Here is a 115343-nt window from a genome sequence, read left to right as displayed (position 1 = left end):
CCGCACCGACCCCGACGGCGTGATCCGGTTCTACGCCACGCAGCTCACGCACCACGGTGAACTCTTCCGGGTGGAGGGCGCGCTGAACGTCGCTCCCAGCCGCCAGGGGCGCCCGTTGATCGCCCAGGCAGGCGGGTCGGGGCCGGGTATCGCAGTGGCGGCCAAGCACGCGGAGATGGTGTTCACCAACGCCACCACACGCGAAGGTGCGGCCGCCTACCGGGCGGACCTGGACAAGGCACTGCTGAAAGCCGGCCGGGCGCCGGGCACTGTCCCCGCCATCCCGGGGCTCATTCCCTTCCTCGGGCGCACCAAGGCGGAAGCCGAGGAAAAGGTGCGCGCCCTCGACGACTTCGTCGACTGGGAGATGCTCGCGCCCTTCGCGCTGGGACAGTTCGGCATCTTCCTGTCCTTCGACGACGTCAATGACCCGTTCCCGGTGGACGTCCTTCCCCGGCCCGAGGACGTCGAGAAAACCATCACCAGCACCTACGGCAACTACGTGGGGCTCTACAACTGGATCCAGGAACGACCCGGTCTTTCGGTACGTGACGTCACCGCCCACGCGATCGGGCGAGGCGGTTCCACGCACCGGAAGTTCGTCGGCTCGTACGACGAGATCGTCGACGACTTCGCGCTGTGGTTCGAAGACGGCCACGTGGGCGGATTCAACATCATGTTCCCGATCGGCGCCCTGTCCATGCGGGAGTTCAACAACGAGGTCGTACCGCGCCTCGTCGACCGGGGCATCTACCGCGGCACCCCGGACGAGCGCTCGCTGCGCGAGCGCCTCGGCGGGACCACCGGCCGCTGAACCCGCGGGCCAGGAGCACGTGAAAGGAACGGAACATGCCGGAAACCGTGTCCCCGCCGGGACCTCAGCCCGACCACTTCGACCCGGACTGGGTGCGCGCCAAGTACGCCTACGAGCGCGCCAAGCGCCTGCGACCGAACGGGATCGACCAGTTCGTCGAGGTGACCGCCGAGTTCTCGCACTACGCCGACGACCCGTACGTCGAGCGGGTCGACCGTGAGCCGCTGGAGGACGAAGTCCAGATCCTCCTCGTCGGCGCCGGGCTGGGCGGCCTGCTGGCGGCCGTCCGGCTCCAGGAGGCCGGTTTCACCGACGTCCGCATCGTCGACAAGGCGGGCGACGTCGGCGGCACCTGGTACTGGAACCGCTACCCCGGCATCCAGTGCGACATCGAGTCCTACATCTATATGCCGCTGCTCGAGGAACTGGGCTACGTCCCCACCCGGCGCTACGCCTCGGGTGCGGAGATCCGCGAGCACCTGTTCGCGGTCGCCCGGCACTACGGCCTGTACCGCGACGCCTTGTTCCAGACCGGGGTGACCGGCATGACCTGGGACGGGTCTGCGAAGAAATGGCTGGTGACCACCGATCGCGGCGACCGGATCACCGCCGCGCTGGTAGTCGTGTCGCCGGGATCGCTGCACCGGCCCAAACTCCCGGGCATCCCCGGGATCAACGAGTTCCGGGGTCACACCTTCCACACCAGCCGCTGGGACTACGACTACACCGGAGGTGACGAGTCCGGTGGCCTCACCGGGCTCCGGGACAAGTCCGTCGGCATCATCGGCACCGGCGCGACCGGGCTTCAGGTCGTGCCGCAGCTGGGACAGTGGGCCGAGCGGCTCTACGTCTTCCAGCGCACCCCCAACGCCGTCGACGTCCGCGACAACCGTCCCACCGATCCCGGATGGGCGGCCGGTCTCGAGCCCGGCTGGCAACGCCGTCGGATGGAGAACTTCACCCGGGTGACCGCCGGCGCCGAGATCGAGCTCGATCTGGTCGGTGACGGCTGGACCGAAGTTTCCGCCGAGCTCACCGCCGCCGCGGTGATGAAGGAGATGGCCCGCCGCGAGGGCGCGATGACGATGGAGGAGATCTTCGCTTTCCTCTACGAGCAGGACTACCGGTCGATGCAGCGGCTGCGCGAGCGGATCGACTCGACCGTCACCGACAAGAAGACGGCGGAGGCTCTCAAACCCTGGTACAAGCGCCTGTGCAAGCGACTCGGCTTCCACGACGAGTATCTGCAGACGTTCAATCGCGACAACGTGCAGCTCGTCGACACCGACGGCCGCGGGATCGAGCGGCTCACGACCGACGGCGTCGTCGTAGACGGCACCGAGTACAAGGTCGACGCGCTGGTGTTCGCGACCGGCTACGAGGTCGGCACCACCTACACCCGCCGGGCGGGCTTCGACATCGTCGGCCGCGACGGCCTGCGGCTGTCCGAAAAGTGGAAGAACGGACCGCGGACGTTTCACGGGCTGCAGTCCCACGGCTTCCCGAACTGCTTCTTCCTCGGCTACACCCAGACGGGCATCGCGCACAACTACACGCACACCGCCGAAGAGCGCGCGTGTCACCTGGCCTACCTGGTCGGGGAGTGGGCTGCCAGGGGAGCGAGCACCATCGAAGCAGACCTCGCCGCGGAGGACGCCTGGGGCGACACCATGCGTGACATGGCCGGCGCCGGGATCGCCTTCTTCGCGGACTGTACCCCCAGCTACCTCGACACCGAGGGAGACCACGAAAACCCCGACAGCCTGCTGGCCGCAGGCTATGGTGCCGGACCCGTCCAGTTCTTCGAGCTGCTGGAGAAGTGGCGCTCGACCGGCGAGCTGGAGGGCGTGACGCTCGCATAGCCGCGACCACCCGGCGGCTTGGCCCGGTGCACGATCCGGGCTAAGCCGCCGGGAAGGACTTGATCAGCTCGTCCTTGATGCGGGCCAGGTCGGCCGGAACGCGGTACCGCTCCTGTACGTGGTCGGCGGCCGCCGCTACGCCCATGCCGAGCACCTGCCCCGGGGACAACAGGAAGTGGCGGTCCGGGTCGGCGAAAACCGAGTAGTAGTCGCGGAACTTGTACATCCCGCCGATGAACTGGTTGGTGCTGAACCTGACGTGTCCGTTGGGTACGCCCAGGGAGTCTGCGACGATCAGGCCGTGCAGGCTGGACGACACCAGCGTCTCGCACCGGGCGATCTCTTCGACCACGTGGCGCGGGTCGCTCGTCGCGTCGATCAGGTGCACCCCCGCCTGCTCGCGCAGCCAGTCCAGCTCGGCGACCTCCGCGTCCAGGAAGTGCGGCAGGACGCCCAGCCGGTACTCCTTGGCCGGGGCGGCGGTCACCAGTACGTCGGCCAGGAGACCGGGGTCGCCGACCGCGACGCCGGCCCGGTCGTCCTCCACCCGTTCCCGGGAGCGGGTCCCGCGCACGGCGACCACGTCGAAGTCCCGGTCCGTGATCTGGTCGTCCTCCTCCCGCATGAAGCCGGTGCCCCACAACACCGGCCGGTTGGCGAGCTTCATCCCCAAGGTCATCTCGATGATCGAGCCGGCCGCCACGATCTCGCACGAGTGAGGCGGCGCCCACTGGCAGGGCTGGCCGAAGATCTCCTCGACCAGCACCGGGCTGATCTCGTCACCGAAGTTCCGTTTCGGCTGGTGTTCCATGCGCCACCAGTACATCCGGAGTCTGGTCGTCACAGTGTGCGCTCCAGGGTCGTGAACTCGTACTGGTACCCGCTGGTGTCGTGCGTGGTGCTGCTGACGACGCGGCCGAACGCCGAGTAGTCCGGGAACCTCGCCATGCCGTCGTGATGGCCCTTGACGATCGTCAGGTAAAGCCGGTCGCAGAACGGAAGCGCGTCCCGGTACAACGCCGCCCCGCCACCGATGAAGATCTCGTCCGGGTCATCGTTCCGGGCCATCGCGAGGGCGTCATGCAGCGAATGCGCGACCCGGCAGCCGGGGACCCGGTAGGACCGTTGCCGGGTGACGACGATGGTCGAGCAGCCAGGCAGGGGAGTGCTGAACTCTTCGAACGTGACCCGGCCGAAAAGGATGGGATGACCCGCGACGATCGCGCGGAAGTGCCGGGAGTCTTCGGGGATGTGCCACGGCAGCCCGCCGGAAGGCCCGCCGATGACCCGGTTCTCGTCCAGCGCGGCGATGGCGCTGATGCGTGAGGCGCGTGAGCCGGCCCGTGTCATCGGATCGCTGTGGGTTGGCGCATCAGGAATCCGGCCAGCTCGTGCAGCAGGCCGGTCAGCGGCTCACGCGCCGAAGCCAGCGGGTGCAGACCAGCCGACCGCACCAGCGCGATCCCGATCGCGGCGGCGAGCACGAGCTGCCCTTGTGCGGCGATCGTGTCGTCGTCGGGCCGGTCCACGTCTTCGGACAAGGCGGCACCGAACGCCTGCAGGGCCTCAAGACGGGTCTGCTTCGTGCCTTCGGTCCCCGGGTCGTGCGCCAGTAGCAGGAGGTGCTCCTGGCTGCCGAAGAGGATCCCGGGACATCGAGGCAGACGTGCCAGGCACGCGGCGAACAAACCCTCTTTCGACTCGAAGTAGCGGTTGATGAGGGACACGTTCGCGCCTGCCGCGTCGGCGATGTCTCGCACCGACGTGTTCGCGTACCCGTTGCGGGCGAAGAGCCGGGCCGCGGTGTCGAGGAGCCGTTGCCTGGTTCTTGCCGCGTTCCGCGGCGGGTGCGCCGCGCCGGTCACCGTCACGGCTCGCTGGAGACGGGGTCGAGCAGGGCATCGACGACATCCTGGCGCCGGAGCCGCGTCTGTTTCGGCATGTTCCAGCCGAGCACTGCGGTGACCCGGCCGTCGCGCCGGTACTGGGCGACGAACCGCCGCTCGGCGGTGTCGCCTTCGACGACGGTCACTTCCGCATTGCCGTCGGGGAAGCCGTGCACTTGCACCTTGACGTCGTACTGGTCCGTCCAGAAATAGGGGACCGGCGTGTAGGGCCGGTCGTCTCCCATGATGTTCCCGGCCACGACCATGGCCTGCTCGATCGCGTTCGTCCGGTTTTCCAGCCGCACCAGGCCGCCGAGCTGCTCGTGGTGCCACCGCGCGACGTCTCCGGCCGCGTAGATGCCTTCGGCAGCGCGGCAGCGCGAGTCGCACACCAGGCCGTTGTCGACGTCGAGGCCGCTGCCCAGGAGCCAGCCCGTCACGGGGGCGGCACCGATCGCCACCACGGCCACGTCGGCCGGCAGCACCTCACCGGTGTCGAGGCGCACACCGGTCACCCGGCCGTGTTCCCCGGTGAACCCGCTGACGCCGGTGCCGAGGCGCAGTTTGACGCCGTGCTCGAAGTGCAGGCTCGTCAACAGGTCGCCGACGAGCGGGCCGACCTGGGCCGTCAGCGGAGTGGGTTGCGGGCCGACCATCGTCACGTCCAGGCCCATTCCCCGGGCCGTAGCGGCGATTTCGGCGCCCAGCACGCCTTCACCGACGACCACGAACCGCGATGCTTGCACGAGATCCCGGCGCAGGGACGCCGAGTCCTCCAGCGTGCGCAGGACGTGCACCCTGGCTAGGCCGGCTTGGCCGGGCATCGCGCGGGGACGAACGCCGGTGGCGACGACGACGGCGTCGGCCGACAGCTCCCGCCCCGCGGCCGTCTCGACCGTGCGGCTCGCGGCGTCGAGACTAATAGCCTCGTCTCCCAGGATGATCTCCGCGCCGAGGGCGGCCAGCGCGGCCGGCGGGCGGAGCCAGGTCCGGTCCGGCTCCCACACACCCGACAGCACCTGTTTGGACAGCGGCGGCCGGTCGTAAGGCAAGTGGGTTTCGGCACCGAGAACGGTGATTTCACCCGCATAACCCCGGCGGCGTAGAGTATCCACCGTGGACAATCCGGCGGCGGAAGCGCCGACCACGAGGACACTCCTCGGCCCGCTGGTGCCGACCGTCATTGTTGAACCTCTTCCATCTCGGGGACACGGGGTGAGCTTTCCCGCCCGCGCCGTCACGCGGGGCTGCTGACCGGGGCGAGCCAGAGCCCGACGATCGCATCGATCAACCGCGTCGCTGCCTGTTCCCAGTCGGCTTGCGCAGCAGGCAAGTCTCGGGCGAAGACTGCTTCACGTCGGGCGAGCATGTGTACCAACAGGTGCCGGGCCATCTCGTGCCGTTCGGCCCGCACCTTGGCCGGTAGGGCGGGCAGGGAACCGTCGAGCCCTTTGACGGTCTGCACCAGCGCGCGTGAGCCGAGCGCGTCGGCCTCCATGAGCTCGCGGTAGGCGGGATTGGTGGTGACCTGCGTGGCGAATCGGCCGAACCAGCTGGGCGTACCCAGGCTCGCCAGATGCCGTGTGACCGGGCGGACCAGGCAGATGACCCAGTCCCGGACGCCAGGTGCGTCGCCCAACTCGGCGACGTGCCGGGCCCGGAGGCGTTCGATGTCTTCGTTGTGCCCGGCCATGATCGCCCTTACGAGGTCCGCCTTGGTGCCGAAGTGGTAGTTGACTGCGGCGTTGTTGCCCTGTCCCGCCGCCTCGCTGATCTGGCGGTTGGACACCACTTCGATGCCGTACTCGGCGAAGAGCCGTTCGGCCGTGGTGAGGATCAGTTCGCGGGTGGCGTCTCGTCGCGCGGACCTGGTCATTCGCCCGGGTCCGGCGGATCGGTTCATCCCGGACCTCCTCCTCGGGGCTGCTGCGGGTGTCCGCCCAGTTAACCGGCCAGGCCAGTTTGAGTCAACTGGTTGATTTAAAACTGGACTATGTCGGTCGGTGGACGTGCTGTCTCACCCCGGCCGGAGTCCGGCGTTTTTAGCACGAATTGCTACCGGGGTATGCGGATTGTTGTTTTCCGCTGCCATTGTCGAATCGCTCGGCCGGCGGGTAATCTCAAGCGAGTCCTTCCGGTTGGTTATTGGCCGGTCGGCGCATTGTGCAGAGTGAAAATGTTGCGGCGCTCCCCTGTGGAAACGGATGACAATGGAGTCAACGATGTCTGAAAACTCCCCGGCCCCCGGCGGATCGCGCATCAGCCGCCGACAGGCGCTCGGCACTGCCGCCGTCGGCGCCGCCGCGGTGGGCGGCCTGCTGGCCGGTTCCGGCAGCGCGCTTGCCCAGGTGGCCTCGGCCGGCGTCCGGGTGACCGAGCAGCGGGAACGCGCGGTCGTCGTCGGCTCCGGGTTCGGCGGTGGCGTCTCAGCTCTTCGTCTTGCGCAGGCGGGCGTGTCGACGCTGGTCCTCGAGCGGGGCCTGCGGTGGCCGACCGGGCCGAACGCAGACACCTTTTGCCGCTTCGCCAACATGGACAACCGGTCGGCTTGGCTGACCGACCACAGTGTCGTCCCCGGCGTGGACAAGACGTGGACGCCCTACACCGGGGTGATCGAGGCCGTGGAGGGCGACGGCATGACCGCCAACTGCGGCGCGGCCCTCGGCGGCGGGTCGATCATGTACCACGGCATGACACTGCAGCCGACGAAGGCGAACTTCGCCGCGTCCATGCCGATGGCGGCGAACCTCTACGACGAGCTCAACCTCTGGGCGTACCCCCGCGTCGCGAGCATGCTGGGCATCTCCACCATTCCCGACGACATTCTGAAGACCGACCCGTACAAATCCTCCCGTCTCTTCAACGACGTCGCGGCCAAGTCGGGCCTGAAGCCTTTCCGCGTGCCGCTCCCGATCGACTGGAGCTTCGTCCGCGGTGAATTGGCCGGCCGGTACGCGCCCACCTACACCACCAGTGACATCGCTTTCGGGGTCAACAACGGTGGCAAGCACTCGATCGACGTCACGTACCTGGCCGCGGCGGAGGCGACCGGCCGGGTTCGGGTGGCGACGCTGCACGTCGTCAAGGACATCGCCATGGACGCGAACAAGCGCTGGGTGCTATCGGTCGACCGCATCGACACCGCCGGCGTGGTGCAAGAGAAGATCCGGATCACCGCGGACGCCGTGTTCCTCAACGCCGGTTCGCCCGGCACGACGCGGCTGCTGGTCAAGTCGCGCGCGAAGGGGCTCATCCCCGACCTGCCCGACTCCATCGGCACCCAGTGGGGCAACAACGGCGACCGGATCTACGCCTGGATCGGCATGAACGGTGACGCCGGCACCCAACAGGGCGGTCCCGCCTGCGTCGGCGGCACCGCGCCGCTCAGCCCGATCCCGCTCACGATCATCCACGCCGGCGCCCCCGCGGCGCTCGAAGGCGTGAAACTCATGACGGTCGTCGGTTTCGGGGTCGTCCCGGCCGCCGGCACCTGGGCCTACGACGCGACCAAGGACGACGCGGTGCTGACCTGGCCGCTCGCCGCCGACGCCGCGCTGCAGACTCTCATCGCGGCACGGATGGCGGCGCTGGCCGTGGCCGGCGGTGGCGTGATGGTCGACACCAACACCGCCGCGCCGTCGACGTGGCACTCGCTCGGCGGGGTGCCGATGGGGTCGGCCGTGGACATGAACGGGCGCGTGACCGGGCACAAGGGCCTGTACGTGCTCGACGGTTCACGGATCCCCGGGTCCACTGGTGCGTGCAACCCGTCCATGACGATCGCGGCACTCGCCGAACACAGCATGTCGAGGATCGTGGTTTCTGACGTCGGACGGGTCTTCTGACCGGGCGGGGCGGTTTCCGGGCGGAGCCGCGTATCATCACCGCCGAGCTCAGCAAATCCTACGGATCGGTGCGGGCGCTGGCCGACGTCAGCTTCGCCGTCGGCCCGGGCCGGATCCTGGGCGTACTGGGCCACAATGGCGCCGGCAAGACGACCTTGGTCGACATCCTCTCCACTCGAGTGCGTGCCGACGCCGGCACGGCGCGCGTCTGCGGCTGGGACGTGCGAAGCGGCGGCTCGCAGGTGCGCCGCCGCATCGGCGTCGCGACGCAGTTCACGGCCCTCGACGACGCCCTTTCCGGAGCGGAGAACCTGGTGCTCCTCGCGCGGTTGCTCGGCGCGACGGCGAAGCAGGCCCGGGAGCGGGCCGCCGAACTGCTGGCGGCGTTCGACCTGACCGAAGCCGCCGGCCGCCGCGTGAAAACCTACTCCGGTGGCATGCGGCGCCGGACGGACCTGGCCGCCTGCCTCTTGGGCCGGCCCGAAGTGCTGTTCCTCGACGAGCCGAGCACCGGCCTCGATCCGGTGGCCTGCCGCCAGCTGTGGGACATCATCAAGCGCCTGGCCGGCCTCGGGATCACGGTGGTGCTCACCACGCAGTACCTGGCCGAGGCCGAGCACCTGGCCGACGAGGTGCTCGTGCTCGCGGCCGGGCGGGTGGTGGCCGCCGACACGCCGACCGCGCTGAAACGACGGCTCGGCAGCCAGCAGCTCACTCTCACGTTCCCGGAAGCCTGGCACGGTGACCGGGCGCTCCAGCGGCTGCGGGGTCTCGGCTTGCGTGGCGTACTGGATCCGCGGTCGGGGGCGGTCGTGCTTCCGGTCGACGGTGGCGGTGACGTCGTAGCCGCTGTACGTGCGGTCGACGACGAGCGACTGCCGGTGGCACGCGTGCGGGTCACCGAGCCCACACTCGAGGACGTCTACCTGACTTTGCACGGCGCCGGGCAGGTGTCCCGGTGACCGCGCGCGTGCGGCTGCCCGCCTCGGTGGGCACGAGGTGGCCGGACAGCAGTTTCGCCCGGCAGGTGCGCGTGCTGACCGGTCGCTATGTACGCGCTTCCCTGGGCGATCCGAAGCTGCTGTTCCTCGGGTTGTTCCAGCCGGTGGTGCTGTTTCTGTTGTTCAGCCAGGTCTTCGCGGGGGTGGGTGCCGTACCCGGGGTCGCCCGGTTCGCGGGCTACCTCAACTTCCTGCTGCCCGCGACGATCGTGAACATCGCGCTGACCACCGCGATGGGCGCGGGGTTCGGCCTGCTCAGCGACACCTACACCGGGTTCACCGGGCGCCTGCGGACGATGCCGGTGGCCAGGATGTCCCTTCTCGTCGCCCGCAGCCTGGCGGACGCGATCAGGCTTGCCCTCCAGCTCGTCGTGATCCTGGTGATCGCGTGGCTGGTGCTCGGGTTCCGGCCCGGCGACGGCTGGGGCCTCGCCGCGGCGGTGATCTTCACCGTCGCCGTCGGGTGGGCGTTGAGCTGGCTGTTCCTGGCGATCGCGGCGTGGCACCCGCGGCTGGAGGCGATGCAGGCGGTCACGTTCATCGTGATGTTCCCGCTCATGTTCACCTCCAGCGCCTATATGCCGGTCGAGACGATGCCCGGGTGGTTGCGCGTGGTCGCGAAGGTCAATCCGGTCACCTACGCGGTCGACACGACCCGCGCACTGGCACTGGGGGTACCCGCCGGAGCGGCACCGGCGATCGCGGCGGTACTGGCGGCCGCAGTCGCCGGTGTTAGTGCCTGGGCGGCCTACGCGCGCGTCTCACGAGAGTCGTGAACACCGGCCGCCAGGTCCTCCAGTGCGTCGGCCGCGGCGGGCGCACCACCGGCGGCCACGAACGACTTCCGGATCAGGTCGGCGGCGGCCGCGAAGGCTGGGTCGCCGCCGACCTGGTCGAGCGCGTGCCCGACCAGCTCGGCGCGGCTGTGGGGGAACCTCAGCCGCACGCCGGCGCCGGTCGTGGCGACCTGCCCGGCGATGACCGGCTGGTCGTCCCGGATGGGGGCGACGACCAGCGGCACACCGGAGGCGAGGCTTTCGCACACGGTGTTGTGCCCGCCGTGGCAGACGACCGCGGCCGCGTGCGGCAGCAGTTCGGGCACGGGCAGCCACGGTAGCCTGATGAAATCCCCGTCGAGCTCCCGGAGGCGGTTGCCGGGATCGGCGAGCACGCCCTGGAGTTCCGGCCGCGCGTCGAGCGCCGCCACGCATTCACGGAGGAAGCCTTCCGTCACGTCGGCGTTCACCGTCCCCATCGTGACGAGCACGGACAGGCGACCGGTGTCGAGCCGCTCCCACGGAAACCCGTCGTCCGAGGCAGGGGGCCGGGGCACCGGGCCGACGAACCGCACGGCGGGTCCCACGTCCCCGGCCAGGGCCGGTGTCGTGAAGGCCAGCACCAGGTGCGGGGAAAACCGCAGATCTCCGCCGGCGCCCGGAACGCCGTGGCGGTGCCGTAGTTCGCCGAGCCGTCCGACCAGCCAGTCCCGTACCCGCGGCATGGCGGCCAGGGGGTCGGTCAGCTCCGCGGAGGTCGACGCCGAGGTGGCCCAAGGGAGTCCGGCCCGCTCGGCGACCAGCGCACCGGCGAGAGCCTGCTGATCGGTGAGCACGACGTCAGGTCGGGTGTGACGCACAGCCTGCCGCACCCCGGGAACCATCGCTTCGGCCAGGGGCAGCAGGACGTCGTCCCACAGGTGCTTCAGGGCCGCGTATCCGCGCAGGTGGGGTGGTCTGGGTCCGGGGGAAGGCGACGCGCACGCGTGGATCGGCCAGCGCCCGGGCAAGGTGCGGGCCAGCACGGTTTCGTCGCCGGCCCAGCTCACCTCGTGGCCACGGTTCCGCAGCTCCTCGGCGACCCCGATGATCGGGTTGACGTGCCCGGTGAAGGGCGGCACCACGACGAGGAACCGGGTCACGGGCGCCCACCGGAGGCCGCCAGAACCCGGTTGTGGTGCCGGGAGATCCAGTCCAGGATCACCGGCCTGATCTCGTGGTGCCGCTTCACCAGCACGGAATGGTCCTGACCGTCGACGACTTCGGTGCGGCATTGGGGCAGGAGCCGTTCCAGGCCGCGCAGGTCTTCGCTCTGGAAGCCTTCGCTGCCCACGATGGACAACACCGGGCAGTCCAGGGAGGCGAGGGCGTCTTCGTCGAGGAAGGGCCCGGTGGGCACGTCCTCGACGATGGTGGTCGCGCGGATGAGCTTCACCGCCGACCTGGTCAACCGGGCGTAGTGGGCGCCGAAGGTGTCCTCGACCCAGGTGATGTACTCCTCCGCGGCCATCCCGTCGACGACGCCGCCGAGCGTGCGGGCCATCTTCCCCGACCAGACCTCGGTCGGGGGTTCGGCTTCGATTGCCACGATGCTGTGCACCAGTTCCGGGTATCGCGCGGCGAAGTCGAAGGCGACAGTGCCACCGAAACTGTTGCCCACCAGGTGGACCGGTTCGGAGATGCCGACGCCCTCCAGCAATGCTCGCAGGTCTTCGGTGAAGTCCCGGACGAGGTACCCGGTGTCTGGACGTTCGGTCCGGCCGTGGGCCCGCAGGTCATAGGTGAGCACGTCGACCCCCGCGGCCGCCACGGGTGGGGCGAGCGTGAGGTAGAAGCTGGCGAGGCTGTCGTAGCCCAGGCCGTGGATGAACACCGCCTGCGGGGCGTCGGCGGTGGCGGGGTTCTTCGCCCGCAGGTGCTGGTAGTGGGTCCGGACCCCGTTGACGGCGAGGAAGCTCACGCGGTCGTGCCCGCCTTTTCCGACAGCGCGGAGTGCACGTAGTCCGCGAGCAGCCCCAGGCGCAGCCCGATCACGTCGTCCATCTCGAGGGCGGCGAGGAACTCGGCGAGGTTGACGCGTTCGCCGTAGCGTTCGGTGAGCATCCCGCCTAGCGCGACCAGGTCGATGCTCTCCAGGCCGAGGTCGTCGTGGAACAGGCTGTCCGGGGTGATGTCGGTGTCGTCGATGCCGTACTGGTCGAGCAGATCGGTCACCATCGACCGGATCACGTCGAACACGGCCTGGGCGGAGGGGTCGGTGCGATAACTCATCGAGTGCTCCCGGTGGTTCAGGGGGACAGGACGTGACAAGCGGGAAACCCGGCCGGCGGGCCGGTCGCGGTGCTGCCGGCGGGAGGTGGGCCTTCGGCGATCTCGATCTCGGGGAGCTGCCCGGAACCGGTATCCCGGACCCGCGCCACGGCGACCGGCCCGAGCCGGGCGACGGCGATGTCGAGGCCGGGTACTTCGAGCCCGTGCCGGCCGGTGACCCGGCACGAGCCGGACGGGTCCTGGTGCACGCGAAGCTCGGCCGGGTAGATCGGACCCGCGCCGTGGTCCCAGAGCCAGCCGCGCACGGCGTCCTTGACGACGGCCAGTTTGAGCAACCAGGCCCGCTGCCCGGTCGGCGGTAGCCGGGCGTACTCCGCGTATTCGGCGCTCCCGGCGTAGCGGCGGAGGTAGAAGTCGCGGGATGACAACGTCCGCCAGTGCTCGGTCAGCCACCACAGCCCACCAGCGGGTTCGGCAAGCGTGGCGGTCCCCGGCGTGCGGTGCACCGCACCGGCCCGTTCGCCGCTGTCGAAGCGCCGGTCGACCCAGCCGCGCACCGTCATGACGGGCGCGCCGTCGCGGGACAAGCGGCCGTCCATCGTCACGGTGTCCGCGTCGAGCCCGGTGACCCGCACGAAGCAGTCCACAGTGGACCCGGTGGCGGGTTCGGGTGCGTGCAGGTCGATCCGGGCGATGTTCGCCGGCAGGGCGATCCAGCGGTCCGGGACGTTCTCGACCAGCCATTGGCCCAGGAACTGCCCCAAGTTGTCCAGCAACGCGCCCGGAGCGGGCGGAACCGTGATCACCCCGCGCAGGGTCCGGTCGGATACCGCGATCGACCGGGTCAGCCCCTGGAAGGCCGGGCCGTGGAAGAGCCAGCCCTGCCGGTACATGTCGGTGGCCGCCAGCTCGGGCGTTCGCTCACCGGGCTCCGGCGACCATGAGGGTGGCGGTGGTGGGCGGTGGCGCGCGAGCAGGACGGTTCCTTCCGCGTTTTCGCCGAGCCGGACGTGCACACGGCCGGCACCGGTGTGCTCGACGTCGATCCGCACCTGCCGCGGCGGGCAGACCGGGAGCCACCGGTGGAACGTGAGGTCTTCGGCGGCGATGGCGACCAGTCCGGGGCAGGCCTGTTCGGCTGCCTCGATCATGTGCGCGACCATCGTGGTCGCGGGGACGAGCGCGCGCAGGTCTTCCTCGTCGGGCCAGTCCGGGCGCTGCCGCATCAGGCAGTGGTCCCGCAAGTAGGGCATCGCCGCGAGGGAGACGTCGAGAACCCGGGTGTTGCCGGTTGCGCTCGCCGCGCGCAGCACCGCGGCCACGGCGTCCGCGGTCCGGTCGAGGAACCCGGCCATCTCGCCGGCCAGCGTGGTGCCGAGTGCCGCCAATCCCGCCACGCCGGCGTCCGGCACGGACACCGCGATCGTCTCGGTCGGTCGTTCCAGAGCGTCGAAGTCCGGTTCCGCCCCGTCGACCCACAGCGCGAGGGCGCAGCGGCGCAGCTGGTCCAGCCCGGACCGGTGTGGGGAGTTCGCGGCCAGCACCAGGAAGTCCGCACCGGGGACGTCGTGCCGGAGGGTGTCGTCGATCAGAGATCCGAGCTGTCCGGTACCGAGCTGGAGAAAGGCCCGTACCCCCGCGGTGTACAGCGATCGCACCACTTGACGGAAGCGGACGGGCTCGACCAGGTGCCGCAGGCACAGTTCGCGGGCGGCCGCGGCGTCGTCCGGGAACGGGGCCGCGGTGGTGGCCGACCAGACCGGGGTGGCGGCGGGCCGCATCCGCAGCGCCGGTACGCCGTCGCGGAAGTAGCCGAGATACGGCTCGAGCATCGGGGTGTGGAACCCCGACTTGAACGGCAGGAGCCGGCAGATCACGGCCCGCGCCCGCATCACCGCCAGGACCTCGCCGATGTCGTCCGCCGGCCCGCAGACCACGGTCTGCCCGGCCGAGTTCTCGTGCGAGACGACCACTTCCGGGTGCGCGGCGAGCACCGGTGTCACCCGGTCGGCGGCGCAACCCAGCACCGCGAACTCGACCCCGGGCACGCGGAGGGCGTCGAGGTCCGCACGGGCGACGAGCGCGTCGAACTCCGCGGCCGACACGATGCCGCCGGAGATCATCGCCGTCCACTCTCCGACGCTGTGGCCGGCGACCGCGTCGGGCCGGATCCCGAGCCGGCGCACGGCCGAGTCGAGCAAGCGGCCCACGGACATCACGGCGGATCCGTGCCGGCCGAGCGATGCGGTCGACACGTCCGGCGCGGGCAGGCCGAAGTGCTCGGCGACGTCGGCGACGTTGGGCGCGAAATCTCCTTCCAGCCCGGGGAAGACGAAGGCGGTACGGCCGCCGCCGGCGAGCAGCGGGGCCGGGCTGAACCACAGGTCACTGCGTCGCCGTACCGGCTTTCCCTTGCCGACCAGGCGCCGTGCCGTGGCCAGCCGGTCCGGGGTGGGATCGAGCAGTGCCAGCCGCGGTCCGGGACCCCGGTAGGACGAGCCCGCCGGCTCACCGGCGTCGAGTGCGTCGAGCAGGCCGCCGATTCCGGGCGCCGCCAGCAGCAGCATCCGGCCGGTCGCCTGCGGCGCGGGAGGGGCGATGCTCATCGCCGCCTACCAGGCCGAGGCCGTGTACAGGACCGTGGGGACGTCGCCCCACGCGAGTTCGCGGAACAGCGCCGCCACAGCCGCGTCCGGGGCCAGCAGGCTGATGCCGCGTTCGGTGTAGGAGCGGGCCAGCTCTTCGCTCACCATGCCGCCGTGCGGTCCTTCGGGGGCCCACGGTCCCCAGTGGACGGTGAGGGCGCGGGCGCCACCGCGGGCGGACCAGGAGCTGCCCAGCGCTTCGAGCGCGTCGTTCGCCGCTGCGTAGTCGGACTGCCCGCGGTTGCCCAGCACCGCCGCGATGCTGCCGAAGAACACCACCGCTCGCGGCAGGTCGGGCAGTTCGTCCAGGGCGCCGAGCAGGGCCCGGGCTCCTTCGACCTTGGTCCGGTAGACGCGGGCGAACGACTTCGCGTCCTTGTCGGCGACCAGCCGGTCCTCGATGACGCCCGCCGCGAAGACCACCAGGTCGAGGCGGCCGTGTTCGGCGTGCACCTGCTTGACCAGCCGGCCGACGGCGTCGGCGTCGGTCGCGTCGACCGAGTGGTAAGTGGCCATGCTGCCGTGGCCGCGGAGCTCGGTCAGCGTCCCTTCGACCTCGCGGCGCGCCAGTGTCTCCTTGGCCCGCCGGTCGATCTCGGCGGGATCGCGGTGCCCCAGCTTGGCCAGGGCGCCTCGGAGTGCGGCCAGGTCGGTGGCGGCCGCGATTTCGGCGGGTTCGGCGTCCGTCGCGGTTTGGGTCCGCCCGGCGAGCTCGATCCGGCACCGGGTGGCGGCGGCCAGTTCGACGGCAACCCGGGCGGTGATGCCCCGCGCCCCGCCGACCAGCAGGACGACGGAGTCGGAGCTCAGTCCCGCGGCGGCCAAGTCGGTGGTGCCGTCGCCGGCCGGTCCGGCGCCGGTGACGGCGAGCCCGCCGAGCGGGGTCTCGACCAGATCGGGTACGCGCCGAAGCGGGTTGTGGCGGACCACCGGGCCGCCGGTGCGGTCCTGCAACTCGCCGGCCACCAGCTCGGCGATCTCGGTTTCGTCCTCGGTCGCATCGATTTCCACCAGCCGGGTGAGTGTGTCCGGGTACTCCCGGGCGATGCTGCGGAAGAAGCCGCGCAGCCCCCAGGACTGGGCGCCCGGGCCGGCTACGGCCACGCACCAGCGCACGCGGGGCAGAGCCGAAGCGAAGAGCGGATAGAGCTCCGGCAGCAGCGGCTCGTCCACGGGGGAGAGGGCGTGCAAGGAGATCAGTCCGTCGAAGGGTGTGTCCTCGGGGATCCCGGCCTCGCCCAGCACCACGGGATCGGCGCCGCTGGCCGAGAGGCGTCCGGCCAGTTCCTCGGCGATCCGCGGGTCCCCGCCGGCGATCGCGATCGCCGCGCCGATCAGGGCCTCGGCGTCCGGTGTCGCCGGAGTGGCCACCAGGTCCAGGACGAACCGGCCGGGCGGGCTGCCTGCCGCCGCGGGTTCTGTGGGTTCTGCGGAGGCCGGTGCGGGTCCGCCGAGCACCGCGGCCATCGCACCGGCGGTCCGGCTCCGGACCAGGTCGTCGATCAGGTCGCGCCCGCCGGCGAGCTCGCCCGCGATTTCGGTGCGCTTGATGGAGTCGACGGACAGGTCGGCTTCGAGGTCGAGGTCCGGGTCGATCATGTCCGGCGGGTAGCCGGTCCGCCGGGCGATCACGCCGACCACGAGCGACAGCGGGTCACCGGCCGGCGCGGGCGGTGCTTCGGGCTCGACGACCGCCGTGATCGCCGGTACCGGCGCCGGGAGCGCCACGGGTTCCGGCACCGGGAAGGCCGCCGGGGAGGTGGTTGGGGCCCCGAGGTAGCCGAGCATGACGTCGCGTTGTGCGGTGACGAGTTCACGGCTCGTGCGAAGGAAATCCGCGACGAGCGCGTCACGTCCCGTTGGATCGGGCAAGGTATCCGTCCTCGACGTTGAGAAGGGGTTGACCCGGCGGGCCGGGGCCAGCCCGCCGGGGATCACGTCGCCGTCGGCGGTGCGGACCCGATGGCCGTCGATCGTCCAGCGCGGCCGTTCCGGGGGCTCGGCGAAGGTCAGGTCCCGGCCCGGGCGGCCGCTGTGCAACCAGCCCGCCCGCACGTCCACACCCGCCGTGGCGAGCCGGGCCAGGCCGGTGAGGAACCCGCGAAGACCGTTTTCGCCGGGACTGACCACCGTGTGCGGCCGGTCGTGCAGGATCTTGTCGACCAGGCCGCTGAGCACCGAGCCCGGACCTGCTTCGACGAAGACACGCGCGCCGTCGGCGTACATGGCTTCGATCTGCTCGGCGAACAGCACCGGGGAACCGATCTGGGCGGCCAGCTCAGCGCGGGGCGCGTCGGCGTCGGCGGGGTAGGGCGCTGCGGTCCGATTCGACCAGACGGGCCGGTCGCGCTCGCGGAAGGTGACGTCCGCCAGCACCGCGCCGAACGTGTTGCCCGCGGCGGCGACCACGGGACTGTGGAATGCGCACGCCACGGGCAGCTGCGTGGCCGACAAGGACGCATCGCGCAGGGCCGCGAGGGCGACCTCGATGGCAGGCGAGGTACCGGCGATCACGGTCTGGTCTGGTGCGTTGCGGTTGGCCACCACGACGTCGCCGATCCCGGCGAGCACGCGTTCCACCTCCGCGGCGGAGGCGGAGACCGCGGCCATCGCACCGGGATCGGCCCCGGCGGCATCCACAATGGACTCCGCGCGTGCCGCACTGAGCCGCAGCAGGACATCCGGGGCCAGCGCGCCCGCGGCGGTGAGGGCCACCAGTTCGCCGTAGCTGTGCCCGGCGAACATGTCGGCCCGCACTCCCGAAAGGGTGAGCAGCTCGTGCACGGCGAGCCCGGCGATGCCGAGCGCCGGCTGGGCCCGGCGGGTGTCGCGCAGCCGGTCCCGCTGGGCGCGGGTCTCGGCGGCGTCGAAGGCGGCGGGCGGGAAGACAGTGTCGAGAACCGGCCCGGCGTGCCGGGCGATCCGGTGCAGTTGAGGGAAGGTCGCGAACAGCTCGGCGAGCATTCCCGGGCGCTGGCTGCCCTGTCCGGGGAACAGCACGGCGATCTTGCCCGCCGGCGCGTCGGCGCCGGGGATCACCTCCGGCGGCGTTTCTCCGCTCGTCACCGCGTCCACGATCCGGATCAGCTCGTCGAGATCCTCAGCGACGAAGGCGAAGCGCACCGGCGACAGCTCCCGGGCACTCCACACCGAGACCGTCTTCGCGAAGTCCCGCAGCGCCCAGGGCCGTCCGTGGGTTTCGTTGGCGGTGAGTAGTGTGCGCAGCCGTTGCAGCTGACGCACCGCCGAAGCCGTTTCGGCGCTGCGGATCAGGAACAGCTCGGCGGGCCAGGCGGTCCGGCTCTGCCGGCTGAGGTCCGCCGTCCCGTGCCCGGCGAGGACCAAGTGGAAGTTCGTGCCGCCGAAGCCGAAAGCGCTTACGCCGGCCACCCGCTCTTCCGCGGGCGCGAGCCAGGGGGACGGCTCCGTGCGGAAGACGAACGGGCTGTCGGGCGACCAGGCCGGGTTGGGGGCGGTGATCATCGTCGGGGGCAGCACACCGGTGTGCACGGCCAGCGCTGCCTTGATCAGCCCGGCCATCCCGGCCGCGCACTTGGTGTGCCCGATCTGGGACTTGACCGAACCGAGCGTGCAGCTGCCGGGTGCTGCCCCGGACTCCTCGTAGAGCTTCGTGATCGTGGTGAGCTCGGTGCGGTCGCCGACCACGGTACCCGTGCCGTGCGCTTCCACCAGCCCGACGCCGGCCGGCACCACGCCCGCGTTGCGGTAGGCCCGGTCCAGCGCACGGCGCTGACCCTCCGCCCGCGGGGCGGTGAGCCCCATCGCCCGGCCGTCGCTGCCGCTGCCGACGCCCTTGATGACCGCGTAGACGCGGTCGCCGTCGCGCTCGGCGTCATCGAGCCGCTTGAGGACGAGACAGGCCACGCCTTCCCCGAGGGCGATCCCGTCGCCTTCGGCGTCGAAGGTGCGGCAGCGCCCGCGCGGGGAGAGCGCGCCGACCGAGGAGAACATCAGGAAGTCCTCGATCGAGTTGTGCAGGTCCGCGCCGCCGCACAGCACGACGTTGCTGTCACCGGTGAGCAGTTCCTTGCAGGCCGCGTCGACTGCGGCCAGGGATGAGCCGCACGCCGCGTCGACGGTGTAGTTGGCGCCGCCGAGGTCCAGCCGGTTGGCGATCCGGCCGGCGATGACGTTGACGAGCTTGCCGGGGAAGGTGTCCTCGGTCAGGCGCGGTAGCTGCTCGTCGAGCTCGGCCGGCACTTCGTCGAGGTAGGCGCGCAGCATGATGCGCAGCGTGTTGGTGCGCGAGAGGTCGCTGCCCGCCTCCGTTCCGAAGATCACGCTGGTGTGCTCCCGGTCGAACGGCTTGTCCTCGTAGCCCGCGTCGCGAAGTGCCCGCTGCGCCGCTTCGAGCGCGAGCAGCTGCACGGGTTCGATCGAGGCCAGCGCAGCCGGCGGAATTCCGTAGCGGAGCGCGTCGAACGGGATCTGGGGCAGGAAGCCGCCCCACTTGGAGTACGTGTGTTCGCCGGTGCCGGGAGTCTTGTCCTCGGTGTAGTAGCGCTCGGCGTCCCACCTGTCGGCGGACACCTCGGTGATCGCGTCGACGTTGGCGAGGATGTTCGCCCAGAACGCAGGGAGGTCGGCGGCACCCGGGAACATCGCCGAGATGCCGACGATCGCGATGTCGAGCGGTGCCGGGGCTTCCGGCCGGAGGTGCCGGCCCAGGGGAGTGGGCCGGGCCGCCGAGAACTCGACGGCGCCGGTCGTCACCTCCGCGTGCAGGCGGGCGAGGCCGGTGGTGGCCGACCGCAGGACGGCCACCTGACCCGCCATGTAGAGGCCCGCCTGGTGCTGGCCCGCCTCGTCGACATCGATCAGGTCGCTGCCGACGCGACGGATTCCTTTGCTCGCTATCCGCAGGCGTCCGACGTTGAGCTCCTCGAGGCGTTGCCACACCTCGCGCTCATCCGTTTCCTGCTCCTGCAGCTCCCGGCGGAGCGAGGCGAACTCATCGGTGAAGGGACTGGGCAGGCAGCGGGTCACGTGCCCAGGTGCCGTCTCCAGCAGGACCGTGGATTCGGCCGCCACGGCCTGTATCCGGAACAGTGGTTGCACCGCGCCGTGCTCCACCGCTTCGTCGGTGAACAGGTAGGCCGTGCCCATCAGGATCCCGACCGCGGCGCCGCGGTCGCTCAACGGCGCGGCCGCGGTGGCCACCATCGCCGACGAGCGCGCGTCGTGGATCCCGCCCGCGAACAGGATGTGCAGTTCGTCGGCCGCGCCACCGGCTTCGGCGAAGTCGAGCAGCACGTCGATGGCCGCCTGCCACAGGCAGAAGCTGGTGCGCGGTCCGACGTGACCGCCGCATTCCGAGCCCTCGAAGACGAACTTGCGGGCGCCCGCGGCGAGGAACTGCTGCAGCAGTGCCGGGGACGGGACGTGCAGGAACGTCGCGATGCCGGCGTCCTCCAGGACGGCGGCCTGGTCCGGACGGCCTCCGGCGATCAGTGCGACCGACGGGCGGACCTCGCGGATCGCCCGCAGCTGCCCGGCCCGGATGTCCTCGGCCGCGAAGCCGAGGACGCCGACGCCCCAGGGCCGGTCGCCCAGCCGGGTGCTGGTTTCCGCCAGCAAGGCGGCAGTCTGATCCGCGGAGGAGAGGGCGAGTGCCAGGAAGGGGAGGGCGCCCGCGTCGGCCACGGCGCGGGCGAACCCGGCTTGGTCGCTGACCCGGGTCATCGGGCCCTGCGCGATGGGCAGCGTGATGCCCATCGCGCGGGCGAACGCCGAATCGGGCGCCACCGCCGGAGCGTCGCCGAAATCCTGGCTGCGGAAGGCATCCTCGACGGTTCGGACCGCGCGGGCCGTCGTGCCGTATCGCTGCGCGAACCGGGCCGCGAGGAAGCAGTCCTGGCCGACGGGAAGGCGGTCCTCGCCGAGGGGCAGGAAACGGTGGCCGGACTCCAGGTGGGTGTTGGTGCCGTCGCTCAAGGCGAGCAGAGCCTGGACCGAATCGGGCAGCGCGCATTCCGCGAGGAGCGCGAGCTGGGTGTCCAGGACGACCCCGGCCGCACCGCCGGCCGCGGCCGCTGCGGCGGTCGTGGGCCCGATGCCGCCGCAGGCCAGCACGGGGAGCGGGAGCTGCTCGTCGCCGAGAAGCTGCTGCAGGAGGACGAACGAACCGAGCTCGCCGACCCGGCCACCCGACTCCGAACCTCGGGCGATCAGTCCGTGCGCGCCATCGGCGTGGGCCGCGTGGGCCTCCGCGACCGAGGTGACCTCCGCCAGGACCGGCAGGTGCGCGGCGGCGTCGGCGACGGTCCAGGAGGCGTCGCCGCACAGCAGGACGACGGCCGGCTCGACGACCGCCACCACATCGGCGATCGAGGCCTCGCAGGCGCCGGTGACCCGGACTCCGAACGGCCGGCCACCGGCCAGGTCGGCGGCGAGGACGAGCTGTTCGAGCGCCGCCCGGTCACCGCGACCGAGGTCCAAGACGCCCAGCGCGCCGGCACGGCCCGCCGCCGCGCACAGGACGGCGTCGGGGATTCCGCACGGCGTCACCGCCACGACCGGCCAGTCCCAATCGGTCCTTGCTCCCATGGAAGACCCTCTCTCAATCACGGCTCAGCGGCACTGAGTGCCGGCGGATCCAGGCGTCGGGGTCCGCCGCCTTGGCGGCGTGCAGGGCACCCACCTGGCGGTGCGGGAAGATGAAGAAGGCCTCGTCGGCGACGCCGGCGACGACGCAGTCCGCCACCTCGGCGGGTTCGAGGATGTCGCCGGAGCCGGCGACCGAGCGGGCGGCGCGATGCCCGGCTTTCAGACCTTCCATCAGAAGTTCGGTCCGGACGCCGAGCGGGCACAACGCGCTCACTTTGATCCCGAGGTGGCCGTAAGTCACCGCCAGCCATTCCGCGAGACTCACGGCGGCGTTCTTCGTCACCGCGTAGGGCGCGTCACCGGGCAGGCCCAGCAAGCCGGCCGCCGAGGCCGTGATGACGATATGTCCGGTTCGGCGGCGGGTCATTCCCGCGAGCACCGCTTGTGCCAGGTGGACGTGTCCCAGAACATTCACCGCCCACGACCGTTCCCAGACGGAGTCGGCCGCGTGAACGCCCATGCCGGTTGCGATGCCCGCATTCGAACAGAGCAGGTCCACCGGGCCGAATTCGGCCTCGGTACTTTCGACGAGGTGTGTCACCTCGTCTTTGCGCGTCACGTCCGCGGCGACCGCGATCGCCGGGGCGCCCAAGTTGCGCAGTTGTTCGGCCACTGATTCCCCGGCTCGGGCGTCGACGTCCGAAACCACGATTCCCCTGGGCTTCTCGTCGGCGATCCGGAAGGCGATCGCGGCGCCGATTCCCCGCGCGCCTCCGGTAATCAGAATTACTCTGTCAGTCAAATTCACGGGATTCCCAGTAGTTGCCGGAGGAGTCGTCCGAAAATGAGCGACGAGTTGGAACGGTAAGGCGATGACAATTATCCTGTCAAGGCGCTTATGGTTTTTGTGAATCACTCACTGCGGGTGGGCGAACTCGTTGTCAGGGATTGAGTACCGGCTTCGGCGGGATGCGTCTCCGGATCGAGCAGCAGATCCGCGCGGAGCGCGAGCTCGAGTGTCAGCCGGGCGTCGGGATCGGCCAGCCGATCGCCCAGCAGCTCCTGCAGCTGGTGGATCCGGTACCGGAAGGTCTGCGGATGCACGTCCAGGCCGGCGGCGATTTCGGTGTGCGTACCGCGACTCTGCAGCCACGCCAGCAAAGTGGTCGCCATCCGGTGGCGCTGCTTGGGCGTGAGCCCCGCGAAGGCGGCGTCCGTGTGCTCGCGCAGCTGTGCGGTCAGGAACGGGTCCACGAGCAGCAGCAGCATCGGGAGGTGGTCCTGGCACCAAGCGATCCTGGCGGCCGGCCGGCCTTGCAGCTGCATGAGCCCCAGTAGCCGCCGGGCCAGGAGCAGGGAACGGTTCACCTCGGCCGGGCTCACCGCGGGGCCGACCGCGGCGCGGCGTCCGCGGAGAAGATCCTTGACCGAGCCTCGCTCCGGTCCCGGATCCGAGAGGAGGACACACGGTGTCGCGCTTTCGAGGTCCACCAGCGCTTCCCGGCGGGAGAGGACGTCGCGCAGGTCGTCGCGTTCGCCCAGCCGCTCCACGGCGATGACCAGCAGCCGATCCGGCACCGGCCAGCGCGCGGCCGAGGCCAGCGCCCGGATCCACTCCTGATCAGCCGGTTCGCCGGACAGGATCATCCTGACCAGTTGTCGGCGGGCCGCCTCCGGCACGTCCGGGGCACCGCATTCACCTCGCACGCGTGCTTGCGCCTCGTGGTGGCCCGCGATGGCGACGGTGCTGAGCTCGTCCACCCAGGCGAAGATCGCTTCGGCGATGACGAACAGGGACTCCGTGGGGATCCCGATCGAGGGAGCTTCGGCGCTGATGTGCTGCCACACCACCCGGGCCCCGACCCGCACGGCCGCCTGCAGCGGTTCGGTCGTGCGGCCCTCCATGAACTCGAGCTCGCCGGCCCGGCGGAAGATCGTCCGCCAGTCGGTCCGGTCCACCGGGCGGTGGTTCATCGCGTCGAAGCACTGATGGATGGCCGTCTCGATAGCTGTCGAGAGCGTCTTGCGAATCCGCTCGTCCATCGTCCGGGAGTACGCGTCCACGGCGCGCTGGATCTCTTCCTGTACTTCTTGGACGAGCAGGTCGGTCAACGGCCGAAGCTTCTCGGCCAGTTCGACCGGGATGGTCGCCCACAGGTGCAGCGCGGGGCTGCTGTGGGCGGCGGGCTTGGCCGAAGCGTCGTCCGCGGCCGTCAAGGATGATCCGGCAGAAGAGTTCATGGTCGCCCCTCGGCTGTGAGGTCACGGCGTCCGGCGTGCTGGTGCACGCGACGGTGCTGTTCTGGTGCGGCTCGATGCCGAACCGCCGGTCAGGACTGGGGCGCCGGCCGGGGTCACCGGCCGGGCACGCGGGACCGGGAGTACCCGCACGCGGTGCGGACGGCGGCGATGATGTCCGCCGGTTCCGGTCCGGAGGTGCCCGTCGGCTCCCGTGCGTGTTCGACGGGAGCGGCGAGCCTGTCGCCCAGGTCTCGGTTGACGAGCTCGGCGATTTCGAGGTACGTCCCCTGGTGCGCGGTCGTGCCGGGCGCGAGGACGAGGCGCCGGGTACGGGCCACGGAGCGGAACACGGCCTCGGTGTCCAGCGGTCCCCGGGCTCGCAGACCGATGATGTCGATCTCGATACCGGCCGTGGCGAGGTCGGCGGCGGCGTGCATGGCGGCCGCGCGCGACGCGTGGCAGGTGACCACGGTGGCATCGGCTCCGCGGAACGTGAACTCGTCGGCGTCGAGGGGCGACTCGCCCTCGGCGGCGTCAGCTTGCGGCCCGAGAATGCGGTAGAGCCGGACCGGTTCGAAGACGACGCTCGGCGCCGGGTCCCGGATCGCCGCGAGGAGCAGGGTCTCGGCGGCGGCCGGGGTGTCGGGCTGGACGACTTTCAGTCCGGGTATCCGGGTGAACCGGTCGAGATGGGAGTCGGAACGCGCTTCCGGATCGGGTACCGGGACGCGGAAGACGAGCGATCCGTAGGTTGCGGCTCGCTGCTGTTCCTGGAAGACCGCCACGTGGGCCAGCTGATCCAGGATCGCGCCGCTGACCGGTGCGGCCGGCAATTCGACGACCGGGGCCATGCCTTCGAGGGCCGCGCCGACTGCCGCGCCGCACATCGCCGTCACGGATGCCGGGAGGTCCAGCACCCGGTGGCTGCCGTGTGCGGTCGACAGCCCGCGCGTGACGCCGTGGCGTCCGCCGATCGGATCGGACAGGTCCTGGCCGAGGAGGATGACCCGGAAGTCGGTGGCGAGAGCGCGATCGAGTGCCCGGTTGAGCGCGGTGCGGCCGGAGTACTCGGGGGCGCTCATCGCCGGCCACCGGGACGTCGCCGGCTCGTGGACAGCCTGATGACGGCCAGGAGTTGGTCCACTTCGGACATAGCGCTCGCGGAGATGCGGACGAGGGTGTCGGGGTCGACCCCGGTCGCGGTAAGCCACCGTTCGTACCGGAGCAGGGGATCTTCGGGGAGTGGGGCGTCGGGCTCGTCTCGGAGGGCATCGGCTCGTCCGTCGGCCGCGCGGTGCCTGCCGGGCCGGTAGGTGACGCACTCCACCAGGGACGGCCCGCCACCCTGCCGGGCACGGTTGACCGCCGCGGCCACGGCCCGGCGGACCTTCACCGGGTCGGTGCCGTCGACCGTCTGGCCCGGTATCCCGTAGCCATGTGCGCGGGAGGCGACGTGGTTGATCCGCGTGGTGTTCGCGACCGGCGTGCTGCCGTGGTGGAGATTGTTCCGGCACAACAGCACGAGAGGCAGCTGGAGGACCGCGGCCAGGTTTGCGCCTTCGTGGAAGGCGCCGGTGTCGGTCGCACCGTCGCCGAAGGAGGTGATCACGACGCGACCGCTCCCCATGACCTTCGCCGCCAGCGCCGCACCGGCCGCGACCGGGACGCCCGCGCCGGGTGTTCCGGTGGAGAAGATCACCCCGTGGGCACGGGCCAGCGGCTCCGTGAACGAAGCCGCCCGTGGGGTGAGCAGCATGCCGACGACCTCGCGTAGCGGGACGCCGCAGGCGATCAGCTCGTGCAGGCAGCGCTTCGTCGTGACAAGGCGATCGCCGGCTTCGAGCGCGGCGATCGTTCCCGCGGCGACAGCTTCCTGATCGCGTACGGGCAGATAGCCGACGCCGTGGTCGAGAGTCGCGAGCTGGCGCAGGACGGCGGTTTCGCACATCCGGGTCCGCACCATCGTCGCGTACATGGTCAGCAGTGTGTCGTGACCGCTGTCCGGCCGGGTCATGACTGTCATCGCGAGATCACCCATTCCTCGGTCAGCGGGTCAGCGCGGCCACGACGTCGGGGCGGCGGACCTTGCCTGTCGCGGTGCGGGGGAGTTCCTCCCAGACGATGATCCGGTCCGGGGTCTTGGACCCGCGCAGCGTGGCGCGCACTGCGGCCCGGAGCAGGCCGGGGTCCAGGTCGACACCTCGTTCGGGGGTCACCACGGCTTCGATCCGCTGACCCCACTCTTCGTCGGGTACGCCGACGACCACCGCGTCCGCCACACCGTCCTGGCGCAGGAGGACGTCTTCGATCTCGGCGGGTGCGATGTTCTCCGCTCCCCTGATGATGGTGTCGTCCGCTCGCCCCTCGACGAAGAGGAACCCTTCGAGGTCGAGCCGGCCGAGGTCCCGGGTATCGAACCAGCTGTCGTCGCGGTCCGCCCGGGTACCGGCGTAGCGGCCGGACACCTGCGCGCCGCGGATCCAGATCCGGCCCGGGGTCCCGGCCGGGACCCCGGCGCCGTTCGCATCACGAATCTCGATCTCCACGCCCGGAACGGGTTTTCCGGCCGAGTGCAGCCTCGCCCGGTCCGCGGAATCGGTCGCCGCGAGCGCGGCGCGGTGGTCGTCGGGACCGAGGAGAGCCACGGTCGAACTGGTCTCGGTCAGCCCGTAGGCGTTGACGAAACCGACGTGTGGCCATTCGTTCAGGGCCCGTTCGATCATCCGCGGGGGCATCGCCGCGCCGCCGTAGGCCAAGGTGCGCAGGCTCGGCACCGATCGCTCGACGCCGTCGTCGGCCATGATCCGCGCGAGCATGGTCGGGACGACCATCGCGTGGGTCACGTTTTCCGCCCGGACGAGGTCCAGCCAGGCGGAGGGGGAGAATGGGTCCAGGAAAGTGATCCGACGTCCGGCGTACAGGTTGCTGAGCACATTGGACACTGCCGCGATGTGGTACGGCGGCACGCACAGCAGTGTCGCGTCTTCGGGTTCGGCGCTGCCGAACTCCACCGTGCCGATGACGTAGGAGACCAGGTTGTCGTGCCGGAGGAGGACGCCCTTGGGCGCCGACGTCGTTCCGCTGGTGTAGATGATCACCGCGGTGTCCTCCGGTTCCGGCTCGCGCGGTGGCAGCGCCGGGACGGGTTTCGTCGTCTCGGCCAGCCACGCGACGGGCGTCCGGTGCGCCACGGCGAACGGGGCCACCATGGGGGTGTACTGCTCGTCGGCCACGACGTAGGCCCGGGAATGATTGGCCAGCAAGGCTTTCAGCTGGGATTCCCCGAGCCGGTAATTGACCGGCACGAACGGCACGCCGGCGATCGCGGCGCTGAACAGCGCGACGGGGAACGCCGTCCCGTTGGTCGCCAGGTAAAGCAGCGCCGAGGCCTCGGACCGCACCAATGCGGCCGCGCCGTGACGCGCTGCCGCGCGCAGTTCCGCGGCGGTGAGGCCGTTCCCGGTGCCGCCGATCGCGGCGCCCCGGCCGTGGCTGCCGTCGACGGCCATGTCGAGCAGTGTCGTCAGGTTCACGTCTTCAGTCCGATGCAGGGAGGGGCTTGGCGCTCTTGATCGCGAGCGGTGTGCCGTTCAGGGCCAGGGAACCGGGCCCCGGCTTGGTGCACAGCAGTTCTACGGAGCCGTCCGCGTCGGCGTAGCGCTTGCCCAGCACCGTGCCGGACGCGTGTGCGGCGTCGATCACCGATCCGCTCGGAGTGCCGCCGTGCTCGGCCTTGCCGACCATGGGTGCGCCGCCGCAGGTCAGCTCGGCCGGTCCGGCGGTCCAGCGGACGACCACCACGGCAGTGTCGTCCACGGTGCTCAGGAGCGTCGACCCGACGCTGGGTTCCATGCTCCGGTCCTTTCTCGTTGTCGGTTCGGGGGACGTCACCAGGAAGGCTTGTCGCCGATGACGCCTTCGGCGGCGAGCGAGTCGATGGCCTCGGGACTCAGCCCGAGACCGGTCAGGACTTCGCGGTTGTGTTCGCCCAGCAGCGGGGCGGGCTTGCGGTGGGCCGGGGCGGTGTGGTCCGAGAACCGCAGGGGGAGCGTGCTGTAGCGGGCGGTGCCGCCCACCGGATGATCGAGCGTAGCGAAGAATCCGCGGGCCTGAAGCTGCGGAAGTTCCGGTTGGCGGTGTGGCTGCATCACCTTTGCGACAGGGACTCCTGCCCCCCACAACAGTTCGACGATTTCGTCCCCGGTGCGCTGCAGACACCAGGCACCCAGCTGTTCGTCGATGACGTCGTGCTTCACCCGGCGCCCGGCCGCGTCGCGCAGGTCGGTGGCCATCGCCCAATCCGGACAGCCGAGTGTCTCGACTAGCGCGGTCCACTGCTCGTCCGTGGCGATCGCGATCGCCACCCAGGAGTCGTGGCCGCCGAACTCGTCCGGCTCGGCGGTGCGGTACAGGTTCTGCGGAGCCGCGGCGGGGCCGTGGTTGCCCGCGCGGTTCAGCAGGGTCCCGTAGGCGCTGTGCTCGATCACCTGCTCGGCAGCGACGTTGAGTGCGGCGTCCGCCATCGCCGCCTCGACGAGCATGCCTTCGCCGGTCCGGCGACGGTGCTCCAAGGCGAGCAAAAGGCCGTTGAGGGCGTGCAGGCCCGCGTTCGGGTCGCCGACGGTATAGGGCTCGACGGGATTCTGGTCGGGATGGCCGGTCAACCAGGTCAGGCCGGCGGCGTCTTCGATGACGTAGGCGAGGGCCACGTTGTCGCGGTACGGGCCGTCCAGACCGAACCCGGGCATGCGCACCATGATCACGTCGGGCCGGATCGCCTTGACCTCGTCGTACCCGAAGCCGACGTGGTCCAGTACCCGGGGTGTGTAGTTCTCGACGACCACGTCGCAGCTCGCGACGAGCCGGCGCAGCAGTGCCCGCCCGCGCTCAGTCTGGAAGTTGACCGTCACGCTCTTCTTGTTCGTGTTGAGCCCGGCGAAGATGGGGGACTTCTCCCACCACTGCTCTTCGGTCACCGGGACGCCGGCGATCAGCCGGGTGCCGTCCGGGCGGCCCGTGGACTCGACGTGGATGACTTCCGCGCCCAGCATCCCCAGCACGTGCGTGCTGAACGGGCCCGCCCAGAAGGCGGTGAGGTCGAGGACCCGCAGGCCGGCGAAGGGCAGCTCGTCGTCGACATGGGCTACCTCGTCCCGCGCCGCCGGTTCGAGGGCGCTGCCGGTGTGCTCGCCGAGTCCGGGTGCCGGTCCCGGTTCGCGCAGGACGTCGGGTCGTAGCCGGTACGGGGGCCCGGGCTGGGTGAAGCCGTCTCGCGGGTTGGTGCGGAAGGTGCCCCGGGCGGCGAACTGCTCGTTTTCGGCCACCGTGGCCCCGGAGTTGACCGGGGCGTTGGGGATGCGGAACGCGGTGGCTAGTTCTCGGACCTCGGCGACGGTGCGCTCGGCGACCCAGCTGTAGAGCTCGGGCGCCACCTTCCCCGCGAGTTCCGTGAGTGCGAGCGGTGCTTCAGGGTCGATCCACTCCGGGTGGCCGACCATCGCGCAGAGGTCGAACCACTGCTGGGCGGTCGCGCACCCGATGGCGACGAGTCCGTCCGAGGCGCTCGCCACACCGGGGACGAACAGTGACCGGACCGAGCGGAACGGCCGTCCCGAGAGCTCGAAAAACGTCACCGGGTGGTAGGTCAGGCACAGGATCTCGGTCTCCAGCATCGACAGGTCGACCAGGCGGCCACGTCCGGTGCGCAGCGTCCGGATCCGCGAGATCATCGTCCCCGCGGCGGCGTAGGCACCGGCCAGCCACTCGCCGATCTGCCCGCCGATGTGCACCGGCGGGCGGTCGGGAGCGCCGCGGCCCAGGCCGATGATCCCGCCCGACCAGGCCTGCACGGTGAACTCCGTGGCGGCCTTGTCGTGCCACGGGCCCTCGAGCCCGAACGGCGTGATGGCGGTGACGGTCAGGTGCGGGTGCGCGCGAAGCAGTTCCGCCGGCTGGAGGCCGGACTGTTCGGCGAGCCTGGTCCCGCGGGACCAGACCACGGCGTCCGCGGCGGCGAGCAGCCCGTGGACGTGCTCGAGTGCTGCGTCGTCGTCGGGATCGGCGGTCACACTGCGCTTCGAGCAAGCGAGGAAGCTGAACAGGGCTCCGTCCTCGCCTGGCGAGATGGTTGCGCCGGAGGCTGACCACGACCGCAGCGGGTCGCCTTCGGGCGGCTCGACCTTGACAACGTCGGCGCCGCCGTCGGCGAGCAGCTTGGTGGCGTAGGCGCCGGCGATGCCGGCGGAAAGGTCGATCACCGTGAAGCCGGACAGGGCTGGTCGGGATGTCTCGTCGGGCATGCCTACTCCGGCTTCTTGCGGCCGGAGCGGCTCAGCCGGAAGTCGGGCGGGAACCGGTCGTCGTTGTCCTTGACCGCGGTGCTCAGGCCGCGTTCGATCATGTCGTCGAGCAGCATGTCGCCGGCGTCGGGCCGGACGTAGTTGCCGAGCGTCTCGAACAGCCCGGTGAGCATGCTGCCGAGGTACTCGCCCTGCTGCTGCTTGTACATGTTGAAGAAGAGCTTCTGCTGGTAGACCGTGTCGGTCGGCCGTGTGCGGGAGCAGGCGAGCGCGTACTTCGCAACCTCGTCTTCGAGGTCGTCGCGGGGGACGACCTTGTTGAGGAAGTTGCAGTCGTACATCTCGGCCGCGGTGAACGGCCGCCCGGTGAAGACCATCTCCTGGAACTTCCGCAGCCCCATCGTTTGCGCCCAGGTCCACATCCGGGGACCCCAGCCGGCGTACCGGAAAGCCGCGTGGCCGAAGAGGGCGTCGTCGGAGGAGATCACCAGGTCGGCGTCGGCGGCCTGGTAGAAGTGCCAGCCGTAGCAGTAGCCCTTGACCTCGAGGATGCTGATCTTCTTGAAGTCCTGCAACGTGCGGCAACCCGAACGCGGGTCGGCGAACCACTGGCTGACCTGGGCGCCACCGCGGAACGAGCTCGGCGGCGGCAGCCGCACATCGTCCTCTTCGGACAGGGTGAACTCGTTGAGCTTCGGCTCGTCGTCCTCGGACCCGTAGACCTCCATGAACTCGGGCAGGTCGACGCCGCTGCCGAGGTCGTGGCCGGCGCCCCGGATGACCAGGACCTTGACCTCGTCGTCGATGTTGGCGCGGTGCAGCAGTTCGGCGTAGCGCAGTCGCGCGCCGATCGTCGGCGCGTTGAGGTGGTCCGGCCGGTTGAGCGTGATGGTGGCGATCCGCGTCTTGGGGTCCTTCTCGTAGAGGATGATCTCCTCGGGGGAGGGACGCGTCGATTCAGGCAAGGCGTGCTCCTTGGGTTCGAAAGACCTCGGCAGGGACGAGGGCACGCCCGGATCGTCGGTACGGGCTTGGAGCGTCAGTGCTCCGGACGGTCATCGTGTGATCCTCCTGCGCGCGTGGGCCGTGGTCCCCGTGGGCTGCCGACGAGTTCCGCCCTGGCCCGGAACGGGGTGGTCACCGGTCGTCGCGGCAACTCGCGGCAAGGCGTCTCCGCGGGCTGTGCCGGGCCGGTGTGATGCCAGCCACGACGCAAAGTGAACACCTCACCACGTTTTGAGTCAACCGGTTGATTTGAAAATCTGACAAAGTTTGAATCAACTGGTTGACTCAAGAAACCGGGAGGGTGTTGACTCGGAGGTCCAGCCCGAGGCGTGACCCGGCTGACTGCCTTCCCTGCGCGCCGCATCGGCGGCCGGCCGCCTGTCGCAGGGCGGTGCGTGCCCCGCCGGGTCACCGGCGCCCTCGACGAACAGGACGACGGAGATCAACTTGGAGATCAGCATCGAGCAGGACAGGTGCGTCGCGGCCGGCCAGTGCGTGGCCGCCGCACCCGAGGTCTTCGACCAGCGCGACGAAGACGGCATCGTGGTCCTGCTGACGTCTTCGGTCCCCGACGGCACCGAAGAAGGCGTTCGCCACGCCGTGGCCGTCTGCCCCGCGCAGGCGATCCATCTCCAGGCCTGAAAGTCCACCGCAGCGAAGGAGCGCGGAAACACATGTCCGAAACACTGACGCCGGTCGCCGATACCGGGGAAGCGCCCTACTTCCCGATGGCCCGGGCGGAAGGCTGTCCGTTCGACCCGCCGAGCGAGCTGCGCGCGGACGTCACCGAGCACCCCGTGTCGCGGGTGCGGATCTGGGACGGCAGCTCGCCGTGGATCGTCACGGGACACGCAGAGCAGCGCGCGCTGCTGTCCGACTCCCGCGTCAGCGTGGACGACCGGGTCCCCGGGTTCCCGCACTGGAACGAGGGTGTCGCGACGATGGCCCCGCAGCGGTCCGACTCGGTGTTCAACACCGACCCGCCCGTGCACACGCGCTACCGCCGGATGATGACCGCGCCGTTCACGTTCAAGCGCGTGCAGGCCATGCGCCCGGTCATCCAGCGGATCACCGACGAACAGCTCGACACGATGACCGCGGGCCCGGCGCCCGCCGACCTGGTCGAGGCTCTCGCGATCCCGGTGCCCACCCTGATGATCTGCGAGATCCTCGGGGTGCCTTACGACGACCACGAGTTCTTCCAGCACCACGCCACTGTGGGCGTCGACCGGTACGCCACGGCCGAGCAGTCGATGCAGTCGTTCGCGGCCCAGGTCCAGTACCTCGTCGGGCTCGTCGAGAAGAAGGCCGCGGAACCGCAGGACGACGTGATCTCCGACCTTGCCCAGCGAGTGGTCGCCGACGAGATCACCGTCATGGAGGCCGCGCAGATGGGTCTCGGCCTGCTCATCGCCGGGCACGAGACCAGCGCCAACATGATCGGCCTCGGTGCCCTCGCGTTGCTGGAGAACCCGGAGCAGCTCGCGATCCTGCGGGACACCGACGATCCGGCCGTGGTCGCCGGTGCGGTCGAGGAGCTCCTTCGCTACCTCGGGATCATCCACAATGGACAGCGTCGGATCGCCAAGGAGGACATCGAGATCGGCGACGTGCTGATCCGCGGCGGCGAGGGCATCATCATCGAGCTCGCCACCGCCAACCGCGACCCGCGGACCTTCGAGGAGCCGGAGCAGCTGGACCTGCACCGGCAGGCCCGCGACCACCACGCGTTCGGGTTCGGCATCCACCAGTGCATCGGCCAGCAGCTGGCCCGCGTCGAACTGCAGGTCGTCTTCGGGACCCTCTTCAAGCGGGTGCCGACGCTGCAGCTCGCGACGCCCCTCGACAAGGTCGAGTTCAAGCACGACCGGCTCGCCTACGGCGTCTACCACCTGCCGGTTTCCTGGTAGGTCGCGATGTCCACGTCTTCGGGAGCGACGGAGCTCCCACGCCAGAACGGAGCCGACAGGTGAACGAGCTGACCGGGCGGATCGCCATCGTGACCGGTGCGGCAGGCGGCCTGGGCCGCGGCATCGCCGAACGGTTCGCCGAAGAGGGGGCGCTGGTCGTCGTATCCGACGTCGACCGCGAGGCGGGCGAGAAGACCTCGGCCGCCATCGGGAAGAACGCCGTGTTCCGTCAGACCGACGTCGCCGAACCCGAGCAGGTGCGGGAGCTCATCCGCTTCGCGGTGGACACCCTGGGCGGACTGCACGTCATGGTGAACAACGCCGGGGTGTCCGGGGCGATGCACCCCAAGTTCGCCGACGACGACTTCGCTGACTTCCACCGGATCATGTCGGTGAACCTGCTGGGTGTCATGGTCGGCACCCAGGAGGCGGCCCACCACATGGCGGCCCACGGCGGCGGTTCGATCATCAACGTGACCTCGGTCGGCGGGATCACGGCCGGGCGGGGCGTGATCAGCTACCGGGCTTCGAAGGCCGGCTTGATCCAGATGAGCAAGTCGGTCGCGATCGACCTCGCCGAACACGGTGTGCGGGTCAACTGCATCGCGCCGGGCAACATCCCCACCGGCCTGCTGGGCAGTTCGATGTCCGGCGACGAAGCGACCGGCCAGGTCGCCGTCTACCGCGCCGTGATGGCCCTTTCGACGCCCCTGCCCCGGGAGGGAACACCTGCCGACGTCGCGGAAGCGGCGCTGTACCTCGCCGGCGAGCGATCGGCGTTCGTCACCGGCGTCGTGCTGCCGGTTGACGGCGGCAGCTCAGCCGGCTTCGCGCTCAAGCCCGACGACATGGTGAAGCTCGCGCTGTCCGCCTCGGAGGCGAGATGAGCGGCTCGCGTCGCCCGAAGTCCTCGGCGCCACCCGCCTGGCCGGGCGGGTCGGCGAGCAGTTCCGCACTCCGGGGCGGCCGCCGTTCGGTGGTCCGGGTGACCAGCATCGAAACCGCGGAACGATTCTTCGTCGAGTACGGGACGTCCGCGCTGGCGGGACGCCGGTTCCAGGACGGGCCGAGCCCGGCGCTGGCGGCCCACCGGTTCCGCACCGACGCCGATCTCGTCCGCGCCGTCACCCGGCGGTTCACCGCCGATGTCGAATCCGCCCGGGCCGCGTTGATCGCCGAACTCGACGACACCGCGGGCATCCGGGACTGGATCAGCTGTCTCGTCCATCCGTGGATCGATCACCTGGCCCAGCAGGGGACCACGTACTTCGCGAGGTTCTGCGCCCAGGTGATGACCGACTCCACTCTCCGGGCGGTGGTGACCGAGGAGGCCATCCTCTCGCCGACGCTCCAGCAGACGCGCGAAGCGCTGGCACACTGCTTGCCTGCCATGTCCGGTGAGGTCGCGGCGCAGCGGGGCGAAATAGTTCAGCACCTGATCATCCGCATGTGCGCCGAGCGGGAAGGTGCGCTGGCGGCCGGTGTGCCGACGGTGTGGCCGAGCTGGCAGGGCCTGGCCGAGGGGCTCATCGACGCGCTGACGGGCATTTGGACCGCGCCGTGCACGACGACCTCCCACGCTGCCGAACTGGGGAAACAGGCATGATGTCCGGAAGTGCGTACCCGCCGGGAAGGATCCCGGGATGACCCGCAGGCAGAAGACCGAGAGACGAACCACGATGCGAACCGACAAAGCCCGGCAGCCCGATGACGTGGAGGGCACGGAAGGCGCCGGTGAACTGGCGACGGTCCGCGGCGGGGGCGGGGCCACTGCCGACGTCCGCCGGATCGCGACCCGGAAGGCGATCCTCGAGGTCGCCGTCCGGTTGTTCGCCGAACAGGGCGTGCTGGCCGTCTCCAACCGCCAGATCGGCGCCGCCGCCGGCAAGGGGAACACCTCGGTGGTCGGCTACTACTTCACCTCCAAGGCCGACCTGGTGCGGGCGTTGATGCGGCAGTTCAACGAGCGCATCGAGGTCAAGCGCCAGGAGTGGTTCAAGCGGCTGGGGGCCGAGCCCGGGTTGCGTGACTGGGTCGCCTGCCTGGTCCACCCCTACACCGAACAGCTCGACGAGGACGGCCCGCCCACCTGGCACGCGCGGTTCATCGCGCAGGTCGTCGCCGACCCCGGGATGCGGGAAATCACCGTCGAAGAAGCCAGTTCGGAGTCGGTCGCCCGGATCCGGCGCGGCTTGAGCGACTGCCTGCCCGGTCTGTCAGATCAGGTTCTGGCGGAACGCACCCGGATCGTCAGTCACGTCATCGTGCAGATGTGCGCCGAACGCGAGCGGGCGCTTGCCGAGGGAACCCCCGTCCAGCCGGCCTCCTGGGAGGAGTTCGCGACGGGATTGGTGGACGTGCTCGTCGGCATGTGGACGGCCGCGGTGACCACGGCCGAGAACGAGGATGCCTTTTCCTGACACGACGACCGGTGCGCCGGCCGAGTTCGGAGACAACGATGTCAACCTGGGACAGTTCGTACGACTTCGTCAGTGTCGGCAGCGGCGGTGGCGGCTTGGTGGGTGCCCTTCGCGCGGCGGACGCGGGGAGCTCGGCGCTCGTGATCGAGAAGCAGCCCCTCGTGGGCGGCTCGACCGCGATGTCCGGCGGAATGGTGTGGGTTCCGGACAACCCGCTGATGAAGGCCGACGGGATCCACGACTCCTACGTCGACGGGATGGCGTACCTCGACGAGGTGGTGGGCGACGCCGGTCCCGGGTCATCGCACGAGCGCCGGCACGCGTACCTGATGGCCGGGCCCCGGATGATCTCCTTCCTACAGGACGAAGGCATGCGCTTCCAGCGCTGCGCCGGGTACCCCGACTACTACGACAACCTCAAGGGGGGCAACGCTGCCGGCCGGTCGGTCGAAGGCGTCCCGTACGACGCCCGTCGGCTGGGTGAGTGGCGGGCCAAGCTCCAGCCGGGCTTGGCGGCGTCGATCGGGTTCCCCGCGATGACCGAGGAAATCCCGGCCATGATGCACTTCAACCGCTCGGTCCGGAGCTTCGCGGTCGCCGGGCGGATCGCCGGACGCGCGCTCGCCGCGAAACTGCGTCGCCGCCCGTTGCTCACGAACGGCTCGTCGCTCGTCGGGCAGCTGGTGGAGCACGCGGTCGCGCGCGGGATCCCGATCTGGCTCGAAAGCTCGGTCACGGAGCTGGTTGTCGAGGACGGCCGGGTGCGCGGGGTGCGGGTTTCCCAAGGGGGCACCACGAAGACCGTCGAGGCCAGGAAGGGCGTGCTGCTCGCGGCCGGGGGTTTCGCGCACAACGCGGAGATGCGCTTGGAGCACGGCGGTGATCAGCGGACGACCGGCGAGTGGTCGATGGCCAACCCGGGCGACACGGGCGAGGTCCTCACGATGGCCATGACCCTGGGCGCGCGCACCGACCTCCTGGACGAGGCCTGGTGGCTGCCGGGTCCGTCGACCTACTTCGGCATGTCCGCGGTGAACAGCGCGCGCCAGCGGGCGCACACCATCTTCGTCGATGCCGCGGGGAAGCGCTTCTGCAACGAAGCCAACTCCTACGTCGAGGTCGGCAAGGCCATGTTCGAACGGAACAAGAAGACGCCTGCCGTCCCGTGCTGGCTCGTCTTCGACGACAACTACCGGCGGCGCTACACGCATTCGCAGACCAGTGTCGGCCGGCTGCCCGCAGACTGGGTGAAGAGCGGCGAGGTCAAGAAGGCAGCCACCGTCACCGAACTGGCCCGCCAGTGCGGGATCGACCAGGACGGCCTGGCCGAGACCGTCGAGCAGTTCAACGTCTACGCCGCGGACGGCCTCGACCCCGAGTACGGCCGGGGCGAATCGGCGTACAACAAGCACCTCGGCGATCCGGGGAACAAACCGAACCCGGCGCTCGGCCCGCTCGACCGTGCTCCCTTCTACGCCTTGAAGATCTTCCCGGGTGACGTCGGGACCTGCGGTGGCCTGGTCACGGACGAGCACGCCCGCGTGCTCGGTTCGGACGGCGCGCCCATTGCGGGTCTCTACGCCACCGGCAACATCACGGCCACGGTCATGGGCCGCAAGTACCTCGGCGCGGGCGGGAGCATCGGCGGCACGATGGTGTTCGGGTTCGTCGCCGCCGAGCACGCGTGCGCCTGAACGATGTCCGGTGAGCTGCCGGAGATCCGGTTCCGGGATCGGGTGATGCGCCGCGACGGGGCGCTGCTCATGGCGATCGTCAACCGCACGCCCGACTCCTTCTACGACCGCGGTGCCACCTTCGAGCGCGGGGAAGCGCTCGCGGCGGTCGAGCGGGCGGTGGCCGACGGCGCGGACATCGTGGACGTCGGCGGCGTCAAAGCCGGCCCCGGCCGCACCGTCGACGTGCCGGAGGAGATCCGGCGGGTGGTGCCGTTCGTGGCCGAGGTTCGCGCGCGGTTCCCGGACCTGGTGATCAGTGTCGACACGTGGCGGCACGAAGTCTGCCGCCTCGCCTGCGAGGCCGGCGCCGACCTGCTCAACGACACGTGGGCCGGTGCGGACCCGGAACTGGCGGGTGTGGCCGCCGAGTTCGGTGCTGGGTACGTCTGCACGCACACCGGGGGAGCCGCACCGCGGACCCGCCCGCACCGGAGCACGTTCACCGACGTGGTCGCGGACGTCGTCGGGGAGGTGACCCGCGCCGCCGACGCCCTGGTCCGCGCCGGGGTCCCCGCGGCGGGCATCCTGATCGACCCCACGCACGACTTCGGCAAGAACACCTGGCACTCGCTGGAACTGACCCGCCGGTTCGGCGAACTCACCCGGACGGGCTGGCCGGTGGTGGCGTCGGTGTCCAACAAGGACTTCATCGGTGAAGCGCTGGACGCGGCGGTGCCGGACCGGCTCGCCGGCAGCCTCGCGGTGACCGCGGTCTGCGCGTGGGAAGGCGCCGCGGTGGTGCGAGCCCACAACGTCGCCGAAACCCGTCAGGTACTCGACATGGTCGCGGTCGTGCGCGGGCGGAAACCGCCGGCCAGGGCCGTGCGGGGGCTCGCGTGATCGTCCGTGCCGCCACCTGCCCGCACCCGCCGCTGCTGCTGCCCGGTGCGACCGGCCTGCCGGTCCGCGAGGTGAGCGAGCTCCGGGCGGCCTGCCGGACGGCGGTCGATGACCTCGTCGCCGCGGCGCCGGATGTCCTCGTCGCGGTCGGGAGCGCGCCCGGGACGCGCACGTGGCCGGCGGACGCGGCTTCTCCGGTGTCTCTCTTCGCTCCTGCCCTCGGATCCGCACCCGAGGGCGACCTGCTGCCGTTGTCGCTCGCGGTGGCGCGGGACCTCACCGAGACCGTTCCGGTGCCGGTCGAGTTCCATGGCATCGACGCGGCCGCGCCGGTCGAGCTCTGCCGTGGCCACGGCCGGTGGCTCGCCGGCCGCCCCGAGCGGATCGGCCTGCTGGTCATGGCCGACGGCAGCGCTCGTCGCGGTCCGAAGGCACCGGGACACGAGGACGCCCGGGCACTGGAGCTGGACCACCTGCTCGGCGAAGCCCTGCACGTGGGCGATCCCGGGCCGTTCCTCGACCTCGCCCCCGACGTCGCGGCCGAGCTGCTCGTCGAGGGCAGAGTGGCGTGGCAGGTGCTGGCCGGTGCCTGCGAGGGCCGGGCGGTGGACGCGAAGTGCCGCTACAGCGACGACCCGTTCGGCGTCTGGTACCCGGTGTTCACCTGGACGCTTGAGTGAGGGGTGATTTCGTCCACCAGTCCCCAGGCCAGTCCGGTCGCGGCGTCGATCGACTCGCCGGACAGAGCGGCGTGGAGCGTGCGCCAGCGGCCGATCCGCCGGGGGATGCTCACCGTCCCGCCGGCGCCGGGGATCAGGCCCATGCCGACCTCGGGCAGCCGGAAGGTGGCCGTCGGCGCGGTGACCACCCGGCCGGCGAACGCGGGCAGCTCGATCCCCGCGCCGACGCAGCTGCCGTGCAGCCGGACCTCGGTGCGCGCGGCGAGCCGGTGCAGGGGCAAGCCCGCCCCGCCGCGGGTCCGCACGAAGTGGGCGGTCGCGAGGTCCGGGCTCGTGCCGAACTCGTCGAGGTCGCCGCCCGCGCAGAACGACGGCCCCGAGCCGGTGAGCACGACGTGCTCGACAGTGTCGTCCAGCTCCGCGATCCGCAGTGCGTCGACGAGCGCGTCACGCAGTTGCCGGCCGTAGGCGTTGCGGCGCTCCGGCCGGTTCAACGTGAGGTGCAGGACCGCGCCGGATCGGTGTGCGAGCACCGGCTCCGCGACGGTGGGCGGGACCGGCCTGGGGCCGCGCCGCTCCAGCCAGCGCCGGAACTCGGCCCCGTCCAGGAGGGTCGAGTACGCCAGGGATTCGGCGTCCAGCGCGGCCGTGACGGCGAGTTCTCCGGTGGTGCGCAGCAGATACGCGAGCACGAGAGTGGCTTGCGGGCGGGCTTCGGCGGCGGCACGCAGGCTCGCGGCGGTGCCCGCGGGATCGCCCGTGGCGACGAACATCCGGCCGGTGACCGCGAGCGCCGGCGGGACGAGCGTCAGGTCCAGGGCCTCGGCCAGCTCTCGCCGTCCGGGATCCAAGTCTTCCGCGCTGGCGATTCCGACGAGCACCCTGTCCGCCGCCCGGGCGGCGGACAGCGTGCCGTCTCCCGCGGGGGTGTCGAGATCGACGACCAGCAGCGGGGCCGCGATCCGGCCGCGGTCATCGAGGAGCGGTGCCTGTGCGGCACCGGCGGCGAGTTCGGCGCAGGAGAACGGGCGATGACTGTCCACAACGGAATCCACGGTAACACCCGGGCGGTACCGGCAGAACCCTCCGACGAGGTTGCCGACTGGCTTGGCAGTGGTGTGGTCGCGCTGACCGGTTCGCCGTCCGGGCCACCGCTGGTCCCGCCGGGCCGGGCGGCCACCCTCGCCCGGGAAGTCGCGACGCGGTGCGGGCTTCCGATCGACGGTGCGCGCCTGCTGTCCGAGCGCACGGCGTTCACCGGCCACCACCGCCGCGGTCCGGTCTCGGCCGGCGGGAGCTGCCGGATCCTGCCGACCGCCGACGGCTGGGCCGCCATCTCGTGCGCCCGGCCCGACGACCCGCTGCTGCTCGGCGCCCTGGTCGGCGCGGAACTGCCCGCCGACCCGTGGCCTGCGGTCGCGCGGTGGCTCCGGTCCCACAGCGGCGACGAACTGATCGCCCGCGCCACCCCGCTCGGCGTCGCCGCCGGTCCGATCCGCGCGCGGGCCGGGCACCTGCCCCGGCCCGTGCGAGCGCGTTCCGCCGCGGGCTTGCTGGTGGTGGATTTCAGCGCGCTCTGGGCGGGGCCGTTGTGCGCGCACCTGCTCGGGTTGCTCGGAGCCGAGATCGTCAAGGTCGAGACGCCGCAGCGGCCGGACGGCGCCCGCAGCGGCAACCCGGGCTTCTACCGCCTGCTGCACGCGGGGCACCGGTCGGTCGTGCTCGACCCGGCCACCGGCGAGGGGCGCCGGGCGATGGCCCGGCTGGTCGAGGCCGCGGACGTCGTCATCGAGGCATCGCGCCCGCGCGCGCTGGCGCGGTTCGGTCTCGACGCCGAAGCCGCCGCGGCCGCGGGCACGATCTGGGTGTCGATCACCGCCTACGGAAGGGATTCCGACCGGGTCGGCTTCGGGGACGACGTCGCCGCCGCGAGCGGCCTGGTCGTAGCGGGGGACGACGGCACCCCATACTTCTGCGGTGACGCCCTCGCGGACCCGCTCACCGGACTGATCGCCACCGAACTGGCCTTGTCCGCGCCGGAAGGCAGGCTGATCGACGTCGCCATGGCGGACGTCGTGGCGTCGACCTTGGACTCCGAGCTACCCGGCGGTCTGGTGCCCGAGGGGAGACCGCTCGCCGTCCCCCACCGCAGGGATGCGCGCGGAACCGCACCCCGGAGCGGCGAGCACACCGCCGAACTGCTGCGTGAACTGGGACTCCGGTGACCGGGGTCCTGGTGCGCGGGGCCGAACTCGACGGCGCCCGCCGGGCGGACGTCCGGATCTGCGACGGCGTGATCACCGCGATCGCGCCGGCTCTGGATCGCGCGCCCGGGGAGGCGGTGCTGGAAGCGCGTGGCGGGGCGTTGCTGCCCGGCCTGTGCGACCACCACCTGCACCTGCACGCTCTCGCCGCACAGTTCAGGTCCGTACCTTGCGGACCGCCCGGCGTACGCACCACCGCCGACCTCGGCGCCGCGCTGTCCGGCGCACGCGCCGACGAACACGGCTGGGTACGCGGAACCGGGTACCACGAATCCGTAGCAGGATTGCTCGACGCGAGCGTGCTCGACCGCCTGCACCCCGCACGACCGGTCCGTGTCCAGCACCGCAGTGGTGCACTGTGGACGGTCAACACCGCGGGCGCCACGGCATTGCGGCTGTCCACCGGTGACCACCCCGGGATCGAACGGGACGTGCGCGGCGACCCGACAGGGCGGTTGTGGCGGGCGGACGACTGGCTGCGCGAGCGGCTGCCCGCCGTTCCGTTGCCCGACCTCGCGGAAGTCGGCACACGGCTTGCGCGGTTCGGCATCACCGCCGTCACGGACGCGACCCCCGACCTCGCGCCGGCCGCGATCGCGGCGTTGACCGGCGGTGCGCTGTCCCAGCGTGTGCTGCTCCTCGGGGTGCCGCTCGGCCATCCGGCGTCCGGTCCGTACAAGATCATCCTGGCCGATTCCGACCTGCCCGGCTTCGCCACGCTGACAGTGTGGATCCGCGCGGCGCACGAGGAAGGCCGGGCGGTGGCAGTGCACTGCGTAACCCGGGAGGCGTTGGTGCTCCTGCTCGCGGCCTTCGACGAGACCGGCGTCCGGCCGGGTGACCGGATCGAGCACGCGTCGCTGGTGCCGGCCGAACTGGTGCCCCGGATCGCGGAGCTGGGCTTGCGGGTCGTCACCCAGCCGGGTTTCCTGGCCGAGCGCGGCGACGACTACCTGCGCGACGTCCCGGCCGTCGACCAGCCCGATCTCTACCGCCTGGGCTCGCTCATCGAGGCCGGGATCCGGTGCACGCCGTCGAGTGACGCTCCGTATGGCCCGCTCGACCCGTGGGCCGTGATCCGGGTGGCCACGGAGCGCCGGACTCCGTCCGGGTCCCTGCTCGGGCCGGGGGAGCGGATCAGCTGCGCCGAGGCACTGGCGGGATACCTCGGCGACCCGCACGACCCCGGTGGCCCGCCACGACGGGTCCGTGTCGGCGTCGCGGCCGACCTGGTCCTGCTGGACGTCCCGCTGATCACGGCGCTTCGGCACCCTGCCGCGGATCTGGTCCGCGAGACCCTCATCGGCGGCGCTTTCACGTGAAATCGTCGAGGAGGTCCAAGCTCGAGCGGGCGTAGGCGGCCCGTCGCTTGTGGCTCACCAGGAAGCTCGGCGGTGCGAAGTAGCCGACGTCCCGCGGCAATGACTTCGCCCTGCGGGCAAGGGTCTTCCTCGCGTCGGCGGTCGTCCCGCACACGGCGATCGCCGTCAGCATCTCGTCCGGCACCGCGGCCGCCATCCCGTCGGTGTCGCCTTTCCGAAATGCTTCGCGCAGGCGGGCGACCGGGACCTCCCAGCCGTGGTGGGCGACGAACGGGTCGTACGTCTTCACCGTCAGGTAGAACGCGATCATCCGCCGGGCATCGGCGATCGCGCGTTCGGGCGCCGCGTCGTCTACGGCGGTGATGATCCAGCCGTGTTCGAGTGGAGGCTCGCCGCGGTCGGCGGAGCCCGCCGTCACCGCCGGACGCACCACGTCGGTCCACCACGACTCCGTGAACAGCCCGTGCCCGATCACGCCGTCGGAGACCCGGGCCGCGGTGACCGCCATCTGCCGGTTGAACGCCGCCAGCAGCACCGGGATCTCGAGGCGGCCCAGCACCGGGGCCCGGACGTCGGCGTCGATCGTGTGGAACTCGCCCGCGTACCGGACCCGCTCGCCGTTCTCGGCGTGCAACCAGGCGCGGACGGCGCCGACCGTGTCGGCGGCCCGCGCTACCGGGCGGTCGGCCGGCACGCCGAGCCAATCGCGGTTGACGCGGAACGCCGCCGTTCCCAGGCCGAGGAACAGCCGGCCGGGTGCCGTCGCGTGAAGTTGGCGCATGGCCGTGGCGTGGGCGTAGGGCGTGCGGGCGAAGGCGTAGGCGATAGCCGGCCCGATCAGCGCTCGTTCGGTCCCGGCGGCCATCTCGGCGAGCGTGGTGTACGCGTCGTGGTCGACGAAGTCCCCGGTGCAGAACGCCTCGACGCCGGCATGTTCGGCTTCGCGGGCGACCTCGATCCCCGGCCACGGCATTCCGAAGCGCACTTCAGCCTCCAAAAAAGGATACTCTTTTATCGAGAGGCTACGGGATGGTCAGCGCAGCGTCCACTTCCGCCGGGGTACCTCGGCGCGGTCCACTTCGGCCTTCCCGATCGGGTTCCCGAGCTGGGTGTAGGAAAGTCCCGTGCGGAGTGCCTGCGTGCGCGTGGCGTCGAGGGATTCCCAGACGGCGCGGACCGTTCCTTGGATTGCGGCCGGTGGTTTCGCGGCGATGATGCGGGCGAGTTCATCCGCCCGGTTCCACAGTTCGTCCCGGGGAAGCACCTCGCTCACCAGGCCGATCTGCAGTGCCCGCTCCGCGGACAACCGCTCGTCGAGGCCCAGCAGGGCGATGCGGAGGGTTTCGCCGAGCGGAATGCGCCGGGCGAGCCCGATCGGCTCCAGTGCCGCTGTGAGCCCGTAGCTGACGTGCGGGTCGAAGAAGGTGGCCCCTTCTGAGCAGATGATGATGTCGGCCTCGTTCAGCCAGTAGAACGCGCCGCCGGCGGCCATTCCGTGCACCGCGCACACCAGGGGTTTCCAGACCTGGTTGGTCTTCGGTGACAGCTGCTCACCCGGATCGGTCCGGCTCCAGACATTGGAGCGGCGGTCGATGCCCTCCTTGACGTCCATGCCGGTGCTGAACGCGCGGTCGCCCGCGGCGCGCAGCACGACCACCCGGATGTCGTCGTCGTCCTTGACCCGCCGCCAGATGTGGGCGAAGTCGTCGAGCATCGCCTGGGTGAAGCTGTTCATGGCTTCGGGCCGGTTCAAGGTGATCGTCGCGACGTGGTCGGTCACGGCGAACAGGACGGTCTTCGGCTCCACTCGGCACCTCCGTCGATGGGCGCCGCTCTTTCCGTCGGCGCCAGAATAGAGTATAACGAATTGCATGAACGAGGCCGTGGTGCTGTCAGCCTGCCGGACCGCGATCGGCACCGCCCGCAAGGGCTCGCTGCGCGAAACGAGCGCGTTCGACCTCGCTACGGTGGTCGTCCGCGAGGCCGCGCAGCGCTCGGGGCTCCCGTCGCGATGCCTGGACGACGTCGTGCTCGGGGAGACTCTGGCGGGCGGCGGCGACATCGCCCGCTACGCGGCCCTGGAAGCCGGCCTGTCCCACGTTCCCGGTGTGGCGCTGAATCGGCACTGCGCTTCGGGTCTGGCGAGCGTCGCGACCGCCGCAGCGTCCATCCGGGCGGGGATGGACCGCGCCGTGATCGCCGGCGGTACCCATTCGTCCTCGACGGCCCCGGTGTCACGGTGGCGGGTCCCGGGCACCGCCACGTGGGAGGAGCCGTGGAGCTCACCGTCCCATGTGCCGACGGCGGACGCCCCGAACCGGGACATGGCGGTCCTCGTCGGCTGGAACACCGCCCGGCTGGCCGGGATCTCCCGCACCGAGATGGACGCGTGGGCGCTGCGCTCGCACGAGCGGGCGATCCGGGCCATCGACGAAGGCCGGTTCGCCGACGAGATCGTCCCGGTCAAGGTCACCGGCCCGGACGGCGCGGTGTCGGTCTTCGAGGTCGACGAGCACCCGCGGCGCGGCACGAGCATGGCGAAACTGGCGGCGCTCAAGGTGCTGCACCCCGAGATCGACAGCTTCTCCATCACCGCGGGCAACGCCAGCGGCGTCAACGACGGTGCGGCCGCGGTCGTCGTGGCCGACGCGGCCCTCGCGGCCGAACACGGCCGCACCCCGCTCGCGACGGTGCGTTCGTGGGCGAGCGTCGGCGTGGATCCGGTGGAGACCGGCTTCGCCCCGATCGCCGCGATCCGGCTGGCCTTGGCGCGCGCCCGGATCGACATCGAGGAAGTCGATCTCTTCGAAGTCAACGAAGCCTTCGCCTCGGTCGCCGTGGCCACTACCCGCGAGCTGGGACTCGACCCGGAGCGGGTGAACCCCTTCGGAAGCGGTTGCAGCCTCGGGCACCCCATCGCCACGACCGGAACGCGAATGGTCGCCACCCTCGCCCACGAACTGCGCCGCCGCGGCGGCGGGACGGCGGTCGCCGCGATGTGCGCCGGCGGTGGCATGGGTTCGGCGCTGGTTTTGACGGCGTGACCGAGGAACTCGCCGTCGAGGGGCTCCGGTCCCGCTGGGCGGACGGGGTGCGGTGGCTGACACTCGACCGCCCGAAGGCGCGCAACGCGCTGACGGTCGCCATGCGGCGTGGCCTGATCGACGCGGTCAGGGGCGCGGACGCCGACCCCGGTACTCGCCTCGTCGTGCTCACCGCGACCGATCCGGCCTTCTCCGCGGGGGTCGATCTCAAGGAGTCGCTTGGCGGTGCCCGTGGTGCCCGAACCGACCCGGCGGAGGTCCTGCGCGTGGCACGGACACCCGTGCTCGGTGTGATCAACGGGCCTTGTTACACCGGCGCGCTGGAGCTGGCCCTGTCGTGCGACTTCCTGATCGCCTCGGACAAGGCGAAGTTCGCCGACACGCACGCCGCGCTCGGTCTGGTGGCCGGCTGGGGCATGAGCGCGATGCTTCCGCGTGCAGTCGGAGTACGGCTGGCCCGCCAGATGATGGTGACCGGTGACCCGATCACCGCCGACCAGGCATTGCAGGCCGGCCTCGTCAACGAAGTCGTGCCTCACGAGCGGCTGCCGGACCGGGCCGAGCGGATCGCCGCCGCGATCGTCGCCGCCGCGCCGGACTCGGTCAGCGCCACGCTCGGTCTGCTCGCCGACGGTGAAGGGGCCACGTTGGCGCACGCCCTTGCCCTGGAGTCGGCGGCGAAACTGCGCCGGCGTACCGACGTCGCCGAGGTGTCCCGCCGGTTCCTGGCCCGGACCGCTTCCCAGCACGAGCACCGACGACGAGCGGAGAACTGATGAGTGGCACCGACGTGGCGCGGTGGGCGCTGCGGGCCGTGATCGGCGGCACGATGATCGCGCACGGGGTGCGGCACGGCCGCACGCTGGACGGCACAGCAGGCTGGTTCGGGTCCATCGGGTTCCGGGAGCCGCGGCTGCAGGCGAAGGCCAGCGCGGTCGTCGAGATCGGCGCGGGCACCGCGCTCCTGGCCGGGGCGGCGACCCCGCTGGCCACGTCGGCGGTGGTGGGCACGATGGGCGTCGCCGCGCGGACCGTCCACCTGCCGAACGGCTTCTTCGTGCTGAACGAGGGCTACGAGTTCGTCCTGAACCTGGCCGCCGCCTCGGTCGCGCTGGCCGCGCTCGGACCGGGCCGGTTCAGCGTCGACCGCGCCCTCGGCCTGGACGAGCGGGGGACCGGACCACGGCGGGCGGCGCTCGCCACGGGACTGGGCTTGGCCGCCGCGGCCGCGCAGCTGGCGGTCTTCTGGCGCCGTCCCGGGGCCGCCGGGTGAGCCGCTACGAGCAGATCCGGTGCGAAGTCGAAGACCGGGTCCTGACCATCACGCTGAACCGGCCCGACCGGCTCAACGCCTTCACCGCGACCATGGCCGACGAGCTGATCGAGGCCGTCGACCTGGCCGACACCGATGACGACGTGCGGGCCGTAGTGCTCACCGGCGCCGGCCGCGGGTTCTGCGCCGGTGCCGACCTGGCCTCCGGCGGCGCGACCTTCGACTACCCGGCGGGCGCCGAGCACCGGGACGATGCCGGGCGTGTCTCCCTGCGGATCCTCGACGCGCTGAAGCCGGTGATCGTCGCGTTCAACGGGCCCGCGGTCGGCGTCGGCGTCACCATGACCTTGGCCGCCGATATCCGGCTGGCGGCGGAGCATGCCCGGTTCGGATTCGTCTTCGCCCGCCGCGGCATCGTGCTGGAGGGCGCGTCCAGCTGGTTCCTGCCTCGGCTTGTGGGGATCAGCCGGGCCCTGGAATGGGCAGGGACCGGGCGGATCTTCGACTCGGCGGAAGCCCTGTCCGGCGGATTGGTCAGATCCGTTCACCCGCCCGAGGAACTGCTGCCCGCCGCGTACGCGATCGCCCGAGAGATCGCCGACCACACCGCGCCCGTCTCGGTCGCCCTCAACCGGCAGATGCTCTGGCGGATGCTCGCGGCCGAGCATCCGATGACCGCCCACATGCTCGACTCGCGCGCGGTGCAGTCCCGTGGTATGTCCGAGGACGCCAAGGAGGGAGTCGCGGCCTTCCTCGAGAAGCGATTGGCCGAGTTTCCGGACCGGGTGTCGACCGGCATGCCCCGGTTCTACCCATGGTGGCCGGCCCGTCCGTTCCGCCCGATGGGAACGGCTGAGGCGCTGTGATCCGACCGGAGGACATACCAGTGCCTGACGATCGAGCGCTCCCGGTCCGGCTGCGCCGGGTGCTCACCGCGGTGCCGGAGGAGACCGCCCTGCTGTTCGAGGACCGGACCTATCCCTGGGCGTTCCTGTGGCGCGGGGTCGGCGACCTCGAGCGGCTCTTGGCGGAGTTCGCGGATGCGCACCGCATCGGAATCGTGCTGCGCAACCGCCCGGGACACCTGGCCGCGTTGGTCGCCGTCATCGCCACCGGCCGCCAAGTGGTGACGCTGAGCCCGTTCCACGGCGACGCCGCGCTGGCCGAGGACATCACCGCGCTCGCGCCCCAGGTCGTCGTGGCCGGTCCGGAGGATTGGGCTCGCCCCGCCTTCGTTGCCGCGGCCGCCTCGGTGGGGGCGTTTCCCCTTCTCACCGGTGAAGACGACCGGCCGCTGCTGGCCCGCCCGGCCGACTGGCCGGTCGCGCCAGGCCCGGCCGAGCCCGACGACGTCGCGGTCCTGATGCAGACGAGCGGCACGACCGGCCGTCCGAAGCGGGTGGAGCTGACCTACCGCAAGCTCACGGCGGCGTTCGAGGCGTCGGGCACGCCGGTGGCGTCGGGCGAAGTGCGGTTGCGGAAGCATCCGTCGATCCTGTGGATGTCGCTCGTGCACATCGGCGGGCTGTACTTCGCGATCGCCAACGTCGCGGCGGGACTGCCGACGGCGCTGCTGGAACGCTTCGATGTCGGGCAGTGGGCCGAACTGGTTCGCAAGACCCGGCCTCGTCGTGTCCGCCTGGCGCCGGCCGCACTCCGGATGGTGTTGCAGTCCGATCTGCCCGCTGACGTCTTCGACGGCGTCGAGCAGGTGTCGTCCGGAACGGCGCCGTTACCGGCCGACGAGGCCGATCGGTTCAGCGCGCGGTTCGGCGTCCCGGTGCTGTCGGTCTACGGCGCGACCGAGTTCGCCGGGGCGATCGCGGGCTGGGACCTCGCGCTGCACCGGGAGTGGTGGGCGGCGAAGCGGGGGAGTGCGGGGCGGGCGTTCCGGGGTGTCGAGCTGCGGATCGTGGACCGCTCGACCGGCGCACCTGTGCCGGCTGGGTCTGTCGGAGTGCTCGAGGCGTGCGGTGCTCAGTTGCCTGCCGACGGCTGGGTGCGCACGACGGACCTCGCCAGCCTGGACGACGACGGGTTCCTGTTCATTCACGGCCGTGCCGACGACGCGATCAACCGGGGCGGGTTCAAGATCGTGCCGAGCGTGATCGAGGAGGCTTTGAGGGCACACCCGGCGGTTCGGGACGCTGCGGCGGTGGGGATTCCCGACGAGCGGCTCGGCGAGGTGCCGGTGGCCGCGGTGACTCTCCGGTCTGGTTGCGCCGTGGCCGAACTCGACGAGTGGCTTGCCGAGCGGTTGGCTCGGTACCAGCTGCCGACGGAGGTTCGGGTCGTCGAGGAGCTGCCGCGCACGCCGTCGATGAAGGTGAGCCGGCCGGATGTCCGCGCGCTGTTCGACCCGGCCTGAGGAACGTCGCGCGATACGACATAATCGCCCGCCATGTCCGCGAGAAACAAGCGACGCAACAAGAACCGCAAGCGAGCCGTCCGTCGCTCCGCCACGAGAGCGTCAGACAATTCGCCAGGGGCAAAGGGCGCGGCTGCGGCGAAGAAGCGAGAGGGAAAGTCGCACAGCTGGAGTCACCTGTTCAGCTTCCTGTCCGTGATCGTGGCGACTGGTGCCGTCGCCGTGAGTTGCCTCTCCGCCGAGGCCAGCCAGCAATCCGCCCAAGCGAGTCAGCGGCAAGTAGACATCGCCGAACGCGGCCAGTTCGATGATCGGTTCAACCGTGCTGTCCAACAGCTGGGCAATCGGGACAGTATTGACATCAGACAAGGGGGAATCCACGCGCTGGAGAGCTTGCTGCAGGACTCACCGCGTCATCGTCCTGTGGTTCTCAAGCAGTTGGCATCCTTCGTTCGCGAGCACGCGCCTGTCTCGGAGTGCGCCGCGAAGAGTGCGGTTCCCAACGATATCCGGGAAGCGTTGGGGGCGATCGGTCACCACAACATCCACCCGGACACGAAAGCCAGTGAATACTCCGTGGACCTGCGGTTCACCTGTCTTTCCGGGATCGACCTCGAGGGAATGGACTTCGTCCGGGCGTACTTTGCCGGCGCCAACCTGAGTGGTTCGGACCTGACCGGCGCGGACCTCACCGGTGCGTATCTGCTGAGTGCCGATCTCACCCGGCTCAACGCCATCCAAGCGAACTTCACCTGTGCGGCACTTCCGAACGCGAACCTCGAAGAGTCCCTCCTGGTGGCTACGCAGTTCGTCGGGAGCGACCTGATCTCAGCGAAGCTGGTCGGCGCCCACCTCGAGGGCGCGAACCTGACCGATGCGGTCCTCGACAACGCCGTTCTCGACCCGAAGCAACTGGACGATCCGAACATCCTCAAGACATCCCCGAACCCGTACTGTCTGTCGGAGGGGCAATATCCGGGGCTCACGAGGGGATAGGCGGCGACACTTCAGCGCGGAGCCATCCGGATCGCGCCGTCCAGTCGCACGGTCTGGCCATTCAGGTAAGAGTTCTCCAGCATCTCGAGCGCCAACCGCGCATAGTCCTCGGGATCACCGAGCCGCTTCGGGTGCGGCACCGTCGCCGCAAGACCCTCGCGGATGTCCTCGCGCAGGCGGCCCAGCATCGGCGTGTCCATGATTCCCGGCGCGATCGTGTTGACCCGGATCTGCCGGCTCGCCAGGTCCCGCGCGGCGACCAGCGTCATCCCGTGTACCCCGGCCTTCGACGCGGTGTAAGACGTCTGCCCGATCTGGCCGTCGAACGCCGCCACCGAGGCGGTCAGCACGATGGCGCCGCGGTCTCCGTCGTCGAGGGTCTCGTTCTCGGCGATCTTCGACGCCGCCAAGCGCAGCACGTTGTACGTGCCGATCAGGTTGACCCGGATGACCTCGGTGAACGTGCCCAGGTCGCCGGGTGCACCGTTCTTGTCCAGGATGCGGGTGCGGTCGCCGCCGCGGCCGGCGCAGTGGACCACGAACCGGAGCGGGCCCGCCGCGTCGACCGCCTCCGCGACCGCCTGCTCGTCGGTGACGTCCGCGCGGACGAACCGGGCCGCGTCGCCCAGGTCGGCGACAGCTTTGGCGCCCAGCTCCTCCGAGATGTCGGCGAGGACGACCCGGCCACCGCGGTCCACGATGCCGCGCGCGGTGGCCAGGCCCAGTCCGGACGCACCGCCGGTGACCAGCGCCGTGGAACCCTTGATGTGCATGCGAAACCCCTTACAGGCCCATGGACTTGCTGATGATGGTCTTCATGACTTCGCTGGTGCCGCCGTAGATCCGGCTGACGCGGGCATCCGCGTACAACCGGGCGATGGGGTACTCGAGGATGTAGCCGTAACCGCCGTGCAGCTGCAGGCAACGGTCGACCGCGCGCCCCTGCGCCTCGGTGCAGAACAGCTTGACCTTCGCCGCGTCGACGGCGCTCAGCTCACCGGCGACGTGGGCGGTGATCGCCGCGTCGAGCATCGCCTGGGCCGCTTCCAGCTCCGCCGCCATCGCCGCGAGCTCGAACTTCGTGTTCTGGAAATGCGCCACCGGCTGGCCGAACACCTTGCGGTCGCGCACGTAGGCGATGGTCAGGTCGATCGCCGCGCGGTTCTGGGCCACTGCCCCGACCGCGATGGCGAGCCGTTCCTGCGCCAGGTTGCGGCGGAGGGCGGCGAACGCCGCGCCCTCCTCGCCGAGCAGGTTGGCGGCCGGGACCCGGACGTCGGCGAAAGACAGCTCGACGGTGTCCTGCACGGTCAGCCCGAGCTTGTCCAGCTTCCGCCCGACCGTGAACCCGGGCATCCCCTTCTCGAGCACGAGCAACGACAAGCCGTTGCGGCGGTTGCCCGGGTCGGTCGCGGTCCGGGCCACGACGATCACCAGATCGGCGTGGTACCCGCCGGTGATGAACGTCTTGGCGCCGTTGACGACGAAGTCGTCGCCGTCGCGCACCGCCGTGGTCGTGACGCCGGCCAGGTCAGAGCCCGTTCCCGGCTCGCTCATCGCGATCGCCGTGTACAGCTCGCCAGTGGCCAGGCCCGGGAACCAGCGAGCGCGCTGGTCGGCGTCCGCCAGTCCGGTGAAGTACGGGACGACCACGTCGAGGTGGGTGCGAAGACCGCCGAGGGTCGCCGTCACCCGCGCGCACTCCTCCTGGAGCACGACGTTGAAGCGGTAGTCGTCGAGGCCCGCGCCGCCGTACTCCTCCGGGATCGCCGTGCCGAGGACGCCGAGCTTTCCCAATGCGGTGAACAGGTCGCGCGGGACGAGCCCGGCGCGTCTCCAGTCGTCGTAGACCGGGACGACTTCGCGGGCGAGGAAGTCGCGGACCAGGCTGCGGAAGTCTTCGTGATCCTGACCGAACAACGTGCGGCGCATGAATTGAGTATACGCATTAGGATGCGCTTGATCGCATCCCCGGAGTGAAGGAGTGAACGTGCCGGACGATGTCCTCATCGAGCGCCGCGGCGCCGTGCAGATCATCACGATCAACCGGCCTGCCGCGAAGAACGCGCTGACCGCCACGGTGGCCGAAGCGGTCGCTGCCGCGGTCGACGAACTCGACGCGTCGGACGAGTTGCGGGTCGGTGTGCTGACCGGCAGCGGTGGGACGTTCTCCGCCGGGATGGACCTGAAAGCCTTCCTCGCCGGCGAGAGCCCGTCGATCGAGGGCCGTGGGCTGTGCGGGATCACCATGACGCCGCCGAAGAAGCCACTGATCGGCGCGGTCGAGGGCTGGGCGCTCGCCGGGGGATTCGAGCTGCTGCTCGCCTGTGACCTCGTCGTCGCGGCGCGGACGGCCAAGCTCGGGTTGCCCGAGGTCAAGCGCGCACTCGTGGCCCGGGCGGGCGGGGCGTTGCTGCTGCCGAGGCGCGTACCCGCGGCGATCGCCCTGGAACTTCTGCTGACCGGTGAGCCGATCGACGCCGAGCGGGCCGCCGGGATCGGCCTGGTCAACCGGATCACCGACGAAGGCGGCGCGCTGGAGGGCGCGCTCGAGCTGGCCGGGAAGATCGCGGCGAACGGCCCGCTCGCTGTGGCGGTGACCAAGCGGATCGCTCGTGCTTCCTGGACGCCGGAGGAGGCTTGGGCCAATCAGGCCGCGATCGTCAGGCCGGTGTTCGCGTCGGAAGACGCCCGCGAAGGCGCGACGGCGTTCCGGGAGAAGCGTGTGCCGGCCTGGAAGGGTCGATGATCTCGAAAAGAGTGTCATGTATTGCTAGGCTGAGCCGGAACAGAGGAGACCGACCATGGCCACGGGACCACTGGCGGGGTGCCGGGTGCTCGAACTCGGCGGCATCGGCCCCGGCCCGTTCGCCGGGATGCTGCTGGCCGACCTCGGCGCGGAGGTGGTCCGGGTGGACCGGCCGGAGAACCGCGGCGAACCCGGCCGGGGCGGTCCCACGGACGTCCTCAACCGCGGCAAGCGCTCGGTGGTGCTCGACCTGAAGGACTCGGCGGGGGTCACCGCGCTGCTCGATCTCGCTGCCCACGCCGACATCCTGCTCGAAGGCTTCCGCCCCGGCGTGACCGAACGCCTGGGCGTCGGCCCCGGCGAATGCCTGGCCAGCAACCCGCGGCTGGTCTACGGCCGGATGACCGGCTGGGGCCAGGACGGCCCGCTGGCCACGACGGCCGGGCACGACCTCACCTACATCGCGCTCACCGGCGCCCTCGGCGCGATCGGCCCGGCGGAAGGCCCGCCGCAGATCCCGCTGAACCTCGTCGGCGACTTCGGCGGCGGCGGGTGCTACCTCGTGATCGGCGTGCTGGCCGCACTGCACGCCGCGGAGCTCAGCGGCCGCGGCCAGGTCGTCGACGCCGCGATCGTCGACGGCACAACGAGTCTGCTCGCCAGCACCTACGGCAAGCTCGGCCGCGGGGCCTGGACCGACGAACGCGGCGTCAACCAGTTCGACGGCGGAGCACCGTTCTACGCCGTCTACGAAACCAAGGACGCCCGGTACGTCGCCGTCGGGGCATTGGAACCCAAGTTCTACCGCCGCCTGGTCGGCCTGCTCGAACTCGACGTCGACCCCGGGCGTCAGCAGGACCGGGCCGGCTGGCCCGACCTGCGGCGCCTGCTGGCGAAGCGGTTCGCCGAGCGCACCCGCGACGAATGGGCGGCACTGTTCGACGGGACCGACGCCTGCGTCGCACCGGTGCTGAGCCTGACCGAGGCGGCCGAACACCCGCACGTTGCCGCCCGTGGGACCCTCGTCACCCGGGACGGCGTCGTCCAGCCGGCCGCGGCACCACGGTTCTCCGCGACACCGTCGAACCCCGGAACTCCGGCGCGAGAAGTCGGCGCCGACACCAGCGCGGTCTTCCGCGACTGGAACCTTGCTCCGCCCCCGACCGAAAGGAACCGGCCATGAGGGACGCCGTCATCGTCGACGCCGTGCGCACCCCGATCGGGAAACGCGACGGCACGCTCTCCGGGATCCACGCCGCTGATCTGTCCGGCCATGTGCTCGCCGCACTGGCGGACCGCACCGGGATCGATCCGGCCACTGTGGACGATGTGCTCTGGGGCTGCGTGACCCAGATCGGCGACCAGTCGAGCAACATTGGCCGGATCGCGGTGCTCGCCGCGGGCTGGCCCGAACACGTGCCCGGCGTGACGATCAACCGCGCCTGTGGTTCCAGCCAGCAGGCGGTGGACTCTGCCGCCCACGCGGTGATGGCGGGGCAGTACGACCTCGTGGTCGCCGGAGGTGTCGAGACGATGAGCCGGGTGCCGCTGGGTGCCCACCGGACCACCGGTCAGCCCTACGGGCCCGCGGTCTTGGCACGCTACGACAACGTCGAGTTCAACCAGGGACTCGGCGCCGAGCTGATCGCCGAGCGGTGGGGCTTCGACCGGCAGCAGGTGGACGAGTTCGCGGCCGGCTCGCACGCTAAGGCCGCCGCGGCGATCGACGACGGCGTCTTCGACGACCACCTCGTGGCGGTCGAGGTCGACGGCACGAAGTTCGCCGTCGACGAGGGATTGCGCCGCGGGACGTCCCCCGAGACGCTGGCGAAGCTGAAGCCCTCGTTCAAGCCCGACGGGGTGATCCACGCGGGCAACGCGTCACAGATTTCCGACGGCGCCGCCGCGCTGCTCATCACGACCACGGAACGAGCCCGTGAACTGGGGCTCACGCCCATCGCGAGGTACCACTCCGGCGCGGTCAGCGGAGCGGACCCGATCATGATGCTCACCGGCCCGATCCCGGCCACCGCGAAGGTCCTGGGCCGGGCCGGGCTGACCGTCGACGACATCGGCGTGTTCGAGGTCAACGAGGCGTTCGCGCCGGTCCCGCTGGCCTGGTTGGCCGAGACCGGCGCCGACCCGGAGCGGCTCAACCCGCTGGGCGGCGCGATCGCGGTCGGGCACCCGCTGGGCGGTTCGGGGGCGATCCTGATGACCCGGCTGCTGGCCCGGATGCGCGGGCAGGGCCTGCGGTACGGGCTGCAGACGATGTGCGAAGGCGGCGGCACCGCCAACGCGACGATCATCGAACTGCTCGACTGACGGGAAAGGCCGGTGGGCGCACCCACCGGCCTTTCCGTAAGCCCCGTCAGAACTGCGGCTGAGGCAGCCGACGGTTGATGATCACGCCGGCATCGACGCGCAGTTGCGCGCCGGTGACGTAGCGGGATTCGTCGGACAGGAGGAACAACACCGCGGCCGCGATGTCGCTCGGCTCGACGTAGGGCAGGCCCATCGCGGTCATGGACTCGAACGCCTTGAGCGCGTCCTCACGCTTCGGGTGGTCGAGGTCCGGTCGGAAGACCTGGTACATCGGGTCGCTGTTCAGCATGGGCGTGTTGGTGTTCGTGGGGTGCACGGCGTTCACCCGGATACGCCGCGGCGCGAGCACGATGGCCAGGTCGTTCACGAACGCCGCCACCGAACGCTTGGCGAACGAGTAGCCGAGCTTCCCGGCGTCCGGCGTTCCGTCGTGCGTCGGTGGCAGCAGCGCGGCCGCGGAGCCGGTCGCGACGATCGATCCGCCGTCGGGCAGGTACGGCAGCGCGGCCTCGACCGCGTTCACCACGCCGTTGAAGTCGACGGTCACGGCGTCGATGAAGGCCTGCCCGGCGGGGTTGTTGATCGGGGCGATCCCAGCCTGCGCGACAACGGCGTCGAGCCGGCCCAGCTCCGCCACCCCCGCCGTGACCGCGGCCTGGAGCCCGGCCGGATCGCGGACGTCCACCGTCGACGTCACGATGCTGCGACCCAGCTTCTCCACCTGGCTTGCGGTCTCCTCCAGGTCTTCAGCGCTGGCCAGGGGGTAGCCGACGCTGTCGATCTGGGCGCAGAGGTCGACAGCGATGATGTCCGCGCCCTCCTCGGCCAGGCGCAGCGCGTGGGCGCGGCCCTGGCCCCGGGCCGCACCGGTGATGAAGACGACTTTGTCCTGTACCCGTCCCATCCGGGTTTCCTTTCCGATGACTACCAGCCGACGAGTCGGTCCAGCACGAGTGAGGTGGCGGAGAAGTAGTCGCCATAGCCGCCCCGGAAGAACAGCAGCGGCGTCTTCGGCGACTCGACGCGGAGGTCGTGGACCCGGCCGACAACCAGGTAGTGGTCGCCGAGCTCCACCACCTTCTCGATCATGCAGTCGACCCACGCGACGATTCCTTCGAGCACGGGGTTCCCGAGCGGGGATGGAGTCCAGGGCACCGTGTCGAACTTGCCGGGGTCGCGGACCGCCATCCTCCGGCAGACCGCTTCCTGGTCCGCGGCGAGCACGTTGGCGCAGTAGCGGCCCGCCGCGCGGATCCGGGGGAGGGTCTGCGAAGAACGGTCGGCGAGGAACGACACCAGTGGCGGGTCGAGGGACACGGACGTGAACGTGCCGACAACCATCCCGGCGGGTCCGTCGTCCGGCCCGGCCGTGGTGACGGCGACCACGGCAGTCGGGAGGTTGCCCAGCACGTCGCGGAAGTGCCTGCCGTCGAAGGCAGGGCCGATGCCGGTCATCGTGGGCCCCATCAGACGAGGATGCGCATCGGGGCCGGGAGCTCCAGGCCCATCTGCGTCAGCGCGTTGGCGTGGTAGGCCACCCCCGGCACGTGGATCATGTGCTGGAGCCCTGCGTGCGCGTCCCGCCAGAACCGCTGGAGGGGGTTGGCCCGCCGGATGACGTTCCCGCCCGAGCGCGCGAAGACCTCGTCGAGGGCCGAAACCGCGCGCCATGCGCAGCGCACCTGGTTACGCCGGACGTCCGACCGGGCTTCGAGCGTCACCGGTTGCCCGGCCTCGATGGTGTCGAAGAGCCGGCTGATGCCGTCGATGAGCTGGATGCGGGAGGCCTGGATCTCGGCCGCCGCCTCACCGGTCGTGTAGAGCACGTAGGGGTCGTCGCGCACCTGCACCCCGGTGACCGCGACCCGGTCGCGCTGCTGGGCGACGTGCGCGGCCAGGCCGCCTTCGCAGATCCCGATCACCGCCGCGGTGATCCCGAGCGGGAACATCGCGGCGAACGGCAGCCGGTACAGGGTGTCGGTGACTCCGTTGCGTTCGGCGGCCTGCCCTTCCTGAACGTCCTCCTGCTTGAGCGTCCGGTATTCCGGGATGAAGGCGTCCTGCACGACGACGTCCTTGCTGCCGGTGCCGGACAGGCCGACCACGTCCCAGGAGTCCTCGACGAGCTCGTAGTCCGACCGGGGCAGGAGCACGTGCCGCACGGCCGGCGGCATCACCGGTTTGCCCTTGCCGTCCCCGACCATCGCGCCGAGGAAGTCCCATTCGCAATGGTCGGCACCGGAGGAGAACGGCCAGCGCCCGCTGAGGCGGTACCCGCCGTCGGCGGGCTCGGCGATCCCGTTGGGCATGTACGGCGAAGCGATCCACGTGTCCGGGTTCTCGGCCCAGATCTCCTGGCCGACCCGGGGATCCATCTGCGCGACTTCCCAGGGGTGGACGCCGACGACCCCGCAGACCCAGCCCGCCGCGCCGTCGTGCCGCGCGACCGCCATCACGGCTTCCGCGAAGTCCCGGGGGTGGGCCGCGTACCCACCCAGCTTCTCCGGCTGCAGCAGCCGCATGACACCGGCCGAGCGGAGCAGGGCGACGGATTCGCCGCTGAGCTTGCCCAATCCCTCGTTCTCCTCGGCCAGGGCCGCCAGCTTGGGCCCAGCCTCCTCGACCCGGCTCACCACTTCGTGCGCCATGCCGTCCACCTCCTAGTTCTGCTTGCCTTGAGCGGCGTCCCCATCGGACACCTTGCGGGTGAGGAACTCGATGACGACCCGCTCGAAGTCGGACTTGCGCTCGATCTGCGCCCAGTGCCCGCAGCGGGCGAAGGTGTGCAGCTCGACGTCCGGCAGCCAGCGAGTTGCGAAGTGGGCCTGGTCGTAGGGGAGCATCCGGTCGTCCCGCCCCCAGACCAGGAGCGTGGGTGTCGTCATCGTGGTGGCGCGGGTCCACAGTGGAGTGTGCTCGGCCTGGCGGCGGGGGTCGAACATCGACCCGAAGATCACCTTGGTCCGCTGGATCACGCCGTCGGCCGTGGCGTTGCTCAGCCGTTCGTCGATCAGGTCGTCGGTGACCAGGCGCTGGTTGTGCACCATCGTCCGGACCCACGCGGTCATCCGCTCCCGCGTCGGATCTTCCAGGAACTCGAAGAGCCGCTGGAAGCCTTCACTCGGCTCGGCCTGGAAGATGCCGACGGAAAGCCCACCGGAGCCCATGAGGGCCATCCGCCGCACGCGCTCGGGCGCTTGGACCGCGAGTTCTGCGGCCACCGCGCCGCCCATCGAGTTGCCGACGAAGACCGCGGACCCGATGCCCAGCTCGTCCATCAGCCGCAGGATCCACCGGGCCGCCACCGCGGGGTAGACGGCGTCGAGCTCGGGCAGTTCCGTGCCGCCGAAGCCGGGCAGGTCCGGCATGATCGTGCGGAACCGCTCGGCGAACACCGGGAGGTTGTCGCGAAAGTTCGACCAGGCGCTCACCCCCGGGCCGGAGCCATGGAGCATGAGCAACGGTTCGCCCTCGCCGGCTTCGTGATAGGCGAAGGTGAGCCCCTCGATCACCTTCGTGGTGTGTGTCGAGTCGTAGCCCCAGCTCACGGGATGAGCCCCGCGGACGGAGAGGTCGACAGGAACGCGCCTCCGGGACCGACGTCGAGGACGTCCCCGTACCAGGTCTGCCCGTACGCCAGCTCGGGCAGCTTCCACTCGAGGGCTTCCCAGGCCGGGTCGAAGATGAGGTAGCCGCCGGAGTAGAGCTCGATCCGGTGACCGGAACCGGGGTCGTGGATGTAGAGGTACATCGCCTGGCCGATCCCGTGCTTGCCCGGTCCGTGGCCGTAGGCGATGTCGAGGTCGCGGATCTGGTCCGCCGCGGTGAGGATGTCGTGGAAGTTCTCGACGTTGAACGCCACGTGGTGGAACTGTCCGGGCTGGTCCTCGGCGGCCACGCCGATGGCGACGTCGTGCACCTGCGGGGTCACCGACAACCAGGACGCCAGGATGATGTCCGGGGCCTGCGGCAGCCGGGCGAACTCGCGCCGCTTGAACCCGAGCCCGGTCTGCAGCCACCCTTCGGCCTGGTTGACCGTGGCGGCGCTGGTCTGCAGGTTGATGTGGTCGAGCCGGCGCACGCCGAGGCCGCGCCGGCGCGAGCTGTTGCTGAGGATCTTCGAGCGGATCGACTCGTCCGCAAGCGGCTTCTCGATGTCGTAGTAGAGCTCGAACGGGTGCTCGCTGCCGGGGACGAGGAAGCGCACGGCTTCGCCGCGGCCGATCTCGTGCCCCGCGGCCAGCTCGACCGTCTTGAGGCCTTGGTTCTCGAGCTGCTTCTGGAACAGTTCGACGTCCTGCTTGCGCTTGACGCGGAAGCCGTAGGAGTTCACCCGGGCCTCCTCCTGCTGGGTCAGGACCAGGGAGTGGTGCACGAGCTCCTGGTAGCCGCGCAGGTAGGCGACGCCGTCGGCCTGCGCGACGACCTCCATGCCGAGCAGGTCGCGGAAGAACCAGAGCGAGCGCTCGAGGTCGGGGGTGCCGAGGTCGATGCTGCCCGCGTGGGCGATCTGCGGCCCCGGGTCGTGGTCGGGCTGGGCCATGGGGACTCTCCTTCGAGCCGGTTTCACTGGGTGCGGTGGAAATCTCGGGGCCGGACGTCAGCGCATGGTTGCCGGTGCGCCGCGCCCGTGGGTGGTGGGTGTCCGCTGAGCGGGACGGTGATCATGCCGAGAGGGAGTGCGCGGTCGCGGTGAGCCGCCGGGAGACCTCGGCGGCGGTCCACATGACGCGGTACTTGAGCTCGTCGACCCGGAGGCGGTCCCACGGACCGCACACCGAGACGGCCGCGACAGCGGTGTCGAACTCGAGGATCGGCGCGGCGACGCACGCGGTGCCGACGGCGGCTTCGCCGAATTCGGTCGCGTAGCCGCAGTTGCGGATCTTGACCATCGCGGCTTCCAGTGCCTCCGCGGTCGTGATGCTGGCGTTCGTCCGCGCGCACAGGCCGCCGGCCAGGTACCGGTCGACGACCGCTCGCGGCGAGTAGGCCAGCAGCACCTTCCCGACTCCGGTGCAGTGCGCCGGCAGTCGCCCGCCGACGCGCGAGGGCAGCGTGCCGGCGTACGCCCCGCCGATCTTTTCCAGGTAGACGACGTCTTGTTCGTCGAGCAGCGCGAGGTGGATCACGTGTCCCGTGGTCGCGCAGAGTTCCTGCAGGAACGGCCGGGCGACGTCGCTGGTCCGGGTTCGGCGGACGACCAGGCTGCCGATCTCGAACATGCGCAGGCCGAGCGTGTACTCGGTGCCCGAACGCTGGAGCCAGCGGGCACCGACGAGCTGCTGCACGATCCGGTGCGCGGAGGACCTGGGGATCCCGCTGCGGGCGCTGATCTGCCCGAGCGACAGGGTCCCGCCTGAGCGCTCGAAGACGTCGAGGATCAGGACCACCCGGTCCACCATGCTCAACGGACCCTCGGACATCCGCGACCTCCTCGTGCGCCGTACCAGACCCATTATGGGGAACCTTGCCCAAGAAGAGTATCCCTAACTGAGCATTGACAGTGTCAGCGTGACAGCGCACGATCCCCGTTATCCGCTGGATTTGCCCTTATCAGCGAATGACAATCTTGTGATCCCGAGGCCTCTTGACGGCGGAGCCAAATTGAGTGCACTGAACTTTGGCGATCGACTGTCCGGCGGCCCGGGCACGGACCAGGAGGTAGCCGGATGACCACGAACGGGGACACCTACGACATCGTCGTCGTCGGGTCCGGGGGAGGAGGCCTGATCGGGGCTTACGCGGCGGCCTCGCGCGGCTTGCGTACGCTCGTCCTCGAGAAGACCGATCTCGTCGGCGGCACGACCGCCTACTCGGGCGCGGGCCTGTGGTTCCCGGGCTCCGCCCCCATCGCGCGGGCGGGCGTCGACGACGACGTCGAGAACGCCCGGAAGTACCTGAGGGCCGTCGTCGACGACAGCTCTCGGGAGGCACTCCAGGACGCCTACCTGGAGGCGGGTGCCCAGCTAATCGACGAACTCGAGAAGAACGCCTGGTTCCAGTCGTTCGTGCACGGGCCCGTCCCGGACTACTACCCGGCGGTGCCCGGCGCCACCCTGCACGGACGCACCATCTTCCCGCCCCCGCTGGCGCTGGCCGAACTCGGTGACGACGCCGGGCTCGTCCGCCGGTCCATCCCCGCCGAGCGGTGGGACAAGGAAGAAGGACCGGTCGTCAGCGGCGGCCGCGCGCTGATCGGCCGGGCCCTGGCGGCGTTCCTCGGGACCGGCAACGGGTTCCTGTGCACCGAAACGGCGCTGGAGAGCCTCGTGGTCGAGGACGGCCGGGTCGCCGGGGTGACGGCCATGAGCGGCGGTGCGCCGGTCACGTTCCTCGCCACCCACGGGGTCCTCCTCGCCGCCGGCGGCTTCGAGCGCAACGGAGAGCTGCGCGCGAAGCACCAACCCGTCCCGCTCACCGGTGAGTGGTCCAACGGCGCGCCCGGCAACACCGGTGACGCGCTCCTGGCCGGGATCGCGGCCGGCGCGGCGACGGACCTGCTCGACGAGTCGTGGTACGTCCCGGGTCTCATCTATCCGGATGGCCTGCCGGTCTTCCACTCCGGGACCCGGGGCGGCCTGTGGGTCAACGGCGCGGGCGAGCGGTTCGTCAACGAGTCGGCCCCGTACGACCAGGTCGGGCACACGATGGCGCGCCTGCACGCGACCACCGGTGTCTCGCACGTGCCCACGCACTGGGTGTTCGGCCAGGGACAGCTGGACCGCGACAGCTTCGGCGGGTCACCCGAGCAGCCGCCGGGGGCCGAGTGGTTCACCTCGGGGGCGCTCAAGAAGGCCGACACCCTCGAGGAACTGGCCGAGCTGATCGGGGTTCCGTTCGGGGCGTTGAGCCGGACGGTGGAGCAGTTCAACGGCTACGCGCGCACCGGTGTCGACGAGAAGTTCCACCGCGGTGAGACACCGTGGGATCAGATTTTCCACCACATCGTGCCTTTCCCGGCCTTCCCCGAGCAGAACTACCCGGGGAAGCCCTCGCCCGGCCTCCCGAACCCGCTCCTGATGCCCGTGGACACCCCGCCGTTCTACGCCGCGACCGTCGTCCTGTCCGACATCGGCACGAAGGGCGGCCTGAAGACCGACGAGAACGCGCGGGTGCTGCGCCCCGACGGTCAGCCGATCGAAGGTCTCTACGCGGCCGGGAACACGGCGGCCGCGATGTCGGGCCGGGTGTACCCGGGGGCGGGCACCCCGATCGGTTCGAGTCTCGCCTTCGCCTACCGCGCCGTGCTGGACATGGCCTCGGCCTGACTGGCCTGCCCGATCCGACGGATCAAAGGAGATCTCGTGGACGACAAAGTCAAGTTCCGCCTCTACCGGCTCTCGGTCTGGTGCGGGGTGGCGGTCCTGGTGGCCTTCACCGTCGCCTTCACCATCGTCGGCAAGCTGACACCGCCCATCTCACCGACCGCGACGGCCGACCAGGTGGCGGGATTCCTGGCCCAGAACCGGTCGGGGATCCTGTGGGCCGTCGTGATCATGGGCGTGTTCGCTCCGCTGTTCTACCCGTTCGCCGTCGTCACGAGCCTGCAGATGCGCCGGATCGAAGGCGGCTGGGGCCTGCTGTCGATGGTCCAGCTGACGACCGCGGTGGTCGCCCCGACCGGCTGGCTCTACCCGATGGCGGTGTTCGCCACGGCCGCGTACCGGCCGGGCCGGGATCCGCAGCTGGTGCTGCTCCTGAGCGACCAGTTCTGGCTGACCTATGTCGGGATCGCGGCAATCTTCGTCGTGAACGTCGCGGTGATCGGTGTCTCGGCACTGGTCGACCGCCGGCCGAAGCCGGTGTTCCCGCGCTGGTTCGGCTGGCTGAACATCATCGCGGCGGTCGCCCTGCTGCCCGGGGTCTTCGTGTACGTCTCGTCCGACGGGCCGTTCGCCTGGAACGGGCTGTTCGCGATGATCATCCCGTCGGTGGCATTCCTCGTCTGGAAGGTCTCGATGCTCGTCGTGCTGTTCCGCGCGGTGAAGTCGGAGGAGCTCGAAGCCCGCGAGGTGGTTCCCGCGACGGCGTGACCCTCACTCCGTCCGCAGCAGCAGGACCCCGGAGGGCACACCGCCGCCCGAGGTGACGACCGCCGTCCGCGCTCCGCCGACCTGACGGCCGTGTGCTTCACCGCGAAGCTGGAGCATCGCCTCGCGGACGAAGCCGTAGCCGTGGAGGCGGCCTGCCGAAAGCTGCCCGCCGTGCGGGTTGAGCGGCAGGCCGCCGCCGAGGGCGATCGTCTTGCCGCCGTCGACGAAGCCCGTAGCCTCGCCGGGGCCGCAGAAGCCGAGGTTCTCCAGCCAGGACACGGCGTTGAACGTGAACCCGTCGTAGAGCAGGGCGACGTCCACGTCGGCCGGCGTCAGGTCGGTGCGGGTCCACACGTGGGCCGACGGGCCCCGGGACTGCGGGACGTGGGCCAGCGTGTCCTGGTCCCAGCTGATCCGCTCCAGGATCGCCGTGCCGGCCGCTTCGACCAGCACGGGCGGCTTCGGGCGGTCGGCCGCGGTCTCGATCGCCGAGACGACGACCGCCACTGCCCCGTCGCACGGCACGTCGCAGTCGTACAGCCCGAACGGCGTCGTGACCGTGCGAGCGGCGTAGTAGTCGTCCATCGTCAGCGGGTCGCGGTAGAGCGCCTCGGGGTTGCGGGCCGCGCCGGTCCTGGCGGTGACCGCGATGGCGCCGAGCACGTCGCGGCCGACACCGTAGCGGTGCAGGTAGTGCGAGGCGTGGCAGCCGATCCACTGGGCCGCCGACATGGCGCCGAAGGGTGCCCGCCATTCGAACATCCCGGTGGCCCGGGCATCGCTGCGTTGCCACTCGCCGGAGCGGACCATCGCGGCGTGCGAGGACTCCCAGACTGTGCGGAAGCAGAGCACATGCCGGCACAGGCCGGCCGAAACGGCCAGCATGGCCGCGGTGATCGACCCGATCTGCCCCGGGACCTCGTTGCCGCCGTTGATCCACGTGGGCCGCACCTGCAGCGCCTCGGTCAGCGCGGTGATCCCGCCTTCGCTCAGGCCGGTCGGGTTCGGTCCCGGGTAGGTGGACAGCCCGTCGATCTCGTCGAGGTCGAGCCCGGCGTCCGCCACGGCGGCCAGGCACGCGTCGACGGTCAGCGAGATCGGATCGACCATCAGCCGCCGTCCCACGCGGGACTGCCCGACGCCGGTCAGCGCGACCGCGTCCTCGAACTTCCGCGGGGAAGCCATCGGGCGCAAGGAGCTCCGGACGTCGCGGGGCTCGGGCAGCGGGCCCGGTCCGTCGGCATCGGGGTCGGGCTCGAACAGCGGGAGGTGGACGTCGCCGTGCTGCTCGAACCGCACCCGGACCCGCATCCCGACGTGCACGTCGGCCGGCTCGCAGCCGACGACGTTGGTCGTCAGCCGGGCCCGGTCGTCCTCGGCGAGCGCAACGACGGCGACGACGTACGGCGGCGGGAACTCGGGCAGCCACGTCTGGTGCGTGACGCTGAACCCGGCGACGGTCGCCTTTCCCGAGGTGGGGGCCAGGTCCACCGCCCGGCTGCGGCAGCCGGGGCACACCGGGCCCGGCGGGTGGAAGAACCGGCCGCAGTCGCCGCACCGGTGCATCCGCAGCACGCCGTCGGCACCGGAACGCCAGAACCCGGCGCTCGCGAGCGTGGGCTGCGGCAGGGGGCGCGAGGTCATCGCAGGTCCTCTCGACGGGATCTAATGAGGATACTTAATAGGCTAAGTTGATGGGCTCAAGGGGTTGAAAACTCGGGATCTGGCGGTGCATGCTGAGGATCAGGTATACACAATGCGTCGCCGGACGTGGGTTCCCGGAACGCCACGATCATGACGAGGGAGTGCGACGATGCCGTTGCAGCCAGAAATGAAGCTGCTGTCGACCGACGATCACCTGATCGAGCCCCCGGGCCTGTGGTCGGACCGGTTGCCGGCGAAACACCGTGAAGCCGGTCCCCGGATCGTGGAGCAGCCGCGCGGCGGCGGGGCGTCCCCTGCCGAGGTCTGGCGCTACGAAGACCGGATCTACCCGTACATCGGGCTGAACGCCGTCGCCGGTAAGAAGCCCGAGGAGTTCGGCATGGAGCCGACCCGCTACGACGAGATGATCCCCGGCTGCTACGACCCCAAGGCGCGGCTGCGGGACATGGACCTCGACGGCGTCTGGGGCGCCTTGTGCTTCCCGTCGTTCCCGCGGTTCGCCGGCACGGTCTTCCTCGAAGGCAAGGACACCGAGCTCGCGCTCCTGTGCGTGCAGGCGTGGAACGACTTCGTGTTCGACGAGTGGTGCGCGGCCGGACCCGACCGGCTGATCCCGCTCGTCATCCTGCCCCTGTGGGACGTGCCGGCGTGCGTGGCCGAGATCCACCGCGCCGCGGCCCGGGGCGCGAAGGCGATCTCGTTCCCGGAGAACCCGGCCCCGCTCGGACTTCCGTCGTTTCACACCGATCACTGGGATCCCGTGTTCTCCGCGGCCGAAGAAACGGACATGCCGCTGTGCCTGCACTTCGGCACTTCGGGCAGCGCGCCGAGGACCGCCCCGGAAGCACCTTTCGCCGTGACGATCGCGTTGTTCGGCTGCAACTCGATGTACGCGACCGCGGACCTGCTGTTCTCGTCGGTGCTGCACAAGCACCCGCGGCTGAAGATCGGGCTGTCCGAAGGCGGGATTGGCTGGGTGCCGTACCTGCTGGAGCGCATCGACACCACCTGGGAGCGGCACCGGTTCTACCAGAACGTCAACCAGGAGGTGCGGCCGTCGGAGCTGTTCCGCGAGCACTTCCACGGGTGCTTCATCGACGACCGGTTCGGGGTGAAGTCGCGCCACGACATCGGCGTCGACCTCATCACCTGGGAGTGCGACTACCCGCACTCCGATTCGTACTGGCCGAAGAGCCGCGCCTACGCGGCCGAAGTGCTCGCCGACGTCCCGGACGACGAAGCGCACCGGATCGTCGAGCTGAACACCCGCCGCCTCTACAACTTCCCCGCATGAGCCGGCGCCCCGAAGCCGAGCGGTCCGACTGGACCGACCTCGACCTGCTGACTCGCGACGAAGCCGCCGGCCGCCTCCGGGAAGAGATCGCCGAGATCGAACAGACGCTCGGCGACACCACCGGCGCCGAGCGCGAACTCCTCGACACACGGTTGCGCGCCCTGCGCGAAGCCGCCGACGACTTGGCCACGCCGTGACCGCGGGGCGGGTGGCCGGCAAGGTCGCGCTCATCACCGGCGCGGCCCGCGGCCAAGGCCGCTCCCACGCCGTGCGGCTGGCGGAGGAAGGCGCCGACGTCGTCGTCACCGACGTCTGCCACGACATCAGCACCGCCTTGCCCTATCCGCTCGCGTCGAAGGACCAGCTCGAGGAAACCGCCGGCCTGGTCCGGGCGACGGGCCGCCGGTGCGTCGTCCTCCAGGCCGACGTCCGCGCGGTCACGGAACTCCGGGCCGCCGTGGACGCGGCCTTCGCCGAGCTGGGCCGGCTGGACATCGTCGTGGCGAACGCCGGAGTCATGAGTTCGGGCAGCGCCTGGGAACTGTCCGAAGAGGAATGGGACGTCGTCATGGACGTCAACCTCAAGGGAACCTGGAACACGACACGTGCGGCGATCCCCCGGATGATCGAGGCGGGGACCGGTGGTTCGCTCGTGCTGATCAGCTCGGCCGCGGGCATCCGTGGCCACGTGCCGTACGCGCACTACGTCGCGAGCAAGCACGGGGTCGTCGGCCTGATGAAGGCACTGTCGAACGAGCTGGCGAAACACCGGATCCGGGTCAACACCGTCCACCCCACCGGGGTCAGCGACACGGGCATAGGCACCGGCGTCCCGATGGAGGAACTCGCCGCCCGCGAACCGCTGTTCGGGATGGGCGCGATGAACCCCTTGGCCCCGTTCGTGGAACCGCGCGACGTTTCCAACGCCGTGCTGTTCCTGGCCTCGGACGAAGCTCGGTACGTCACCGGCCTGCAGTTCACGGTCGACGCGGGCGGGACGAACAAACCGTGATCGGGTTCGTCGGCGCCGGGAACCTGGGTGAACCGATGGTCGAGCGGCTGCTCGCGGCCGGGCACCGGGTCCGTGTGTACGTGCGGCGCGTGGAGGTCCGCGACCGGCTCCGGGAGGCTGGCGCCGAACTCGCTGACGAGGTGACCGACCTCGCCGGCTGCGACGCGGTCATCAGCTGCCTCTACAGCGACGCCCAGGTGCTGGACGTGCTATCCGGACTCCTCCGGGTGCTGGACCCGCTGACGGTGCTGGTGTCCCACACGACCGGAGCGCCCGGCACCCTCGACCGCCTGGCCGCCGGCCACCCGGCGATCGTGGACGCGGCTTTCAGCGGGACGGCGGAGTCGGTCCGCGCCGGTCGCCTGGCGGTGTACCTCGGCGGCGAGCCCGGGGACGTGGCCACCGCCCGCGACGTCGTGGCCGCCTACGCGGACCCAATCATCGCGACGGGACCCCGAGGTTCGGCGCTGCGGGTGAAGCTGCTCAACAACGCGCTGTTCGCGGCGATCTCCCAGGTGACGTTGCGCGGCCTGGAAGCCGCCCGCGACCTGGGGATCGACGAAGACGTCCTGCTCGAGGTCCTCGCGGTCAGCAGCGGCGGGAGCAGCGCGGCACGGTACGTCGCCGCGCGGGGCGGGGCCGAACGCTATGCCGCCGCCATCACGCCGTTCCTCCGCAAGGACCTGGAGGCGTGCCGGGCCGAGCTCGGCCCCGGCCTCGCGGAACTGCTGGCCGTCGCCCACGACGGCCCGCTGGACCTCGGCGCCATCGCTCACGAGAACGGAGTTGCTCGATGAACGTCATTGTGGACACCCGGCTCTGCTCCGGGCACGCGCGCTGCGCGGCGTCCGCCCCGGAAGTGTTCGAACTGGACGACAACGGCTACGCCCTGCCCCTCGAGCAGGACGTCCCGCCCGACCGGCTGGACCAGGCGCGCGAGGGTGCCTTCGCGTGCCCCGAGCGGGCCATCACCGTCGACTGACCACCCGAACCGGCAAAGGAGGCGGCCCGTGGTGCACCGGCCGATGGAAGGCGTGCGGGTTCTGGAGGTCGCGCAGTTCACCTTCGTGCCCGCGGCGGGCGCGGTGCTCGCGGACTGGGGTGCCGACGTCATCAAGATCGAGCACGCCGAGCGCGGCGACGGCCAGCGCGGCTTGTCCCGCGTGCTCGGCCTGGCGACGGCGAGCGAAGGCTCGTCGTTCCTACCGATCATGGAAGGGCCGAACCGGGGCAAGCGCAGCGTCGGGCTGGCGCTGGAGAAGCCCTCCGCGCGCGGCGTGTTCGAAGAGCTGGTCCGCTCCAGCGACGTGTTCCTCACCAACTTCCTGCCCGGCGCCCGGGCCAAGCTCAAGATCGACGTCGACGACATCCGCGCGATCAACCCCGACATCGTCTACGTGCGGGGAAGCGGGTTCGGCGCCCGCGGGCCGGAAGCGGACAAGGGCGGCTACGACAGCACGGCGTTCTGGGCCCGCGGTGGCAGCGCGGCCGGGGTGACCACGCCGGACGCCGACCGGACGCCGCGGATGCCGGCCGGCGCCTACGGCGACGCGATCGGGGGCATGACGATCGCCGGCGGCATCGCCGCGGCGCTGTACTCGCGCCAGATCACCGGCGCGCCTTCGATCATCGACGTCTCGCTGCTCGGCGTCGGCGCATGGGCCACGCAGTACACGGTCAACCAGGCGCTGATGAAGGGCGGGCCACTGCCGCCCCGGGAACACCCGAAGCACGGCTCGGCCACCAACCCGCTGATCGGCGGCTACCGGACCGCCGACGGCCGGTGGCTGGAGTTCGCGATGCTGCAGCCCGGCCGGTACTGGCCGGAGTTCTGCCGGCTCGCCGGCCGGCCCGACCTCGCGGCCGACGAGCGTTTCGCCGACGTCGAGAAGATCATGGCCAACGCCGCCGAGGCCGCCAGGATCGTAGCGGAGCTCGTCGCCGGCCGGACGTTCGCCGAATGGACCGAAATCCTGTCGCGGGGCGAAGGCCAGTGGGCCGCTGTACAGAACTCGTGGGAAGTGGGACAGGACCCGTCCCTGCGGGCGAACGGCCTGATCACCAAGGTCGTCGACGCCGAAGGGGAAGAACGCGAGCTGGTGGCGAATCCCGTGCAGTTCGAGGAAACCCCGGTGACGCTGACCCGCGCACCCCTGTTCGCCGAGCACACCGACGAAGTCCTGCGCGAGCTCGGGCTCTCCGACGAGGAGCTCATCCAGCTGAAGATCGACGGCGCCGCCACCTGAAGGGACCAGTCTTGAGCACCACACTCGAACCCGAGGGCACCTACGAAGGTGTGCCGATGTACCACTACGACAACACCGCGGGCGGCGCGGTCCTGAGCCACCACGAGCGCTGGGACGCGATCGCCGCGACGCATTCGGGTTTCCGCAGCAGCGTCTCCCACGGGTACTGGGTCGTCACGGACGGCACGGCGGTGCAGGAATCCCTGCAGGACTGGCGGACGTTCTCCAACACCTCGGTGACGGCGCTGGACCCCGAACCGAAGTTCTTGTGGATCCCGGAGATGCTCGACCCGCCGCTGCACACGCAGTGGCGGAGGTTGCTGGGCCGGGAGTTCTCGCCCAAGTCGGTCGCCGCGCGGGAGCCGGAGATCCGGCGCATCGCGGTCGAGCTGATCGACGGGCTGAAGGACCAGGGTGGTGCCGACGTGCTCGACCGGTTCGCGCGCCGGTTCCCGACGGTGATCTTCCTGCGCCTGATGGGGCTGCCCGAAGAGGATCTCGACATGTTCCTCGAGTGGGTGCACAACCTCCTGCACCTGTCCTACGAGGAGGATCCCGACCGCAGCCGGCAGCTGGCGGCGATCACCGGCGCGTCGGCCTACTTCGCGGAGCAGATCGCGCTGAGGCGGGAAAAGCCTCGCGACGACCTGCTGTCCCACGCGATGACGTGGGAGATCAACGGCGAGCTGATCTCCGATCGCGACCTGCACGCGTTCTGCGTGCTGATGTTCCAGGCCGGCCTGGACACCGTCCCGATCTCGGTCGGCTGGGCGCTCTACCACTTCGCCACGCACCCGGACCAGCGCCGGGCGATCCTCGCCGACTCCTCGCTCATCCCGACGAGTGTCGAAGAGATCCTGCGGGTCTACTCGTTCGTCATCCCCGCCCGCAAGGCGACCAAGGATGTCGAAGTCGGCGGCTGCCCGGTCAAGGCGGGGGAGATGGTGATGCTGCCGCTTGTGGTGACCAACCGCGACCCGGCGCGGTACGAGAACCCCCTGGAAGTGGACCTGACCCGCGCGACCAGCAACCACATCGCGTTCGGCTCGGGGCCGCACCGCTGCCTCGGTTCGCACCTGGCCCGGCTCGAACTGAACATCGCGATCGAGGAGTGGCACAAGCGGATCCCGGACTACCGGATCGCGGCGGGCCAGGAACTCGAACAGACCGGGAACATGTACGGCATCAAGTCGCTCCGCCTCGAGTGGTGAACGCGTGACGTCGATTTTGGCCGATGAGCACGAAGAACTCCGCGCGGCCGTCCGCCGGTTCCTGACGGAGAAGTCGCCGAGCGACGCGGTCCGGCGCTGGATGGAGTCCGACGGCGGGTTCGACCCGGACCTGTGGCGGCTGGCGGCCGGGCAACTCGGGCTGCCCGGTGTGGCGGTGTCGGAGGAACACGGTGGCGCGGGCGGAGGCCCGGCCGAGCTCGCCGTGGTTCTGGAGGAGACCGGGCGGGCGCTGCTGCCCTCGCCGTTCTTCGCGACGGTCGCGCTCGCCGGGCAAGCCCTGGCTGCCTCCGGTGACGACACGGCCCAGGCGCGCTGGCTGCCCGGCATCGCCGACGGCTCGCTGACCGCGACGCTCGCCGTGACCGAGGAAAGCGGTTCGTGGCAACCGGAAGACGTCACCACGACGGCGGCCGGCGGGACGGTGACCGGCACCAAGATGTTCGTCGTCGACGGCGACTCGGCCGCCCTCCTGCTCGTCGTCGCGCGCACCGACGCCGGCTTGGGGCTGTTCGCCGTCGAGGGCGACGCACCCGGGGTCACCCGCACGCGCCTCGACACCCTCGACCTCACCCGGCGGCTGGGGCGGATCGACTTCGACGCCGCCCCGGCCGTACCTGTCGGGCCGGCCGGCGACGCGGTCGTGCGGCAGGCGCTCGACCTCGCCGTGGTCGCGCTGGCGGCCGAACAAGTCGGCGGCGCCCAGGCCTGTCTGGACGCCGCCGTGGAGTACGCGACGGTCCGTGTGCAGTTCGGCCGGCCGATCGGCACCTTCCAGGCGATCAAGCACAAGTGCGCCGACATGCTCCTGCGCGTCGAGTCCGCGCGGTCGGCGGCACGGCACGCCGCGGCCGTGGCGGCCGGCGAACCGGCCGAGCTGCCGATGGCCGCGGCGCTGGCCGCCGCGTACTGCTCCGACACATACACGTACGTCGCGAAGGAAAACCTGCAGGTCCACGGCGGGATCGGCTACACCTGGGAACACGACGCGCACCTGCACCTACGCCGGGCCAAGTCCTCGGAGCAGCTGTTCGGCGCGCCGGCCGCGCATCGCGCGCGGGTGGCCGAGCTGGCCGGGTTCGGCGGCCCCTGGTGACCTCGACCGCTTCGCCGTGCCACAGCTCCCTCACCGACGACGAGTTCCGGGAGCACCTGCGGACCTTCCTGATCAGCCACCACCCCGGTCGCCGCCCGAAGGACCCGGCGGCCCGGCTCGCCTGGCAGAAGTCCTGGCTCGCCACGTTGTTCGACGCCGGGTACGCGGGCCCGAGCTGGCCGCGCGAGTACGGCGGGATGGACCTGAGCTTCGCCCGTCAGGTGATCTACCAGGAGGAGTACGCGAGAGCCCGGGTACCGGGCCCGCTCGGTACCGGCGTCGGCATCGCCGCGCCCACGCTCATCCGCTACGGCACCGAGGAGCAGAAGGAACGGCACCTGCGCCCCATGCTGCGCGGGGACAAGGTCTGGGCGCAGGGCTACTCCGAGCCGGACGCGGGTTCGGACCTTCCGGCGCTGCGCACGACAGCTCGCCGGGAGGGCGACCACTACGTCGTCAACGGCCAGAAGGTGTGGAACAGCGCGGCCGACATCGCCGACGTCCTCTTCACCCTCGTCCGTACCGGCGACGCCTGGTCGAGACAGGACGGGATCAGCTACCTGCTCGTCGACGCGCACGCGCCCGGCGTGACCGTGCGTCCCCTGCGCGACCTGACCGGCGACGCGCACTTCTGCGAGATCTTCTTCACCGACGTCCGGGTACCCGTGGCCGACCGCGTCGGTGAGGAGAACGGCGGCTGGCCACTCGTGCGCACCAGCCTCGGCCATGAACGCGCGGCGGGGGCGATGAACCAGGCCGCGCGCTACCGGCGGGTGCTCGACGAGCTGGTCGAACTGGCGCGGGACCGTGGCGCGCTCGCCGACTCGCTGGTGCGCGACCGGCTCGCGGACTTCGAGATTCGCGTGCGGATCATGCGCTACACCGGCATGCGGACGATCGCCGACATCCTGGCCACGGGGGAGCCCGGGCCGGCGTCGTCGACGTCGCGCCTGTTCATCGTCACTTTCGAACAGGACCTGCACGAGTTCGCGCTCGGCCTGCTCGGCCCCTACGGGGTGCTCGGGCGGAACGATCCGCACGCTGTCGAGCGGGGCCGCTGGGTGTGGGGGTTCCTGCGCACCCGCGCGTCGAGCATCGGCGCCGGCACCGCCGAGATCCAGCGCAACACCATCGCCGAGCAGGTGCTGGGCCTGCCGCGCGACCCGGCCATGCCCCACCGAGAGGACTCTCGTTGACGACCACCGAGCAGCAGGCCGCCGGGTTCGGCCTCTTGACCGACGAAGCCATCGACCGGTCCCGGCGGCGCCTCGGCGTCCCGCGGCCGCAGCGCAACCCGCCGCACAACCACGAGGTGACCTGGGACGGCGTCCGGCACTTCGCTTACGGCTATGGCGATGACAACCCGCTGTACTGCGACCCCGGCTACGCGGCCGGTACCCGCTGGGGCGCGCTGGTCGCGCCGCCGTCGTTCCTCTACACGATGGGGGAGGACGCCGCTCCGGAACCGGACGCGGAGACCAAGGCGCTGTTGAAGGGCGACCCGTTCGCCGGGCTCGGCTCGTACCAGGCGGTCATGGAGTTCGAATGGTGGCGGCCGCTGCTGCAGGGGGACCGCTGCCGGGTGCTCCAGACCCAGGTCGGGGTCCAGCCCAAGCGAAGCAGCTTCGGTGGGCGCACCGCGCACGTGACGCAGGATTACCTGTACACCAACGGTGAGGGCGAGATGCACGCCGTCCGCCGGGGCACGTGGATCAACGCCGAGCGGCACACGTCGAAGAAGCGCGCGAAGGAAACCCTGACGCAGCAGCCGTATACGCCCCAACAGCTGGCTGAGATCGACGCCGCCTACGCGGCCGAAGCCCGTCGCGGGGCCGAGCCGCGGTACTGGGAAGACGTCGAGCTCGGCGAAGTGCTGCAGCCCAAGGTGAAGGGCCCGCTCACCACGACCGACGTGATCGTCTGGCACCTCGGCTGGGGAATGCAGCTGACCCCGCCGGGAGCGTTCAAGATCGCCGCGGACGTCCGTCGCAAGGCGCCGGGCCTCTACCCACCCAACGGCCTGAACATCCCCGACACCGTGCAGCGCCTGCACTGGGAGCCCGCGCGGGCGACCGAGCTGGGACTGCCGAACCCCTACGACTACGGCGGCATGCGCGAAACCTGGCTGTGCCACCTGATCACCGACTGGATCGGCGACGACGGCTGGCTGTGGAAACTGCGGTGTGAGCACCGCAAGTTCAACTACCTCGGCGACACGACCTGGGTGCGCGGCGAGATCGTGGACAAGCAGGTCGTCGACGGGCGCGCCGAGGTGCACCTGGCAGTGAGGTGTGAGAACCAGCGCGGCGAGGTCACCACCCCCGGCACGGCGGTCGTGCTCTTGCCGACCCGCGAGCACTCCGTCGAGCTCCCGCGGCCACCCGCGCCCGACCTGCGGGGCATGGTCGCGCACGAACTGGCGCGGTTCAGCGTTCCCGCCGAGGGGGTCAGTGCCACCACGGGATGAGGGCGTCGAGGTGCCGCCGCATCCGGTGCCGGGCGACCCCGGCGTCGCCTTGCCGGATCGCGTCGAGGATCCGCTGGTGGACGTACTGGACCTCCTCCGCGGCGGCGTCCCCGGGCAACGGCCGGTCCTGGCCGGAGGCGTGCCGGCGGAACAGCTCGGTGATGATGCGCAGGAACAGTGTCAGCACCGGGTTGCCGGCCAGGTCGGCCAGCTCGGCATGGAAGAGGTCGGCCTTGCGGGGCTCGCCGGGCGGGCCTTCGGTGGGCCGCCGGACCGCGGCTTCGAGACGCTCGACGATCTCTTCGTCGCCGGTCTCGGCGTAACGCTCGGCGACCCGGCCGACGGTCCCCAGCTCGATGGCGTCGCGCACGATCCGCAGGTCGTCCGCCTGTACGCCCTGGTACTCCAGGAACAAGGCCATCGTGTCGATACTGGCCTGCGGCTCGGGGGCGGCGACGATCAGCCCGCCCCCAGGGCCGCGGCGCATCCGGGCGACCGAGTGGTACTCCAGCAGCCGCACGGCCTCGCGCAGCACGGCACGGCTGATCCCGTACCGCGCCAGCAGCTCGGCTTCCGAGCCGAGGGCCGAGCCGATCTGCCAGCCGTGGCCGGCGATGTCGTCGTGGATCCGCGCGGCGACGACCTCGGCGAGCTTGGCCCGCGGGCCTTCCACCAGCTCGGGCTCGACCACGCTGCCGCCGGTCCGCGGCCGCTGGACGCGGTGCTTCGCGATCCACGCCCCGACCCACTCGAGGTGCTCGGTCAACGACGTCTGGGCCCGGGCTCCGTCGCCGATGATCACGGCGTCGGCGACGGCGTGGTGTGCCGCGTGGGAGGCCTCCTGCGAGGCCTGGATCTCCGCCTTGGTGACCCGCTGGGACGTGTGCGCGTACCGGGCGGTGAGGCGGGTGAGGATGTCGATGAACAGGTGCAGCACCGGGTTCCCGGACAGCCGGCCGAGCAGCGGGTGCACCGGGTCCTGCGCTTCGAGTCCCGCCCGGCCTTCGTGGACGGTCTCCTCGGAGAGCACCGCACGCAGGGTTTCGATGCCCTCCTCGGTGATCCGGTCCGCGGCGAGGCCGGCGGCGATCGGCTCGAGCAGCAGCCGCGCCTGGAGGAGGTCGGTGATGCTGGTGCCGATGTACTCGAGGTAGATCACCATCGACCGGGTGGCCGGGCCGGCGTCGGGAGCGCACACGAGCAGGCCGCCGTTGGGCCCCCGGCGCATCCGGGCGACCTGGTGGTGTTCGACCAACCGCACCGCTTCCCGTAGGACCGCGCGGCTCACTTCGAACTGCTCACGCAGGTCCTGTTCGGACCCGAGCGACTCCCCGACGGGCCAGCCCCGGCGGATGATGTCGGCCTCGATGCGGTGCGCGATCCGGCCGGCGAGCGTGCCGGTTTTGGCGTCGGGGACGTCCTCGGCGGGGTCGAGGTCGACGGCGGGCGCCATACAGCCAACTCCTCAGGACGGCAATTGCGTATCCTCAGTCTAATCCTTCCCGGTCGGCGGACACGGCAACGCACCGCCGGAGCGATGAAGGGGATACTGTTCAGCGCGGTCCGAACCGCTGTCCGGCGTCCAGCCGCAAGCATTGGCCGTTGAGCATCGGGTTGTCGATGATGGCCAGTACCAGCTTCGCATACTCGGCGGGGTGGCCCAGGCGCTTCGGGAACGCGGCGTCCTTGACGAGCGCTGTCTTCGTCTCGGCCGGAATCTTGCTCACCGCGCCGGTTTCGAACAGGCTCGGTGCGATCGCCAGTACCCGGATGCCCAGCGAGCCGAGGTCGCGGGCCATGGTGAGGCACATGCCGGCGATGGCGGCCTTCGCCGCGCTGTAGGCGACCTGGCCGATCTGACCTTCGAACGCGGCGATCGAGGCGGTGTTCACGATGACCCCGCGTTCCCCGGTGACGTCCGGGTCCTCGGGTTCGTTGCGGCTCATGTGGGCCGCGGCGAGCCGGCTGATGTTGAACGTCGCCACCGCGTTGAGGTCGAGCACCTGGCGGAACGTCGCGAGGTCGTGCGGACCGTCCTTGCCGAGAGTGCGCCGGGCCACGCCGCCACCCGCGGTGGTGACCGTGACGTGGAGCCCGCCGAGGTCCTCGACCGCGGCAGCCAGGGCCTGCTCGGTGGCGCCGAAGTCGGTGACGTCGGCGGGCTGGAACCGGCCGCCGATCGCCGCGGCCACGTCCGCGCCGGCGGAGCCGGGCCGGTCGAGTACCACGACGTCGGCGCCGCGGGCCGCGAGGAGCTCGGCGCTGGCGCGCCCCATGCCGGACGCGCCGCCGATGACGACGGCCTTCTTGCCCTTGATCTCCAACGAGCTTCCTCTCCTCGGTCAGGCCGGCTTCCGGACCAGCTCGCACAGCCGGTCGCGGTGGACCGCGGCGTCGCCGTGAAGCACGGCGTCGGTATGCGCGCGGCGCAGGTAGTGGTGCAGGTCGTGTTCCCAGGTGAAGCCGATCCCGCCGTGCAGCTGCAGCGCTTCGCCGGCCACCTCCCCCGCCACGGCACTCGCGTGCGACGCAGCGACACAGGCGGCGCGCTCGGCGTCCGGGCTCTCCGCGTCCGCGGCCATCGCCGCGTAGTAAGCGGCGGCACGGGTGCCGAGGACGAGCATCATCATCGTCGCGCACTTGTGCTTGACCGCCTGGAACGAACCCAGCGACCGGCCGAACTGGACGCGCGTCTTGACGTGGTCGACGGTCATCTCCAGCAGCCGCTCCAGCACCCCGAGCGTCTCGGCCGCGAGCAGGATCGACCCTTCGTCCAGCAGCCGCTGGACGTCGCCGCCGACGTGGCGCTCCCGGGGCACCCGAACGCCGTCGAGCCGGACCTCGTAGAACGCACGAGTCAGATCGAGGACGCGCTGCTTCCGCACGGTGACGCCGGGCGCGTCCCGGTCGACCAGGAACGACGCCGGTCCGGCCCCGTCGTGCGCGGTGACCAGCAGCCAGCTTGCCCCGCCCGCGTCCTGCACCGCCGTTTTGACGCCGTCGAGGACCACGGCGGCACCGTCGGCACGCGCGGTGGCCCGGACGCCGTCCGGGGTCCATGGCGAGCCGGGCTCGGCGAACGCCCAGGTGGCCCAGCCCGTCCCGGCCGCCAGCAATGGGAGCACCTCGGCCCGCAGCGGTTCCGGGCCACCGCGGGCGAGGGCGCGGCCGACGAGGGTGGTGGGCAGGAACGGCCCGCGCGCGGCGGCGCGGCCGACCTCCTCGGCGACCAGCGCGAACTCCACCAGTCCCTGGCCGGAACCGCCGAACTCGTCGGGCAGTGCCAGGCCGGGCCAGCCCTGGGCGGCTGTCAGCCGCCAGAGCTGCGGGTCGACGTCGTCGTCCCGACCGGGGTCGCCGTCCGGAGCCTGGTCGGAGAGCAACTTGCGTACCGCGTCGCGCAGCATCACCTGCTCGTCACTGAGCTCGAAGTCCACGCGAATAAGTTATCCTCTTTTATGGCATGAGTCGAGATAATCGCGACTTCTGGTCGGCGAGATGGCAGTTGAGTGACCTCATAAGGAGCGGATGCGATGCGGCTGGAGCCCACCCCCGAGCTCGAGGCGTTCCGGCGGCGGGTGCGGGCGTTCGTCGCCGAGCACGCTCCTGGCGTCAAGGCCCACACGGGCGTGCGGGCACCCGCAGCCGACCTCGTCCCGGCGATCCGGACGTGGACCGCCAAGCTCTACGAGGCCGGCTTCCTCGGGATCACGTGGCCGGCCGAGTACGGCGGTCTGCCCGATGCGCACCCGCTCGAACCCTCGATCGTCGCCGAGGAGATCGCCCGCGCCCGCACCTGGCCGCCCATCGGCGCGGCCACCCTCGCCGCGGCCGCGGTGATCGAATTCGGCACGGACGCGCAGCGCGCCCACTACCTGTCGCGGATCCGCACCGGTGAGGACATCTGGTGCCAGCTGTTCAGCGAGCCGGGCGCGGGCAGTGACCTGGCCGCGCTGCAGACCCGTGCGCGTCGCGAAGGTGACGTCTTCGTCGTGGACGGCCAGAAGGTGTGGACCACCAACGGCCAGTACGCCGACCTCGGTTACCTGCTCGCGCGCACCGACCCGGACGCACCCAAGCACCGCGGCATCACGGCGTTCGTCCTGGACATGCGCAGCCCCGGCGTCGACGTCCGGCCGTTGCGCGAGATCACCGGCACCACCGACTTCAACGAGGTCTTCCTCGACGACGCCCGCATCCCGGCGTCGAACGTGATCGGCGAGGTCGACGGCGGCTGGCGCGTCGCGATGAGCAGCCTCGGTCACGAGCGCTCCGGGGTCGCGGCCCGCGGGGTAGAGCTGTTCGCGGCGCTCGACGACCTGCTCCGCCTCGCGGAAGAAGCTCTCGAAGACTCCGCCACGCGGCAGGCGATCGGCGAACTCGCCACCCGCACCCACGTCAACGCCGCGATGATCGGCCTCGCCCAGTCCCGGATGCTGCACGGCACCGAACAGCCGGCGGACGCGATGCTCGGGAAGATCTTCTTCAGCGAGCTCAACCACGACCTCACGGCCTTCGGCGTCCGGCTCCAGGGCACCCAGGGCCTGCTGGTGGAGGGCGACCCCGACGTGGCCGCCGACGGCTGGTGGCAGGACGCGCAGCTGTACTCGCGGGCGTACACGATCGCCGGGGGTGCGAACGAGGTCCTCCGCACCCAGATCGCTGAACGGGGGCTCGGGCTGCCCCGGGACGCCGGGCAGACGGACAAATCCCGGTCCTGACGTCCGCCTCGGCGGAATCGACCGGGGTCGTCGTATCCGCGCGGCGTCGCGTGCCCAGGCGCAGCCGGCCGCGATAATCGGCGGGCTGCGCGGCCGCGACCTCGTCGACGCCGCCGGCGGCTTCACCCGACGCTGGCCAGGAGACCAGCGAGCTGATCGCGGGGCCCGAGCCGCTCGCCGCCGCGGAGCAGGCCGACGACGTCCGAGCTTCCGGTGGCGGTAAGAAATTAGCGCCATTCATCAAAAGAATGCTCGCGCGGCACGCAATTCGAGCTTAAAATCCCTCCGGGGAAAGTTGCCGAGTATCCGGATAAGGTGATCGGCGGTGACAATTTGACAGCGCGGAAACCTGGTGGCAACATGGTTTTCTGATTGTCGAAGCACGATTTGCCTGGAACGGTGGCCGCTAGCCTCTGACGCATCGGAATCGGTAGCGCGACGTCTTCTGGCGACGTACGCCGGGTTTCTCGGTGCCCAAAAGAAAAGGTGGATGCACCATGAATAACTCTGTCAAATTCTCCGCAACGGCGATTTTCGCGGTCGGGTTGCTGCTGGCCGGGGCCGGCTCGGCTTCCGCCGCGACCACGCTCACGGTCGATCCGGCCACCGGCCTGACTGACGGGCAGGTCGTGTCCGTCGCCGCCGCCGGGTTCACCGCCAACGAGACCGTCACGATCCTGGAGTGCGTCAACAGCGAGACCGACGTCGCCTGTGACTTGGCGAACCAGGGCGCCGCCACCACCGACGACACCGGTACGGCGGCCACCACCTACGCGGTCCACTCGGCGTTCACCGGGGTCAACCCGCTCACCGGGAAGACCACCGGGCCGGTGGACTGCACGACCGGTGCGGGCTGCTCGCTGATCGCGCTGGACAGCGCCTTCGCGTACGCCAGTGCCCCGATCGCCTTCGGCTGATCCGCTCCTTGCAAGTTCTTTGACACCCGCCTATGAAGTTCGGGTGGGCATCGACACCACCGACGGCCGCGAACTCCGCGCTATGCGCTCGCGCGCGACGATGTTCGCGGCCGCCGTGGAATTGGTGTCCGGACGGGGCCGCCTGCGCGATCAAACCGCGGCCGCTGTCCCCGAGATTCCCGGCCGTACCGGCGAATCACGGTCCCGACCCGGCGCGGCCCGATACCCGCCACGCTCTACCGGCCGCCGGAGGGCGCTCCGGCGAACGGGGTCTACGTCAACGCCCACGACGGTGGGTTCTTGGTGGTTGGCTCGGTCGGGGACGACCCGCTGTGGCAGTGTCTCGCCGAGCACACCGGATGGGGGAGGCCGTCGACACCGCCCACGTTCCCGACGTCGCCCGCCGCACGGACCCGCCGGCGTCCCCGGCGCGGGGGACCAATGGTGACGGCTTGGCGGGGATCGCGCCCGCTCTAGTGATCACCTGCGATCACGACAAGTTGCGCGCCGAAGCTGTCGCCTACGCGGGGCAAGCTCGCGGAGGCCGGCAAGCCGGTGGTCGCGCCGACCCGACCACCGGGTCACAGGTCTCGAGAACTCTCGGCGAATACGGCCGGCGGGGTGTCGGCACCTGTGGCTTCGGTGTCGCGACGTGACGTGCAGAAGAACCGGATTACCGTCACGATCTGCGGATCATGAGATCATGACGGCAATCCGGCCTTTTGCGTCGGCGGCCGGCTATCGGTGCAGCCTGCGACGGTCAGCTGCCCACGGTAGAGGCGTTGGCGGCTGCGATGAGTTTGCCGGTATCCGCGGGGCGGATGAACCCGGCGCGGGTTGCGTCGATGGTCGCGAGTGCCCACTTGGTGATGAATGTTGCGTGGTGGGGATACATGGCGTCCAGCTTGGCGGCGTTGAACGGGGTCGTCGTGCCGAACAGGAAGCAGAATCCGTCCCCGGCTTGACCGAGACCGGACAGGCTGGCGACCGGGACCTCGACCGACGGGGTGCGTACACCGCCTTTGACATTGCCGTTGTCGTCTAGCACGAACGATGCCGGCGATGTGGAGGTGTCCACTTGCAGGCGAGGGGCTCGCGGCGGCGTCTCGCCCGTGGCGACCCAGCGGTTCAACCAGTACTGCGCAGAATTGAGCACGTAGTGCTGCTCGCCGGTGTTGATCGGTGACGTGCACGTGATGAGTCCGCGCCCGGTGGTGGTGGGCGGATCGAGCATCGCCGCGAACTCCTGAGCGTCGGTGGTACCGCTTCCGTCATCGGCGGGGCCAAGGTCGCCGATGTAGTGGTCGGCATGCGCTGTGCCAGCCAATTCCCAGAGTCGGATGGCCGGAGAGTCGTCCTGCCGGTCGGCCAGATAGCCGAGCGTGATGAGGTCGCTCTCGGTCTCCACGACGAGCACCGGCGCACCGACGTCACGTCGGAAGTGGACGATCGCAGGTGTCGGTACGTCGTCCTGGGGTGACTGTGAAAGCGCTGCGCTGCCACCCCCGCGGCTGTGCACCAAGAAGCCGTCGTACACGCGCGAGAGGGGCTGGACCGCGTTGATATAGGTGGTAAGGCGGAATGCGGACTGCGACTCGCCTTCGGCCAGGACCTTGACGGGCCGGAGTCCGCCGAGGACTTGTGCTGCAGAATCTCTGACGGCCTTGCCTGCTTGCGAGAAGATGTCGTAGGAGTAGCTGTCACCGGGATGAGACAAGGGGAGATAGCGGAGTGGGTCGAGTACTTTGTCGCTGGTCACGCCGGCACTTTGAGCTGAGACGCCGACCCAGGCGAAGCCGTTGCGAATCAGTTCTGTATGACTGGCCATCCATTCGGGCGCTGCGTCGGCTGAGCCGGAGACGTTGAGCCACTCTATGACGACAGTCCCGTTGAAACGAGTGGCGTCGGCAGGCCGGTAGGTGACCAGCCGAGTGGTGTACGGCGCCATGGTCGTGGGCGCCACCTGCCATGTGCCGTCGGATCCGAACGGCGCCGTCGGCTTATAGGCATTGGCTGTGCCTGTAACGAAGTATTCAGACTGCGTATAGCCTACGCGGCCGAGGTCGAACGTCGTTGTTCCCGGCAACACGATGGCACCAAGTCCGCCTGTGACGGGGCCTGAGACCTTGGGGCTCGCAGTCGAGGCGAGGGCGTGGGGCGCCGGCAGGCTGACAGCCCACGCGGCGGTGGGAGGGGAATACGAGAGCGCAGTCGCGAGGATGACCCCTGCTGCTGCTGAGAGTCCACGTTTTAGTCTCATTTTCGACACACCTTTCGCAACGTTGCCCAGGGTTCGAAATATTGGCGATGGACAAGCTTTGCGAAGACGCTACCGCTAATTTTATTAACTCGTCAATCCTTAACCCTGTGTGAGTGTCTTATGATGCGCGAGGCTCTGCCTGGATACTCATTGAGTGCTTGTTTTGTGGTGAAACTTGTCACCGCCTTATTGGTTTTACTCAACGGTGGGTCGACGTTATCGCCTTTGCGATGACGTTGCGCTGGACCTCGTTGGTGCCTTCGCCGATTTCCAGGATCTTGGCGTCGGCGTAGAAGCGGGAGATCTCGGACTCGCGGATGTAGCCGTAGCCGCCGTGGATCTGGACGCTTGCGCTGGCCGCGCGGTTGGCGACCTCCGAGGCGTACAGCTTGGCCATGGCCGCCTCCTTGCCGAACGGCCGCCCTCGGTCGCCGAGCCAGGCCGCGCGGTAGACCAGGCCACGCGCGGCTTCGATCTCCGTGGCCATGTCGGCGAGCTTGTGCCCGACCGCCTGGAACCCGCTCAGCGGGCGTCCGAACTGGTGCCGATCGCCGGCGTGCCGGATCGCGAGGTCGAGCGCGGCCTGCGCGAGCGACAGCGCCAAGGCGGCGACACTGATCCGGCCCGCGTCGAGCACTTCGAGGAACTGCCGAAGCCCGTTGCCCTCCTCGCCGATGAGGTGGTCCCCGGTCAGCCGGCAGTCGGTGAACACGAGTTCGCGCGTGTCCATCGCGTGCCAGCCGAGCTTGCGCAGTGGTTGTCCCTTCTCGTAGCCGGGGGTGCCGTCGGGGACGAAGAACGTGCCGAAACGCTTCTTGCCGCCGTCGCCCCCGCCGGTCACCGCGAGGACCGTGACGCCGAGGCTCATCTCCGTGCCGGCGTTGCTGATGAACATCTTGGTGCCGTTGAGCACCCAGCCGTCGCCGTCGCGGCGGGCCTGGGTGCGGATCGCGGCGGCGTCCGAACCCGCGGTCGGTTCGGTGAGCCCGAACGCGCCGATGTTCTGCCCCGACGCCAGGGGAGCGAGCCACTTCTGCTTCTGGTCTTCGGTGCCGAAGGTCGCCAGCGGCAGCGAGGCGATCGTCGAATGCGCGTTCCACGCCGAGGCCACCGACTGGTCTACCGCCCCGAGTGCCTCCATCGCGGCCACATAGGACACGAAACCCGCGTTCGCCCCGCCGTAGGCCTCGTCGACGAGCATGCCCATCAGGCCCAGCCCGCCGAGCTTGCGGAACACTTCGGCGGGGAAGTACGCGCGCTCGGACCAGTCCGCCGCGTACGGCGCGATCTCCTTGGCAGCGAAGTCCCGGCAGAGGCGCTGCACCGCGAGAGTCTCCTCGGGCAGATCGAAATCCATCAGTGCTCCTTCGGGTTCAGCAGGATCTTCAGGTGCCGGCCGCGGTCGCCCTCGAGCTCCGCGAACGCGTCGAGCCCCTTCGACAGCGGGAACACGCCGGTGAGCAGCGGACTCGGATCGAACCGGCCGTCGGCGATCAGGTCCAGGACCCGGGGGAGGTCGAAGTTGTACCCGAGCGAGCCGAGCACGGTCCGCTCGAACGGGACGATCTGCGTGATCGGCAGGGACGCCGAGCCGCCGCTGATCCCGGCGAGGACGACCCGGCCACCACGGCGGACCGTGGTCACGGCGAGCTCGACGAGCTCCGGCCGCCCGGTGGCTTCGACAACGATGTCGGGGCCTACCCGGCCGGTACGAAGGAAGACCTCGCGCCGAACGTCGGCCGTCATGGGGTCGAAGACCTCCGTTGCGCCGAGCCCGGCGGCGCGTTCGGCGCGCTCGGGCACCGGCTCGCTGACGTAGATGCCCGCGGCGCCGGCCAGCTTCACCGCCATCAGGACGGCGACGCCGATCGGGCCGGCGCCGAGGACGAGCACGTGGTCACCGGGCTGCACCGCCGCGCGGCGCACCGCGTGCAGCCCGACGGCGAGTGGCTCGGCCAGCGCGGCTACCTCGTCGGAAACCCCGTCGGGGATCCTGACGAGCCCGTCCACCGGCACGGTGACCAAAGGGGCGAAAGCACCGTCGGAGGCAAGACCGACAGAACCGCCCTTCGCGCAGATGTGGTACTCGCCGTGACGGCACCAGCGGCAGGTCCCGCAGCGCAGGCACGGGTCGACGACCACTCGCGTGCCGACGTCGATCCCAAGGACCGGGCCGCCCAGCGCGGTCACCCGGCCGCTGAACTCGTGCCCGAGCGTGACCGGTGGGGCGTGCCCGGTCAAGGGGTGCGGGCCGGTGCGGATGAGGTTCGGGCCGTGCCGGACTTCGTGCAGATCCGTGCCGCAGACGCCGCTGTAGGCCACCTCCACGACGGCTTCGCCCGGTCCGGGGCGGCCCGGTCGCGGCACGTCGTCCAGTCGCAGATCTCCTCTTCCGTGCCACCGCAGGGCATGCATGCCGACCACCTTGTATTTTCGACCATTCGGTACAAGAATCGTGGTTCCTCGCCGAATGTCAAGAGGAAGGCAGGAATGGGAAACGCGATGACCACCGAAGCGCTCTCTGAGATGTACCGGAGGATGCGCCTGATCCGGCAGTTCGAGGACCGCGCGTCCCGGCTGTACCGCGCAGGCGAAATCCCCGGCTTCCTGCACCTGTCCATCGGGCAGGAAGCCTCCGCGGTCGGCGCGTGCTGGCCGCTGGACGAGCGTGACGCCGTGACCTCGACCCACCGCGGGCACGGCCACTGCATCGCCAAGGGGCTCGACGTGGCGGGCATGTTCGCCGAGCTTATGGGCCGGGAGACCGGGACCTGCCGGGGACGCGGCGGCTCCATGCACATCGCCGACCCGCGCCAGGGCGTCTTCGGGGCCAACGGGATCGTAGCCGCCGGCCTGCCGATCGCGGCGGGCGCGGCGACGGCCGCCCAACTGCGTGACCAGGGCGGGGTCGTGCTGGCGTTCTTCGGGGACGGCGCTGTCGCGCAGGGCATGTTCCACGAGGCCGTCAACCTCGCCGCCGTCTGGCAGCTGCCGGTGGTCTTCTGCTGCGAGAACAACCACTACGCCGAGTTCTCCCCGGCGGCCGATCAGCACCGCGCGACGCTGGCCGACCGTGCCCGCGGCTACGGGGTGGACTTCGCGCATGTCGACGGCAACGACGTCGTGGCCGTCGCCGAGACGATGATCGACTTGGTGGCGAAACTCCGCTCCGGCGGCGGCCCGGTGCTCCTGGAAGCCGAGACCTATCGCTGGCACGGGCACTACGAGGGTGACCCGGAGCGCTATCGTGACCCGGCCGAGCTGGCCGAGTGGAAGACCCGGGACCCCTTGGTGAGGCCGGCGGCCCGCCTCGACGCGCAGCGGGTCGCCGAGATCGACCGGGAGGTCGACGCGCTGATCGAGCAGGCCGTCGCCGAGGCGCGGGCGGCAGCCGAGCCGGCCCCGGAGACGCTGCACCACTACGTCGGCGTGCCTCGCGAGCCGGTGCCGGAACCGCCTGAGGCGGAGGGCGAGGTCTTCCGCACGATGGACGCGATCCACGAGGCCCTGGACCACGAGCTGGCCGCCGACGCCGGCGTGTTCCTGGCCGGGATCGACGTCGGTGCCGGCGGTAACGTCTTCGGCTTGACGCGCGGCCTGGCAGCGAAGTACCCAGGCCGGGTGCGGGACACTCCTATCTCCGAGAGCGCGGTTGTCGGGGTGGGGGTCGGCGCGGCGATGGCCGGCCTGCGGCCGGTGGTGGAGCTGATGTACTTCGACTTTATCGGCGTGTGCCTGGACCAGTTGATGAACCAGGCCGCCAAGCTGCGGTTCATGACCGGCGGCGCGGTGCGCCTCCCGCTGGTCGTGCGGACGCAGTTCGGCGCGGGCAAGTCGTCGGGCAGTCAGCACTCGCAGAGCCTGGAGGCCCTGCTCGCGCACATCCCCGGGCTCACCGTGGTGATGCCGTCGACTCCGGCGGACACCTACGGCCTGCTGCGGGCGGCGATCCGGGACCCCAATCCCGTGGTCTTCGTCGAGAACCGCCTGCTCTACGGACGCAAGGGGCCGCGCCCGGACCCGGGCCACCTGATCCCGCTCGGGCGGGCGGCGATCCGCCGGGAAGGCACCGACGTCACGCTCGTGTCGTACTCGAAGCTCGTGCACGACTGCGCGGCAGTCGCCGAGCAGCTGGCGGGCGACGGGATCAGCGTGGAGGTGATCGACCTCCGGACGATCGCGCCGCTCGACACGGAGACGGTCCTGCGTTCCCTCGCCAAGACCGGCCGGCTCGTCATCGCCCACCAGGCGGTCGAGCGGTTCGGCGTGGGGGCGGAGCTGGCCGCCGTGGCCGCCCAGGAGGGCTTCTGGACCCTCGACGCCCCGGTGATCCGGGTCGGCGCGGCGGCCACGCCGGCACCGTACGCGCCGTCACTCGAGCGGGCGTGGCTGCCCGATCAACAGCGGATCGCCGCGGCGATCCGCCGGTCGATGTGCCTCTGAATCACTCGTTCGGGGGGGCGGGCGGGAGCCCGGCGATGGGTGTCCGCCGCTGGGCGAGGAAGTCGCGAAAGCGGTCCTCGAGGTCGTCGACCTGGTAGGCGGGGCTGCGGAATCCCACGACGAGGGTGGTGCAGTATTCCCGGGCCAGCGTCTCCGCGTCCCATTCGCCGCCCGGCTTCACCCACTGGTAGGTGTGGTTGTGCATGTTCAGGAACTGCAGCATCGCCAGCCGCGGGTCCATCTTGCGGAACGAGCCGTCGTCCATGGCGGCGGTCAGCAGGTCCTGGACGATCTTTTCGAACTCGCGGCGCTGGCGAAGCAACCGCGCGCGGTTCGTCCCGCGCAGGTTGCGGTAGTCGTGCTCGTACACCCACACGTGGTCCAGCCGGGCCAGGATGTTCTCCAGGAGCGTCTGCGACAGCAGCCGCAGCCGCAGCACCGGGTCCTCGTCCAGGGCCGCTATCCGGCGCGCCGAGCTCAGCAACGGACGCAGCACCCGGTCCTGGATCTCGACGAGCAGGTTCTCCTTCGACCCGATGTAATAGTACAGCGCACCCTTGGCCAGTCCGGCCACCTGGCCGATCTCCGCGATGCCGGTGGCCGCGTACCCCTGCTTGGCGAACAGCTCCGCGGCCCGGTCGATGATCTCCTGACGCTTGATCTCGAAACCCGGCCCGTGCCCCGGTGGTCTTGGCATGGCTCAGCAGCCTATGCGCACTGCAGGCGCGGCGCTGGCTCCGCCCCGGAAAAGGGATCAACCACACCCCGGTACGGGCCTTGTCAGCCCGCGCGGCCGGCCTTACAGTGCTTCCGCCACAGTTTCCTAGACCAGTTGGTACATGAAACGTCGGCGACGCTGTTCTCCGAGGAGGGCCAATGTACAACTTCGCGGGCGTCATCGATCGCAACGCGGGCCGCCAGCCGGACAAAGTCGTGCTCTCCCAAGGCGAGCGGCGGCTGACGAACCGTGAGCTCCACGCCCGCGTCGGCGCGCTGGCCGCCGGACTGCGCGAGCTGGGCATCGGCCGCGGCGACGTCGTCGCGCTGCTGCTCTACAACCACCTCGAGTTCCTGGAGACGGTCTTCGCCCTGAACCGGATCGGTGCCGTGTTCCTGCCGCTGAACTACCGACTCTCGCCCGTCGAGTGGGAGTTCGTCCTCGGCCATTCCGAGGCGGTCGCGCTGGTCACCGAACCCGAGTTCGCGGACGCCGTCCCGGGGGAGGGGCCACTGCGCCGCATCCTGCTCGGACCGCGGCGTCCGGGCTGGCTGTCCTACGAGGACATCGTGACGCGCCACCACGGTGACACCGTGGCGGTGGAGCCGGTCGGGCCGGACGACCTGCAGCGGCTGATGTACACCTCCGGGACCACGTCGCGGCCCAAGGGCGTGCGGATCACCCACGCCAACCACCTGTTCAAGAACCTCGGGCACCTCGTCGAGTTCGGCCTCACCAGCGCCGACTCCACGCTGGTGTGCGGTCCGCTCTACCACGTCGGCGGGCTCGACCTGCCCGGCCTGGGCACGCTGCACGCCGGCGGGAGCCTGGTCGTGCTGCGCAAGTTCGACGCCCGCGAGGTGATCGACGCCGTCGAGGCGCGGCGGCCGACGAACGTCTGGCTCGCGCCGTCGATGATGAACGCCGTTCTCCGGCTGCCGGGCTTGGCCGAGCGCGACACCTCGTCACTCCGGTTCATCATCGGGGGCGGCGAGAAGATGCCCGAGCCGCTGGTGGCCCGCATCCGGGCGACGTTTCCCCATGCCTGGTTCGCCGATTCCTACGGGCTGACCGAAACGGTGGCCGGGGACACCTTCAACGACGCTGAACACGTGCTGTCGAAGGTGGGCTCGGTGGGCCGCCCGGTCGTCCACCTGCGAGTCCGGGTCGTGGACGAGCGGGGGAGCGAGGTGCCGTCCGGTCAACTCGGCGAGATCACACTGTCGGGGCCGAAGGTGTTTTCCGGCTACTGGCGAGACGACGAGGCGACGGCGAAGGTGCTGCGCGACGGCTGGTTCCACACCGGCGACCTCGGCCGGCTCGACGAGGACGGCTACCTCTACGTGGAGGACCGCAAGAAGGACATGATCGTGTCCGGCGGCGAGAACATCGCGACACCCGAGGTCGAGCGAGTCCTGTACGAGCACCCGGACGTGGTCGAGGCGGCCGTGGTCGGCATGCCGCACGAACGCTGGGGCGAGGTGCCGAAGGCGTTCGTGGTGCGCCGGACCGGTTCGGCGGCCGACGCGGCCGAGCTCACGGCGCACTGCCGGGAGCGCTTGGCGAAGTTCAAGGTGCCGGCGGAGATCGTCTTCCTGGACGAGCTGCCGCGCACGCCCTCGGGCAAGGTGCTCAAGCGCGATCTGCGGGCCGGACGTCAGAGCAGGGAGTAGCCGCCGTCGACCGTGATCGTCGTCCCGGTCACGTAGGCCGACGAGTCCGACGCCAGGAAGAAGTAGATGCCGGGGAGGTCCGCCGGAGTGCCCCACCGTCGCAGCGCCGTGCGTTCCACGATGTCGTTGTCGCGCTCGGCGTCGCGGCGCCAGTGCGCACCCAGGCCGGTGTCGAACCAGCCGAGGGCCACCGCGTTGACCGTGATGCCCTGCGGCCCGAGTTCCTGCGCCAAACCGGCCACGAGAGCGTGGGCGCCGCTCTTCGACGCGGAGTACGCGGCAAGGGCCGGCTCGCGGCCGGTCTCCCAGGACCGAGCCCGTCACGATGATCCGGCCACCGGGGCCCAGCACCGCCGCGGCCGCCCGCGCGCCGAGGAACGTCCCGGTCAGGTTCACGTCGATGATCTCCCGCCAGGCATCGGGAGCCGTGTCCGTGACCGGCGAGACCTGGGGCGACACCCCGGCGTTGCAGATCCACACGTCCACCCCGCCGAAACGTTCGAGCATGCCCGCAGCGACCGAGGCGTTGAACGCCGCGTCCCGGACGTCTCCCGCGCACACAAGCGGCTCGTTGTGGAGTGCACTCGCCACCTTGTCGAGCGCGGCTTCGGAGCGCGCCACCAAACCGAGTCGCGCGCCTGCGATGTCGAACGCCGTCGCGAGCACACGACCCAGCCCGCGCCCGGCGCCGGTGATCACCACTCGCCGCCCCTGGAGCCCTTCCATGCGCATCAGCCCTTCGTCCGGCGAAATCCCCGCTGGCGCAAAATGTCGACCGATCGGTACATTAAACGCGCCCAGCGTAGCGCACGACTCCGGAGGCACAGAGCTGTGACCACCGAACCGAAACCGGCCAAGGTGCGACTGGAAGCCCACTCCGCAGACGAGCGGCTCGCCCTCCTGCGCATCGAAAGACCGCCCATGAACGTGCTGGACCAGACGATGTGGGACCTCTTCGCGGACGTGTCGGCGGAACTGCACGCGAGCACGACCTACCGTGCCGTCGTGATCACCGGAGGAGTTCGGCACTTCGCGGCCGGCGCCGACGTCAAGGAGTTGTTCGCCCTCACCCCCGAGCGGTTCCACGAGCGCAACCGGGTGCTGCAGCAGGCGTTCCACGCCGTGGCGACCGCTCCTCAGGTGACGATCGCGGCGATCACCGGCTGCGCGCTGGGCGGCGGATGCGAACTGGCCCTCGCGGCCGACTTCCGGATCGCCGGGAACGGTGCCGTCCTCGGGCTGCCCGAGATCACCCTCGGCATCATGCCCGGTTCCGGCGGGACACAACGGCTCGCGCGCGCCGTCGGGCACGCCAGGGCGAAGGACCTCATCCTTTCCGGCCGGCACGTGCCGCTGACGAGGCACTCCGGATCGGGCTCGTCGACCGGGTGGTCGACGACGCCGAGGTGCTCCACGTCGCCGTCGGGCAAGGTCTCGCCTACGCGCGGGGGCCGCTGGCACTCACCTACGCCAAGCAGGCGATCGACGGCGGCGCCGCACTGCCGATCGAGGCCGGGCTGGCACTGGAAGCCGACCTGATCACCAAGTGCTTCGCCAGCGAAGACGGGCGGCACGGGTTGCGCAGTTTCGCCGAGAAAAGCCAAGCGACGTTCCGCGGACGTTGAGTCACTTCACCAAGAGGAGTCACGGATGAGCGAGTTGTTCAGTTTCCAGGGGCGCGTCGCGGTCGTCACCGGCGCGGGCCGCGGCATCGGCCGGGCCCACGCCCGCCTCCTGGCGAAGCGGGGGGCGAAGGTCGTCGTCAACGACCTCGGCGGATCGATGGAGGGTGACGGCGTCGACGCCGGGCCAGCGCAGTCGGTCGTCGACGAGATCGTCGCGGCCGGCGGCGAGGCCGTGGCCGACACTCACGACGTCGCTACGACGGCGGGCGGCGAGGCGATCGTCGGCGCGGCGCTCGAACGTTTCGGCCGCATCGACGTCGTGGTGAACAATGCCGGCATCATCCGGTGGGCCGGCCTGCCGGACGTCGACCTGGAGAACCTCGAGCGCCACCTCGCCGTGCACCTGCTCGGTTCGTTCACCACCATGCGGGCTGCGTGGCCGCACTTCGTCGAGCAGGGTTACGGCCGGGTCGTGCTGACCACGTCGACCGGCCTGTTCGGCCTCGACAGCAACTTGTCGTACGCGGCGGCGAAGGCGGGTGTCATCGGCATGGCCCGCAGCGCCAAGGTGGCCGGCGAGCCGCACGGGATCAAGGTCAACCTGATCGCCCCGGCGGCGCAGACCCGGATGGCCGGTGGTGACCCGCTGGCTGACGACGCCCAAGCCGTGCCCGGGCAGCCGTTCATGCCCTCGGACGCGGTGTCCCCGATCGTCGCGTTCCTCGCCCACGAGAGCTGCCCCGTCAACGGGGAGATCTACGCCGCGGGCGCCGGTCGTTTCGCCCGGCTTTTCATCGCCTCCACCGAGGGTTACGTGCACGACGACGGTGCGGCCACGATCGAGGACGTCGCCAAGAACTGGAAGTCCGTCAACGACGAATCGGGCTACTACGTGCCCGCGGACCTGATGGCCTGGTCCGGCGCATTCCTGAAGCACCAGTTCACGCCGGGCGGCTGAGCGGCTCGACCAGCTTCAGGACCTCGTCGGTGGTGCCGGTCTCCCCGAGCGAGGGGAAGATCCGCACGACGCTGTTCTCGTGCGCATCGGCACTGAAGTCGGTCATCGCGTCGGTCGCGAGCGTGACGTGGTAGCCGAGCTCGTACGCCTGCCGTGCCGTCGACTCGACGCTGAAGCTGGTCGCGACGCCGACCACGACGACCTGCGTCACCCCGAGACCTTCGAGGTGCTCGTCGAGCCCGGTGCGCACGAACGCGCCCCAGGTCTGCTTGATGACCTCGTGGTCGGTGTCCTGCCGGTTCAGCTCCGGCACCAGGTCCGCGGCGTCGATGGGCGGCTTGGATCCCCCTGGCCTGCTGAACGACCGTTCCGTGCGGCCGGGGGCGACGCCGGTGGCCCGGACGAGGACGACGGGCAGTCCGCGGTCGCGGAACGCCTCCGCCAAGCGCGCCGCGTTGGCCACGACCTCGGCGATCGGGTGTGCTACCGGTAGCGCGGTGACCGCCTTCTGCAGGTCGATGACGACGAGGGCAGTGGCGGGGTCGAGGGTGGACAGCGTCATGGAACCTCCGGAGTGGACGGACGTGGGCAGCAGGGTGCGCGGGCCGGGCGGTGAGCCCGGCCCGCGCCGGTCAGACGGTGGCGACCGGGGTCAGCGGGCTGCCCTGGGTGCCGGGCAGCCGCAGTGGGGGAGCGGTCAGCAGGAACCGGCTGCGCCGGTGCTCCCGCAGCCAGGTTGCGAGGTCGTGCAGGTACCACAGTTCGCCGAGCGGGACGCCGAGCGTGAAGAGGCAGAGCTTGTGGATCGGGAGCAGCGTGTGCCGTTCGGGGTTCTCGTCGGGCACCAGGCCCTCTACCGCGTAGTTGTCCGCGACCAGCGCCGAGATCTGTGATTCGGCGATCCAGTCCAGCAGTGCCGGGTCGTGCGCGTCGAGGTAGGACGCCGTGGCGTGGATGGCCACCGGGTCCGGATTCTTTTCCCAGGCGAGGACCTGGGTGGCGAATCCGGTGTGCAGCAGGAGGATGTCACCGGGTTCGACGACCACCTTGTCGGCCGCCATGATCTCCTGCAGCGTCTTCAGGTTCACCGGCTGCCAGTCGGTGCCCAGGTGGTGCGCCAGGTCGACGAGCACGCCCCGGCCCTGGACCCCGTGCGCCGCCATGTGTTCGAGGCCGAGGTGGCGCGCGAAGCTGAGGCTGCCGCTGCCGTCGCCCTTGGCGTCCTCCTGCGGACCGATGATGTCGACGCCCGGGCGGTAGCCGTTGTAGTAGACCGGCTCGTCGACGCCGTCGCCGTCGGCGTCGAACTCGGCGCCCTGGTGGGAAAGGGCGTCCCACTGCGTCGAGTACTGCAGCCAGAGGGTCACCATGTCGTCGGACCACACGTCGGTGAGGATCGGTGCGATCGAGTCGCGGGCGACGACGTTGTAGAAGACGTCTTGCTTGTGTTCGAGGTCTTCGGTGGGCCGGGTGATCGGCGGGTACCGCCGCTGGTTCAGGGCCGTCCCGCCGGGATAGTCCAGCGGCAGGCTCAGACTGAAGCTGATTCCGTATTCGACCTCGCGAACGCCTTCGAGGACCTTCTGCGGGGTCAGCAGGTTGATGCGGCCGAGCTCGTCGTCCTCGCCCCAGTCGCCCCACGTCGATCCCGGCGGACGCTGCTTCCAACGCTTCGTCACGGTAACTCCTCCTTGGCAGGCGGTCTTCGATGACGGCCGCTCCGGCATGCTACGAACTGTGTACTGATCGGTCAACGAAACTCTGAACAGCGGGTTGTCCGTGAGCCTTCCCGTCGCCTACCCTGAGGTCTTCAATATTCGACCGATCGGTCTAAACAATCTCCCTTCGACCTCGGAGAGACCATGAGCGAAGCCACACAGGCGTGGGTCGCGGTGGGCGTGCGCGCCGTGCTCGGAGCGCACACTCAAGCGCAGGACGCCGGACGCACCGACGACGTCGTCGCCCTGTACACACCGGACGGAGTGCTCGAGCTGCCGGGCGCCGATCCGATCGAAGGTCACGACGCCCTGCGCGAAGCCTTCAAAGGCTGGGCGCCGACGCAGCCACAGCTGCACCTCGTGACGAACACCGTGCTCACGTCGTGGACCGACGAAGCGGCGACGGCGGTGAGCGACGTGGCATTCCTGCAGCGCGGTGAGTCGGGCTGGGCGGTCCAGGTCGTGGGGCGCTACGACGACACGCTGCGGCGGCACCGCGGCCACTGGCGGCTGCAGCACCGGAAGACGACCTACCAGGCTTAGGAGACAACCGATGAGCTCAATCACCGAAGAGTCGGTCGCGGCGGGCGCGCAGGCCGCCATCGCCGCTTACGCGCACGCGTTGGACGCCGGCCGCACCGACGAGATCGTCGAGCTCTTCTGGCCGGACGGCGTCGCGGAAATCGCCGGAATGGGCGTCTTCGAAGGGCACGAAGCGATCCGGGGGGGCTATGCCGCCTTCGTCCCGGCGCAGCCGCAGCTGCACCTCGTGGCCAACACGGTGATCACGTCGTGGACCGAGTACGAAGCGACGGCGATCAGCAACCTGGCGTTCTTCCAGCGTGGGGAGGCAGGTTGGGCCGTCCAGCTCGTAGGCCGGTACGACGACACCCTGCACCGGCGCAAGAATGTGTGGAAGTTCCAGCGACGGATCACGACGTTCCTGCAGTAGGGCCCGGCCGGCCGGATGGGCCCGGAGGCGCATCCGGCCGGCCGGTCACGCCGCTTCGTCGGAGAGCTTCGCGAAGCTGAACTCCGGGTAGCCGTTCCCATTGACTTCGGCGATCATCTTCTGGAGCGTCCAGCGTCCGGTCGGGTTCAGCAGCTGACGGACCGGTTTGCCGGGGATGTTGCCCCCGTAGAAGTAGCTGCTCTTCAGGAACGACGAGAAGTTTTTGTCGTCGTTCATCATGTCGGTCCACGTCCGTTCGGCTGCGTCGGTCACCTCGATGACGTCGTGCCCCTGGTCGCGGGTGTGGACGAGCGCGTCGACGACGAAGTCCACCTGGTCGCCGGAATAGCGCGGGTTGTTGCCCAGAGCGCCGTGCGGGCCGCCGGGGAAGAAGAAGTTCGGGAAGCCGGCGGTCACGATCCCGAGGAACGAGCGCGGGCCGTCTGCCCAGTGCTCCTCGAGCGCGATTCCGTCCCGGCCACGGACGCCCAGGCGGTTGAGGGCCCCGGTGCCGAAGTCGTAGCCGGTCGCCCAGATGATGATGTCGAAGTCCAGGGCCCCTTCGGCCGTCTCGATCCCCGTTTCGGTGACGCGGACGATCGGGGTGTCCAGCAACGAGACGAGCGAGACGTTCGGGTTGTTGTACGCCTCGTAGTAGCCGGTCCCGAACGGGGGTCGCCGTCCGGCGTAGTGGTCCGCGGGGATCAGCTTGTCGGCTGTGGCGGGATCGGCGACGATGCCGCGGATCTTCCGTGCCATGAACTCGCACCACTCCGCGTTGACGTCCGGATCGGTCAGCATGTCGAGGTAGTTCTCGGTCAACTTCGTGAAACCGGGACCGTTCCACATCTTTTCGTAGAAGACCTGACGCTGCTCTGCGGAATCCTCGGCGGCCTTGCGCAGGTTGATCGCGTGCAGGAAACCGCTCGGCGACGTGTTCAGGGTGTCGCGGATCCGCTCGTAGTCCGCCTTGAGCTGCGCCTGTTCCTCGGGCGGCAGCGGGCCGTTGTTGAGCGGGGTGCACCAGTCGGGGGTGCGCTGGAAGACCGTCAGCGACGCCACCTCGTCGGCGAGAGCGGGAACGAGCTGCACGCCGCTGGCCCCGGTGCCGACGAGGGCGACGCGCTTGCCTGCGAAGTCGACGGGCGTCTTGGGCCACCGCCCGGGGTGGTGCTGTTCGCCGCGGAAGGCCTCGCGCCCGGGAACGTCCGGGATGTGCGGTACGGAGAGGATGCCGGTTGCTGCGACGAGGAAGCGCGCCCGCATCTCCGCGCCGGCCCGCGTCCGGACGGTCCATATCCCCGTCGGCTCGTCCCAAACGGCGGAGACCACCTCGGCGCCGAAGCGGATGTCGCGGCGCAGGTCGAACTTGTCGACGACGTGGTTGAAGTAACGCTCGATCTCCGGTTGCCCCGCGAACCGCTCCGACCATTCCCACTCTTCCCAGAGTTCCTGGGAGAACAGGTAGCCGTAGGTGTAGCTCTCCGAGTCGAAGCGGGCCTCGGGGTAGCGGTTCCAGTACCAGGTGCCGCCCACGCCGTCGCCCGCTTCGAGCAGCTTCACCGAGAAGCCGGCTTCACGGGCCCGGTACAGCTGGTAGATCCCCGTGACGCCGCTTCCCACGACCAGTACGTCGACCTGGTCGGCTGCGTCCGGCTTCTTCGGCGGTTCGCTCATCGGCCCTCCCGCGTCTTCTGATTTTTCGACTGAGTGGTCGAATATACAGCGGTGAGGGTAGAGGAGGCGGCCGAACTGTTCAACGGTGAGCCGCAAGAGCTACGGCGCGCAACGGTTTCGGATAAGTTGCGGCGAAGCGTTGATTGTCTTGACCGACTGTTCTAATTTTGGCTGCGACCGCTACCACGACCGGACGCAACGGGAGTAACGCATGAGTACCGAGGACACCGAGGGAACCGCTGCCGCCGAGCCGGACCTGCGGGCCGCGGGGCTCGAGACCATGCGCAAGCTGCTGCCCGGCGTATTTCCGGACGGGAACATCGACCTGCGGGACGGCGAGTTCGGCGAGGACCTCCTGGAAATCGGACTGACCAGTGTCTTCGGTGGGTTGTGGGCCCGCGACGGGCTCGGTCACCGTGACCGCAGCCTGGTCACGTTGGGCATCCTGATCGCGCTCGGCGCCGAGACGGAGCTGCGGGCCCATTTCCGGATCGCGCGGTCGAACGGGCTGAGCGAGGACGAGCTCGCCGAGGTCATCTACCACGCCAGCGGCTACGCCGGCTTCCCCCGGGCCGTCGCGGCCCGCACCGCCGCCCGCGCAGCGCTGGCCGAATAGCGAGCCGCCCCGCGGCCGGGCGGTGCGCCGGGTCGCGGGGCGGCCGTACGACGAAACACAAGGAGCCAGCATGTCACTCGAAGGAAAGGTCGCCGTCGTCACCGGCGGCGGCCGCGGGATCGGCGAGTCGATCGCCGCCGTGCTCGCGGCGCAAGGGGCCGCGGTCGCGGTCTGGGATCTGAACGGCGAGGGAGCCGAAAAAACCGTCGCCGGGATCCGCGAGGCAGGCGGCACGGCGATCGCGGTGGCGGGCGACGCGGCCGACGCGTCGGCGGTGGCCGCGTCGGCGGCCCGGACCCGCGAGGAGCTTGGTCCCGTCTCGATCCTGGTCAACAATGCCGGCATCACCGCCTTCGAGCCCTTCACGAGCATCACCGAGGAATCGTGGGACCGCCTGATCGGGGTCAACCTCCGGGGCCCGTTCCTGGTCACCCGCGAACTGGTGCCGGACATGCTGGCGGCGGGCTGGGGCCGGATCGTGAACATCTCGTCGTCGTCGGCGCAGACCGGGGCACCCGCGATGGCCCACTACGCCGCGTCCAAGGGTGGTGTCATCGGACTGACGAAGGCCCTCGCCATGGAGTACGCCGACCAGGGAATCACGGTCAACAACGTGCCTCCCGGGTTCGTCGACACGCCCCTGATGCGCGAAGGCCCCTTCGACGTCGACGTGGTCGCGGCCACGATGCCGATGAAGCGGGCGGGCCGGCCGGAGGACATCGCCTACGCGGTCGCGTACCTCGTCTCGGAGGAAGCCGGCTACGTGACCGGCCAGACCCTCAGCGCGAACGGCGGGCGCTACCTGGTTTGAGGCGATCGACATCGAGGACTGACGGCGTTCCCACACGAGTTCGGAGGAAAGACCATGGCCGAGACCGAAACCACCGCGACGCGAATTCCCGAGTACCCCGGGGTCAGGGACGGCGAGTGCCCGTTCGCGCCGCCGGCGGAACTGCTGGAACAAGGGAAGCCCTTGTTCCGCGCCCGGATCTGGGACGGCAGCACCCCGTGGATCGTCACCGGTCACGCGACACAGCGCGAAATCCTGTCGGATCCGCGCGTGAGCGTGAACGAGAAGCTGCCCGGGTTCCCCTACCCGTCGCAGGCGATGGCGGAGACCGTCGACCACCGGCCGTTGACGATCTTCAATGCCGATGGCGCCGACCATGTGCGGATCCGGCGGATGATGACGGCACCGTTCACCCGCAATCGGATGGAGAAGCTGCGGCCGGCCATCCAGCAGATCACCGACGACCTCATCGATCGGATGCTGGCCGGGCCGAAGCCGGCGGACCTGGTGACGGCGCTGTCGTTGCCGCTGCCGTCGCTGATGATCTGCGAGCTGCTCGGCGTGCCGTACGCCGACCACGACTTCTTCCAGCAGCACGCCACCGTGGCCGTCAAGCGGGAGGCGACCGCCGAGGAGAGCCTCGCGGGCATGCAAGCGCTGGGGGGCTATCTGACGCAGCTGCTCCAGACGAAGATGGCCGAGCCGGGCAACGACGTGCTGTCGGACTTCGCGGCGCGGGTGAAGGCGGGCGAGCTGGAGCTGCCCGACGCCACGCTGCTGTCGATGGTGCTGCTGATCGCCGGGCACGAGACCAGCGCGAACATGATCACGCTGGGCACCGCCGCGCTGCTCGAAAACCCGGAGCAGTTGGCGCTGCTGCGGACCACGGAGGATCCGGCGGTCACCGCGAACGCGGTCGAGGAACTGCTGCGCTACCTGACCATCCCGCACCTCGGGCAACGCCGGATCGCGCTGGAAGACATCGAGATCGCGGGTGAGACCATCCGAGCTGGGGACGGCATCATCGTCTCGCTGCCGGCGGGCAACTGGGACTCCGACGCGTTCCCCGAACCGGACCGGCTCGACCTCACCCGTGCGGCGCGGCACCACCACGCGTTCGCCTGGGGTGCCCACCAGTGCCTCGGCCAGCAGCTCGCCCGTATCGAGCTGCAGGTCGTCTACGGCACGCTCTACCGGCGCGTGCCGACACTGCGGCTGGCGGTCGGCCGGGACAAGCTCGAGTTCAAGGGCGATTCGCTCGCCTACGGCGTGTACGAGCTTCCCGTGACCTGGTAGGGCGACACCTTCGGCGACTGAAAGTAAGGATACTCATCTACTTGCCATGAGATCGAGTTATGCCTGCTGGCAGCATCGGAAATCCAATTGAGGATCATGAATAGTCGTTGACTAGACCGATCGGTACAGGTAACTTTGAGGCGATACCGGTGCCGGTTCCGGAACGAACGTCGAGGTTCGAAGAGAGGTACGGCCTGTGTTCAAGGAATTCGTCGTGTCAGGTGACTCGCACATCATCGAGCCGGTCGACCTGTTCAAAACCCGGCTGCCCAAGCCCCTGCGGGACCGCGCTCTCTGGGAAGAGGAGTTCACTCTCGACGAGCCGATCGTCGAAGGCGGGCACACCGAGTTCAAGAAGCTGCACACGATCGGCTTCGATGGCTGGACGATCTCCAAGTACCGCCAGACCGGCGGGGAGACCCCGGACGGGGAGCCGGACCACATCATTCGAGACATGGATTTCGACGGCGTCGACGCGTCGGTGATGTTCCCGAACCTGTCGCTGTTCGTCCTTTTCACCGACGACCACGAGCTGTCGATGGCGCACTGTCGCGTGTGGAACGACTACCTCGTCGAGCGGTACCTCCCTTACCAGGAGCGGCTGCGCCCGACGGCGGCGATCCCGCTCACCGACGTTCCCGCCGCGGTCGCCGAGATCGAGCGGATCGCCCGTGCTGGACTGGGCGCCATCCTGCTGCCGGAGATCCCGCCGTTGCCGTACTGGTCGCGCGAATACGACCCCGTGTGGGCCGCCGCGCAGTCGCTCGGGCTGCCGGTCTTCTTCCACGTCGCCACCGGCGGGGTGTTCGTCAAGGAGCAGGTGTCCGAGACGGCGACCACGGTCAAGGGCCTGATGACGGCCATGAACATGGGAAAGGGACAGCTGACCGACGACATGGTGTCGGGCCGGACCATGGGCGGCGGGAACACCGCGGCGGCCAGCCCGCAGGGCATCATCGCTGCCCTGGTCGGCGGCGGAGTCTGTGAACGGTTCCCCGACCTGCACTTCAACCTGACCGAATTCGGCGCCGGCTGGCTGGTGTCGTACATGGGCATGATGGAGAAGTCCTGGCGCATGGGCATCGGCCAGGACCCGGACTGGTGGCTCGGCTTCTGGGACGACACCCGCCCCGCGAACGACCAGCCCTCCATGGGACGGCTGTTCGCCATCAACGACAAGTGGCCCTACCCGCTCAAGCCGACCGAATACGTCCAGCGGCAGATCCACGTCCAGTTCGCCGACGACCCGACGGCCGTCAAGGCCCGCCACATCACCGGGCTGTCGACGATCACCTGGGGCAACGACTACCCGCACGCCGAAGGCACCTTCCGCAGCAGCGCCGACTGCGTCGCCTTCAACTTCGAAGGGGTCGGCGACGAAGACCGTGCGGCCATCCTCGGCGGCACCCTGGCCGACGTCGCGCACTTCGACAAGACCAAGAAGCTGGCCAAGGCACCCGAAACCGTCTGAGCGGGTACCCCGATGCGATCCCGCAGGCCCCCGGAGATCCGGTTCCGGGGGCGGCCGATGCGGCGGGACCGAGCGTTGATCATGGCGATCGTGAACCGCACCCCGGACTCCTTCTACGACCGCGGTGCGACCTTCGGCCACGACCAAGCCCTCGCGGCGGTCGAACGAGCCGTCGCGGACGGCGCGGACATCGTCGACATCGGCGGGGTGAAGGCCGGGCCGGGCGCTGCGGTCGACGTGCCGGAGGAGATCCAGCGGGTCGTCCCGTTCGTCTCGGAAGTCCGCGCGCGGTTTCCCGACTTGGCCATCAGCGTCGACACCTGGCGGCACGAGGTCGGCCGCCTCGCCTGCGAGGCCGGCGCGGACCTGCTCAACGACACCTGGGCGGGCGCGGATCCCAAGCTCGCCGAAGTCGCCGCCGAATTCGGCGCCGGGTACGTGTGCACCCACACCGGCGGCGCCGCCCCTCGGACCCGGCCGCACCGTGCCGCCTTCACCGATGTGGTCGCCGACGTCGTCGACGAGGTGACCAGCCGAGCCGACGCGCTCGTCCGGGCAGGCGTGCCGGCGGCCGGGATCCTGATCGACCCGACGCATGACTTCGGCAAGAACACCTGGCATTCCCTGGAGCTGACCCGCCGGTTCGCGGAGCTGACCGAGCCGGGGTGGCCGGTGCTCGCGTCCCTGTCGAACAAGGACTTCGTCGGTGAAGCACTGGACGCGGCAGTGCCGGACCGGCTGGCCGGCAGCCTCGCCGTGACCGCGATCTGCGCGTGGGAAGGAGCCTCGGTGTTCCGGGCGCACAACATCGCCGAAACGCGCGACGTACTGGAGATGGTCGTTGTGGTGAGCGGCCGGAAGGCTCCGGTCAGGGCCGTCCGGGGGCTCGCGTGATCGTCCGCGCCGTCACGTGCCCGCACCCGCCGCTGCTGCTTTCCGGTGTGACAGGCGGATCGATCCGGGAGGTCGAGGAGCTGCGCGTGGCGTGCCGGGCAGCGATCGAGGACCTGGCCGGTGTAGACGTCGTCGTGGCCGTCGGAGGTGCGCCCTCGACTAGGACCTGGCCGGTGGATGCACTGTCACCACTACATTTCTTCGCTCCGGGCCCCGAACCTGCGCCCTCGGGTGACGTGCTGCCGCTCAGCCTCGCCATGGCTCGGGAACTCGTCGGGGGAGTGCCGGTCGAGCTCCACGGTGTGGACGTGGCACTGCCGGTCGAGGACTGCCGTGACTAAGGCAGGCTTCTCGCCGCCCGACCCGAGCGGATCGGGCTGCTGATCATGGCCGACGGCAGTGCACGCCGGGGCCCGAAAGCGCCCGGCTACGAAGATCCACGGGCGCTGGATCTGGACCCGGTGCTCGAAGACGCCCTGCGCACGGGCGATCCCGAGCCGTTCCTCAAGCTCGAACCGGACCAGGCGCATGCCCTGCTCGTCGGCGGCCGGGCGGCGTGGCAGGTCCTCGCCGGTGCATGGGAAGACCGGGCAGCGCGGGCGACGTGCCACTACAGTGCGGACCCGTTCGGCGTCTGGTATCCGGTGTTCACCTGGACGCCGAACTGATCTCGGTCCCTAATAGAGTCCGCCGTCCACCCGGATCAGGGCGCCTGTCGTGTAGCTGGACGCGTCGTCGGCCAGGTACAGCGCCGTACTGACGATCTCCTCCGGACGCCCGGGCCTGCCGAGGGCATTCCGGGCGCTCTCGCGCTTCTCCGGGGCCCACGCCTTCGAGACGTCGGTGAGGAACGGGCCGGCGGAGATGGTGTTGACCCGCACCGTCGGGCCGTACTCCAACGCGAAGACCGTTGTCAGCGCGTTCAGGGCGGCCTTGGCGCCGGCGTACGGACCGAAGCGCGGCTGCGGCATCAACGCACCCGAGGAGGAGATGTTGATGATCGAGCCGCCGTCACCGTCGGCCATCCGCTGCCCGATCAGCGAGGCGAGGCGGAACGGGCCCTTGAAGTTGACCCCGATCACCTTGTCGAACAGCTCCTCGCTGGTCTCCGCCGAAGACGGTGTCAGCGGAGACATGCCCGCGTTGTTGACCAGGACGTCCACCTTGCCGAACTCGGCGTACGCGGCGTCGGTGAGTCGGCCGAGGTCGTCCCAATGCCCGACGTGGGCCGCGATCGGCAGGGCACGCCGCCCGAGGGCGCGAACCGACGAAGCGGCCGCCTCGCACGCGTCGAGCTTGCGGCTGGTGACCACCACGTCCGCGCCTGCTGCGGCGAAGGCGCGCACCATCTCCAGCCCCAGGCCCCGGCTGCCGCCCGTGACCAGTGCGACCTTGCCGGACAGGTCGAAGGACGTCATGCGTTCACCCGGCCGGTCAGCCCGGAGTCGTTGATGATGTGCGCGTACCGTTTGCGGGCGTCCTCGAGCCGCGGCGGGATGTGTTCGCTGGGGAACAGACCCTCTGCGGGCCGATGGTTCTTCAGCACCTGTTTGGCGATCGTGGTGCGGTGCACCTCGGTCGGGCCGTCGGCGAGGGCGAGGTTCGGCACCGCCATCCACCAGTGCGCGAGCGGCAGCTCGCCGGTGGTGCCGAGCGAACCGTGCAGGTGCAGGGCCCGCTGGATGACGTCGTGCAGCACCTTGGCCGTCGCGACCTTGCACATCGCGATCTGTGTGCGGGCCGTGCCGTGTGGCTGGGTGTCGATGATCCACGCCGTGTTCAGCACGAGCAGCCGGAACTGCTGCAGTTCGATCCACGAGTCCGCGATGAACTGCTGGACGGCCTGCTTTTCGGCGAGCAGAGTTCCTTGCGTACGGCGGGAAAGGGCACGTTCACACATCATGTCGAAGGCGCGGGTGCACTTGCCGACCGAGCGCATCGCGTGGTGCACCCGCCCGCCGCCGAGACGGGCCTGAGCCACCTTGAAGCCGTCGCCCGGGCCGCCCAGCATGGCGTCGAGCGGGACGCGCACCTGGTTGTAACGGAGGTAGGCGTGGATGCCTTCGTCGAGCGACTCGCGTTCGTCCATCGTGGCGACGTTGCGCTTGATCTCGATGCCCGGCGTTTCGGCCGGTACGACGAACATCGACATCCGCCGGTGCGGCGGCGCGTCCGGGTCCGTGACGGCCATGACGATGAGGAACTCCGCGTACCGCGCGTTGGAGGAGAACCACTTCTCGCCGTCGATCACCCACTCGTCGTCTTCGCGCCAAGCACGGCAGACGAACTCCTTCGGATCGGCGCCAGCCTGCGGTTCGGTCATCGAGAACGTGGAGACGATCTCGCCGTCCAGCAACGGCTGCAGGTACCGCGCTTTCTGGTCGTCGGTCCCGAACATCGCCAGGATCTCGGCGTTGCCGGTGTCGGGCGCGGCGGTGCCGAAGACGGTGGGGGCCCAGTAGGAGCGGCCGAGGATCTCGTTGAGGTAGGCGAGCTTGACCTGGCCGTAGCCCGGCCCGCCCAGCTCGGGGCCCAGGTGGCAGGCCCACAGGCCGTGGGCCCGGACCTGCTCCTGCAACGGCTTGAGGATTGCGCGGGCCTTCTCGTTGTGCGTGTCGTACGGGTCGCCGCCGTGCGGGAACAACAGGTCGAGCGGTTCGACCTCCGCTCGGACGAAGGCCGCGGCCCAGTCCAGTTCGGCCTGGAACTCGGGCTCGATCGAGAAGTCCAGCATCGGTCCTCCTAGCGGCGGGTGAGGTGGGTGAGCGCGGCGGCGAGCAACAGCGGGATCCCGCCGCGCATCCGCTCCACCCGGTCGGTGACCTGACCGCGGCGCTCGGCGTTCTTCACCAGGAGCGCGGACGCGGCGGCCTGCTTGTAGCGGACGAGGGCGTCGAACCACGCGAGGTCCGCCACCGGAGCGCCGTACGCGGCCAGCAACTCGTCGGGTTCCAACGTGGGCGCCTCGGGTGCGACCGCCGTCGGGTGCGTGGGATCGGACATCAGCCGCAGCCACGCGAGGTCCAGCCGCGGGTCGCCGATCGACCAGATCTCCCAGTCGATCACCGCGCGGATCCCCGGGCCGGAGCACTGCATGTTGCCCAGCCGCCAGTCGCCGTGCAGCACCGCGGGTCGCAGCTGCCTGGGGATCGACTTCGTAAGCCGGCGACGGCAGTCCAGCTCGGCACGGGCGTCTTCCGGCGCGAGTTCGCACGTGGCCAGGGCCTTCCACCACCGCTCGACCTCGGTTTCCAGCGGTACGGCGGCCTCGGTGATCCCCAGCGCCGCCGGGTCGGCGGTGTGCAGGGCCGCCAGCATGCGGGCCGCCGCCGTGGCCCGTTCCCGCACCTCGGCCGCCGGTGGCCGATGATCGCGGTTGTCGTGTCGGGGTTCGTAGCTCTCACCGTCCGCATAGGACATGACGAACAAGGGCGGAACGTCCGGCGGGGCACCGGGATCGCACCCCAGCACCTGTGGCACCACCACACCGGGCACCTCGGAGAGCGCGCTCAACAAGCGAGCTTGGCGCAGCACGTCCCGGTTGCGGACCGGTTCGAGCCCCGGCGGGGCGACCTTCACGACGACGCGGACGTCCGTGTCCGTCACGGCGGAGTAGGTGAGGCTGGATGTCCCGCCGGGCAGCGCGGCGAGGTCCCGCAGGGGGCGTCCGGTGGCCTTCGCCGCCCGCCGGACGACGTCCGAGGGATCGGCCACGCCGATCCGCGCCGTGGGGGATCCGCCGGTCATCCGTCTCCCTTGCTCATAATGGGTATACGTAATTCAGGATAGGTGACGCGATAGTACGTCGCAGTCGGACTTTAAGGGTACTCTTTGGAGGCAACGATGCGTCGAGGAGGAAACGTGCCGGACGAGGTCGTCGTCGAGCGCCACGGCGCTGTCCAAGTCATCACGATCAACCGCCCCCGGGCGAAGAACGCCCTTGACGCGGCCGTGGCGGCCGGGGTCGCGGCCGCCGTGGACGAACTCGATGCGTCGGACGAGCTGCGGGTCGGCGTGCTCACCGGCGCGGGCGGGACGTTCTCCGCGGGCATGGACCTGAAAGCGTTCCTGCGTGGGGAAAGCCCCGCGATCGAGGGGCGCGGGCTGTGCGGGATAACGATGACGCCGCCGCGGAAACCGCTCATAGCCGCGGTCGAGGGCTGGGCCCTGGCCGGTGGGTTCGAACTGGTGCTCGCGTGCGATCTCGTGGTCGCGGCGCGGACGGCGAGGTTCGGGGTGCCCGAGGTGAAACGCTCCCTGGTGGCCGCCGGTGGCGGGGCGTTGCTGCTGCCCCGCCGGATCCCGGTCGCGCTCGCGCTGGAACTCCTGCTGACGGGCGAGCCGTTCGACGCGGAGCGTGCGGCCGCGGCCGGTCTGGTGAACCGGCTCACCGACGAAGGCGACGCGCTCGAAGAGACCTTTAGTCTGGCTCGGACCATCGCGGCGAACGGCCCGCTCGCCGTCGCGGCGACCAAACAGGTCGCCCGGTCGAGCGCCGATTGGCTAGTGGACGCGGCCTGGGCCGAGCAGGCCGAGATCGTCCGGCCGGTGTTCGCCTCGGCCGACGCCAAGGAGGGCGCGATCGCGTTCGCCGAGAAGCGGGCACCGGTCTGGAAAGGCCGGTGACGCCGCTCAGCGCCGCCGACCTGTACCACACGGGAATCGTGGTACCGGATCTCGAAGCGTCGATAGTGCGGCTGGGCGAGGTCGCCGGCTACCGGTGGACGACGATCCAGGCCGCCGACCTGACCATCCGCACCGCCGACGCCGAGCGGGTGCTGCCGCTGCGGTACGCCTACTCGCTCGACGCGCCGCACATCGAACTCGTACAGGAGATACCGGGGACCCCGTGGACGGCTTCCGCGCACCACCTGGGCTACTTCTGCGATGACGTCCCGAAGACGTCGAAGCTGCTGGAGGAAGCGGGATTCGCGTTCGAAGCAGGCGCGGTGCTCGACGGTGTACCGGCATTTTTCGCCTATCACCTGGACCGTTCGGGAACGCGGGTGGAGATCGTGGATCGCGCGCTGATCCCGGACTTCCCCATCTACCTGCGAGCGAGAACACCGCGATGAGGGCTGCCCGGTGCGTGGCATACGGCCCGCCGAGCGGGATTTCGGTGGCGGAACTCGATGACCCCGAGCCCGGGCCGGGCGAGGTCCTGGTCCGGGTGCACACCGCGGCGGTCAACTATCCCGATGTGCTCATCGCCGCGAACCGCTACCAAGTCTCGGCGCCGCTGCCCTTCATTCCCGGCAGTGAGTTCGCCGGCGTCGTCACCGCGCTGGGGCCAGGAGTCCCCGGGCCGGCGGTGGGGTCACCCGTGGCCGGGGCGGTGCTGAGCGGCGCGTTCGCCGAGCAGGTCGTGGCGCCTGTCGCGGCGTTGCGCTCGATTCCCGATGGCCTCGACATGGTCCACGCCGCCGCGTTCCACGTCACCTACACCACCGCCTACCACGCCCTGGTGACGGTCGGCGGAGCCACGGCGGGGGAGTGGGTGGCGGTGCTCGGTGCCGCAGGCGGGGTCGGGTCCGCCGTGGTCGACGTTGCGACGCGACTGGGTCTGCGTGTCATCGCCGCGGCGTCGAGCGAGCAGCGGCTCGGGGTCGCCCGCGAGCTCGGAGCTGAGGCTGGTATCGACTACGCCCGGGAAGACCTGAAGGCCCGGATCCGGGAACTGACCGGGGGACCGGGTGCCCACCTGGTGATCGACCCGGTCGGCGGTGACCACGCGGAGGTGGCCCTCCGCGCGCTGCGCCGAGCTGGCCGGTTCGTCACGGTCGGGTTCGCCGACGGCGGGATCCCGCGCATCCCGCTGAACTTGGTGCTGCTTAAGAACCTGGTCGTACGGGGGTTCGAGGCGCGAACGATTCGCTGGGAAGACCCCGATGCCGCAACCGCCGCCGAACTCGCCCTGGCCGGGATGGTCCGGGCCGGGATGCGTCCGCTGGTCTCCGAAGTGCATCCGCTGTCCGAGGTCGCGGCTGCGCTGACCGCCGTCGCCGAGCGCCGCACGAGCGGGAAGATCGTCCTCGAGATGACGGGCGAATCTAGATGAGGAGACTCAAGGGCCATGATGTTGGGTGCTGGGAGTAATCGTCGGGTCGATCCGCCGCTCTCAGAGGAAGGTCGGCAGCACGCGTTCGGTCATGTCTCGTAGGTGCGCGATCGGGATGCTCATCTAGATGCTTTCGGCGAGCCACCGCACGGATCCGGCTTCGGCCACGTCCAGGGCGACCAGCTCGTCCAGAGGTCGCTTCATCTCCTCGGCCGTGCGCAGCAGGGACGGTCGCGCACTCGGGCCGGTGCGAGTCGGGGCGAGAGTCCTTCATCGAAGGGTCTTCATGCCGCCGCGACGGCGGTGCGGACGTCTCCCGGCCAGGCCTCCAGCACCTTCGGCGTTCGGTTCCTCCGTTGCCTGTTTGTGCACGAAGATGCGCTGGTCCGAGCAGTTGTCCGTTCGATGCACATCGATGTACGGCTGTGTCGAGAACCAATGTCCCATCGTCATTCCAGTCGTGTAATTGAGTATACTCAGAACTGATCAAGGTCCTAACTTTGTGAAAATCGGGGGCGATCTTGTCGCTGAGCAAGAATTGAGTATCCTGAAAGCATGGTGAGTGAGCTGTCGGAGATCCGGTTCAGGGGGCGGGTGATGCGCCGTGACCGGACACTGCTCATGGCGATTGTGAACCGCACGCCGGACTCGTTCTACGATCGCGGAGCCACCTTCGACCGGGAGCAAGCCTTCGCTGCGGTCGAGCTGGCGGTAGCCGAGGGAGCGGACATCGTCGATGTCGGCGGAGTCAAGGCCGGCCCGGGCGCGGAGGTGGACGCGCCCGAGGAAATTCGCCGGGTGGTTCCGTTCGTGACCGAGATCCGGACGCGGTTCCCGGAGCTGGCGATCAGCGTCGATACCTGGCGGCATGAGGTTGGCCGCCTTGCCTGTGAGGCGGGTGCTGACCTGATCAACGACACCTGGGCAGGCGCGGACCCGAGACTTGCCGAAATTGCCGCCGAGTTCGGCGCCGGGTACGTCTGCACGCACACCGGCGGCGCAGCGCCCCGGACCCGCCCTCACCGGGCTGGGTTCGCCGACGTGGTCGCGGACGTCGTCACCGAGGTCACGCGGAGTGCTGAGGCCCTCGTCCGCGCCGGTGTCCCCGCGGCGGGCATCCTGATCGACCCGACGCATGACTTCGGCAAGAACACCTGGCACTCGCTCGAGCTGACCCGCCGGTTCGGTGAGCTTGTGCGGACAGGGTGGCCGGTGCTGGCCTCGTTGTCCAACAAAGACTTCGTCGGCGAAGTCCTCGACGCGGCGGTGCCTGACCGGCTCGTCGGCAGTCTCGCCGTGACCGCGCTGTGTGCCTGGGAAGGTGCCGCGGTGGTCCGCGTGCACAACGTTGCCGAAACCCGTCAGGTTCTCGACATGGTCGCGGTGGTGCAGGGCCGGAAGCCCCCTGCCCGGGTCGTGCGGGGGCTGGCGTGATCGTCCGGGCGGCCACCTGCCCCCATCCGCCGCTGCTGTTGCCCGGCGTGACCGGGGCTCAGGTGCCTGAGGTCGAGCGATTGCGGGCCGCCTGCCGGGTGGCGGTCGGCGACCTCCTCGCGGCGGAGCCGGACGTCATCGTGGCGGTCGGCAGCTCGTCCGGGACGCGCGCTTGGCCCGCGAACGCGCCTTCGCCCCGGCACCTCTTCGCTCCAGGACTAGATCCAGCCCCAGCGGGCGAAACAATCCCATTGGGCCTTGACGTGGCTCGAGGTCTCATTGCGGATGCTCCGATGCCTGTAGAGTTCCACGGAGTCGACGAGTCCATGGCGGTCGGGGAGTGCCGCGGCTATGGCCGGTGGCTCGCCGAGCGGGCCGGACGGATCGGTTTGCTGGTCATGGCTGACGGAAGCGCCCGCCGAGGGCCTCGGGCGCCTGGGTACGAAGACACCCAGGCCTTGCAGGTCGACCACATCCTCGGGGAAGCCCTCCACACGGGCGAGACCGAGCCGTTCTACAACCTCGAACCAGACCTTGCCGAGGAATTGCTCGTCGGTGGCCGGGTGGCCTGGCAAGTGTTCGCCGGCGCCTGCGAAGGGCGGACGGTGGAAGCGAAATGTCGCTACAGCGACGACCCGTTCGGAGTCTGGTACCCGGTGTTCACGTGGTTGCTCAGCTGAAGGACAACCTCGTCCGCCGGCCCCACGCCACAGCAGTCGCGGCATCGAGCGGTTTGCCGGAGACCGCCGCGTAGAACTTGCTCCAGCGCCTGATCTCGCGGCAGCGCTCACCGTACGCCCGGCCGGGAACGAGGCCCACCCTGACCTTGGGCGGGCGGGCGGTGTCCGGCGTCGCGGCTACGCGGTCGGCGAATGCCGGGGAGCTCGGCACTCGCGCCGACGCGGCTCCCGTGCAGCCGTACTTCGGTGCAGCGTGCGAGCCGGTGCAGTGGCAGGGTGACACCGGCACTGGCTGCGGTACTTTGTCGTGTTCGGCTTGGTGCTGGGCATCTCGTGCGGGTTCTACAACGCGCAGGGGGCCAATCTCGTGATCGAAGCGGTGCCTCCGGGGATGCACGGCGTGAGTACTGAATTGCAGTCCTTCGCGGCGCTTTCGCAGGATCGGTGATGCCCATCGTCATCGCCTCGATGCTGTCAGCGAACATCGTCGACCGGTCCGCCGGACCGATCTGCTCCTGGCGCGGCTACACCTAGGTGTTCCTGGTCTTGGGTGCGTCTGGGCTAGTCGCCTTGGCTGTCACGCTGATCATGCAGCACGGCAGACGGCCCGCAACGGGTGGTGCGATCCTCGGCGAGCCAGTCGCTCGGTGTAGTGGGTGAGCTCGTCTGCGCGATATGTCGGTCCGGCTCTGCTCGTTACATACGGCGCAAGGTGTATGAGTCGATCTCCACCGGTTGTCGTGCGGCGTGGCGTGAGACTCTGGTCAAGCAAGTGATTTAAAATTCGTGTACTCTGCCGTAATGATCACGCCGGAACCGCTGACCGCGGATACCCCGATCGGTACGTGGGTGGCTCACCCGGACGGTGGTCCGCTCATCAAGGCGATGCTCGCCGACCCTGGAGTCGACGAGGCCGCACTCGCATGGGTCCGCCTGCTGCCGCTCGGCCCACTCGTCGCCCTCAGCCAGGGGAAGCTCGATCAGGACGTGGTCAACGACCTCGTCGCCCGAGCCAACCACGGGGTCGTCCCGGTGCCCGGAGTGGGTACTATTGGTCGGCGAGAGCGGATCGTCCCTGGACGCTTCGACGTCCGCACGGTGATCGTGACCGGCGCCGCGTCCGGAATCGGACGAGCCGTTGCAAGCCGGATCGTGCGAGAGGGCGGCCGTGTCGTCGCTGTCGACGTTTCGATGGATCGCCTGGAAGCCTTCGCCGCCGAGTCTCCCGGAGTGGAGCCGGTCCCCGTGGACATCACCGAGCCCGCAGGAATCGAGCGGATCCTCGCCGTCGCGGGCGCACGCATCGATGGGCTCGCCAACGTTGCCGGTATCGCCGATGACTTCTCCCCGGCTCACGAGGTGAGCGACGGACTGTGGCGGCGCGTTTTCGCGGTCAACATCGACGGCACCTTCCTGCTTATCCGCGCGGTCGTTCCGGCAATGCTGGAGGCGCAAGGGTGCCATCGCGTCCGAAGCGGCACTGCGCGGTTCGGCTGCCGGGATTGCCTACACCGCATCAAAACACGCGGTGGTCGGGATGACCCGAAGCTGCGCTGTCATGTACGGCCCGCACGGCATCCGCGTCAACGCCGTGGCGCCCGGCGGGGTGGCGACCGGTATCGCCCAGGGTGCGGCACCATCGGAGTTCGGCCAAGGTCGGCTGCGTGAGTTCCTGCGTCTCATTCCGCCGATCGCGACAGCCGAACAGTTGGCCGCGTCGATCACCTTCCTGCTCAGCGATGATGGTGTGAACATCAACGGTGCTGTGCTCCCCTCCGATGGTGGCTGGTCGGCTCAGTGAAACTCGACCGGGCACGGATCTGGGACCTGTTCGCCGGCACGCCGGCGCCGCTGGGGTACGACCCGATCTTGTTCTGGAAGGGCGGCAAAACCGATCCGTCCTACGCGCTCCTACAGCTCGATCCGGCGCGCATCGAGCTGACCGGGCTGCGGCAGCGCTCGGCCGGGCTGCCCTCGCTGGTCTGGCGGGCCCCACGCGGGTGATTGTCGACGTGTCGCCAACCGGCTGCCGGTTCGCGGGCGCCGAACAGGAAGCTCTTCGCCGATGCGCGGGTCGCCGCGTCACCGCTTGATGCCGACGCCGCCGAAGGCGAACTGCTGCGCCGGTTGTGGCGCGCGGAGTGCGGGGCCGTCGGGCCACCAGTCCCCGAGGCGAGCCAGGCCCGGCTCGAGGAGGTCCAACCCGGTGAACAGGCGCCGGAGGTCGGTCTCGGTGCGGCAGCGGACCGGGCGGTGGCAGCGAGCTTCCCAGGTCCGCTGGATCGCTCGCGTCAAGATGCTCGCCCCAGCGTGGTGTGGCGGGGGTGACCAGCAGCTGAGTGCCAGCGCCGAGCCGCGCGGGAGCAGTTCCCGGTAGCGGGCCAGTGCTTCGGTGAGGCGGTCGTCCGGTTCGTGCTGTACGCCGCCGGTCATCAGCACGGCGACCGGGCGGGTGAGGTCGAGCGCCGAGCGCACCCCCTCGCGGGTGAGCAGCCGGCGGGGATCCAGGTGGTCGGCGTGCACCACCTCGGTGTTGTCGTTGTCGGCGAGCAAGGCGCGTTCGTAGGTGAGGACGAGACGGTCGGTGTCGGTGTAGACGACCTTCGCCTCGCGGTTCTGCCGGTGCACAGTCTGGTGTGTGTTCTCCCGGACGGTGGGCAGCCCCGCGGCCAGATCCAGGAACTGGTCGATCCCGCGGGCGGCGAGGTACCGGACGACCCGGACGTGCCATGACCGGACCGTGCCAGCAGCTCGGTGAAACCGGGCGTGGCTTTGTCGAGTTCGCGCAGGGCGATTCGATCGACGACGTAGTTGTCCTTGCCGCCGAGGGCCGCGTCGCGGATCCGGGCCGGCGAGGCGACGGCGTGGTCCCACGAGTAGTCGCGGAACACGCCGGGGTCGGCTGCGAGGGGCACGCCATCTCCGGATCCGGACGGATGAGACGGACCGCGTCCGTGTCGGCCCGCAGTCTAGCCACTCTGGTAACGCTGGTGACCACACTGGCGGCTACACGAAAGAATGGTTCACTGCGGGCGCGGAACCACTGGCAGTGGGTGTCGGCTGCGGGCTGTGTCGGATCCGTCGCGGTGAATGTGAACACGATTCGACTCGGGCGGTGTAATGCCTACCGGAATCTCACCCCGAAGGGGGATTGTTTGAGGGGACGGGGAGTGCACTGGGTTGCTTTCCAGTATCGCGATCAAACCGTTACGCCCCGGGCGTCTACCGCGTCGTATCTTTCGAGTCGGGACGGATGATCGACATCATTTTGACGGAGGTAGACAGTCTGGTCGGCTCCGGGCTCGAGTGTCCGATGTGGATGGACGCCGGGCCGGTGCGGGCCGTGCTCGCCGGGGTGGTGTGCGCCCGGCTGCAGTGGGGTGTGACCTCAGAAGCGCCTCCGGCAGGCAACTGAAGACTCGGCCGCACGGCCGAAATGACGTACTTGGCGAACGCCTGTCGACGGTGGCGCTTTCCGCCTCGGCGCCTCTTGCTCAAGGTGTCGATTTCCCCATTCTATTTTCCGCGGGGAAATGCTGGTCAGGTTATCGGATCAATTCATCGAAGGACTCATCATGCCCTCTGTCATCAGGTTGTTGTCTCCGGGGGACCATTCCGGGGAAGGTGGCTACCGATATCTGTGCCTGCCGCCGGCGGGGGGTACCGTCGGCATGCTCCGTGACATCGCCGGCGCCGCGTCCGCCGAGGTCTGGGGTGCGGAGTATCCGGGCCGCGGCGACCGGTGGGAGGTGCCGTCGCCCGCGTCCCTGGAGGAGCTGGCCGAGCAGCTCACGGGCGAGCTCCTCGCCCGGCTGGATCCCGCGCAGGTGCGGCGGACGGTCGTGGCCGGGTTCAGCATGGGCGCGTTCCTCGCCGTGGAACTGGCCCAGCGGCTCGACACCCGCGGCCGCGTGGTGCCCGCGGCGGTCGTGGTCGTCGGGACGCCGGCCCCGCAGCGGCGCGTCCGCGGGCGGTACGCCCGGCTCGGAGAGGAGACCATGGCCGAGGTGCTGTGCGGCGAAGGATTCGTGCCGGGCCTGGGGAACCGGGCGTCCTTCGAGGTGTGGGCCCATGCCGAGGATCTGTTGCGCCGCGACGTCGCGCTGATCGCCGCGTACCGGGGCCCGGCCGCGACGGCGCTGCGCTGCCCGCTGGCGGCGTTGTGCGGCGAGGCCGATCCCGTCGACGCGGAGGACGCGACGGAGGCGTGGCGGACGTGGACGACCGGCCCGTTCCTGGCCGCGACGGTGCCGGGTGGCCATCTCGGGCTGCTCGCGCCGGGCCGGGGCGAGCAGTTCTGGGCGTGGATGCGGCGGATCGAGCGGGACGTCGTCGCGGCCGGGGTGTGTGATGCCTGACGGCCGTCCGTCCGTGGTGGGGGGTGGGCGGCGGTTCGTGCCGAGGGTGGGCTGGCAGGAGCTGTTCGCGCTGCGGGCGCGTGCGTGGCCGGGGCGCACGGCCCTGGTCGCGGACGAGGTCTCGTGGAGCTTCGCGGACCTGCACCGGTGGAGCGGCCGGCTGGCCGACGTCCTGCGGGAAGCCGGGGCACGGCCGGGCTCGGTGGTCGCGTGCGCGATGACCCGGTCCGTCCGGGCGGTGCTGGCGCCGCTCGCCGTCGCGAAGACCGGCGCGACGTACCTGCCCCTGGATCCCGCGCTCCCGCCGGCCCGGCGCGCGCTGATCCTCGCCGAGGCCCACCCGGCGGTGCTGCTCACCGACGTCCCCGAGCCGGCGTCCGAAGCAGACCTCGTGCTGTCCCCGGAGCACTGGACGAGCCAGCTCGCCCGCAGGCGCGAGCACGCGGCCGCGCCCGGCGGCCCCGGGAATCCGGCCTACGTCATCTACACCTCAGGCTCCACCGGCCGCCCGAAAGGGGTCGTGGTCGGGCACCGGAGCCTGGTCAACCTGTACTGCGAGCTCGCCGCACGGCTGTTCCCGGCCGGCCCCGAATCGCAGCGGGTGGCACACGGCCTGCCGCTGGCCTTCGACGCGTCGTGGGACCCGCTGCTGTGGCTGCTCGGCGGGCACGAGGTCCACCTGGTGCCCGAGGACGTCCGCGCCGATCCCGAGCGCTACGTCCGGTTCGTCCGGCAGCGGCGGCTCTCGGTGGTGGAAGCCGTCCCGGCGCAAATGACCGCTCTCGTAGACGCCGGCCTGCTGTCCGGGGACATCCGCCCGCGGACGCTGCTGATGGGCGGCGAGGCGGTCGGGCCGTCGCTGTGGTCCCGGCTGCGCGCCACGCCGGACCTGTCGGCGGTCAACCTGTACGGCCCGACCGAATGCACCGTGTTCACCACCTTCTGCCGGCTGGGGGAGCGGGACACCCCCGCGATCGGCAGGCCGATCGCCAACACGAGCGTCCAGATCGTGGACGCCGGGCTGCGGCCGGTGCCGGTCGGTGAGCCCGGTGAGCTGCTCGTCGGTGGCGCGTCGCTCGCCTTGGGGTATCTCGGCGACGCGTCGCTGACGGCCGAATGGTTCGGGACCGCACCGCAGCGCTGGTACCGCACGGGCGATCGCTGCCGCTGCGGCCCCGACGGCACCCTGTACTGGCTGGGCCGGCTCGACGACCAGGTCAAGATCCTCGGCCACCGCGTCGAGCCGGCCGAAGCCGAGCGCGCGCTGCTCGCGTTGCCCGGGGTACGGCAGGCACTGGTCCGCGCCGAAGGGACCGGCGATCGGCTGCACCTGGCCGCCTACGTCGTCCTCGAGACCGGCACGGCGGACGGCCTGCGCGACCGGCTCCGCGACACCCTGCCCGGCTACCTCGTGCCCGCGGTCGTCGTCGAAGCCGGCGCCCTGCCGGTCGGCCGCACCGGCAAGGTCGACCGCACGGCCGTCCGGATCGCGCCCCGGCCGGCCGCACTGACTCCGGCCGAGAGCATGGTCGCGGCGGCGTTCCGGACCCAGCTCGGGATCGCCGTGGTGGCCGCGGACAGCGACTTCTTCGCCCTCGGCGGGCACAGCCTCTCCGCGGCCGCGCTCGCGGCGCGGCTGCGGGCACGCGGGGTGCCGTGCTCGCTGCGGGACGTCCTGCGCCGCCGCACCGTCGCCGACCTCGCCGAACTCGTCCCCGACAACCCGGAAGGAGTGTGATGACCGACTTCGACGCCATCGTCGCCGGCGGCGGTCCCGGCGGTTCCACCGCGGCGGGCCTGATCGCGGCCGACGGCCACCGCGTGCTGCTGCTGGAGCAGGAGTACCTGCCGCGCTACCAGATCGGGGAGTCGTTGCTCCCGGCCACCGTGCACGGGATCTGCG

General features: G+C 70.3%; 107 protein-coding genes and 5 pseudogenes (2 of these 112 running past the window's edge). 66 read left to right on the top strand and 46 right to left on the bottom strand.

Going from position 1 to position 115343, the window contains the following annotated elements:
- Positions 1–814, top strand: partial view of an NtaA/DmoA family FMN-dependent monooxygenase gene (locus QQ657_RS13590; RefSeq protein WP_284742457.1) — the 3' portion only. The gene continues 509 nt to the left of window position 1, outside the view; only the last 814 of its 1323 coding nucleotides appear in the window; the start codon falls outside the window, past its left edge; the stop codon is at positions 812–814.
- A gap of 35 nt (positions 815–849) precedes the next feature.
- Positions 850–2676 (top strand): flavin-containing monooxygenase, encoded by a 1827-nt coding sequence (locus QQ657_RS13585; protein ID WP_284742456.1) that lies wholly within the window; start codon positions 850–852, stop codon positions 2674–2676.
- A gap of 40 nt (positions 2677–2716) precedes the next feature.
- Here QQ657_RS13585 and QQ657_RS13580 read toward each other — a convergent pair whose 3' ends face one another.
- From QQ657_RS13580 to QQ657_RS13560, 5 genes are read right to left on the bottom strand one after another with little or no spacing between them, the layout of a single operon-like run.
- On the bottom strand, positions 2717–3520 hold the full coding sequence (locus QQ657_RS13580; RefSeq protein WP_284742455.1) for a polysaccharide pyruvyl transferase family protein: 804 nt from the start codon (positions 3518–3520) through the stop codon (positions 2717–2719).
- Positions 3517–4026, bottom strand: a complete 510-nt coding sequence (locus QQ657_RS13575) for a dihydrofolate reductase (protein ID WP_284742454.1) — start codon at positions 4024–4026, stop codon at positions 3517–3519. The genes QQ657_RS13580 and QQ657_RS13575 overlap by 4 nt, the downstream gene beginning before the upstream one ends.
- Positions 4023–4547: a TetR family transcriptional regulator gene (locus QQ657_RS13570; RefSeq protein ID WP_284742453.1), complete on the bottom strand. Its 525-nt coding sequence runs from the start codon at positions 4545–4547 to the stop codon at positions 4023–4025. Before QQ657_RS13570 ends, QQ657_RS13575 begins: the two co-directional genes overlap by 4 nt.
- On the bottom strand, positions 4544–5746 hold the full coding sequence (locus QQ657_RS13565) for an NAD(P)/FAD-dependent oxidoreductase (RefSeq protein WP_284742452.1): 1203 nt from the start codon (positions 5744–5746) through the stop codon (positions 4544–4546). The genes QQ657_RS13570 and QQ657_RS13565 overlap by 4 nt, the downstream gene beginning before the upstream one ends.
- Before the next feature lie 53 nt (positions 5747–5799).
- Positions 5800–6465, bottom strand: a complete 666-nt coding sequence (locus QQ657_RS13560; protein WP_284742451.1) for a TetR/AcrR family transcriptional regulator — start codon at positions 6463–6465, stop codon at positions 5800–5802.
- A gap of 319 nt (positions 6466–6784) precedes the next feature.
- Between QQ657_RS13560 and QQ657_RS13555 the strand changes: the two genes are divergently transcribed.
- From QQ657_RS13555 to QQ657_RS13545, 3 genes are all read left to right on the top strand, one after another.
- Entirely contained in the window at positions 6785–8407 is a 1623-nt protein-coding gene (locus QQ657_RS13555) for a GMC oxidoreductase (RefSeq protein WP_284742450.1), read from the top strand.
- A gap of 68 nt (positions 8408–8475) precedes the next feature.
- Positions 8476–9369, top strand: coding sequence for an ATP-binding cassette domain-containing protein (locus tag QQ657_RS13550; protein ID WP_284742449.1), 894 nt, complete (start codon positions 8476–8478; stop codon positions 9367–9369).
- Positions 9366–10184, top strand: a complete 819-nt coding sequence (locus tag QQ657_RS13545; RefSeq protein ID WP_284742448.1) for an ABC transporter permease — start codon at positions 9366–9368, stop codon at positions 10182–10184. Before QQ657_RS13550 ends, QQ657_RS13545 begins: the two co-directional genes overlap by 4 nt.
- Here the strand turns inward: QQ657_RS13545 and QQ657_RS13540 are convergent.
- From QQ657_RS13540 to QQ657_RS13480, 13 genes are all read right to left on the bottom strand, one after another.
- A complete protein-coding gene (locus QQ657_RS13540) occupies positions 10157–11326 on the bottom strand; it encodes a glycosyltransferase (protein ID WP_284742447.1) in 1170 nt (389 codons plus the stop codon). The two genes, QQ657_RS13545 and QQ657_RS13540, sit on opposite strands and share 28 nt — an antisense overlap.
- Positions 11323–12144, bottom strand: a complete 822-nt coding sequence (locus QQ657_RS13535; protein WP_284742446.1) for an alpha/beta fold hydrolase — start codon at positions 12142–12144, stop codon at positions 11323–11325. Before QQ657_RS13535 ends, QQ657_RS13540 begins: the two co-directional genes overlap by 4 nt.
- Positions 12141–12455 (bottom strand): phosphopantetheine-binding protein, encoded by a 315-nt coding sequence (locus QQ657_RS13530; protein ID WP_284742445.1) that lies wholly within the window; start codon positions 12453–12455, stop codon positions 12141–12143. The genes QQ657_RS13535 and QQ657_RS13530 overlap by 4 nt, the downstream gene beginning before the upstream one ends.
- 17 nt (positions 12456–12472) lie before the next feature.
- Complete coding sequence (locus QQ657_RS13525) at positions 12473–15061, bottom strand: acyltransferase domain-containing protein (RefSeq protein WP_284742444.1); 2589 nt, start codon at positions 15059–15061, stop codon at positions 12473–12475.
- A 6-nt stretch (positions 15062–15067) separates the two neighbouring features.
- Positions 15068–21667, bottom strand: coding sequence for a type I polyketide synthase (locus tag QQ657_RS13520; protein WP_284742443.1), 6600 nt, complete (start codon positions 21665–21667; stop codon positions 15068–15070).
- A gap of 13 nt (positions 21668–21680) precedes the next feature.
- Complete coding sequence (locus QQ657_RS13515; protein ID WP_284742442.1) at positions 21681–22475, bottom strand: SDR family oxidoreductase; 795 nt, start codon at positions 22473–22475, stop codon at positions 21681–21683.
- A 104-nt stretch (positions 22476–22579) separates the two neighbouring features.
- The gene (locus QQ657_RS13510; RefSeq protein ID WP_284742441.1) at positions 22580–23908 is read right to left on the bottom strand and encodes a PucR-like N-terminal domain-containing protein; all 1329 of its coding nucleotides are present in this window, start codon (positions 23906–23908) and stop codon (positions 22580–22582) included.
- A 113-nt stretch (positions 23909–24021) separates the two neighbouring features.
- Positions 24022–24990 carry a transketolase C-terminal domain-containing protein gene (locus tag QQ657_RS13505; RefSeq protein WP_284742440.1) on the bottom strand — a complete coding sequence of 323 codons (969 nt, stop codon included), beginning with the start codon at positions 24988–24990 and terminating at the stop codon, positions 24022–24024.
- Positions 24987–25931, bottom strand: a complete 945-nt coding sequence (locus QQ657_RS13500) for a thiamine pyrophosphate-dependent enzyme (protein ID WP_284742439.1) — start codon at positions 25929–25931, stop codon at positions 24987–24989. Before QQ657_RS13500 ends, QQ657_RS13505 begins: the two co-directional genes overlap by 4 nt.
- A gap of 22 nt (positions 25932–25953) precedes the next feature.
- Positions 25954–27441, bottom strand: a complete 1488-nt coding sequence (locus QQ657_RS13495; protein WP_284742438.1) for a class I adenylate-forming enzyme family protein — start codon at positions 27439–27441, stop codon at positions 25954–25956.
- 4 nt (positions 27442–27445) lie between these two features.
- Positions 27446–27760: a hypothetical protein gene (locus QQ657_RS13490; RefSeq protein WP_284742437.1), complete on the bottom strand. Its 315-nt coding sequence runs from the start codon at positions 27758–27760 to the stop codon at positions 27446–27448.
- Positions 27761–27795: 35 nt separating this feature from the next.
- The gene (locus tag QQ657_RS13485; protein WP_284742436.1) at positions 27796–30207 is read right to left on the bottom strand and encodes a CaiB/BaiF CoA transferase family protein; all 2412 of its coding nucleotides are present in this window, start codon (positions 30205–30207) and stop codon (positions 27796–27798) included.
- Positions 30208–30209: 2 nt separating this feature from the next.
- Complete coding sequence (locus QQ657_RS13480; protein WP_284742435.1) at positions 30210–31172, bottom strand: enoyl-CoA hydratase/isomerase family protein; 963 nt, start codon at positions 31170–31172, stop codon at positions 30210–30212.
- Between the two features lie 487 nt (positions 31173–31659).
- Between QQ657_RS13480 and QQ657_RS13475 the strand changes: the two genes are divergently transcribed.
- The 8 genes from QQ657_RS13475 (at position 31660) to QQ657_RS13440 (ending at position 38798) form a co-directional block, all read left to right on the top strand.
- Positions 31660–31854, top strand: coding sequence for a ferredoxin (locus QQ657_RS13475; RefSeq protein ID WP_284742434.1), 195 nt, complete (start codon positions 31660–31662; stop codon positions 31852–31854).
- Between the two features lie 32 nt (positions 31855–31886).
- Complete coding sequence (locus QQ657_RS13470; protein WP_284742433.1) at positions 31887–33122, top strand: cytochrome P450; 1236 nt, start codon at positions 31887–31889, stop codon at positions 33120–33122.
- 59 nt (positions 33123–33181) lie between these two features.
- Positions 33182–34009, top strand: coding sequence for an SDR family NAD(P)-dependent oxidoreductase (locus tag QQ657_RS13465; RefSeq protein WP_284742432.1), 828 nt, complete (start codon positions 33182–33184; stop codon positions 34007–34009).
- Positions 34010–34107: 98 nt separating this feature from the next.
- Complete coding sequence (locus QQ657_RS13460) at positions 34108–34728, top strand: TetR family transcriptional regulator (RefSeq protein ID WP_284742431.1); 621 nt, start codon at positions 34108–34110, stop codon at positions 34726–34728.
- Between the two features lie 73 nt (positions 34729–34801).
- Entirely contained in the window at positions 34802–35542 is a 741-nt protein-coding gene (locus tag QQ657_RS13455) for a TetR/AcrR family transcriptional regulator (RefSeq protein WP_284742430.1), read from the top strand.
- Positions 35543–35580: 38 nt separating this feature from the next.
- Entirely contained in the window at positions 35581–37236 is a 1656-nt protein-coding gene (locus QQ657_RS13450) for an FAD-binding protein (protein ID WP_284742429.1), read from the top strand.
- Positions 37237–37281: 45 nt separating this feature from the next.
- Entirely contained in the window at positions 37282–38118 is an 837-nt protein-coding gene (gene folP, locus QQ657_RS13445; protein WP_284742485.1) for a dihydropteroate synthase, read from the top strand.
- Entirely contained in the window at positions 38115–38798 is a 684-nt protein-coding gene (locus tag QQ657_RS13440; protein ID WP_284742428.1) for a class III extradiol ring-cleavage dioxygenase family protein, read from the top strand. The genes folP (QQ657_RS13445) and QQ657_RS13440 overlap by 4 nt, the downstream gene beginning before the upstream one ends.
- Here QQ657_RS13440 and QQ657_RS13435 read toward each other — a convergent pair.
- Complete coding sequence (locus QQ657_RS13435; RefSeq protein ID WP_284742427.1) at positions 38741–39853, bottom strand: enoyl-CoA hydratase/isomerase family protein; 1113 nt, start codon at positions 39851–39853, stop codon at positions 38741–38743. The genes QQ657_RS13440 and QQ657_RS13435 overlap by 58 nt on opposite strands.
- On the opposite strand from QQ657_RS13435, the gene QQ657_RS13430 reads away from it, so the two are divergent.
- Positions 39830–41023 (top strand): CoA transferase, encoded by a 1194-nt coding sequence (locus QQ657_RS13430; RefSeq protein WP_284742426.1) that lies wholly within the window; start codon positions 39830–39832, stop codon positions 41021–41023. The genes QQ657_RS13435 and QQ657_RS13430 overlap by 24 nt on opposite strands.
- Complete coding sequence (locus tag QQ657_RS13425; protein WP_284742425.1) at positions 41020–42384, top strand: amidohydrolase family protein; 1365 nt, start codon at positions 41020–41022, stop codon at positions 42382–42384. Before QQ657_RS13430 ends, QQ657_RS13425 begins: the two co-directional genes overlap by 4 nt.
- On the opposite strand, the gene QQ657_RS13420 is transcribed toward QQ657_RS13425, so the two are convergent.
- Together QQ657_RS13420 and QQ657_RS13415 are read right to left on the bottom strand one after the other, a co-directional pair.
- A complete protein-coding gene (locus tag QQ657_RS13420; protein WP_284742424.1) occupies positions 42377–43369 on the bottom strand; it encodes an LLM class flavin-dependent oxidoreductase in 993 nt (330 codons plus the stop codon). The two genes, QQ657_RS13425 and QQ657_RS13420, sit on opposite strands and share 8 nt — an antisense overlap.
- A 48-nt stretch (positions 43370–43417) precedes the next feature.
- A complete protein-coding gene (locus QQ657_RS13415; protein WP_284742423.1) occupies positions 43418–44191 on the bottom strand; it encodes an enoyl-CoA hydratase/isomerase family protein in 774 nt (257 codons plus the stop codon).
- Positions 44192–44255: 64 nt separating this feature from the next.
- Here QQ657_RS13415 and QQ657_RS13410 point away from each other — a divergent pair, with 64 nt between their 5' ends.
- The 6 genes from QQ657_RS13410 to QQ657_RS13385 are packed head-to-tail and all read left to right on the top strand — an operon-like array spanning position 44256 to position 50065.
- Positions 44256–45428, top strand: a complete 1173-nt coding sequence (locus tag QQ657_RS13410; RefSeq protein ID WP_284742422.1) for a thiolase family protein — start codon at positions 44256–44258, stop codon at positions 45426–45428.
- The gene (locus QQ657_RS13405; protein ID WP_284742421.1) at positions 45425–46204 is read left to right on the top strand and encodes an enoyl-CoA hydratase-related protein; all 780 of its coding nucleotides are present in this window, start codon (positions 45425–45427) and stop codon (positions 46202–46204) included. The genes QQ657_RS13410 and QQ657_RS13405 overlap by 4 nt, the downstream gene beginning before the upstream one ends.
- Complete coding sequence (locus QQ657_RS13400) at positions 46204–46701, top strand: DoxX family protein (protein ID WP_284742420.1); 498 nt, start codon at positions 46204–46206, stop codon at positions 46699–46701. Before QQ657_RS13405 ends, QQ657_RS13400 begins: the two co-directional genes overlap by 1 nt.
- Complete coding sequence (locus QQ657_RS13395) at positions 46698–47567, top strand: crotonase/enoyl-CoA hydratase family protein (RefSeq protein ID WP_284742419.1); 870 nt, start codon at positions 46698–46700, stop codon at positions 47565–47567. The genes QQ657_RS13400 and QQ657_RS13395 overlap by 4 nt, the downstream gene beginning before the upstream one ends.
- Before the next feature lie 20 nt (positions 47568–47587).
- On the top strand, positions 47588–49069 hold the full coding sequence (locus QQ657_RS13390) for a class I adenylate-forming enzyme family protein (RefSeq protein ID WP_284742418.1): 1482 nt from the start codon (positions 47588–47590) through the stop codon (positions 49067–49069).
- Positions 49070–49102: 33 nt separating this feature from the next.
- Positions 49103–50065 (top strand): pentapeptide repeat-containing protein, encoded by a 963-nt coding sequence (locus tag QQ657_RS13385; protein WP_284742417.1) that lies wholly within the window; start codon positions 49103–49105, stop codon positions 50063–50065.
- Between the two features lie 11 nt (positions 50066–50076).
- Here the strand turns inward: QQ657_RS13385 and QQ657_RS13380 are convergent, their stop codons facing one another.
- Both QQ657_RS13380 and QQ657_RS13375 read right to left on the bottom strand, forming a co-directional pair.
- A complete protein-coding gene (locus tag QQ657_RS13380) occupies positions 50077–50838 on the bottom strand; it encodes an SDR family NAD(P)-dependent oxidoreductase (RefSeq protein WP_284742416.1) in 762 nt (253 codons plus the stop codon).
- A 10-nt stretch (positions 50839–50848) separates the two neighbouring features.
- A complete protein-coding gene (locus QQ657_RS13375; protein WP_284742415.1) occupies positions 50849–51997 on the bottom strand; it encodes an acyl-CoA dehydrogenase family protein in 1149 nt (382 codons plus the stop codon).
- A gap of 58 nt (positions 51998–52055) precedes the next feature.
- Between QQ657_RS13375 and QQ657_RS13370 the strand changes: the two genes are divergently transcribed.
- From QQ657_RS13370 to QQ657_RS13360, 3 genes are read left to right on the top strand one after another with little or no spacing between them, the layout of a single operon-like run.
- Entirely contained in the window at positions 52056–52814 is a 759-nt protein-coding gene (locus tag QQ657_RS13370) for a crotonase/enoyl-CoA hydratase family protein (RefSeq protein ID WP_284742414.1), read from the top strand.
- A gap of 55 nt (positions 52815–52869) precedes the next feature.
- The gene (locus QQ657_RS13365) at positions 52870–53997 is read left to right on the top strand and encodes a CaiB/BaiF CoA transferase family protein (RefSeq protein WP_284742413.1); all 1128 of its coding nucleotides are present in this window, start codon (positions 52870–52872) and stop codon (positions 53995–53997) included.
- Entirely contained in the window at positions 53994–55139 is a 1146-nt protein-coding gene (locus QQ657_RS13360; protein WP_284742412.1) for a thiolase family protein, read from the top strand. The genes QQ657_RS13365 and QQ657_RS13360 overlap by 4 nt, the downstream gene beginning before the upstream one ends.
- A 46-nt stretch (positions 55140–55185) precedes the next feature.
- Here QQ657_RS13360 and QQ657_RS13355 read toward each other — a convergent pair whose 3' ends face one another.
- The 6 genes from QQ657_RS13355 to QQ657_RS13330 all read right to left on the bottom strand — a co-directional run bounded on the left by QQ657_RS13355 (position 55186) and on the right by QQ657_RS13330 (position 60562).
- A complete protein-coding gene (locus QQ657_RS13355; protein ID WP_284742411.1) occupies positions 55186–56043 on the bottom strand; it encodes a mycofactocin-coupled SDR family oxidoreductase in 858 nt (285 codons plus the stop codon).
- 20 nt (positions 56044–56063) lie between these two features.
- On the bottom strand, positions 56064–56606 hold the full coding sequence (locus QQ657_RS13350) for a flavin reductase family protein (protein ID WP_284742410.1): 543 nt from the start codon (positions 56604–56606) through the stop codon (positions 56064–56066).
- Positions 56606–57787 carry an acyl-CoA dehydrogenase family protein gene (locus tag QQ657_RS13345; RefSeq protein WP_284742409.1) on the bottom strand — a complete coding sequence of 394 codons (1182 nt, stop codon included), beginning with the start codon at positions 57785–57787 and terminating at the stop codon, positions 56606–56608. Before QQ657_RS13345 ends, QQ657_RS13350 begins: the two co-directional genes overlap by 1 nt.
- A gap of 12 nt (positions 57788–57799) precedes the next feature.
- On the bottom strand, positions 57800–58687 hold the full coding sequence (locus QQ657_RS13340; RefSeq protein WP_284742408.1) for an alpha/beta fold hydrolase: 888 nt from the start codon (positions 58685–58687) through the stop codon (positions 57800–57802).
- Positions 58684–59682, bottom strand: coding sequence for a VOC family protein (locus tag QQ657_RS13335; RefSeq protein WP_284742407.1), 999 nt, complete (start codon positions 59680–59682; stop codon positions 58684–58686). Before QQ657_RS13335 ends, QQ657_RS13340 begins: the two co-directional genes overlap by 4 nt.
- A 121-nt stretch (positions 59683–59803) precedes the next feature.
- On the bottom strand, positions 59804–60562 hold the full coding sequence (locus QQ657_RS13330; RefSeq protein WP_284742406.1) for an IclR family transcriptional regulator: 759 nt from the start codon (positions 60560–60562) through the stop codon (positions 59804–59806).
- Positions 60563–60808: 246 nt separating this feature from the next.
- Here QQ657_RS13330 and QQ657_RS13325 point away from each other — a divergent pair, with 246 nt between their 5' ends.
- Both QQ657_RS13325 and QQ657_RS13320 read left to right on the top strand, forming a co-directional pair.
- Positions 60809–62407, top strand: a complete 1599-nt coding sequence (locus tag QQ657_RS13325; RefSeq protein ID WP_284742405.1) for an FAD-binding protein — start codon at positions 60809–60811, stop codon at positions 62405–62407.
- Between the two features lie 36 nt (positions 62408–62443).
- Positions 62444–63172, top strand: a complete 729-nt coding sequence (locus QQ657_RS13320) for a hypothetical protein (RefSeq protein WP_284742404.1) — start codon at positions 62444–62446, stop codon at positions 63170–63172.
- 3 nt (positions 63173–63175) lie between these two features.
- Here QQ657_RS13320 and QQ657_RS13315 read toward each other — a convergent pair whose 3' ends face one another.
- The gene (locus tag QQ657_RS13315) at positions 63176–64816 is read right to left on the bottom strand and encodes a thiolase C-terminal domain-containing protein (RefSeq protein ID WP_284742403.1); all 1641 of its coding nucleotides are present in this window, start codon (positions 64814–64816) and stop codon (positions 63176–63178) included.
- Between the two features lie 169 nt (positions 64817–64985).
- Between QQ657_RS13315 and QQ657_RS13310 the strand changes: the two genes are divergently transcribed.
- The 10 genes from QQ657_RS13310 to QQ657_RS13265 are packed head-to-tail and all read left to right on the top strand — an operon-like array spanning position 64986 to position 74181.
- Positions 64986–66131 (top strand): amidohydrolase family protein, encoded by a 1146-nt coding sequence (locus tag QQ657_RS13310; RefSeq protein ID WP_284742402.1) that lies wholly within the window; start codon positions 64986–64988, stop codon positions 66129–66131.
- Entirely contained in the window at positions 66128–66328 is a 201-nt protein-coding gene (locus tag QQ657_RS13305; RefSeq protein ID WP_284742401.1) for a hypothetical protein, read from the top strand. The genes QQ657_RS13310 and QQ657_RS13305 overlap by 4 nt, the downstream gene beginning before the upstream one ends.
- A complete protein-coding gene (locus QQ657_RS13300; RefSeq protein ID WP_284742400.1) occupies positions 66325–67143 on the top strand; it encodes a mycofactocin-coupled SDR family oxidoreductase in 819 nt (272 codons plus the stop codon). The genes QQ657_RS13305 and QQ657_RS13300 overlap by 4 nt, the downstream gene beginning before the upstream one ends.
- Complete coding sequence (locus QQ657_RS13295) at positions 67140–67940, top strand: NAD(P)-dependent oxidoreductase (RefSeq protein WP_284742399.1); 801 nt, start codon at positions 67140–67142, stop codon at positions 67938–67940. Before QQ657_RS13300 ends, QQ657_RS13295 begins: the two co-directional genes overlap by 4 nt.
- Positions 67937–68125 (top strand): ferredoxin, encoded by a 189-nt coding sequence (locus QQ657_RS13290; protein ID WP_284742398.1) that lies wholly within the window; start codon positions 67937–67939, stop codon positions 68123–68125. Before QQ657_RS13295 ends, QQ657_RS13290 begins: the two co-directional genes overlap by 4 nt.
- 28 nt (positions 68126–68153) lie before the next feature.
- The gene (locus QQ657_RS13285; protein ID WP_284742397.1) at positions 68154–69389 is read left to right on the top strand and encodes a CaiB/BaiF CoA transferase family protein; all 1236 of its coding nucleotides are present in this window, start codon (positions 68154–68156) and stop codon (positions 69387–69389) included.
- An 11-nt stretch (positions 69390–69400) separates the two neighbouring features.
- Positions 69401–70600 carry a cytochrome P450 gene (locus QQ657_RS13280; RefSeq protein ID WP_284742396.1) on the top strand — a complete coding sequence of 400 codons (1200 nt, stop codon included), beginning with the start codon at positions 69401–69403 and terminating at the stop codon, positions 70598–70600.
- A 4-nt stretch (positions 70601–70604) separates the two neighbouring features.
- Positions 70605–71714, top strand: coding sequence for an acyl-CoA dehydrogenase family protein (locus QQ657_RS13275; RefSeq protein ID WP_284742395.1), 1110 nt, complete (start codon positions 70605–70607; stop codon positions 71712–71714).
- Positions 71711–72910, top strand: coding sequence for an acyl-CoA dehydrogenase family protein (locus QQ657_RS13270; protein WP_284742394.1), 1200 nt, complete (start codon positions 71711–71713; stop codon positions 72908–72910). Before QQ657_RS13275 ends, QQ657_RS13270 begins: the two co-directional genes overlap by 4 nt.
- The gene (locus QQ657_RS13265) at positions 72907–74181 is read left to right on the top strand and encodes an FAS1-like dehydratase domain-containing protein (protein ID WP_284742393.1); all 1275 of its coding nucleotides are present in this window, start codon (positions 72907–72909) and stop codon (positions 74179–74181) included. Before QQ657_RS13270 ends, QQ657_RS13265 begins: the two co-directional genes overlap by 4 nt.
- On the opposite strand, the gene QQ657_RS13260 is transcribed toward QQ657_RS13265, so the two are convergent.
- From QQ657_RS13260 to QQ657_RS13250, 3 genes are all read right to left on the bottom strand, one after another.
- Positions 74162–75634, bottom strand: a complete 1473-nt coding sequence (locus QQ657_RS13260) for a FadR/GntR family transcriptional regulator (RefSeq protein ID WP_284742392.1) — start codon at positions 75632–75634, stop codon at positions 74162–74164. The genes QQ657_RS13265 and QQ657_RS13260 overlap by 20 nt on opposite strands.
- A 100-nt stretch (positions 75635–75734) precedes the next feature.
- Positions 75735–76505 carry an SDR family NAD(P)-dependent oxidoreductase gene (locus QQ657_RS13255; protein WP_284742391.1) on the bottom strand — a complete coding sequence of 257 codons (771 nt, stop codon included), beginning with the start codon at positions 76503–76505 and terminating at the stop codon, positions 75735–75737.
- 18 nt (positions 76506–76523) lie between these two features.
- Positions 76524–77618, bottom strand: a complete 1095-nt coding sequence (locus tag QQ657_RS13250) for an acyl-CoA dehydrogenase family protein (RefSeq protein WP_284742390.1) — start codon at positions 77616–77618, stop codon at positions 76524–76526.
- A gap of 96 nt (positions 77619–77714) precedes the next feature.
- Between QQ657_RS13250 and QQ657_RS13245 the strand changes: the two genes are divergently transcribed.
- From QQ657_RS13245 to QQ657_RS56705, 3 genes are all read left to right on the top strand, one after another.
- Entirely contained in the window at positions 77715–78902 is a 1188-nt protein-coding gene (locus tag QQ657_RS13245) for an acyl-CoA dehydrogenase family protein (RefSeq protein ID WP_284742389.1), read from the top strand.
- 497 nt (positions 78903–79399) lie between these two features.
- Positions 79400–79819 carry an enediyne antibiotic chromoprotein gene (locus tag QQ657_RS13240; protein ID WP_284742388.1) on the top strand — a complete coding sequence of 140 codons (420 nt, stop codon included), beginning with the start codon at positions 79400–79402 and terminating at the stop codon, positions 79817–79819.
- A gap of 32 nt (positions 79820–79851) precedes the next feature.
- Positions 79852–80475, top strand: a complete 624-nt coding sequence (locus QQ657_RS56705; protein WP_350310673.1) for an alpha/beta hydrolase fold domain-containing protein — start codon at positions 79852–79854, stop codon at positions 80473–80475.
- A gap of 104 nt (positions 80476–80579) precedes the next feature.
- Here QQ657_RS56705 and QQ657_RS13230 read toward each other — a convergent pair whose 3' ends face one another.
- From QQ657_RS13230 to QQ657_RS13220, 3 genes are all read right to left on the bottom strand, one after another.
- A complete protein-coding gene (locus QQ657_RS13230) occupies positions 80580–82079 on the bottom strand; it encodes an alpha/beta hydrolase domain-containing protein (protein ID WP_284742484.1) in 1500 nt (499 codons plus the stop codon).
- Between the two features lie 199 nt (positions 82080–82278).
- Positions 82279–83436, bottom strand: coding sequence for an acyl-CoA dehydrogenase family protein (locus QQ657_RS13225; RefSeq protein ID WP_284742386.1), 1158 nt, complete (start codon positions 83434–83436; stop codon positions 82279–82281).
- Entirely contained in the window at positions 83436–84494 is a 1059-nt protein-coding gene (locus QQ657_RS13220) for an alcohol dehydrogenase catalytic domain-containing protein (RefSeq protein WP_284742385.1), read from the bottom strand. The genes QQ657_RS13225 and QQ657_RS13220 overlap by 1 nt, the downstream gene beginning before the upstream one ends.
- A gap of 87 nt (positions 84495–84581) precedes the next feature.
- Here QQ657_RS13220 and QQ657_RS13215 point away from each other — a divergent pair, with 87 nt between their 5' ends.
- Positions 84582–86522, top strand: a complete 1941-nt coding sequence (locus tag QQ657_RS13215) for an alpha-ketoacid dehydrogenase subunit alpha/beta (protein ID WP_284742384.1) — start codon at positions 84582–84584, stop codon at positions 86520–86522.
- Position 86523: 1 nt separating this feature from the next.
- Here the strand turns inward: QQ657_RS13215 and QQ657_RS13210 are convergent, their stop codons facing one another.
- The gene (locus tag QQ657_RS13210) at positions 86524–87219 is read right to left on the bottom strand and encodes a TetR/AcrR family transcriptional regulator (protein WP_284742383.1); all 696 of its coding nucleotides are present in this window, start codon (positions 87217–87219) and stop codon (positions 86524–86526) included.
- A gap of 179 nt (positions 87220–87398) precedes the next feature.
- On the opposite strand from QQ657_RS13210, the gene QQ657_RS13205 reads away from it, so the two are divergent.
- The gene (locus tag QQ657_RS13205) at positions 87399–88913 is read left to right on the top strand and encodes an acyl-CoA synthetase (RefSeq protein ID WP_284742382.1); all 1515 of its coding nucleotides are present in this window, start codon (positions 87399–87401) and stop codon (positions 88911–88913) included.
- Here QQ657_RS13205 and QQ657_RS13200 read toward each other — a convergent pair.
- Positions 88898–89191 (bottom strand): annotated as a pseudogene (locus QQ657_RS13200) (SDR family NAD(P)-dependent oxidoreductase); the annotation flags it as partial. The gene QQ657_RS13205 and the pseudogene QQ657_RS13200 sit on opposite strands and share 16 nt — an antisense overlap.
- A gap of 25 nt (positions 89192–89216) precedes the next feature.
- Positions 89217–89639 (bottom strand): annotated as a pseudogene (locus tag QQ657_RS56700) (SDR family oxidoreductase); the annotation flags it as partial.
- Positions 89640–89681: 42 nt separating this feature from the next.
- On the opposite strand from QQ657_RS56700, the pseudogene QQ657_RS13195 reads away from it, so the two are divergent.
- The 3 genes and pseudogenes from QQ657_RS13195 to QQ657_RS13185 all read left to right on the top strand — a co-directional run.
- Positions 89682–90203 (top strand): annotated as a pseudogene (locus tag QQ657_RS13195) (enoyl-CoA hydratase/isomerase family protein); the annotation flags it as partial.
- Positions 90095–90538 (top strand): enoyl-CoA hydratase-related protein, encoded by a 444-nt coding sequence (locus QQ657_RS13190; RefSeq protein WP_284742483.1) that lies wholly within the window; start codon positions 90095–90097, stop codon positions 90536–90538. The pseudogene QQ657_RS13195 and the gene QQ657_RS13190, both read left to right, overlap by 109 nt.
- Before the next feature lie 25 nt (positions 90539–90563).
- Positions 90564–91496 (top strand): SDR family NAD(P)-dependent oxidoreductase, encoded by a 933-nt coding sequence (locus QQ657_RS13185; protein ID WP_284742381.1) that lies wholly within the window; start codon positions 90564–90566, stop codon positions 91494–91496.
- Here the strand turns inward: QQ657_RS13185 and QQ657_RS13180 are convergent.
- Both QQ657_RS13180 and QQ657_RS13175 read right to left on the bottom strand, forming a co-directional pair.
- A complete protein-coding gene (locus QQ657_RS13180) occupies positions 91480–92058 on the bottom strand; it encodes an isochorismatase family protein (protein WP_284742380.1) in 579 nt (192 codons plus the stop codon). The two genes, QQ657_RS13185 and QQ657_RS13180, sit on opposite strands and share 17 nt — an antisense overlap.
- Positions 92059–92128: 70 nt before the next feature.
- Positions 92129–93175: a cyclase family protein gene (locus tag QQ657_RS13175; RefSeq protein WP_284742379.1), complete on the bottom strand. Its 1047-nt coding sequence runs from the start codon at positions 93173–93175 to the stop codon at positions 92129–92131.
- 183 nt (positions 93176–93358) lie between these two features.
- Between QQ657_RS13175 and QQ657_RS13170 the strand changes: the two genes are divergently transcribed.
- Entirely contained in the window at positions 93359–93757 is a 399-nt protein-coding gene (locus QQ657_RS13170; RefSeq protein WP_284742378.1) for a YybH family protein, read from the top strand.
- A 10-nt stretch (positions 93758–93767) separates the two neighbouring features.
- Positions 93768–94166: a nuclear transport factor 2 family protein gene (locus QQ657_RS13165; RefSeq protein WP_284742377.1), complete on the top strand. Its 399-nt coding sequence runs from the start codon at positions 93768–93770 to the stop codon at positions 94164–94166.
- Positions 94167–94211: 45 nt separating this feature from the next.
- On the opposite strand, the gene QQ657_RS13160 is transcribed toward QQ657_RS13165, so the two are convergent.
- Positions 94212–95843 carry a flavin-containing monooxygenase gene (locus QQ657_RS13160; RefSeq protein WP_284742376.1) on the bottom strand — a complete coding sequence of 544 codons (1632 nt, stop codon included), beginning with the start codon at positions 95841–95843 and terminating at the stop codon, positions 94212–94214.
- A gap of 211 nt (positions 95844–96054) precedes the next feature.
- On the opposite strand from QQ657_RS13160, the gene QQ657_RS13155 reads away from it, so the two are divergent.
- The 7 genes from QQ657_RS13155 to QQ657_RS13125 all read left to right on the top strand — a co-directional run bounded on the left by QQ657_RS13155 (position 96055) and on the right by QQ657_RS13125 (position 101578).
- On the top strand, positions 96055–96459 hold the full coding sequence (locus tag QQ657_RS13155; protein WP_284742375.1) for a carboxymuconolactone decarboxylase family protein: 405 nt from the start codon (positions 96055–96057) through the stop codon (positions 96457–96459).
- 70 nt (positions 96460–96529) lie between these two features.
- Positions 96530–97270, top strand: a complete 741-nt coding sequence (locus QQ657_RS13150; RefSeq protein ID WP_284742374.1) for an SDR family NAD(P)-dependent oxidoreductase — start codon at positions 96530–96532, stop codon at positions 97268–97270.
- 54 nt (positions 97271–97324) lie between these two features.
- Complete coding sequence (locus QQ657_RS13145) at positions 97325–98545, top strand: cytochrome P450 (RefSeq protein ID WP_284742373.1); 1221 nt, start codon at positions 97325–97327, stop codon at positions 98543–98545.
- Positions 98546–98759: 214 nt separating this feature from the next.
- Positions 98760–100016 carry an amidohydrolase family protein gene (locus QQ657_RS13140; RefSeq protein WP_284742372.1) on the top strand — a complete coding sequence of 419 codons (1257 nt, stop codon included), beginning with the start codon at positions 98760–98762 and terminating at the stop codon, positions 100014–100016.
- Positions 100017–100073: 57 nt separating this feature from the next.
- Entirely contained in the window at positions 100074–100910 is an 837-nt protein-coding gene (folP, locus tag QQ657_RS13135; RefSeq protein WP_284742371.1) for a dihydropteroate synthase, read from the top strand.
- Complete coding sequence (locus QQ657_RS13130) at positions 100907–101251, top strand: hypothetical protein (RefSeq protein WP_284742370.1); 345 nt, start codon at positions 100907–100909, stop codon at positions 101249–101251. Before folP (QQ657_RS13135) ends, QQ657_RS13130 begins: the two co-directional genes overlap by 4 nt.
- A 45-nt stretch (positions 101252–101296) precedes the next feature.
- A complete protein-coding gene (locus tag QQ657_RS13125) occupies positions 101297–101578 on the top strand; it encodes a class III extradiol ring-cleavage dioxygenase family protein (RefSeq protein WP_284742369.1) in 282 nt (93 codons plus the stop codon).
- A 9-nt stretch (positions 101579–101587) separates the two neighbouring features.
- Here the strand turns inward: QQ657_RS13125 and QQ657_RS13120 are convergent, their stop codons facing one another.
- From QQ657_RS13120 to QQ657_RS13110, 3 genes are read right to left on the bottom strand one after another with little or no spacing between them, the layout of a single operon-like run.
- The gene (locus QQ657_RS13120; protein ID WP_284742368.1) at positions 101588–102328 is read right to left on the bottom strand and encodes an SDR family NAD(P)-dependent oxidoreductase; all 741 of its coding nucleotides are present in this window, start codon (positions 102326–102328) and stop codon (positions 101588–101590) included.
- On the bottom strand, positions 102325–103644 hold the full coding sequence (locus tag QQ657_RS13115) for an acyl-CoA dehydrogenase family protein (RefSeq protein WP_284742367.1): 1320 nt from the start codon (positions 103642–103644) through the stop codon (positions 102325–102327). The genes QQ657_RS13120 and QQ657_RS13115 overlap by 4 nt, the downstream gene beginning before the upstream one ends.
- A gap of 8 nt (positions 103645–103652) precedes the next feature.
- A complete protein-coding gene (locus QQ657_RS13110) occupies positions 103653–104657 on the bottom strand; it encodes a phosphotransferase family protein (RefSeq protein WP_284742366.1) in 1005 nt (334 codons plus the stop codon).
- Between the two features lie 114 nt (positions 104658–104771).
- Here QQ657_RS13110 and QQ657_RS13105 point away from each other — a divergent pair, with 114 nt between their 5' ends.
- From QQ657_RS13105 to QQ657_RS13065, 9 genes and pseudogenes are all read left to right on the top strand, one after another.
- Positions 104772–105536, top strand: a complete 765-nt coding sequence (locus QQ657_RS13105; protein ID WP_284742365.1) for a crotonase/enoyl-CoA hydratase family protein — start codon at positions 104772–104774, stop codon at positions 105534–105536.
- On the top strand, positions 105533–105985 hold the full coding sequence (locus tag QQ657_RS13100; protein ID WP_284742364.1) for a VOC family protein: 453 nt from the start codon (positions 105533–105535) through the stop codon (positions 105983–105985). Before QQ657_RS13105 ends, QQ657_RS13100 begins: the two co-directional genes overlap by 4 nt.
- A gap of 44 nt (positions 105986–106029) precedes the next feature.
- Complete coding sequence (locus tag QQ657_RS13095; protein ID WP_284742363.1) at positions 106030–106968, top strand: NADPH:quinone oxidoreductase family protein; 939 nt, start codon at positions 106030–106032, stop codon at positions 106966–106968.
- A gap of 597 nt (positions 106969–107565) precedes the next feature.
- Positions 107566–108402 (top strand): dihydropteroate synthase, encoded by an 837-nt coding sequence (folP, locus tag QQ657_RS13090; RefSeq protein WP_284742482.1) that lies wholly within the window; start codon positions 107566–107568, stop codon positions 108400–108402.
- Between the two features lie 326 nt (positions 108403–108728).
- Positions 108729–109082, top strand: coding sequence for a class III extradiol ring-cleavage dioxygenase family protein (locus QQ657_RS13085; protein WP_284742362.1), 354 nt, complete (start codon positions 108729–108731; stop codon positions 109080–109082).
- Positions 109083–109389: 307 nt separating this feature from the next.
- On the top strand, positions 109390–109530 hold the full coding sequence (locus tag QQ657_RS13080; protein WP_284742361.1) for a hypothetical protein: 141 nt from the start codon (positions 109390–109392) through the stop codon (positions 109528–109530).
- Positions 109531–109883: 353 nt separating this feature from the next.
- Positions 109884–110480 (top strand): annotated as a pseudogene (locus tag QQ657_RS13075) (SDR family NAD(P)-dependent oxidoreductase); the annotation flags it as partial.
- Between the two features lie 64 nt (positions 110481–110544).
- On the top strand, positions 110545–110883 hold the full coding sequence (locus QQ657_RS13070) for an SDR family NAD(P)-dependent oxidoreductase (protein ID WP_350310674.1): 339 nt from the start codon (positions 110545–110547) through the stop codon (positions 110881–110883).
- Complete coding sequence (locus QQ657_RS13065; RefSeq protein ID WP_284742360.1) at positions 110880–111086, top strand: hypothetical protein; 207 nt, start codon at positions 110880–110882, stop codon at positions 111084–111086. The genes QQ657_RS13070 and QQ657_RS13065 overlap by 4 nt, the downstream gene beginning before the upstream one ends.
- A 78-nt stretch (positions 111087–111164) precedes the next feature.
- Here QQ657_RS13065 and QQ657_RS13060 read toward each other — a convergent pair.
- A pseudogene (locus QQ657_RS13060) lies at positions 111165–111973 on the bottom strand (SAM-dependent methyltransferase).
- A gap of 362 nt (positions 111974–112335) precedes the next feature.
- Between QQ657_RS13060 and QQ657_RS13055 the strand changes: the two are divergent.
- The 4 genes from QQ657_RS13055 to QQ657_RS13040 form a co-directional block, all read left to right on the top strand.
- Positions 112336–112497 (top strand): hypothetical protein, encoded by a 162-nt coding sequence (locus tag QQ657_RS13055; protein WP_284742359.1) that lies wholly within the window; start codon positions 112336–112338, stop codon positions 112495–112497.
- Between the two features lie 118 nt (positions 112498–112615).
- A complete protein-coding gene (locus tag QQ657_RS13050) occupies positions 112616–113440 on the top strand; it encodes a thioesterase II family protein (RefSeq protein WP_434056736.1) in 825 nt (274 codons plus the stop codon).
- Complete coding sequence (locus QQ657_RS13045; RefSeq protein WP_284742357.1) at positions 113433–115178, top strand: amino acid adenylation domain-containing protein; 1746 nt, start codon at positions 113433–113435, stop codon at positions 115176–115178. The genes QQ657_RS13050 and QQ657_RS13045 overlap by 8 nt, the downstream gene beginning before the upstream one ends.
- Positions 115178–115343, top strand: partial view of a tryptophan 7-halogenase gene (locus QQ657_RS13040; RefSeq protein WP_284742356.1) — the start only. The gene runs 1193 nt beyond the window's last position; the window shows 166 of its 1359 coding nt (coding positions 1–166); it begins with the start codon at positions 115178–115180; the stop codon falls past the right edge of the window. Before QQ657_RS13045 ends, QQ657_RS13040 begins: the two co-directional genes overlap by 1 nt.

It is taken from the genome of Amycolatopsis ponsaeliensis (assembly GCF_030182635.1).
Lineage (GTDB): Bacteria > Actinomycetota > Actinomycetes > Mycobacteriales > Pseudonocardiaceae > Amycolatopsis > Amycolatopsis ponsaeliensis.
The sequence above is the reverse complement of the archived record's forward strand: the minus strand, read 5'-3'. Positions and strand labels throughout refer to the sequence as shown.

Coding starts and splice junctions, on each gene's coding strand:
- QQ657_RS13585 (WP_284742456.1), top strand. CDS start 850: ATGCCGGAAACCGTGTCCCCGCCGGGACCTCAGCCCGACCACTTCGAC.
- QQ657_RS13575 (WP_284742454.1), bottom strand. CDS start 4,026: ATGACACGGGCCGGCTCACGCGCCTCACGCATCAGCGCCATCGCCGCG.
- QQ657_RS13565 (WP_284742452.1), bottom strand. CDS start 5,746: ATGACGGTCGGCACCAGCGGGCCGAGGAGTGTCCTCGTGGTCGGCGCT.
- QQ657_RS13560 (WP_284742451.1), bottom strand. CDS start 6,465: ATGAACCGATCCGCCGGACCCGGGCGAATGACCAGGTCCGCGCGACGA.
- QQ657_RS13555 (WP_284742450.1), top strand. CDS start 6,785: ATGTCTGAAAACTCCCCGGCCCCCGGCGGATCGCGCATCAGCCGCCGA.
- QQ657_RS13530 (WP_284742445.1), bottom strand. CDS start 12,455: ATGAGTTATCGCACCGACCCCTCCGCCCAGGCCGTGTTCGACGTGATC.
- QQ657_RS13525 (WP_284742444.1), bottom strand. CDS start 15,061: ATGAGCATCGCCCCTCCCGCGCCGCAGGCGACCGGCCGGATGCTGCTG.
- QQ657_RS13520 (WP_284742443.1), bottom strand. CDS start 21,667: ATGGGAGCAAGGACCGATTGGGACTGGCCGGTCGTGGCGGTGACGCCG.
- QQ657_RS13510 (WP_284742441.1), bottom strand. CDS start 23,908: ATGAACTCTTCTGCCGGATCATCCTTGACGGCCGCGGACGACGCTTCG.
- QQ657_RS13505 (WP_284742440.1), bottom strand. CDS start 24,990: ATGAGCGCCCCCGAGTACTCCGGCCGCACCGCGCTCAACCGGGCACTC.
- QQ657_RS13500 (WP_284742439.1), bottom strand. CDS start 25,931: ATGACAGTCATGACCCGGCCGGACAGCGGTCACGACACACTGCTGACC.
- QQ657_RS13490 (WP_284742437.1), bottom strand. CDS start 27,760: ATGGAACCCAGCGTCGGGTCGACGCTCCTGAGCACCGTGGACGACACT.
- QQ657_RS13485 (WP_284742436.1), bottom strand. CDS start 30,207: ATGCCCGACGAGACATCCCGACCAGCCCTGTCCGGCTTCACGGTGATC.
- QQ657_RS13470 (WP_284742433.1), top strand. CDS start 31,887: ATGTCCGAAACACTGACGCCGGTCGCCGATACCGGGGAAGCGCCCTAC.
- QQ657_RS13455 (WP_284742430.1), top strand. CDS start 34,802: ATGCGAACCGACAAAGCCCGGCAGCCCGATGACGTGGAGGGCACGGAA.
- QQ657_RS13450 (WP_284742429.1), top strand. CDS start 35,581: ATGTCAACCTGGGACAGTTCGTACGACTTCGTCAGTGTCGGCAGCGGC.
- folP (WP_284742485.1), top strand. CDS start 37,282: ATGCGCCGCGACGGGGCGCTGCTCATGGCGATCGTCAACCGCACGCCC.
- QQ657_RS13430 (WP_284742426.1), top strand. CDS start 39,830: ATGACTGTCCACAACGGAATCCACGGTAACACCCGGGCGGTACCGGCA.
- QQ657_RS13410 (WP_284742422.1), top strand. CDS start 44,256: ATGAACGAGGCCGTGGTGCTGTCAGCCTGCCGGACCGCGATCGGCACC.
- QQ657_RS13400 (WP_284742420.1), top strand. CDS start 46,204: ATGAGTGGCACCGACGTGGCGCGGTGGGCGCTGCGGGCCGTGATCGGC.
- QQ657_RS13385 (WP_284742417.1), top strand. CDS start 49,103: ATGTCCGCGAGAAACAAGCGACGCAACAAGAACCGCAAGCGAGCCGTC.
- QQ657_RS13380 (WP_284742416.1), bottom strand. CDS start 50,838: ATGCACATCAAGGGTTCCACGGCGCTGGTCACCGGCGGTGCGTCCGGA.
- QQ657_RS13375 (WP_284742415.1), bottom strand. CDS start 51,997: ATGCGCCGCACGTTGTTCGGTCAGGATCACGAAGACTTCCGCAGCCTG.
- QQ657_RS13365 (WP_284742413.1), top strand. CDS start 52,870: ATGGCCACGGGACCACTGGCGGGGTGCCGGGTGCTCGAACTCGGCGGC.
- QQ657_RS13360 (WP_284742412.1), top strand. CDS start 53,994: ATGAGGGACGCCGTCATCGTCGACGCCGTGCGCACCCCGATCGGGAAA.
- QQ657_RS13355 (WP_284742411.1), bottom strand. CDS start 56,043: ATGGGACGGGTACAGGACAAAGTCGTCTTCATCACCGGTGCGGCCCGG.
- QQ657_RS13350 (WP_284742410.1), bottom strand. CDS start 56,606: ATGGGGCCCACGATGACCGGCATCGGCCCTGCCTTCGACGGCAGGCAC.
- QQ657_RS13345 (WP_284742409.1), bottom strand. CDS start 57,787: ATGGCGCACGAAGTGGTGAGCCGGGTCGAGGAGGCTGGGCCCAAGCTG.
- QQ657_RS13335 (WP_284742407.1), bottom strand. CDS start 59,682: ATGGCCCAGCCCGACCACGACCCGGGGCCGCAGATCGCCCACGCGGGC.
- QQ657_RS13330 (WP_284742406.1), bottom strand. CDS start 60,562: ATGTCCGAGGGTCCGTTGAGCATGGTGGACCGGGTGGTCCTGATCCTC.
- QQ657_RS13325 (WP_284742405.1), top strand. CDS start 60,809: ATGACCACGAACGGGGACACCTACGACATCGTCGTCGTCGGGTCCGGG.
- QQ657_RS13315 (WP_284742403.1), bottom strand. CDS start 64,816: ATGACCTCGCGCCCCCTGCCGCAGCCCACGCTCGCGAGCGCCGGGTTC.
- QQ657_RS13310 (WP_284742402.1), top strand. CDS start 64,986: ATGCCGTTGCAGCCAGAAATGAAGCTGCTGTCGACCGACGATCACCTG.
- QQ657_RS13305 (WP_284742401.1), top strand. CDS start 66,128: ATGAGCCGGCGCCCCGAAGCCGAGCGGTCCGACTGGACCGACCTCGAC.
- QQ657_RS13290 (WP_284742398.1), top strand. CDS start 67,937: ATGAACGTCATTGTGGACACCCGGCTCTGCTCCGGGCACGCGCGCTGC.
- QQ657_RS13260 (WP_284742392.1), bottom strand. CDS start 75,634: ATGGCGCCCGCCGTCGACCTCGACCCCGCCGAGGACGTCCCCGACGCC.
- QQ657_RS13245 (WP_284742389.1), top strand. CDS start 77,715: ATGCGGCTGGAGCCCACCCCCGAGCTCGAGGCGTTCCGGCGGCGGGTG.
- QQ657_RS13240 (WP_284742388.1), top strand. CDS start 79,400: ATGAATAACTCTGTCAAATTCTCCGCAACGGCGATTTTCGCGGTCGGG.
- QQ657_RS56705 (WP_350310673.1), top strand. CDS start 79,852: ATGAAGTTCGGGTGGGCATCGACACCACCGACGGCCGCGAACTCCGCG.
- QQ657_RS13230 (WP_284742484.1), bottom strand. CDS start 82,079: ATGAGACTAAAACGTGGACTCTCAGCAGCAGCAGGGGTCATCCTCGCG.
- QQ657_RS13225 (WP_284742386.1), bottom strand. CDS start 83,436: ATGGATTTCGATCTGCCCGAGGAGACTCTCGCGGTGCAGCGCCTCTGC.
- QQ657_RS13220 (WP_284742385.1), bottom strand. CDS start 84,494: ATGCATGCCCTGCGGTGGCACGGAAGAGGAGATCTGCGACTGGACGAC.
- QQ657_RS13215 (WP_284742384.1), top strand. CDS start 84,582: ATGACCACCGAAGCGCTCTCTGAGATGTACCGGAGGATGCGCCTGATC.
- QQ657_RS13210 (WP_284742383.1), bottom strand. CDS start 87,219: ATGCCAAGACCACCGGGGCACGGGCCGGGTTTCGAGATCAAGCGTCAG.
- QQ657_RS13205 (WP_284742382.1), top strand. CDS start 87,399: ATGTACAACTTCGCGGGCGTCATCGATCGCAACGCGGGCCGCCAGCCG.
- QQ657_RS13190 (WP_284742483.1), top strand. CDS start 90,095: ATGCGAACTGGCCCTCGCGGCCGACTTCCGGATCGCCGGGAACGGTGC.
- QQ657_RS13185 (WP_284742381.1), top strand. CDS start 90,564: ATGAGCGAGTTGTTCAGTTTCCAGGGGCGCGTCGCGGTCGTCACCGGC.
- QQ657_RS13180 (WP_284742380.1), bottom strand. CDS start 92,058: ATGACGCTGTCCACCCTCGACCCCGCCACTGCCCTCGTCGTCATCGAC.
- QQ657_RS13170 (WP_284742378.1), top strand. CDS start 93,359: ATGAGCGAAGCCACACAGGCGTGGGTCGCGGTGGGCGTGCGCGCCGTG.
- QQ657_RS13165 (WP_284742377.1), top strand. CDS start 93,768: ATGAGCTCAATCACCGAAGAGTCGGTCGCGGCGGGCGCGCAGGCCGCC.
- QQ657_RS13160 (WP_284742376.1), bottom strand. CDS start 95,843: ATGAGCGAACCGCCGAAGAAGCCGGACGCAGCCGACCAGGTCGACGTA.
- QQ657_RS13155 (WP_284742375.1), top strand. CDS start 96,055: ATGAGTACCGAGGACACCGAGGGAACCGCTGCCGCCGAGCCGGACCTG.
- QQ657_RS13150 (WP_284742374.1), top strand. CDS start 96,530: ATGTCACTCGAAGGAAAGGTCGCCGTCGTCACCGGCGGCGGCCGCGGG.
- QQ657_RS13145 (WP_284742373.1), top strand. CDS start 97,325: ATGGCCGAGACCGAAACCACCGCGACGCGAATTCCCGAGTACCCCGGG.
- folP (WP_284742371.1), top strand. CDS start 100,074: ATGCGGCGGGACCGAGCGTTGATCATGGCGATCGTGAACCGCACCCCG.
- QQ657_RS13125 (WP_284742369.1), top strand. CDS start 101,297: ATGGCCGACGGCAGTGCACGCCGGGGCCCGAAAGCGCCCGGCTACGAA.
- QQ657_RS13120 (WP_284742368.1), bottom strand. CDS start 102,328: ATGACGTCCTTCGACCTGTCCGGCAAGGTCGCACTGGTCACGGGCGGC.
- QQ657_RS13115 (WP_284742367.1), bottom strand. CDS start 103,644: ATGCTGGACTTCTCGATCGAGCCCGAGTTCCAGGCCGAACTGGACTGG.
- QQ657_RS13110 (WP_284742366.1), bottom strand. CDS start 104,657: ATGACCGGCGGATCCCCCACGGCGCGGATCGGCGTGGCCGATCCCTCG.
- folP (WP_284742482.1), top strand. CDS start 107,566: ATGCGCCGTGACCGGACACTGCTCATGGCGATTGTGAACCGCACGCCG.
- QQ657_RS13085 (WP_284742362.1), top strand. CDS start 108,729: ATGGCGGTCGGGGAGTGCCGCGGCTATGGCCGGTGGCTCGCCGAGCGG.
- QQ657_RS13055 (WP_284742359.1), top strand. CDS start 112,336: ATGATCGACATCATTTTGACGGAGGTAGACAGTCTGGTCGGCTCCGGG.
- QQ657_RS13050 (WP_434056736.1), top strand. CDS start 112,616: ATGCTGGTCAGGTTATCGGATCAATTCATCGAAGGACTCATCATGCCC.
- QQ657_RS13045 (WP_284742357.1), top strand. CDS start 113,433: ATGCCTGACGGCCGTCCGTCCGTGGTGGGGGGTGGGCGGCGGTTCGTG.